Source organism: Nostoc sp. NMS8, assembly GCF_017115045.1.
Lineage (GTDB): Bacteria > Cyanobacteriota > Cyanobacteriia > Cyanobacteriales > Nostocaceae > Nostoc.
Genome location: NZ_JABXKK010000085.1, coordinates 114,373 through 221,595, shown reverse-complemented (window position 1 = coordinate 221,595; position 107,223 = coordinate 114,373). Strand labels below are relative to the sequence as shown.

Sequence of the window (107,223 nt, the reverse complement as noted above, 5' to 3'; positions counted from 1 at the left end):
AACTGGTTTACAAACTGTTGTTACTGTACCTCATAAACCTGCAATACGCTGTAAAACGATGAAAAAACCGTGGTTGCTAAAAATTTAACCACGGTCTTTACTCTATAAAACTTTACTTTTGTTAGCGCCTACAGACAATTAATCGCGGCCATTAATGGCAATTAGTAACCGCAAGATAAAGACGAACAAGTTGATGTAAGTCAGGTACATCGACAAAGCAGCAGGCAGATATTGGTCATCGCTGTAAGTGCGGGGCAAGATGTAGAAATCAACTACAGAAACTCCAACAAACAGGAATACTCCTAAACCGGAGATGGCGATTTCTAACCAATTTGGCGTATAAATACCAAACATAGCAAAGCCGAATTGGGCTAGACACACAACCACCAAGGCAATGACACCAAGATTAATGGTTTTCGTCAAAGCCATGCCGTCTTGTTCAGAAAGATTTGAACCAATTTGACGGGCAGCTATAAAGGTGACACCACAACCCAGGGCAGCCAACCCAATGCCTTGAATGCCAACACCTTGGGATCTCAAGGCGACAAATATCAAGCCACTGAGAGTATATCCAGACAAGAGACTGTAGGTTGCCAACAGGGGTAGTGCAAGCCCCTTATTACCTTTTTGGGCAACATTTTGGGCAACAAAGAACAAAATTAACTCCAAAATCACCGCACCAATGAAGGTGGGAAAGAAGATTTCGGGGTTAGTACGGATAACTCCCAAACCACCGTAGGTTCCTAATGCCGTTAGCACCAATCCACCACCAACGTAGGGGAGGGCGTTGGCAATCACGTTTGGGCCAACAAGGGCGTGAGATTTAGCCTCACGGATAGCTTCACGAAAATTACTGGTATTGCTCATATTGAAAAACTGTTTTTTAGGAAAACATTCTGCTTATTCCTATTCTTACCAATCTTTGCCGTTAACGGACAAGGATTTAATATCGTTGTCAAATCTGAAGGGCGGCTTTGTTGTTGAAAACTAGAGTCGTCACTTTTTGAGGATTTCACAGCCTCTTTAGTACTGATAGCATACTCTTTACCCTTGATTACAACCTATTTTGCGATTAATTCAGTACCGATCCACTTGCACTCAGTATGACAGATGCGTATTATGTCAGTCATGCATTTTTAAGCATAAATAGCTAGTTTTTGTTGCAAAAGCTAAAGATTATTTACCATTCAAGAGTTATATAAAAAGCAAAAATCACCTGTAACAGAGGGGTTCGCAAAATCATGCGTACAAATACTGAATTGTGGAGTTAGACCCCTAACAAGTTCAGTGAAACGACGATAGCTTATTTTTCCCTGACTCAGCAAAATAATAACAGCTTAGAAGAAAATATACGCAGCTCCATTTTCTCAGGAATTAGGAGTTACAACAAAGGTAATGTATATGGCAACAAGTGAGTCCTCTTTACGAACTGATGGTATAGAATTATTACACTTGTACCACCAGAATCCTTCTATTAAACTTCGTAATAAACTTGTACAGTTACATACTGGCTTAGTGCGAAAGATGGCTCATAAATTTAGCCATCAATGTAACGAACCTTATGAAGATTTAGAACAAATTGGTTATTTTGGTTTAATTAGGGCAATTGAGCGCTTCGACCCTAGCCAAGGATATGCTTTTAGTTCCTTTGCAGTGCCATATATTCGCGGTGAGATGCTGCATTTTTTGCGCGATCGCAGTACTCTATTAAAAATTCCTCGTCGTTGGCAAGAATTGTATAATGAAGGACAAAAGATTCGCAAGGACTTGTCAATCTCTTTAGGTCGCCCGCCCAAGGATGCTGAAATTGCCAGCCAACTCCGGGTATCTGTGCAAGAATGGCAAGAAACCAAGTTAGCGGCTCAAAACCGGATGCCTTTGAGTTTAGATGCAACCGCAGTTAACTATGTTGATTGTCAAATAACCTTGGGTGAGGCACTTCCTTGTCCTCGTTCTCATGTGCTTCTGCAACAAGAAGAAGAACGCCAACAACTCCAAGGCGCAATCAATATGTTGGAAGAAAAGCCCCGCATGGCAGTTGAAATGGTATTTTTGAAGGAACTTTCTCGCAAGGATGCCGCTAAAAATATTGGTACTAGCCCAATGACAGTAACGCGCTATCTCCAAAAGGGAATTCAAGATTTGATTTGCTATTTGCAACCACAGATAATGCCCACTGGTTCGTAGTCATTTGAGGGAGATGGGGGAGAACAAGTTATTAAAGATCGTAAAGATTTAGAAGTTTATAAAATGGCTTTTGATTGAGCCATGATAATTTTTGAACTATCAAAAAAGTTTCCAGTAAGTAGGTGGGTGGGAAAATTTATAAGTATCTCATTGCCCGTGAAACGGAGTGTAACGAACGCGAGTGCGTCTGCAAGAGTTACAATCACAAGGACTTTGAAGATTTTACATTTGGTTACATAGTTATTAGGTTAATTTGTGCCTACCTACTTAGAGGAATGTTATTCACTAACTGACGGGCTACTGGCAACAATTTTGGGTTTTCGAGACGCGATAAATCGCCGTCTCTACAAGTGTTTTGTTGCTCATTCTAAACTGTATTGTCCTATAGAACTTTCATTTCCCTAAACCCAGATGATTTTGTAATGCTTGGCGCATTACTTCTACAGGCAAAGTTTCCTGCTGCAACCAGATTTTTAATGCTGCTACCCCTTGTTGAACTAGCATTTCTAATCCATCGATTCCAATTGCGCCTTGTTTTTGTGCCTGTTGGAGAAATTGCGTCGGTTTAGGAATGTATATTAAATCGTAAGCGATCGCACCTGTTGGTAAATTTGCTATTTCTTCTACACTCAAAGGCGATTCATCAACTTTGGGATACATCCCAATCGGAGTTGTGTTTACCAGCAGATTGGCTTGGGGAATGAGCTTTGGTAATTCCTCCCATTGATGAACTTGGAATTTCTCAGCTAGGGATGAATTGCTCCAACTATTGCGGAATTCTTCTAATTTCCGCATATTGCGTCCAACAACATGAATTTGGGCAAAACCTAGCTGAATACAACCTGCTACAACTGCTCTGGCTGCACCACCATTGCCTAAAATTACCGCTACCTTCTGACTCCAATCTTGTTTATATGTTGTCTGCAAAGGAGCGATAAATCCTTCTATATCTGTATTTGTGCCTACCCATTGGTTATTTTGGCGGCTAACCGTATTTACTGCACCAATAGTTTGAGCCAGGGGAGTAATTTCTGAGAGGAGGGGGATGATTGCCTGTTTGTGAGGGATTGTGACACTAAAGCCAACAACACCAACAGCCGCGAAACCTGCGATCGCCACCTCTAAATTTTGTGGTTCAATCGGAAAAGGTAGATAAATGTAATCTAATCCTAATTGTGCGATGTCTTCTCTACGAGAGGCTTCGCCAACGACGAGCTTCGCTAACGCTGCATTATGCATCACTGGTGACAGTGAATGCTCCACCGGATGTCCAATGACTCCTAGTAATTTAGTTTTCCCGGTAATTTCTTTTGTCATTTGTTATTTGTCATTTGTCATAGCTCATCCCTTTTGTCTCCAGTCACCACTCCCCCACCTAGCCTACAATTATTAAAAGCTCCTTAACATTTCTTTATTTAAATCATGCACGCAACTACAGCCCCCTCTACAATTCCAATTCCTGGTAAATATTGGCAGTGGCGCGGGCACAACGTTTACTACGTGCGTGCGGGAGAGAAACAAACGCAACGTCCGCCCTTGCTTTTGGTACATGGATTTGGTGCTTCTACAGACCACTGGCGCAAGAATATCACAGGATTGTGTCAAGATTTTGAAGTATTTGCGATCGACCTTTTGGGATTCGGGCGATCGGCAAAACCAAAATTGCAGTACAGTGGCGACTTATGGCGCGATCAACTCCATGATTTTATCAGCGAAGTGATTGGTCAAAAAACAGTATTAGCAGGTAATTCCCTTGGTGGTTATGCTTGCTTATGTGTTGCCGCTCAACGTCCTGACAGCGTAGCTGGATTAGTATTGCTCAATAGTGCCGGGCCTTTTAGCGACAGCCAGCCGACATCTGAATCGGAAGCTTTGCAAAGCGAAATTCAGCCACCCAAACAACCCTCTTCTTTAGAGAAACTCTTGGGTGACTCAGTTAAGTGGATTTTTCAACAACCTTTAGCTCAGTTTGTGTTATTTCAATACGTGCGACAACGTTGGGTAATTCGCCAAACTTTAGAAAAGGTATATCTTGATAAAAGTGCTGTTACAGACCAATTGGTAGAAGAAATTTCTCGTCCCGCTTTTGATGCAGGTGCATTGGATGTATTTGTTTCAGTTTTTAGCAGTCCTCAAGGGGAAAAAGTTGATGTGCTGTTAAAGCAATTAACTTGTTCTTTATTGATGCTATGGGGAGAAGCCGATCCTTGGATGAATACTAAAGAACGTTCTCAAAAATTTCGTCAATATTGTCCTCAACTCACAGAGCATTTCTTAACAGCAGGTCATTGTCCTCATGATGAAATACCCGATACAATTAATCAATTTTTACGCGATTGGGTTTTGTCTAAGTAAGTGAGCGTCTCGCCTGCCCAGTTGATAAGGCGGGCAAGATGCCCGCCCCAAAATATTGGATAATTTATTTCTTGGAGTTCCCTTATTTAAAAATATATGATTTAATTTCTTGCTCGATTTGGTCACTAATTATCTCAGTTCCCATACTGATTTTATTGAGGTTAACCCTCACAAAATTTGTTTTGTCTTCTGCTGTAAACTTTTTATTATTATCTGAGTCTTTGATAATTTTTATAAAAAGTGCATTTTGACCAGGAACAACAACCCAATTGATGATTCTAGTATTGTCTGGGGTAATTTGCTGGAGGTTTTTACCTGATAAATCAGAAAGATAGCCAATAGTTGCATCTTCACTGTTGAATTTTGTATCTGTATTTGTGTCTTTGTCAATGATTTTATACAACCAAACTCTTGTAGTTGGCTTCTGTGCTGCTTTGACTTCCAACAAATCGAAGGAGTTGATAATGGCTTTTTTATTTAATAAAAGATGAGCTTCGCCACTTTGTTTTTGATAAAAGATGATGTTATACAATTGGTTACTTCTTTCATTTTCATAAGAACGTGAAATTTTTAAATCAATTCCTTTATCTTTGTTTTGCTCTGAAACAGCAACGGGAATCATCAGATAATCTGATTGTTCTTTAATAATTAAATCGCCATAGACAATATTTGGTTGTGGTTGCGGTTTGTCAGTTGCTTTTGCTTGTTCGGCAGTTCTGCTAATAGAAGACTTACAAGAAAAAGAAAGGGTCGCTATAACAATAGCTGTAGTAATTTGTTTTAAAAAGCTATAAGTTTTCATCAAATTCTCCTAGCAGGATATGTTGCTGTCTTATTTTATTCCCTGCTGGAAAAATCACCATAGTCTGAATTGAAGTTTATATTGTAAAAAACTTTAGATTTATTAAGTAGATTAACTATTTTTTGTTAACCGAAAGGTATGAAGACAAAGATATCACAATAAAATACCAAAAACCTGGTCGAGGTTGACCAGGTTTTATCGAGTTTACAGATTTCAATTTTAAACTAATTAACTAACTGAAGGTTAATAACTAAAGTGGACTGAATAACTAACAAACTCAGCATTCCTGCGCTTTTCCGCTTTAGGATTTGGCTTTGCCTTCTACAATTAGGCTTTTTGCCACTTTCATAATATTTGATATGCTGAACTTTGCTTGGTCTTATGACAAGGGGACACTAAGTCATTGACCTTTTTTGTTTGGTTTTCTTTTATTTGGTGTCCTACTAACTAATTTATCACTTAGTTCGTGAGTTGCAATCCTTGGTTTACTAAAGTTGATGTTTTGTTAGATTTTGCAATCTAAAGCTATAGATTTGATCCCTAGCCTTCTTTCTAAGAAAGTTAAAGGGATCTTGGAGAGATCGGCATGACTCAGCAATCTGTATTGTCACCAATTCCACATAATTTGACTGTTATCAAGATGGTATCAATTTCTGCCAATTCGGCGACAGAAAGCTTGATTTTGGCGGCTAAGGCGTTGTTGTTCAGGATAACGTGCCCCAACGATATCTGACGACAAGCCGCTGCGCGTCTACGCATTTGTTTGTGGTTGAACAATTAACCAGTCCAAAGCTAACTGAGCAAAGGTACAATTATAAAGAAGGGCTATAGGACGCAGTTTTTCTAAGGCTTGTTTGGTTAGGGAGCGATCGCAAGCTTCAATCACTTGTTCATACTTTACATGGTTAGCAAAAACTTTCGTGGCATATTCCACATGAGTTCGCACATCAGAATAAAGCTTCAGCGACAATTCGCTCAAAGTGTCCTTCACCATATACTTCAGCAGTATCTATTGTTGTGATACTAGCTTCATAAGCGACTCGGATGCTTTTAATCGAGTCAGCATTCCTACCCACATTCTTTTACCAGCTTGCCAAGTTCCCATTAGATGGGTGTGATTTTGACTTCAGTTGTACTTAGCGTAGGCGTAGCCCGTCGTAGACATCGCTTTTCCATAACTGCTTCCCAATTCAATCCCTTGGATAGTTTCATACTTTATCGGTCTTAGCTTCAAATTAAATCAGAGTTACAGTAGATGCTGATGGAATTGACTACAACTTTTGATGCCCTCAAAGAATGGGCAGTTGCCGTAAATGCTTTGGAAAGTGGCAAAACAATTATGTTGCTCCGCAAAGGCGGTATCCATGAACGAAATGGACACTTCCAAGTTGCCCACAAGCAAATTTTGCTTTACCCTACTTATGAACATCAACAAGCTTTCATGCTGAAAGCTGAGTATGCCAATAGTGTCTATCCAGTAACATCAGGCTGGCATCCTGAAACAGTTCGCATCGGCAGTTGGGCTGAAATTACCGATATTTTGCCAGTAAGTGACGAGTCTATTGTCAACACCTTGCTTCCTTTCCATATTTGGAACGAGCATTTTATTAGCGATCGCCTCAAATGGAAACCACGTCAACCCCTTTATATTCTCCTCCTGCGGACTTACAAACTGCCCCAAGAGCAAGAAATTCCCTATTACGCTAAGTACGGCGGCTGTAAGTCATGGATTGATTTAGATCGATCAATTCACTTGCAAACAGCAAAACCAGTTTTATCTAACTTTGCATACAGCCAACTAGTAGAGACAATTCGCGAGATTGTCGGCGATAAATTGTACGCTCCATCCTTCTAATAACCCAAGTTGGTGTCCAGATACCTGACTTTTTGAATAAGTCGGGTATTTAACAATTCAAAATTCAAAATTGAAGACATTTCAGGCGGAGATTTAAACCCCGACAGAAACTTATCCTCTATTGTAGATATAGGGCAATACGCTTGGGTTTTCAAGAAGCGATAAATCGCCGTCTCTACAAGTGTTTTTAGCTTATCTGAACCGTATTGAGATATAGGGGTCTTAAACCCTTGAATTTACGATAAATTTAGCTTTAGCTAAGTGCTATTCTATTTAATATTTAATTAATTGAGGGTTTTTTGGACTTTTTTGAAGAGTCTATTATCTGTTGTGAGAAATACATCAGCCTGACTTCTTTCGGCACAGGCGATATGGGGGGCATCAGATTGCGAGCCTCAGTCAAAACAGTAGTTATTGTTACACACGATCGCAAAAAACGCGGATAACATTAGAAAAATCTCACCTAATAAAGAAGGTGTGGCAAAGCTGTTTATCTTGATGTACTACTACCAGCAGTCTTCCAAGGTATGACTTTTTAAGCAATTATCCCTTACAGGATAACTTAATTATATTTTGTCTAAACTATTAGGCAAAAAATTACCCCACAAGGGTGAGAATTTTCTTGACAAAAGCCTGGTATCATGCTTATAAGCAAAAAGTAAAGGAGTTTGCAATGCCTCGACAAATGTGCTGGTTATCTAAGTCTAGTGGCGATGGAGAAAAAATTTTGTATTTGCAGGCAGAACCCAATCAACCTTGGCGTCCCTACACAGCTTTTGGACATTTGGCAGTCCCCGATTATAAAATAGAAGGTGGTTCTAAAGGTTGGGCAACTTATCAAAAACTGATCAAAGCAGGCTGGACACTAGTACCTAGCGCACGGGCAAACGAGTTTGGTACCAGCAGCTATGCAGAGTCAACAATTCAAAATCAATAAGAGCATTAGGCAGTAGTTATTGTCCTCATCTTCTTTACTGCCTCATCCCCTCATTGAATTCCTGAATCTGGTGATCGCTCATCTTCCATGTAAAAATGCGGGTAATATCTACAATGTGGCTAATATGGACACTGTAATTACACCACAAAAAATTGAGTTACCACCTGGCGCGCTGTTGAAACTTTTGGGAAACTGGCAAGACTATCAAGTATTGAGTCAGCAACTAGGTGATCGCTCCTCGCCTCGCATTAAATATCGCCCTGGAGAAATTTTACTGATGGCACCGCTACCAGAGCATGGAAGAGATGCGAGTTTGCTGGCAGATATTGCTAAGGTTTTGCTGGATCACTTAAACCGCATATACGAGTCATTTACGCCCATTACCATGAGTTTGCCAGAAATTAGTGGTATTGAGCCAGACTTTTGCTTTTACATTGAAAATTGCAGAGCCGTAGTAGGCAAAAAAAGGATTGATTGGGAGTCAGATCCACCACCAGATTTAGCAATTGAAATAGATGTAACAAGCTACACCGACGTTAACGATTTTTTGCCATATCGAGTGCCAGAAGTTTGGATATTAAAGAGTAATCGGTTATTAATTTATCGATTGGAGGGAGCAAGTTATGTGCTTACCGAAAGCAGCTACTTTCCTAACGTCAGAGAAATTGTGCAGCAATGTCTCCAAATGGCTAATGAGCAAACAACAAGTGAAGTCATTAGGTGGTTAAAGAACTTTTTGCGTGGACAACAGTAGACTTATTAATTTTTCCGTAACGTACCATCTCATTTTGGTGCGTTTTATTTTAATCCCTTCAATTTACGAAACTCTTGGACAACATCTTTAATATCCCGTAATTCTCCTTCAACTAAATAGTTTAACTGCCGCATTTCATCTGCTGAAATCTTTCCAGCAAGGGAAGCGATCGCTGTTTTTAATTCGGGATACTTTTTTAATATTTCTTGTCGAACAATTGGTACAGTTTCGTAAGGTGGAAAATAATGTTTATCATCCTTGAGTACAACTAAACCTAAGCGAGAAATCTGTCCGTCAGTGGAATTACCCGCTACCATATCCACTTGTTTTTGAATCAAAGCGCGATATATTAAACCCAAGTCCATAATTTGGGGAGATTTAGCAAAACGTAAATTGTAAGTTTTAGCTAATCCTGGAAAACCATCTTCCCGTTCTAAAAATTCGTAGCCGAAACCACCACGCCACTGTGGTGTATATTGAGTAGCTTCCGAGAGAGTTTGAATGTTGTAGCGTTTGGCATCCTCACCCCGAACAATCATCGCAAAAGTATTTTCAAAACCCAAGCTTGGCATTACCTCCAGCTTAAATTGCTGAGAGTATGCTTGTTTTAATCTTTCATAAACTTCTTTCGGATCATTAACTGTTTTCTGCTTTAAAATTGCAGTAAAAGCTGTGCCTGTATACTCAATATAAGCATCAATTTTACCAGCAGTAATAGCACTATGACAAACAAATGAACCACCCAGACGAGGGCGACGAGCTACTTTTAAATTAGTTGTCGCCTCGATTTGCTGTGCTAATAGTTCACCTAAAATATCTTGTTCTGTAAAATCTTTGGAAGCAACAATTATATTACCACCGTTATTACTATTTAAATTTGGTGTGCAGCTCGTGATTAGTAGTAACAAAGTAAAAGTTAAACAGCAAAGTGTGAAAAATCTTTTCATTAATTTTTAATTTTTAATTTATTCTCCAACCAGCCAATTGCAAAGTCAGCCAGTAATGCAATTACTGCCGCCGGAACTGCACCAGCTAAAATTAACTGATCGTTAACTACAGATATGCCGCGAAAAATAAACACTCCCAAACCACCAGCACCAATCGCTGCTGCAATGGTTGCAATACCTATGGCGATTACTGTTGCTACTCGCACTCCTGCCAAAATTATTCCCATTGCCAAGGGAATCTCAACTTGTAATAACAATTGTCTATCTGTCATCCCCATACCTCTGCCAGCTTCTCGAATCGCTGGATCGACGCTAGTAATACCTGTGTAAGTGTTACGAATTATCGGCAGCAAGGAATATACAGTCAGGGCAACAATTGCTGGGACTGCACCAATTCCGCCAATTATAGGAACCGGAATGAGTAAACCAAAAAGTGCCAAACTAGGAATAGTTTGGAAAATATTTGCTATGCCAAGAATTGGTTGGCGAAGATAAGTTTTACGTGTAATTAAAATACCTAGTGGAATGCCTACAAGTATGGCAATTCCGATCGCGATTCCTACTAAAAATAGATGTTCGAGAGTATGCTGAAGAATTTCTGGGGCATACTTAACCAGGAAGAAATTTTTCATAAAGTATCTTGCAGGGAATGCAGACATTGCAAAAAGGCGAGACTTTCTGGATGTTGCGATCGCATAAATTCATCTGTCGTCCCCAATACTACCAATTCTCCGCCATACATTAAACCAATTCTCGATGCTAAAACTAAGGCTTCTTGAATATCATGGGTGACGAAAACCACTGTCTTACCTAACTCTTGCTGCAAATGCCGAAACTCTTGTTGCAGTTCTAGGCGCGTAATCGGATCGAGTGCGCCAAAGGGTTCATCCATCAACAACACTGGCGGATCTGCTGCTAAAGCCCTGGCTACACCGACTCTTTGCCGTTGTCCTCCCGAAAGTTCGTGCGGGTAACGTCCGGCGAATTGTGCTGGTTCTAAGCCTACTAATTGCAACAATTCATAAACCCGCGTTTTAATTTGTTTTGGTTGCCAACCTTCTAAAGAAGGAACTAAACCTACATTGCGTTCTACAGTGAAATGAGGAAATAAACCAATTTCTTGAATGACGTAACCAATTTTTCGCCGCAGTTTAATTTCATCCCATTGAGTTGTGGGAATACCATCAAATAAAACTTCGCCTTGTGTGGGTATAAATAGGCGATTAATTAACTTCATTGTGGTGGTTTTGCCGCTACCACTGCGCCCAAGTAATACCAGTGCTTCTCCTTGACGGATGCTGAAGTTGAGATTTGACACCAATGGGCGATGGTTACGGCTAAAAGTGACATCGCGGAATTCGACGGCGGTTTGGTTATTTTGCGGCATGAGTGACTGGCAATAAAAGCTAGTTATATGTATTATGTGCTAATTTTGTGAGTATGTTTTATACAAATAAATTATTTCCCTAAAAATTTATGGTTTATACACCAAAAGATAAGCTTGAAGATATAGTTAAACAAGGTGTAAGAATAGACATTTTAGATGCGGAAGAAGCAATTAAATTATACGAAATTATTGGTAATCATAAAGATGCATTAACTAAAAATAATTTTGATAATTTATTTGGAGTGCTTCAAAGTTTATTGGTGAGAAACACTATTCTTTCTATAAATAAGATTTATGAAAGACCTAATAAAAAATATCCACCGAGAAGTCTTCCTGCTGCTATAGAAATACTAAAAGATAACTGTAATGAATTGAAAATAGAATATAGAGAGCAGTTAGAATATAAACTAAATAACTGGGGGTTCGATAGAAAATGTTTGCTATCTCTATCTGACTCAGAACTTACAAATATTGTTGCTGAAGCACTTAGCAGAAAACTACCGTCAAAAGATGAAATAAAAAATATCAGAGATGTAAGAGATAAACGAGTTGCTCATCATGAGTCGATCGATGAAACAAAAATCGAATCAATAATGTGGCGACACTTAGACGACTTATTGGTGCGTGCAAAGAAAATAGTTGGAGTTATTGGTAATCACTACCTTGGTAGTCTTTATGAAATTGATGGGAAGTATGTTTTATCCGACAACGCATCAGAAACAAGTCGTTCGCTAATGAGGCTCTTAAAGCAAGCTGGTATTGTCAAATAGAAGTGTTTTATAAAATTAGGATATATGCTAGCACTATGCCAGTATAGGTAGGGTGCGTTATGGCATTAGGCTAACGCACCACAATACATTATAAAACAATACAGTTCAGTTAAGGGCTACTGGCAACAATTTTGGAGTTTCGAGACGCGATAAATCGCCGTCTCTACAAGTGTTTTGGCCTGATCTGAACTGTATTAGATTATAGAAACAGAAACGGTACATTAGCTTTTGACATAACATACCCTACTGACTCAAGTTTTTTCCACCTCTTTAATTTCCTTTATTATTAACGCTGCCAATCATACATTAATCGTCCATGACGATCGCGCACAAGTTCCCATTCTCCATGACGATATCGTTGTCCGTGATAACCTATAGAGCGATAGCGTCGTCTATAGTAATGTCGTCGATTTTGCTGGCGCTGATAATAATATCTTCCAGTCGGTTGCCGTCTATGATAACGTCGTCGAGTTCGTCTGCGAGCTAACAAAAGTTCTTCACTTTGCTCTCCAACTAATTTTGTCTGTGCGTCAATACTCTGCTGATTGAGAACATTATTTAGAGTATTATCCTTAGCTTCAGCTAAAGCAGGTGGATAAGTGAAGGTTAATAGCAGGAACACAATTGAGGATAGCTTTTGGAAACGGTTCACGTCTTTGCTTTTCCTAAATATTGGTAATCTTTTTATTTAATACTTAAGTTGAGCAATTATGTAGTTCAGAGTTCACAAACTTGACGAACGCAAATGTAATGAAAGTACTTAATATTAATCGTCAGTGATAGCATGATTCATAGAAAATTTTGGTTTTATAAACAATGGCATACATTCCCAAGAACGCAACGTGGTATATTGCTGAATTAGCGATCGCGTGTAACATTGAGGGAAATCCACACAATGTTATTCATGCAAACTGAGCATATTAGTTGTAATTTTCTAAAATTCTTAACTTTAAATTTATAATTGGGAATTCTTTTGGGTAGAAATTAAAAATTATAATTTCTTAAGAATTGAGTTTAAATTCAGCGAACAGGTTGACTAGTATTAACTTCCGTTAAAATGGAATTGCTGCTATAAATACAAAAATGTATTTAAATAAGGTCTAATAAATTACTATATAAATCCAGCAGCATTTACTTAGTCATAATTTTACAACCGTGCAAATTCATCCTCACTCCGAATTTAACCATAGCCGCGATCGCCGTGAACAGGGTTTGCAAAAATTGCTTGATCGCCTTGTTAAAACAATGCAGCGCGATGAGTTAGTGCGGCAAACAACCAATCAACTCAGAGAATCGCTTCAGGTTGATCGGGTGGTGTTGTATTATTTTTACGGGCAGTGGCAAGGTCAAGTGACTTTTGAATCCTTGAGTTCTAAAGAATTTTCAATACTTGGTTCTACTGGCCCAGATGGTTGTTTTAATGACGAGTATGCTGCTTTATACTTGGCAGGACGGGTAAAGGCGATCGCTGATATTGAATTAGAACCAATCGAATCTTGTCATCGAGATTTTCTCCGCAATATGCAGGTTCGCGCTAATCTGGTTGTACCAATCTTGATTCCCAGAGGATTATGGGGATTGCTAGCGGCACATCATTGTCAAGGGCCTTATTATTGGTCGCCATCAGATATAGAAATGATGCAAACAGGGGCACAAACTCTAGCAACAGCCCCTTACATACTAGAAAGTTAAAAGGGCGGTTGGAAACCGCGCCTACACAGCAAAACCCACCTCCGTGGGTTGAAAATACTCAATTTGATTTTTCTAATCAGGAGAAAGAATTATGAAATTTGGTTTCACGGTCATCTGGGTTGAGGATGTAGTTAAAACCGTTGAGTTTTACGAAAAAGCATTTGGTCTGGTTCGTCGCACTCTTCAAGATAGGGGGCAGTTTACCTGGGCTGAAATCGAAACCGGAAACACCACACTAGCTTTTTCTTCTAGTAGCGAAGCCCAAAAGTTATTTCCTGGCGGCTTCCATACCAACGATGCCACACAACCACCGACATTAATCGAGATATCATTTGTTACTCCTGATGTTGGCAGTGCTTACATGAGAGCGATCGGGGCAGGTGCAAAAGCATTAGATGCTCCTAAAGCCCAGCCTTGGGGACAAACGCTCGCTCGTGTCCGCGATCCTAATGGCGTGTTGGTGTCATTGGTGAGTGGCTAGTACCGCAAAGCGGAATTAAAAATTGAAAATTAAAAATGAATACAGCGTAATGTATGGCAAGTTTCCTTAGACGCAATGATTGGGCTGAGGATTGCGATCGCTTCGGCGAAAATCAAAACCTAAGAAACCATTTATACAGTAAATCTTAAGTAGTAGTGCGGCACAGCTAAAATAGTGAATTAAAAAAAGCAGAAAACATTGATTTATCTCAATTTTCTCAAAATTTAATGCATCATTTTAAGCTTGCCACGCCACTACAGTAATTTTATTTTTACTTGATAAGTAGGTGAGGGAAAAAATTTATAACTCACTTTTTGTATTTAGTCTGCTTGTCTTCCTTCGATAAAATTACGCTGAATCTAACCCCCAGATAGAGCTTTTATACAAGCAATTAAAGGCAGATATTATTTCTTCTGGCGTTGAGTATATAAATCATAACAATCCGTCTGAAATAGTATGGAAGAATACAAAAATTGTACAATTACTGCGTTTAGCTGAAACAAACACAGACAAAACAGGTGATATGACTTCACAGGCCAGAACAGGAGAATTTATTCAGAGTAAAGACCCTGAGTGTACGCCTAATAAATATGGATAGAATTGCTGCATAAATCCTTTAACTACCTCCGATAAGTTAACACAGGTTCCCATTAGGGATACCTGATTCCATCTTTTTATTCTGGAATAGCCAATAGGCTTTTCTATCAACAGAACTTTGATTATGACCCAACAAATCATTCGTGAAGCACCTGCTCCTGATCCGTTAGAAGGTCAACAGACAAACGAATTCTTCTACGTCGCTGCGCCTAATGAGCCTATTCTGAATGTCAACAACATTCAAGGCAACATTCTCGGTGGGTTCAATAAAGACTACCAGGCCCTCTTGTTCCTAGAAATTGAAAATCCAAATGCCTTCAAGCACTGGCTGAAGTCACAAATTGACTTTATTGCCACCGCTTCAGAAGTGATTGCTTTCAACCGCCTATTCAAGTCTGCCAGAAAACGACGAGGCCGAGAAGGTGCTGTTAAGGCAACCTGGGTCAATATAGCTTTCTCCTTTGAGGGGCTGAAGAAACTAACCAATGATGCCGACTCATTTACGGATGATTCCTTTAAAGCTGGGCTAGCAGCACGCGCTGTTGATTTGAACGACCCGGTGGACAAGGATGGTAAACCTATTGGCTGGGTCGTGGGTGGGCCGGATAATGGCAAGACTGATGTGGTTTTCATCATTGCCAGCGACGATCGCACGGACTTGTTGGCAGAAGTATCGCGGCTCTTAGAAAGCATTGTGGTATTTACAGACGAGCAAGGCAAGTCTAAGAGCAGTGGAGCCAAAATTACCTTCTTAGAAGAAGGAGCCAACTTACCCCCACCTCTGACTGGACATGAGCATTTCGGCAACCTGGATGGAATATCACAACCTGGTATTCGTGGCCGGGTTGCTGATAATCCGAAAGAACTTCTCACTCCTCGGCAGAACCCAGAGGATAAAAATCAGGGCAAACCAGGACAGGATCTTCTCTGGCCAGGAGAGTTTGTTTTTGGCTATGAAGGTCAAAACAATGATGCTAAAACGTTGGAAGATAGCAAAGGTCAGGTTGTATCAGCAGGACTACACTGGGCGAATGATGGCTCTTACCTTGTATTCCGCCGATTGCGTCAAGATGTATACAAATTCCATGATTTCTTGCACGAAAATGCTGCCGAGCTAAACACTGACCCGCGAAAGGTGAGTGCAAAGCTGATTGGTCGTTGGCCTAGTGGCGCTCCCACTGTCCGCACGCCCGAAAAAGATGCCCCACAATTGGGTGATAATGACGATGCGAACAATGATTTTGAATTCAACGGTGATGATCCACCGAAGAATTATTTCTTCAGAAACGATGTAGTTCCACCTTCCAAGGATGCAACTGGTCTGCGTTGTCCCTTTATTGCCCATACCCGCAAAACTTATCCACGCAATGACAAAACACCAGGAGGTGGAGGCCCAGGGCCCGAAGAGATTGACCGTAGTGAAGTGACCACTCAAACACACCGCTTACTCCGTCGCGGCATTCCTTATGGCCCGGTGTCTGCTTCGACGCCTAACAATCCACTACAAGATGAGAAGTTTGTTGACCGTGGTCTTCACTTTTTGGCTTATCAAACCTCCATTGTAGACCAATTTGAGTTTGTCACTAAATTCTGGGTTAATAATCCAGACTTCAGCAAGGAAGCTGCTACCGGCCACGAGTTTGAAGGGGAATTAACTCTTGGTCACGATCCAATTATTGGTCAAAGTAAAAATAACAAACCCGGTGAGAAACGCACACGCGAGTTCTACATCCATCTTGAGGATGACCAAGGTAAACCTCGAACTAAGAAGTTGACTGCACCTGAAGACTGGGTAATTCCTACTGGTGGCGGTTACTTCTTTGCACCGTCAATTTCTGCTTTGAAGGATGTATTGACAAAATAACGATTTAATGTTGTTGCATTATATCGGTGGGCGATCGCATGAAACCGCAAACTTCTCAAATTTTGTCTGTCAATAAATGCCAGCACTCATAACACAGTGGTCGATATTATGGGGTTTGTAGACCGCTAGAGAAATTTTGAATTATGAATTTTGTTTTGCATCATTCATAATTCATTAATTTTCTCTACTCCTCAATCTCAAACCTGAAATTTTATGGATTCAAATCCAGCATTGTGTGCTGCGATCGCTCATCACATTACCACCAGTTCACAGCAGCGAATTACTTTTGCTGAATTCATGGATATGGCACTATACCACCCTGAACATGGCTACTATTCCAGCGATGCTGTCAAAATTGGCTTTCAGGGTGGTGATTTTTTTACCTCTCCTAACCTCTGTGCTGACTTTGGCGAGTTACTAGCAGAACAATTTTTGCAAATGTGGCAGATTTTAGGAAAACCTGTACCCTTTTCTCTGGTAGAAATGGGAGCAGGTCAAGGACTGCTAGCGTTGCATATCCTGAAATATTATCAGCTGCACTACCCAGATTTTTTTACCGCGCTGGAGTACATCATTGTTGAAAAGTCACCAACTTTAAGAGAAGAACAGCAGCAACGCTTGCAAGATTTACCCGTGCGTTGGTGTAGTTTAGAGGAAATACCACCTAATGCGATCGCAGGCTGCTTTTTTTCTAACGAGTTAGTAGATGCGTTCCCCGTCCATCAATTTATCCTAGAGGCTGGGGAATTGCAAGAAATTTACGTGACAACCCCACAGAACCTAACCCCCCAACCCCCTTCCCTACTAGGGAAGGGGGAGTCCTTCTCCCCCCTCATAGGGGAGGGGTTGGGGGAGAGGTCAAATTTTGCATTTGTAGAAGTCATAGGGGAACCTTCAACGCCCCAACTAACTGAATATTTGGATTCACTGGGAATTGACTTAACCCAAAGTGCTTATCCAGATGGCTACCGTAGTGAAATTAATTTAGCTGCTTTAAACTGGTTGAGTATAGTAGCAGACCGCTTACAGCGCGGCTATGTGCTAACAATTGATTATGGCTACCCCGCCAGTCGTTACTATAATCCCAGGCGATCGCAAGGAACGCTACAGTGTTATTACCATCATCGTTTCCATAACAACCCCTATACTAATATTGGTAGGCAAGATATTACTGCCCATGTTGACTTTACGGCTTTAGAGCGTTGGGGCGAGAAGTGTAATTTAGAGAATATTGGTTTTATCCAGCAGGGATTGTTTTTAATGGCATTGGGGTTAGGCGATCGTATTGCGGCCCTTTCCGATCAAAAGCAACCCCTCTCACAGTTACTACAGCGGCGGGACGCACTACACCAACTTATAGATCCCACAGGCTTAGGCGGCTTTGGAGTCCTAATTCAGAGCAAAGGTTTGGAGAAGACAGAAACTTCTCAATCACTAAAAGGATTGACTTTGCCAGAGTAAATGTAAATTTGAAAAGTTAAAACTCTATTTAAGAATGCCGTATCAGCCTTATTTAGACTAGCATAACAGTGATTACTGTAAAGTTAAACACACTACCAAAGTAATAATTATGACTACCCACGACCTGTTAATGCTAGCAACACTACTTACCCCCGGTATTTTACTTTCAGTGATAATTATGGTGACTTTTGCCGCTGGTGGTTGATTGCCAGAGTTAGAAACTAGGGAGTGGGAAGTAGGAAAACTGGGATTTAGGATTGTATCTTAAGTCTCAAATAACTACTTCCCAATTAATTGGAATCAAACAATACAAACGCGATGTCCCCGATGGGCTGTAACGCTCGTGACGCTCGTGGTGTCGATGCTACCGCTCTTGGCATCTCTCTTTGGGAGAAGACTCGCTAACACGTCATTAAAGGAACTTAAAAAATGAAGGTGGCATTTCTGGGAACTGGACTGATGGGACTACCAATGGCTCAAAGGTTATTAGCCGCAGATATACAGCTAGTTGCCTACAATCGCACCCCAGAAAAATTAGCACCACTACAAGCTGCTGGGGCTGAAATTGTCACACATCCCCGCCACGCCATTCGCGCTGCTGAGTGCGTAATTCTCATGCTTACTAATGCCTCGGCTATTTATAATGTGTTGCTTTCAGATACAGCTTGGCAAACTCTAGAAGGACGCACAATCATTCAAATGGGAACAATTACTCCCACAGAAAGCCAGGAAATTAGAGATGCAGTTGTTGCAGGTGGTGGCGAATATTTAGAAGCACCTGTATTAGGGAGTATCCCAGAAGCAAAAGCTGGTAACTTGAGTGTTATGGTAGGAGCCGAGCCAGAACAATATCAACGCCACTTAAAATTACTCCACAATTTTGGGACTGAACCTTTGCTTATAGGGCCGGTGGGAACTGCGGCGGCGCTGAAATTGGCACTCAATCAACTAATCGCTTCCCTAACAAGCAGCTTTGCTCTGAGTCTGGCTTTTGTCCAGCGTCAGGGTGTGGATGTAGATGTATTTATGCAAATATTGCGCGACAGTCCACTCTACGCACCTACCTTTGACAAAAAGCTACAACGGATGTTGGATGGCAACTATGCCGATCCAAATTTCCCTACAAAACACTTGCTGAAAGATACAGAATTGTTTATCTCGGAAGCGAAATCTCAGAGTTTGGATCTCAGTAGTATTAAAGGAGTGCGGCAAATTTTGCAAACAGCCGTGAAAATGTCATTTGCTGATGATGATTACTCATCACTATTTTCTGTAATTAAAGAATGGGGAGAAGCAATCGGGGATTGAAGTAGACAGAAGGCAATTAGGCGGACATATATTTTTGGCAATTAATATCAATTTTCTGTCTGCAATAACCAAAAACCGCTATAAGTCATCCCAGAATCATCAGGTTGCACTAACAAAAAATGCAATCCTCGGCTTTGCTTTTTGCGTTGTTCAAATGCTTGGGCTGCTGTTGTAACTTCTGGATCTTCAAATGTGGCAACAATCCACCTATCGACTAAACCAGCTTCTAATATTAAGCCATCTGGTGCGCCAGAGATATAGTTTAATGCTACAGGACGGGCTTGCTGCAACCACCGTGCTAAACGCATTGATTGCCGTCCACCATAAATTACGACACCAGGGACAGGTAATGTTGACGCCAAACCCAAATTGATGGGTTTGAGATGTTCTGGAATGTGCAAAATGGGGATGGGGCGATCGCTAAATCTCGTTTCTACATCACTAGCAGCTAGAGTCGCAAAACGCCATTGTTCTCCCCACAGGTTTTCTGGTAATGGTGCTGGGGGCGGTTTATCCAGCACTGAGGGATATTGTTTTTCTTGTAACCACTGCTTTAACGCTAAGGTGTTGCGGGTAGGTTCGACATTAATACTTAAATTGCGTCCAGCCGCCTCAATTAAATTTAGTGATTGAGGGCGAAACACCTGAATCACATCTGGCAATTTTTCACCAGCAGCTAGCTCAAGTTGAGCAGTAACCCAATTAGAATTTGCTGCTGACTGGAGACAGGTAGCTTCATATTCAAAGCTGCGAGTTGCGTCACAAATCAACAACTCCCATAAAATTTGTGCCGATGCATCTTGTGAGGGACGACGATAAAAATCAACTTGCCAAATTTTCATTATGTGGGGAGTGGGATGAGGGAGATAAGGGGATGAGGGAGAAATAACCAATACAATACCCCATCCCATGACTAATGACTAATTTAAAAAGCCTGAATCCATTCTTTGACAGAATATTCAGTCCAGATGCCATTTTTCCAGTAGGGATCGTTTTCAATTAATTCGCGGACAGTGGCTTCGTCTTCGGCTTCGTAAAGCCCAAAAACTTTTGTGACATCCTTGGTGGGGCCGATAGTAATCAGCACACCGGATTCTTTCTGTTTTGCTAACCCGTCTAAATGAGCTTGACGGTGGGGGGCGCGTTTTTCGAGAACGTCTTCACAGTAAGTACCCCAAAGTACATATTTAGGCATAATCGCTTGTTACTCCTACTGGTTAATAAGATATTACTCTGGCGGTTTATAAACGCCCTTTTAACTCAAACTTTAGACTCAAGTTGTTGCCTCAACCAATCACGAAAATTAGCATGATAAATACTATAATTGATTTCTGCTGCTATTGATTCTAAATGTAAAAACTCTCGCCACTTGTCTAAAATTACCTTGATTTCATATTCATCTGTATCTAATCTTTCTGCGATCGCTTCTATTGATATTGATTGCTCTTGAACTAAGATATTTAACACCTGTAAAGCCATTGTTTGCTGTTTACTGGTTGCTAAATTCATTTTTTCTAAATGATTTTGGTAATAGAGTTGTAAATTTTGGGGGTAAATATCCTCATTAATCGCTGCTAAGATTTCTTTAACATACATAAAATTGGTTTCATCATCATCAAAACCTGCTTCTGTCATGTTGAGCAAAACATCTCCCGGATTATTATCTTCGCTAAGGCTATGCACCCTGCGACTTTCCGCAGAAGCGTCTACAGAATGAGATGATTCATTTAAAGAATTTTTAACATATTTATGGATATCAGCGCGATTTTGTTCTGGGTAATTTGATAAATTTAAAGATTGGGCTGGAGTTTCAATTAATAAACCTGATTTATCTGTCAGAAACGGACGACGAGTAAGGATAAAATAAACTTTTTCGGGTAGATAACGGGGTAAATAGAAAATATTTGAGCCGCGTGGTTGATTATTGATATCAATTCTATCGCAGCCATCAATAGTAATAATTAACCGTTGTCTTGGTTGCAATCTATTGCTGATTTGTTGCAGTAATAACGATAAAAAACCACTGTCTTCTGTGGTAGAGTCAGAAAAGTTAGTAGTGATATTTTTACTACCTTGATTTTGGGCAATTTCTATTAATTGAGTGCAAATCGTCGTCAGAAATTCTTCAACGCGATTTTTACCTGGGATTTCGATATTGTAATAAACAACTCCCAGATTTTGGCTGACATAATGGGCAAGAATGGCACTTTTACCAATGCCAGGATCGCCGATAATAGTAAAGTAGCCCCGGTCAGATTGATTGAGAAAGTTGTTGATAGCAGCAAAGACAAATTCACGACCGACAAAGTTTTGATTTTTAGCGGTAATGATTTGCTGAAATTCTAGGGGATATCTGGGGATATTGATAGTATTTTCAGTAATGGGTTTCATTTTTTTTACCCGCTTCTAAACGGAGGAAATGAACACGCCCTGACGATTCTCCTACTACAATTGTCAATCCATCTGGGGAAAATGCACAGCAAATTATAGGACTATCACCAATAAAAGTAGAGATTTCCTTTCCTGTCTGTAGATCCCACTGTTTGAGGGTGTTGTCATATGAAGCAGAAACGGCTGTTTTTCCATCTGGGGCGATCGCTACTGCTAATACATAGCCGTTATGACCAGTCAGGGTAGAGATTTCCTTTCCTGTCTGTAGATCCCACTGTTTGAGGGTGTTGTCCCAAGAAGCAGAAACGGCTGTTTTTCCATCTGGGGCGATGGCTACTGCATTTACATAGCTGTTATGACCAGTCAGGGTGCGTATTAGGTTTCCGCCTGGAGTGGTTAAGCTGGCTGTAATGGGGCGAAATCGAGGAATTTCACTTTTATTTTCTGCTGCATCTGCCAAAATTTGCTGAATTTCTGGCTGGGGAAAACTCTGCAACCTTCCCCATAATTGTCCTACTAATTGGGTTTGGTCTTGATTCAAAACATGGGCTGATAATTTTAGCGCATCTTGAATTAATTTCAGGATTTTGATTTGTTCGGAGTCTAGTTTCTCATCTTGTTCTAAATTTTCCAATACCTCTGGGTCATCAATCAAAGCATAATCCCTAATTAGGGCTTCTATTCCAAATCGAGGATATTGGATTTTCAGAGAAATAAAATCAAAATTTGTGAGAATTTGATAATATTTTTTCGACCTACCCGCTTTTAACTTGTTTTCAGCAGATTTGTCTAGAAACAAATTTTTAACTTCGTCTGTTTCTGAGGCAAATTTAGTAGCAATTTCACCCATTTTATGCAATCCTCTGCTCCAGGTAATCAGCTATACGTTGATTAACTTCTTTAAATAATCTTCGACCTTTAGCTAATTTGTCTTGCTCTTTGAGAAATTCCAGAAAACTTAGATGATAAATATTATAGTAAGTTGTTTTTTCATTTTTATTAGCTTTTTCTGTTACGTATTCTACCCAATAATTTAAAACTAGCCTGACATTACATTCATCTTGATCAAGAATTTCTGCAATCATCTTTAAAGATATCGGTTTACCTCTTTCTACTAACATATACAAAATTTTCACTTTCATTTCATTGGATTCATTTTCCATATCCATCCGCAGCCAATGAACTTTATAATAATCTTTAAGACCTTGTGGTAATCCCTGTAAGAGTATTATTAGTATAAGCACCCCAAAAAGAATCTTTAGTTGCTTTCTCTCTAAACGCTTTTAAAATTGGTTCTGGTTTAAATACACCATACGTTACCAGAGCGTAAACATAAACAGTATCAACATCATCAGGAATTTCGGTAGGATTGAGTTTTAATTCCTTTAGAATGTTGATAACAGCTTCGTTTTTTTGAGCTTGTTTAATGATTAGTTGACCAGCTTGAGGAGCATATTTGCTAATCAATGAAGTAATGGCAGCAAATTCTATCATCGTTAATTACCAAAAATTTACTATTTTTTATGGGTGAGATTATACCAAATTATCTAGTAAATACTGTTGAGTAATATTATAGATGTAGTCCAATGGTTAAATATAGGGTTTCAAATAACTCTAATCGCTCCAATCAATTTACTGCTAATATAGCGCTTCTGGCTTGAGTCGAATACAGACCTAACCCCCAGCCCCTTCCCTTGTAGGGAAGGGGAGCAAGATTTAAAGCCTCTCTCCTTTTAGGAGAGAGGTTTGGAGAGAGGTCAATGGGTATGCCGAAATAACAAATGGACACGCCGAAATAACAAATGAGTATGCCGAAATAACAAATGGACACGCCGAAATAATAAATGGGTACGCCGAAATAACAAATGAGTACGCCGAAATAACAAATGGGTACGCCGAAATAACAAATGAGTATGCCGAAATAACAAATGGGTACGCCGAAATAACAAATGAGTACGCCGAAATAACAAATGGGTACGCCACAGGTATCGCCATGATTGCAACAATTTAGCTTTGCCACGCTAGCGTAACGCACAGCCCTAGCGAATGGAATTCGCGGCTATACAGATAAAACCCACCTCCGTGGGTTTCAAATTTCTTGATTTTGCATGGTACCAATACGGTTCGGTTAAGGCAAGAGACGCGATTAATCGCGTCTGTACTCCTAACTTCTCAGGTTAACGCCGAATTTTTCCACCAAAGCTTCGCGGACTTTATTGTGTACTGGTTCAACTTCAGCCTCAGTCAAAGTGCGATCGCTAGCCCGATAAATTAACCGGAATGCTAAACTCCGCTGTCCTTCCGGGACGTTTTCGCCCCGATATTCATCAAATAATTCCACCGATTCGAGCAAATCTTTACCCGCTTTGGTAATTACTTTTTCAATTTCGGAAACTGAGATTTTCACGGGTGCGAAAAAGGCGATATCGCGATCGCTAGCCGGATAGGTAGAATAGGGCTGGAATGTCTGGACAAGAATTTCATCTTGTTCTAGAGAATCTAAAAGCACATCTAGATCCAATTGGAAAACGTAAACGGAATCTGGTAAACCTTTTTCTCGTCGCAATTGGGGATGAAGTTGCCCAAAAATACCCAGTCTATTACCCCGAATCCACAGAGAAGCGGTGCGTCCTGGATGTAAGCGTTCGTCGCGGCGATCGGGTTGAAATTCGATTTCTAAGCTAAGTTGCCGAAATACACTTTCTAAAATGCCTTTGGCTTCAAACCAGGTGATGGGTTCTTCGCGTCCACTTTTTGACCATTTGCCAAGGGTGCGATCGCCTCCCACAATCCCCGCCAGGGCTTCTGTTTCTTGCAAACCGTCTTCTTCTTGCCAGAAAATCTGCCCGATTTCAAAACCGTTCAGCGCACCATTACCCTGCTCTAAATTGTATTGAAAAGCATCAATTAACCCCGATATCAAATCAGTTCGCAGCGCTGAATATTCAACAAATAAGGGGTTTGACAGGACTATATTTCTGTCTTCTCCTGGTTTGACTAAAGAATAATGGATTAATTCTGTCAATCCTTCAGCCCGCAGGAAAGCTCGTAACTTGCGAACCAGTTCTTGATCTAAAGGCAAATAACCCGCTTCCGCTTTTTCTGGTAAAGTATCGCAGAATTTGTTGTAGCCATAGAGACGGGCAATTTCTTCAATTAAATCAATTTCTCGCTCTAAGTCGCGGTAACGATAAGGTGGGACGGAAACAGACCACGTAGGTTGATGGCTGCTATCTTCTCCTGAAGGAGTTAACTGACACCCCAATGCAGTCAGGATGCGCTCAACATCTTTTTCTTGGAGTTCACCTGTATCTTCTTCTAATTCGATGGGCCCCAATATCTGATTAACTCGGTCTAAACGCAGGGCGATAGAACGACTCCAGGTAGAAGGGTCGGGGCGGGTGTCGGCAATTTCCTGCTGGACTATAATTCCACTTGCTAATTCGCTAATTAAGGATAAGGCGCGGCGATTAGCTATTTCCAACTCAGCCCGGTTAACTCCCCGTTCATATCTGCCAGAAGCTTCACTTCTTAAGCCTGCACTCCGAGAAGAACGGCGAATTGCCACAGAATCAAATAAGGCTGCTTCTAAAACTAGGCTTTGAGTACCTGCATGGACTTCTGTTTCTTCCCCACCCATGACTCCCGCGAGTGCAACCGGTCTGTCGTTAGCGGTAATTAACAAATTTTGGATTGATAGGGTGCGAGTCTGTCCATCTAGGGTTTTGAGGAATTCTCCATTATTGGCGAACCGGACGCCAATTGTTAAATTTTCGCTACTTGCAACAGATTGTAGGCGATCGCGGTCAAAGGCGTGCAGTGGTTGTCCCCATTCCAACAAAACGTAATTAGTAATATCCACAACATTACTGATGGGACGTACCCCAGCCGCCCGCAAACGCTGTTGCAACCATTCGGGAGATGGTGCAATTTTCACCTGTGCAATTACCGTACCGATGTATGCAGGACAAGCTTGGGTATCGGCAATTTTTAAAGTTAAATTTCCGGCACTCTTGGTAATAGAGACTTCACCAGGTTCAGGAATGCTCAACTTTCCACCAGTTAAAGCTGCTACTTCCCTGGCTACGCCTACCATACTCAAAGCATCAGCGCGGTTGGCAGTTGCAGTGAGGTCTAAAATTACATCATCTAAACCCAACAACGGCCGCACATCACTACCCAATGGTAAATTTTCCTGAGTAAAAATATGAATTCCGTCTACATCAGTAGGCAAACCGAGTTCCTTTAAAGAACAAATCATGCCCTGAGATGGGACACCACGTAGTTTTGCAGGTTTAATTTTTAAATCGATGTTGGGTAAGTAAGTACCCGTAGTTGCCACAGGTACATAGATATCTGCCTTCACATTGGCAGCGCCACAGACAATATTTAAAATGTCATCTGCACCGATATCCACTTGGCAAACACTCAATTTATCGGCATTGGGATGGGGTTGACGCTCAAGCACTTTGCCGATAACCACGCCATTTGCCCAAGTGCGGCGATCTTCAATTTCTTCAACCTCAAACCCCGCCATTGTCAGGGTTTCGGCTAATTCTTCTGGACTAAGTTTTATCTCTACTAGTTCGCGCAGCCAATTTAGAGAAATACGCATGGAGTGTGCTTGTTTTAGGAATCGTCTTTTGTTCTCATTTTAGGGTGCAAGAAGCGCTCAATGGCTACTTGTCCCGCAAGGCGTACCCTTTCACTTGAACAATCCTACTACGTTAGACTGGCAGAACAATATAGCTTTTTTACTTTATCTTTACATTTTTTGCGATCGCCCCTAGTAACCCGCTGCACTCTCGGTTAAAAAATTATATAGCTTGTGAATGCAGGTCACTTTGTTCCACTTAAATCTACGGAGAATTTTTATGAGTTCTTTGCACACTCTAGAAGAACTTGAGCAAATTATTGAAAACGATAGAAATTATGGTGGTTTGACAGAACTTCAGATTTATGATTATCGTCAACTTGAGTATCTACCTGAAAGTATCGGCAATCTTAGAAGTTTAAGCGATCTAGATATTTGTGATTGTTGGAGACTTAAAGAACTACCAGAAACTATCGGCAAGTTGAAATATCTTAAGAAACTACAAATTCGGGGTTGTATGGGTAGTCTTGATTTTTTTGAAAAACTTCCCGATACTATTGGACAACTTAAATCTTTGACCTACTTTAAAATTCACCAAACTGGGCTAAAATTATTGCCTGATACAATTGGTAATCTCGATAACCTAGAATATTTAGAAGTTAGTAGCAATTGGAAATTGCACCAATTACCCGATACCATTGGTAATTTAAAAAAATTAAAAACTCTTTATATTCAAGAAAATGAAAAACTAACATTTTTTCCAGAAAGTATTGGTAAATTGGAAAGTCTTCAACAGCTTAATATAAGTAGAAAAGCTTTAAAATATTTACCAAAAAGCATTGGGATGTTACAAAATATTAGATATATAAGATGCTTATGAAAAATTTTTAGATTCCTTGCCAGAAAGTATTTGCAATTTAAAACTGTTAGAGGATATCGATCTATATAAACAATAATCCCAAATATTTAAATTTTCCACGATTTATGTGTGGGAGTAAGTAGGTAGACTTAGCATTGAAACAAGGTCATCGGAATATGCTGACTGAAATTCTCAAAATCTTTATCTGTGCTTATTATTGTGTAATTTCTCCGAGCGGCTGCGGAACAAATGAGGAAATCTGTGTTTGCGCCTTGAATACCATTGCTTCGGCAAATATTATAAAACTCAGAAGCAAGTTCATAGTCTTCCATATCTAACTCCAGATTGGGAAATGCGCGGAGATAATTTTTCAGCTGATTGTATTGGTTGGCATCACGAATCCCTGAGAGTACCTCTTGTCGGACAGCACCCAGCAAAGCAACTCGACCATCAGTAATTAATTCTCGCAACACGGCAACATGAGGTGAGTCGTCAACTTTATAATTGCGTCTGAGAGCTAAAGACCAGACTGAAGTATCAACAATAACTTTCATCGACTCTGACGCTGTTGCTTGTAGTCATAATCATTGTCGTATTCAATCGTACCAAATAGCTCCAGGATTTTCAGTTGCTTTCGACGTTGCACATACTCTCGTAATGCCTCTTCTACAACAGCATCTTTAGTTGGATGACCACCAAGTTCGAGAGCTTCCTTAATTAAGTTTTCGTCAATTTCTAGATTAGTAGCCATGTACTGACTCTTTTAATTACGAATTACCTCTCTCACTCTACAAGAGATTTGAGCGCACTTATTAATTGCTGTTTCGTAAAAGGCTTAGTTAAATAAACGTTTGCACCTTGCCTCATTCCCCAAATCCGGTCAATCGGCTGATTTTTAGAACTACAAATAATAATGGGTACTTTTTGAGTCACTGGATTTTTTTTCAGTTGACGGCAGAATTCAAAACCGCTAATTTCTGGGATGACCACATCAGTAATAATTGCATCTGGCTGGTGATTTATTGCCTTACTCATCCCATCTTTAGCATCATAAGCTTTAATTACCATGTGTCCACTGTCTCTTAAAAAACTATTGATTAACTCCAACTGAGAAGGAGCATCTTCGACAACTAAAACCGTAGCTATATTAAATTATACTCACTAGCTTAAAGTCGTTATATTTTACTGCTAATTTAAGCCAAATGCATGAAAACTATTTTTAGTAATTCGGCGCGGGTAAACGGTTTCGTCAGATATCCAGATGCCCCGACTAGTTTCGCTTTTACTTTATCTACAATTCCTTTATTACCAGTGACAAAGATGATAGGAGTTTTCTGAAAGATTGAATTATTTCGTATAATCCGACACAACTCATAACCATCGATTCCTAGCATGTTTAAATCCAGCAAAATTAAGTCTGGTTTATGCCTTATAATTGACAAAACTGCTTTTATTGGGTCGTTGATAGTCACTACAGAAAAATTTTCGTTTTCTAAGAAATAGCTAATTTCTTTAAGAATTGTCGGGCTATCATCTACAGAAACGATTTTATGGGCTTTTTTTGCTGTGACAGTAGCAGCCGTTACTCTTTGGGAAGCAGGATTTATGTTATTTGATATTGTTGGTTGCTGAAAGTTTTCTTTTGGAGGAGTCGAAATCTGTAGTAATCGCTGAACAGGAACTATTTTCTCTTCAGGAATATTTGGATAAGAATTGAAAGTGGTACTTAGTTCTTGTTCGGTATCAACTAACCCTGAAATGAATTTTGAGAAAAGCGATTGCTCCTCAAAAATCTTTGGTAATCTATCATAAGGTGGATCGGGTTCATGTAAGATAATTGCACCCTGAAGGATGTAAGGGTATAAATTGCGAGCTAGTTGGATTTCATCTTGATTCAAAATTGCAGCCAGATGACACAGGCTAAAACCCTTCATCCAAGTAGTTAAATCTGGCTGAAGTTTGGGTAAATTTTGGTTATCAAGTTTACTCTTAATCAACAGGTATGGACGTTGATATGGAGAAGAAATTTGGGGAACAAAAGCTTGCCAATTCTGTAATCTCAATTGGCAACGATCTAGAATCTTTTCTATATCTAGCCTGCAAATTTTTGTCATTCTACTAAGTGGTTCTGCTAATTCATAACTACCTTCTTTGATTAGCAAAAATGATTCAATCACTTCTTTAACTAATTCTTGAACCAGCACTGCTGCTTGCGTAGAATGTAGATGTTGTTGACTAACAAGCCAAGATATAGCTTGATACTCAGGAGGATAGTTTCTCGAATTGCTGTCATCTTCGATTAACTGACTGTGTACATCAGGTTCAAACATCAGCCTGACTTGAACACGAACTTCACTGCTAAGGAGTGGAATTTGGTAGCTGAGGCGACGTAAATGGCGTTCTAGTCTATCAAAGGGTTCTACTGAATGAGTAGCGTAGGTTATTTTGCCCTGTTCTAAGTAAATTGACCAAGAAACTGAGTTACTCAATGCTTGTAAACAAGTACTGTCGGAGCAATTGGATAACTGTCTTAACAAACTGAGAGGACGTAGTTGGGTGAATGCGCCTGAGTTATTCATATTTTTCAAGTTTTTTGCGGAATCAATAATCGAACATTTGTAGATTAAAAATATCAGTTTATGAAGTATTTTCTTCTTTGTAATATTTCTCTACGCACAAATTATTTTTTTGAAAATATGTATATATTTTCAAAACTATAAGTTTTATAACCGATTTGTTACATTTGACACGTCATACTTAATTTATCTCAAAAAACAATTAGTGGGTATGAATAAAAGTAAATAATTATCATGGCTAGACTAACAGTCGATGTTAGCTGCTTCTAACCTTTACTGACTACTGACGAGTCTTGGGTGAAGACCTTAAATAATGACGTTTATTTATGCCTACTCAGAAAACCAAGCAAATTTGATTCCAAGTTAGCGCCGTTACACTGGTATACTTCTAGAGTTAACGATCTTAATTATGGTTAATTACTTTTATCTTAAGGAACAGTTCTTCTACATAAAATCTTTAAAAAGTTATCTAGAAAAGTTTACGTATTTATTGTACTGTAGGTTTAAGGCATATAAATTTTTGGTAGATACATTACAACAGGTAATGCTAAATTTTGATAAACTATTTTTTGCTAAACTAAAATGTACTCAAGTTCTTCTTAAATATATAGAGAACTTCATGAAAATAATTTGTTTAATAAAGATTAGAGCATCTACCACTAGATACATTCTATAGTCGCTAAAGCGGCTGGCTGAAATTACATACTCTCGAGCAAAGGGAAATAAAGCTTTGAACTTTAACATAACACAAAAAGTTATGCATGATACATTAAGACTTGATGAAGTAGTAGAATTTGCTGAGAACCCAGAACCACGTTGTCCTTGTGTACTTCTATTAGACACATCTGGGTCGATGCAAGGAGATCCAATTGAGGCTTTAAATCAAGGTTTACTCAGCTTAAAGGATGAATTAGTCAAAAATTCCTTAGCTGCAAGACGGGTAGAAGTGGCGATCGTGACTTTTGATAGTAATATCAATGTAGTACAAGACTTTGTGACTGCCGATCAATTCAATCCGCCTATTTTGACAGCACAGGGCTTGACTACAATGGGTGCGGGAATTCATAAAGCTTTGGACATCATTCAAGAGCGGAAATCTCAGTATCGTGCCAATGGCATTGCTTACTATCGTCCTTGGGTATTTATGATTACCGATGGAGAACCGCAAGGCGAGTTAGAACAGATTGTAGAGCAGGCATCCCAGCGCCTACAGGGAGATGAAGCGAATAAGCGCGTAGCATTTTTTACGGTAGGTGTAGAAAATGCGAATATGACCCGTTTAAATCAAATAGCTGTACGTACTCCCCTGAAGCTAAAAGGGCTGAACTTTATCGAGATGTTTGTCTGGCTGTCAACTAGTATGTCAGCTGTTTCTCATTCCCAGGTAGACGAACAGGTAGCACTACCGCCGATTGGTTGGGGGACTGTTTAATTAAAATTGCAGCTTGGTGTTTACACAGCCTGCTGCTGGAAAAAAATCTATGAACATATCAAAACAGATTACTCAATGGCGGATTGTGGCTGCATCTGTATGTGGTACAAGTCACTTAAAAAACAATCAATTATGTCAGGATGCTCATCATTGGCAGATATTGTCAGATAACGTTTTAGTGGCGGCGGCAGCAGATGGCGCGGGTTCTGCTAGCCTGGGAAAAGTGGGAGCAATGATTGCTGTGGAGACAGCAATAGAAAACATTTCAACCATTGGGCTGAACCGAAAAAGTTTGAGTGATGATGTCTACGTGCGATCGCTTTTAAATGATGCCATACTAGCTGCTAGAAAAGCTGTAGAAGCTGAGGCAGCTACTTCAGACAAACAGCCTCAAGATTTAGCAACTACCTTAATTATGACGATTGCCACACCAGAAGTTGTCGCTGTGGCTCAGATAGGTGATGGTTTGGCAGTGGCAAAAGATCGTCTGGGCAATCTGTTGGCACTGACTATGCCTGATAGCGGTGAATATATCAACCAAACCACTTTTTTAACATCGCCCAATGCCTTAGATACAGCGCAGATGAGATTATGGCGCACAGACATAGTAAATGTTGGTATCATCACCGACGGACTACAAATGTTGGCTTTGAATATGGTTGTTGGCGAGCCTCACAAACCATTCTTTTTTCCCCTATTTGAATTTGTCGCCAATACCGAGGATAAGATATTAGCTAAAGAGCAATTGGTAAAATTTTTACGCTCAGAGCGGATTACGCAACGCACCGACGATGATTTGACACTCATTATAGCCGCATTCAACGACTTATAAGCAATAAATTTACAGGTTTCTCATCTTAAATAACTCCCGTTAGCGGTAATTTCATTATGCAGGTACTACGTTGTTCCCCTAGAAAAGAAATCCTCAGCCTCAATGTCAGTTTGGGGCGTGGCGGTGAAGCTTGTGTTTACACAGTGCCATCCGATAACAACTTGGTGGCGAAGATTTACCACAAGCCAACCACTGCCCATGCTGATAAACTCCAGGCGATGCTAGCCAACCCCCCAGAAAACCCAACGGCTAGTTTGGGGCATATCTCTATCGCTTGGCCAGAGGATTTATTACGGGCGGCAGATGGCAAAAATAGCATTTTGGGGTTTTTAATGCCACGCATTCAAGGGATGCGTCCAATCATCGACTTTTACAACCCCAGAACCCGTCGCCAACACTGCCCCCTATTCAACTATCAGTACCTGCTCCGCACGGCGCGTAACCTAGCAGCAGCTTTTGCAGCTTTGCACGCTAGTGGATATTGTATTGGTGATGTGAACGAGTCCAATATTCTCGTCAGTGACACCGCATTGGTGACTTTGATAGACACAGACTCTTTCCAAGTACCAGACCCAAACAACAATGTTGTTTATCGCTGTCCGGTGGGTAAACCAGAGTTTACTCCACCAGAACTACAGAATAAAACTTTTGCCCAACACGATCGCGAAATCTCTCACGATTTATTTGGATTATCGGTGCTAGTCTTTCAACTCTTAATGGAAGGCACTCACCCATTTTCGGGGATATTTCAAGGCGCGATTGAGCCACCACCTTATGAAGCACGCATTGCATCGGGTCATTTCACTTACAGCGAAAAGCGTTACGTACCTTACCTGCCAACACCCATTGCACCCCCTTGGGAAATTCTCCATCCCAGCTTACAAGAGCTATTTATCCGTTGTTTTGAAGAGGGTCACAACAACCCCCAACTGCGCCCCAGTGCCCAAACTTGGCTCTCAGCCATCGCTGAAGCCGAAGATTCCCTAATTACCTGCACGACAAATCCTCAGCATCGTTACAACAACCACATGCGTAGCTGTCCGTGGTGTGAGCGTACCGTGCGCTTAGGTGGACGCGACCCCTTTCCATCACATCGGGCTATAGAAGCTAAAGAACATCTCCAACCGCGAATCAAGCCAAGAAAGCGCTACAATCAGACACCGCATTTTCCGCAGCGTGGGATGTCACCACAGCTAAATTACTGGCAGCCAATAATTACCCCTAGCGGTTCACCTTATAAACCTTCCAAGAAGTCAAAATTGTATCCGGTTGTTTTCTGCTTGCTGGGTTTTGGTTTATTGGGATATGCGGACTTAATGATTAAATTTACTCAGCCGTTGGTTTCCCAAAATGCCTACACCCAACAAACCATCAATTCTCTCAAGCCAAATAATAAACTTAGCTTTGCTGATTCCTATAAGCAAGGTTATATTGCTTACAAAGAGCGAGACTATGACAAAGCAATTGTCAGCTTTACCGAAGCGATTGAACAAGAACCTACACATGCCAGAGCAATTGTAAATCGCGGTAATGCTCGATATAACCTGAAAGACTATGAAGGAGCAGTTACAGATTATAGCCAAGCTCTCCAAATCAATCCCAATCAAATCAAAGCTCTGGTAAATCGGGGCAATGCCCGCTATATGCTCGCCGAATATAGTAATGATCCCGATCAAGAGTATAAACTAGCGATCGCTGACTATAATCAGGCTATTGGGCTGGATCAGAATGAAATCGAAGCTTATATCAGACGGGGAATTGTCCGCGCCCAAATGGCTAAATATAGCGGTGAATCTCAACAGGTTTACAGAAAAGCGATCGGAGATTTTACTCACGCCATCAAACTTAATCTATCCAAAGCTGAAGCTTACTTTCAGCGGGGTGCTGTCTACTATCAAGTTGCTCAATATAGCACCAACTATGAGCAAGAATATCATCAAGCGATCGCTGACTTTAACCAAGCATTAATCCTCAGCCCCAAACTAGCAAAAGCATATCTCAAACGAGGTATGGTTCGCTACGAACTGGCACAATATGGCGGTAGTGAATCTAACAAAAACCAGACGAAAGCCGTTGAAGATATACAGGCATCTGCCAAAATCTTTCTTGAGCAAAATGACATGGATAACTATCAGCAAGCACTCAGTAACTTATGCGTAGTCGTAGAAAATAAATGCGATCCTTTATTCCAAGGAGCAAATAATGAGGAAAAAACTAACTAGAAACAAGTAGTTTTTGTTACCTGCATATTTGTGGTTTTGATTGAAAAAATCAAGCCTGACTAGGGTTAGCTGGTGCTAATCCTAGTTATTTTAACGTGAGTTCGACAAGTCTTATTTGACCTCTCCCCCAGCCCCTCTCCGACACGGAGAGGGGAGCAAAAATGCTCCTTCCGTTTCGGGAACGGAGGCTGGGAGGGAAAGGTTCATCGAACTCACGTTATTTTATTGGTGATATTTTTATTCAATTAATTAAGTAATTTCTTTTCATGTTTATAGATATTCATACAGCTTTTATATAGAAAAGATTTTAATTTATATTTCCTTTATAATTTTGCCGAAAATTACAGTTAGATTATTGACGGAGAAAAAGAAATCAGAAATCAATTTTCCTCCATCTAAGTGCATCCTCTTCATATCGATAAAGTTAACCAATTTTAGATTTTAGGTTTGTGGTTTGGGATTAGTCATTGAACGTCACGAGCGTAAGAGTAGATTTATTACACCCACTTTCAGAGCAGGGTATGTACCAAAAAACTCTTTTAATCCAAAATCCAAAATCTGAAATTGGCACGGTCAAATAATTATATCCCTACAAATCTCCGAGGTAATTGCATGAAAGCGGTGATTTTGGCTGGAGGTCTTGGTACACGCCTCAGTGAAGAAACTAGTATCAGACCTAAGCCGATGGTTGAAATTGGTGGTAAGCCAATTCTCTGGCACATCATGAAAACTTACTCAGCCCACGGCATTAATGACTTCATTATTTGTTGTGGTTACAAAGGTTACATCATTAAAGAGTATTTTGCTAACTACTTTTTACACATGTCAGATGTTACTTTTGACATGCGCTTTAACCAGATGAATGTGCATTCTGGTTATGCGGAACCCTGGCGCGTCACCTTAGTAAATACGGGTGATAATACCATGACAGGCGGACGCTTAAAGCGAATCAGCGAGCATCTTGGTAATGAGACTTTTTGCTTTACTTATGGTGATGGTGTAAGTAATATTAATATCACAGAGCTAGTTAACTTTCACAAACAGCAAAAGAGCTTAGGAACACTCACAGCCGTTCAACCAGCCGGACGTTTTGGTGCTATTTCTTTAGGATATGAGCAAACCAAAATCACCAGCTTTCGGGAAAAGCCTGAAGGTGATGGAGCTTGGATTAATGGCGGTTATTTTGTGTTAGAACCAGAAGTAATCAACTTAATTGCTGATGACTCTACAGTATGGGAGCAAGAGCCATTAGAAAAGCTAGCTGATATGGAACAGCTATCTGCTTTCAGACATGATGGATTTTGGCAACCAATGGACACCTTACGCGATAAAAACTATCTCGAAGGGCTGTGGAAAAACAATCAGGCTCCTTGGAAGGTATGGTAAGGAGACTGGGGACTGGGGACTAGGGATTGGGAAGATTTGAATGAAGATTCACATCCAAACCTAATCTTACTCATATTTTCTTACCCATTACCCAGTACCCAATCCCAAATAACTTTATGTATTTACTGTAATTTGAAGTGCGATAATACTAATGTATGATTTTGCGATTATCGGTGGGGGAATAGTTGGACTCTCGACAGCGTTGGCTTTAGGAAAACGCTATCCCAATGCCCGGATTTTAGTACTAGAAAAAGAGAGTCAATGGGCATTTCACCAAACAGGCAATAATAGCGGGGTAATTCATTCTGGTATTTACTACAAACCAGGAAGTTTCAAAGCTAAATTTTGTCGTGACGGTTCTCGCTCAATGGTAGAATTCTGTCAAGAGCATGGAATTGACCATGAAGTTTGTGGGAAAGTGATTGTCGCAACTGAAGAACAAGAGTTACCACGCTTAGAAAATCTCTACAAACGCGGCTTAGATAATGGCATAGAAGTCCAGAGAATCAGCCCCGAAGAAGTCAAGGAAATTGAACCTCACGTAAGATGTGTAGGTGGAATTCGGGTATCCTCAACTGGCATTGTTAATTACAAGCAAGTTTGTTTGAAATATGCCCAACTAATTCAACAGCAGGGTGGGGATTTACACCTCAATACAAAAGTCCTGAAAATCTCTCCAAGTGGTAAAAATCAGGTATTGCAAACAAACAAGGGTAACTTTGAAACCCACTTTGTAATTAATTGTACTGGATTGCATAGCGATCGCACCGCCAAACTAGGTCAAGTTGAACCCCAAGCCAAAATTGTCCCATTCCGAGGAGAATACTACGAACTCACCCCAGAAAAACGCTATCTGGTTAAAACACTAATTTACCCAGTACCCAATCCAGATTTCCCCTTCTTAGGTGTCCACTTCACCCGAATGATTTATGGTAGCGTCCATGCAGGGCCAAACGCAGTTCTATCGCTCAAACGTGAAGGTTACAAAAAAACCGACTTTGACTTACGGGATTTTCTGGAAGTTATCACCTATCCAGGTTTTTGGAAGTTAGCAGCCAAACACGCTGATGAAGGCATCCAAGAAATCATTCGTTCCTTTAGCAAAGCAGCCTTCACCAGAAGTTTGCAAAAACTAATTCCCGAAGTTCAAGCACAAGACTTAGTTCCCACCCATGCAGGTGTTCGCGCTCAAGCCTTAATGAACGATGGCAAGCTTGTAGACGACTTTTTGATTGTTTCTGGTCAAAACTCCATTCATGTTTGCAATGCTCCTTCTCCGGCTGCCACATCTTCTCTAGAAATTGGCAAAGCCCTTGTGGCAGAAATTCCGCAACTTTCCCATCTAAATAGTGTGGTAACTGCATAGATAACATCGTTATTATTTCCGGGACTGTTGAATTAAGGGATGAATCTTGTATAGTGGGCATCTTTTCTTTACCTGCCAGGAAATACAAGGGATTAAGTTAAGATATCCATCCCACAAGATAAAAAGTGTAGTGCATCAATTAAGAACCGCTATAGAGTGCTGCTACCTAATGGGTTAGTCGGCAAACTATGTAATGAATGTTAGCCGATATATAGCGTTTCTGGGTTGAGTCCAATGACCTAACCCCCAACCCATTCCCTACAAGGGAATGGGAGTAAGATTCAAAGCCTCTCTCCTCTTAGGAGAGAGGTTTGGAGAGAGGTCAAGATTGCATACAAACGAAAAATATAGCGGTTCCCTCTTGGATGCAACACCCAATAGGGCGAACATCTGTGCGCCCCTAATTTAACTCATCAATACAAAGGCATTAACACAATGAAAATATTAGTAACAGGAACAGAAGGCTATCTAGGTTCGTTATTACCCCCTCTGTTAATTGAACGAGGACATGAAGTTATTGGTCTAGATACTGGCTTCTATAAAGTTGGTTGGTTGTACAACGCTAGTGGCGTGACACCCAAAACCCTCAACAAAGATATTCGCAACATCACCCCTGATGATTTGGAAGGTATTGAAGCAATAGTCCACATGGCGGAACTCTCCAACGACCCAGCCGGACAATTGGCACCAAATATTACCTACGAAATTAATCATGTAGGTTCAGTTCGTCTGGCTAGTCTGGCTAAGGCTATGGGTGTGCGTCGCTTCGTATATATGTCTTCGTGCAGTGTCTACGGTGTTGCTACTGCCGGTGATGTCACAGAAGAATCCCCAGTTAATCCTCAAACAGCCTATGCAGAATGCAAAACTCTCGTAGAAAGAGATGTCAGACCACTCGCTGACGATGACTTCTCTCCCACCTTTATGCGGAATGCTACAGCCTTTGGTGCTTCTCCCAGAATGCGTTTTGATATTGTTTTAAACAACTTAGCAGGGTTGGCATGGACTAGCAAAGAAATCAAAATGATTAGTGACGGCACACCTTGGCGGCCATTAGTCCACGCATTGGATATTTGCAAGGCCATAGTTTGCACCTTAGAAGCACCACGGGACATAGTACATAACCAAATCTTTAACGTGGGAGATACAGCGAATAACTATCGCGTCAAAGAAATCGCGGAAATTATTGCTGATGTTTTCCCAGATTGTAAATTGTCCTTTGGTGACAACGGCGCAGATAACCGCAGCTATCGTGTATCCTTCGAGAAAATCAACACAATCCTACCCGGATTTAAATGTGATTGGAATGCCCGACTTGGTGCCCAACAGCTATTTGATTTATTTAGCCAAATACACATGGCTGAAGATACTTTCTTATTTAGAGGATTTACTCGCTTAAAACAGCTAGAGTATCTGATTCGGACAGAGCAAATTGACAAAGATTTCTTCTGGAATAAAAAGTAGGTAGAGTTAGCTATTAGTGTGTAGATAAATAATTTAATCGTAGTGAATAGTCGTAATTCTTATTTTACAGATCAGGTATAAATTGCGAAATTACGAGAGTAAATTATACACACTAATAGCAGCAAAAAAGGTTTTTCAGACCTATTCCATCCACCAAATTATTTGCAATCAGTGACTTGAAAATTATGGCGATCGCAAAATGTCGTTTTAGTGGTCAACCTCTGCATCAAACCTTTATTGATCTAGGAATGTCACCTTTAGCCAATGCTTATCTTAGAGCAGAACAGCTAAATAATGCCGAAAAGTTTTATCCTCTCCATGCTTATGTTTCTGAAGACACTCTCTTAGTTCAATTAGAACAATTTGAAACTCCAGATCGCATTTTTAGTGACTATGCTTATTTTTCTTCCTACTCGGTCAGTTGGCTAAAACATGCTAAAGCCTACACCGATATGATGGTAGAAAAGTTCAACTTTAATCATCATAATCAAGTTATTGAAATTGCCAGTAACGACGGCTACTTACTGCAATATTTTTTAGAGAAGGGAATCCCCGTTTTAGGTATAGAACCAGCCGCAAATATTGCCAAGGTTGCTGAAGAAAGAGGCATTCCTAGTATCAACAAGTTTTTTGGAGTCGAAACTGCCAAAGAACTCGTGATACAAGGAAAGCTAGCTGACCTCTTGATCGGTAATAATGTTTTAGCTCATGTACCGGATCTAAATGATTTCATCGCTGGGATGAAACTTATCCTCAAACCTAATGGCATTTTGACGATGGAGTTTCCTCACATCTTACAACTCATTCAAAAAAATCAGTTTGATACGATTTATCATGAGCATTTCTCTTACTTCTCATTCCTGACTATTGATAAAATTTTTGCAGCACACAATTTGCAACTTGTTGACGTAGAAGAATTATCAACTCATGGCGGTTCACTAAGAATTTATGCCAAACATGACTCCGCCGATCATATCAGCATTAGTGACCGAGTTAGCCATTTGAAAGCTAAGGAAATTGCTGCTGGACTGCATCGCATAGAGACTTACATTACATTTGGCGAAAAAATAAAAGAAACAAAGCATAAGCTATTAAATTTTCTCTTAAAAGCTAAAGCAGAAGGTAAATCAATCGCTGGTTATGGCGCACCAGCTAAAGGCAATACATTGCTGAATTACTGTGGAATTGGAAAAGATTTTATTGATTACACAGTAGATTCTAATCCTTATAAACAGGGACTATTTTTACCTGGTACTCATATTCCTATCTTTGAACCAGATAAAATCCGTGAAACTAAACCAGATTATGTCCTAATTTTACCTTGGAATCTCAAGGAAGAAATTATGGAACAAATGGCATTGATTGGTGAATGGGGTGGACAGTTTGTAGTACCAATTCCTGAAGTAAAAATTTATCCCTGTCCTATTCCGGATAGGCTTTTAATGGCGTCGTAATTATTACTAAAGAGAAGCAAAAACGCCTCTTATTACTAATAATTTAATTTTTTTGAGTAATTAAAAGGTGCATCTCTTATAAAAATTATGTCATCAAATCGCAAAGAAATAAATTGGAAAGCAGCTTTTTAATTACCTAAACTGCTGTTAATACTGGTTCTTCTTCACTACAGAGTTGGGCTTAATATGAATAAATTGCTGACCATTGCCATTCCAACATTCAATCGCGCCCAGCTTTTAGATAAACAACTTACTTGGTTAGCCAAATCTATTAAAGGCTTTGAGTCTGACTGTGAAATCTTTATTTCTGATAATTGCTCTACAGACAATACCCAAGAAGTAATTAAAAAGTGGCAGATAATTCTCAGTAATGTAAAATTTACGTCAAACAGAAATAATAAAAATATTGGCGTAATGGGTAATATTGCTTGTTGTTTAAAAGCACCAACTAGTGAGTATATCTGGACAATTGGTGATGACGATCCAATTCAGGAAAGAACCCTAGAATATGTCTTAACAACACTAAAAAAACATGCAGATTTAGCACTAATGTTTTTAAACTTCTCCGGTCGTCAAAAACGAACAGGTCAACTTGTTGTAGAACGCTGGTTGAATAGTGATAGCGATGAGCTAAGAGTTGATGGTAAAACTGTATTTCAAGGTTATTTGAACGAAAACTTTGGTGGTGTACTTTTTATATCAGCAGCAATTTATCGCACAGATTTAGTACAACGAGCTTTACAAAAATGGCCATCTGCTACTAGTAATTGGGCATCTCAAGCATATTGGACTGCATTTTGTGCTGCTCATGGAAGTGTCATTATCACTAAAGACACTTATTTAGAATGCACTATGGGTGCTAGTCTTTTGGATCTCGACCCAACATGGAACTTTAGAATGCGATATGCGTTCATACCTGAAGTTTATATAAAACTACTAAAGGTAGGGTATCCTCATAAGTTTTGTCAGAAAATGATTTGGCAGAATTTCCAACAAAAAACCGACTTTAAAATATTATTAGGTGCTTTAAAACGCTGGCCTTTCTTGACAATCAAGATATTTATTCCTTACCTACGTTTTTTAAGTATATCAGCTTGGGCAATTCTTTTTCCACCCAAACAGCTAGATAATAGCCTGTAACTTAGTGTGTTCATTGCCAAGTTATTGTTAACAATAGTTCTTGGCGATAACCACTAATATATCAATTTTATTAACTACTATTTCTTACAATGCCTAAATTACTGACCATTGCTATACCCACTTATAATCGTGCTGAACTACTTGATAAACAGTTAGCCTGGCTAGCTCAAACTATCAAAGGTTTTGAAGATGATTGTGAAATTTTAGTTTCTGATAATTGTTCCACAGATAATACTCAAGAAGTGATTAAAAAATGGCAATTAACACTTAGTAATATCACATTTAAATCAAATAAAAATCCTAAAAATTTAGGCGTTGTCAAAAATATCATGTATTGCCTAAATTCTACAATAACAAAATATGTTTGGACAATTGGTGATGATGATCCGATTCAAGATAGAGCCATTGCTTATGTAATTAGCAAGCTCAAGCAATATGAAGATTTATCATTATTATTTCTCAACTTTTCCGGTCGCAACCAAATTACTGGTGAACCAGTTCATCCACCCACAATTGTTGGTAATCGCTGGTTTGATATAGATAGTGAAGAAGGTGAGGGTGATGGTAAGGCTATATTTGAGCATTGTTTCTCAAAAAGTGTCGGTGCAGTAATTTTTCTGACTGCTACAATCTATCGCACTGATTTAGTAAAACGCGCTCTCCAAAATTGGCAAGATGCTGAGAATAACTGGATATCTTTAGCATATTTAGCCGGGTATTGTGCTGCCAATGGTCGTGTAATTGTCACGAAAGAGACTTATTTGGAATGTGTTGTTGGTGTGAGTTATTGGCAGAAAGAGCCAAAATCTGCGCTGTTAATGCAATACAAACACATCCCCGAAGTGATTTTGAAATTGGAGCACAGTGGATATTCTAAGCAGTTTTGTCGGCGAATGCTTTTGCAAAACGGCAAAGAAGTTAACTTGAAAGTTTTCTTGGGTGCTTTAAGAAGATGGCCTATGTCAGCAATTAAGACAGTAGTTCCATTTTTGGCTTTAGTCAGTTTGTGTGCTTTTGACGTGATGATTTCTAAAGAATTTAGTTTAGCAGAATCAGGTGAAATAGCTACTCAAGAAGTACAGAGCTATAAGCCATAATTTACTGATAAATTTACATCAAAAATAGAAGGAATTAACACCATGTTTAGTGTAATTAAACGCAAAATATCTACACTATCTTCTGACTTGGAATATTATCTAGCACGTTGGAAGCATAGCAAAAATATGCCAGCATTGGAAGGGCGCGATCGCAAGATCCTTAATGCTCTCAAAAAAGATGGCGTTTACATCACAACCCTGGCAGATTTAGGGTTAAACTCTAGCTCAGAACTACTCAAAGCTGCTTACCATCAATTGTCTCAGATGGACAATCCCAACAACGACCATCTAGATGAAAAGTTACCACAAATTTCCACAGTTACAGGTTTACCAGAATTTTATGCCTGGGGAATGGAGAAAAGACTGTTCAATATCATCGAAAATTATATTGGTCTTCCCATTGCTTTTCACGGTGTACATTTACGCAGAGATTTCAATAATAAACATCAGTTTGGGACGCTGCTATGGCATAGCGATGCCGAAGACCGTCGGATTATCAAAATCTTTATTTACTTGAATGATGTAGAAGAAAAAACTGGGCCTTTTGAATACATTCCCCGCTCTTTAACTCCCTTATTTAGTTGGAATTATATTCAGCTTTTCTACAAACTTTGGAAGTCAGGCTATATGGGCATTGATGATGAAGAAGTAAAACCAGTCATCCCTAAATCAGCTTGGAAATCCTGCACAGGCCCAGCCGGTACCGTCATTATTGTAGATACGAAGAATGCTTTGCATCACGGTACAGTCCGCACAGAAGACCGGTCAGCGCTATTCTTTTGCTACACCGCTAACCCTCCTGAAAGACCAGACCTCTGCACCCAATACTGGGATGATACTTATCCCAGAGCAGAGTTACGTTCTGCTTCAGATGCAATATCTGTTTAGGAGCTAATTATTTCCTGTGGGGTGGGCGACACGAGCGCCTTTGGTTACTGGGCGCTCGTGTCGCCCACCCCATAAAATTGGATAATTTATTTCTTGGAAATCCTTTAATCTGCGGACATTCTAAGACTCAACATTCATCTCAAAGGAATTATCATGATTTTCACTGAAACCGCACTCAAAGACGCATTCATTATTGACTTAGAACAAAAGCCTGACCACCGTGGTTTTTTTGCTCGGTCTTTCTGCGCTCAAGAATTTGAAGCACATGGATTAAAGCCAACAGTTGCTCAATGTAACCTGTCTTTTAACTACAAAAAAGGCACTATCCGAGGAATGCACTATCAAATTCTGCCAGCAGCAGAAACGAAATTGATTCGCTGTACTAAAGGCGCTATCTATGACGTAATTATTGATATGCGTCCTGAATCTCCTAGCTTTTTATCACACATTGGTGTAGAGCTAACCCCAGAAAATCACCGTGCTTTGTATGTTCCAGAAATGTTTGCTCATGGGTATCAAGCACTGACAGATGAGACGGAAGTTGTATATCAAGTGGGTGAATTTTACACCCCAGGATATGAAAGAGGTTTACGCTATGACGACCCATTCTTTAACATTGATTGGCCTCTAGATGTGACTGAAATCTCTGAGAAAGATTTAAATTGGCCTTTGTTGAGAATGATGACTGTTGGTGGTACAGTTTCCAGATAAATTTAAACTCTTTATCTGCACCTCTAAGTGAGGTAAAAAATCATTAATTTAGGTAGAAATAAATGCCAAATAATATTCTATCTCGTGTTGGAAATACTATCTCTTTTGTCTCCAACAAAGTCCAAGCTCGGATCAATTATGCTAAGACATTACAGGTTGTTTCCCTAAAGCCTAAACAGCCTTCTAAAGGAAATGTACTTCTTTCTTATCGGATTGAACCATTTCTCATCAAACCAGGTCAGACTGTCCCCAATGACCAGAGTTGGAACTGGGAATGTCTACTAATTGCCCAAACTTTTTTAGACCTGGGTTATAACGTTGATGTCATCCAGTTCCACAATGATAAATTCGTTCCTCAAAAAAATTACGCATTTTTCATTGATATCCGTCATCGTCTAGAAGCGCTTGCGCCAAAACTTAATAAAGATTGCATTAAAATTTTCCACGTTGACATTGCTAATATGATTTTTCGCAATGCAGCAGAATGCAACAGACTTCTAGAACTCCAACAGCGCCGAGGAATTACCTTACGTCCACAGCGATTTGAAACGCCCAACTTAGGAATTGAATATGCCGATTACGCTACTGTACTAGGCAACAATTTTACAGTTGATACATTCAAATATGCGAACAAACCAATGTATCGTATTCCCATTTCTTCATCACTTGTTTATCCTTCTCCTGAAGAGAAAGACTTTGAAGCGGTAAGAAAGAATTTTATCTGGTTTGGTGGTAGCGCTTTAGTTCTCAAAGGATTAGATTTGGTTTTAGATGCCTTTGCCCAAATGCCGGAATACCATTTAACAGTTTGTGGCCCGGTAAGTAATGACGAAGAGTTTGAGCAAGCTTTCTATAAAGAACTATACGAAACACCTAACATTCATACTTATGGTTGGATTGATGTTAGTAGCCCTGACTTTTTAAAGATTACAAATAATTGTTTGGGACTTGTTTATCCTTCTGTTTCTGAGGGACAGGCAGGTGCAGTAATCACCAGCTTACAAGCCGGCTTAATTCCGATTTTAAGCTACGAATCTGGTGTGGATGTTCATGACTTTGGTGTGATTTTTGATAACCTTTCCCTTGAAGAAATTCAGGCAAAAGTTAGAAGTATTTCCAATTTGCCTGTTGAAGACCTCAAGCTGATGTCTATGAAAGCATGGGAATACGCAAGAGCAAATCATACCAAAGAAAAGTTTGCCCAAGCTTACAGAAATGCTGTGGAGCAAATTATCGAAAATCACAGCCAGAAAAAACAGACTGCTTCTATAGCATCTAGCAAACAGCTAGTTAGTACTTAGCCCTGGCGATTAGAAATCGCGGCTATACAAACCAAGTCCGCCTGCGCGGACTAAGGAAAATTAAGGGTTTTGCCTGTGTAGCTGTGACTTCTAGTCACTTGGTGCAAGATGTCGCTAACACCAATTCCTATGAAAGTGTACTTAATGTTTAGCTGTAATAAATTATTAAGTGCAAAATTATCGAGAATTTGTAACACAACAAACAGTTCTAAAAAGGAGTTTAGTTCATGATTATTATCGATCGCGCCTTACAAGCCCGTGCAGCAGCAGGAAATCCTATCAAGGTGGGAATGATTGGTGCTGGTTTTATGGGTCGAGGAATTGCCAACCAAATTGTCAATTCAGTGCCAGGAATGGAGTTAGTTGCGATCTCCAATCGCCAGATTGGTGCAGCTAAACAAGCTTATTCGGAAGCAGGAATTGAAGATATTCAAGTTGTTGCAACTGTCAGCGAATTAGAAGATGCGATCGCTAACGGTAAGTATGCAGTCACAGAAGACGCTAAGTTACTGTGTCGGGCTGAAGGCATTGATGCATTAATCGAAGTCACAGGTGCAGTGGAATTTGGCGCTCACATCGTTATGGAAGCGATCGCCCACCGCAAGCATGTGATCATGATGAATGCCGAACTCGATGGCACTATTGGCCCCATCCTGAAAGTGTATGCCGATAAAGCAGGTGTGATTCTCAGCGCTTGTGATGGCGATCAGCCAGGGGTACAAATGAACCTTTACCGCTTTGTCAAAAGCATTGGTTTAACTCCCTTATTGTGCGGTAACATTAAAGGACTCCAAGACCCCTATCGCAATCCCACCACCCAGGAAGGATTTGCTAAACGTTGGGGTCAAAAGCCCCACATGGTGGCTAGCTTCGCTGACGGAACCAAAATTTCCTTTGAGCAAGCGATCGTTGCTAATGCCACAGGCATGAAAGTTGCCAAACGGGGAATGCTGGGATATAACTTCAACGGTTATGTCGATGAAATGGCCCATATATATGATGTTGAACAACTCAAAGAATTGGGCGGTATTGTCGATTATGTAGTTGGAGCAAAACCAGGCCCAGGCGTATATGTATTTGCCACTCACGACGATCCCAAGCAACAGCACTATCTCAACTTATACAAATTAGGCGAAGGCCCGCTTTACAGCTTCTATACTCCTTATCACCTCTGTCATTTTGAAGTTCCCTTGTCCGTAGCGCGTGCTGTTCTCTTCGGTGATGCCGTTATGTCTCCACTAGCAGGCCCGCTAGTAGATGTTGTCACCACTGCCAAAATCGACTTGAAAGCAGGAGAAACCTTAGATGGCATCGGCTACTACATGACCTACGGACAATGTGAAAATTCCGATATCGTCCAACAGCAAAATCTTCTACCAATTGGTCTAGCTGAAGGGTGTCACCTCAAACGAGATATTTCTAAAGATCAAGTCCTCACTTATGAGGATGTAGAATTACCCGAAGGCAGACTTTGCGACCAACTACGAACTGAGCAAAACACTTATTTCGCTCCAGAAAAAATCTTAGTAGCAGTTGGATAATATCGGTTCCAAAACATTTGCCACAAATGAATTGGCTGTAGGGGCGTACAGCTGCCCGTAATATGTTTCGGATAAGATCCCCCTGCCTGCGGCGACCCCCTTAAAAAGGGGGTAAAAATTACAAAAAGCCCCCCTTAAAAAGGCAGGGCTGTTTCATTCCCCAAAGAGCTTTAAAAATCAAGGGTTATAGCAATTTAAAATTGGTTATTTTGTTACCAGGGTGTCGATAAAATGAACTATTTTACTGATATTTAAGTGCTTAAATGTTCATCTCATCGTCACCTTACTTACAATTTTCTTGCTAACCATCTTGACAAATCCTGTTTGAAATGGAATGAATCAGCCCTGCCTTAAAAAGGGGGGTTGGGGGGATCTCCGAGGCCGCTACAAACGTATTTGTCGCAAGAATGTCGTTAAGAGGATAGGAAGCTATACTGCGGGACACTAAAGTTGTTGATAGTAACTTGCTGGGGAGCGTTTAAACAACCCCGATCGAAACTTTAGGTCAAATTCATGAAAATTGCTCTCGTCCACGATTATTTAACCCAGCGAGGTGGGGCAGAGCGTGTGTTTGAACTGCTTTGTAAGCGCTATCCTGAAGCAGATATTTTCACATCTTTGTACGATCCCCAAAAAACTATCGATCTAGGCGATCGCATAGTTAATACAACCTTCTTGCAAAAGATTCCTGGTGCAGCAAAATATTTCAGGTCAATGGCTCCTCTATATTTTCCTGCCTTTCGTGCCTTGGATCTGCAAGACTACGATTTAATTATTAGCAGTAGCACTAGCTTTGCCAAAGCAGTGCGAAAAAACCCCAAGGCTCGCCACATTTGTTTTTGTCATAATGTCACCCGTTTTTTATGGGATACAGCAACTTATTTAAGAGAGTACGGAGACTATAGATATTTCGCTCCTTTAATCGAACAAGTATTTCAATTAATGAGAAAGGTAGACCTGAAATATGCACAGGAACCTGACCTTTACATTGCTAACTCTAGTGTTGTTGCCCGCCGGATTGAAAATATCTATGGCAAAAAGGCAATGATGGTAAACTATCCAATTGATACTAGTAAATTTGTTTTTTCAGATATAAAAGATGAATATTATCTCGCCTCCGCCCGGATGATCAGTTATAAGCGACTTGATATAATAGTCGAAGCTTTTAATTGGTTAGGGTGGCGGCTATTAATATCTGGTGATGGGCCAGAACAAGCACGGTTAAAATCCAAAGCATTACAAAATATTGTGTTCTTGGGACACGTAAGTGATAGAACCCGCAAAGACTTGTTTTCCAAAGCCAAGTCTATTATTGTCGCAGCCTTAGAAGACTACGGATTAGTGCCAGTAGAGGCTAATGCTAGCGGCACACCAGTCATCGCTTATGGAGCAGGTGGAGTATTAGATACTCAAATTCCAGGTGAAACAGGAGTCTTTTTCAAAAGACAGACACCCGAATCTCTACAACTTGCATTACTAGAAGCCAACGGCATTTCTTGGGATTACGATCGCATCCGTAATCATGCAGTAGCAAATTTTTCAGAGAATGCCTTCTTTGGTAAGGTTGAGCAAATTATTAACCAAGCTTCTGGTGTGCATCGATTATTCATTTGATTTCTGAATCTCTTTCCCCTATAAGATTACCTATTTATTTTTCTCTCTCCTCCTTGGCGTCCTTGGCGGTTCGTAAAAAGAATTAGGTATTGTTCGGAGAATCTCTTAGCGTAAATCTCGTTGGCGTGGCCTTTCGTAGAAAAGACAAGGATATAAAAGTGGTTCAAACTAGTCTAAATCCTCAGATAACTCCCGCTTCTGAAAGTGAACCAAGTTACGGACAAATGTTTGCCGTATTTGTGCGTAGATTTCCGTGGTTCTTAGCAGTATTAATTAGTTGTATTGCTATTGCCAGCATAGTAACTGTAAAGACCAAGCCTACTTATAAAAGTTCTATGCAACTGCTAGTAGAACCTAACTATCAAGGTAAAACGGAAGGTGCTGCTGGGGTAGATAACCAGTTTACTGACTCTAATGTGGTCATAGATACTGCTACCCAGCTTAACTTGATGCAAAGTTCAGGACTTATCCAAAAAGCAGTCGATAAACTTCAATCTGATTATCCAGATATAACTTCAGGTGAAATTAAAGCTTCTTTGGTCTTAACTCAATTAAGGAGCAAAGAAGATAATGTTGCTACAAAAATATTTCAAGTTGAATACACTGCTGGAGATCCAGAAAAGACCCAAAAAGTTCTGGGCGCAATTCGACAAGTTTATGTTGAATATAACAAACAACAACAGAATTCGCGTTTACAAAAAGGTCTGCAAATTATCAGGGAACAGTTAAGTAAAGCCAGTGAAGAAGTAAACGCGGCTGAGACAAATTTACAAAGATTTCGGAGAAATCAAAACTTAATCGATCCAGAGTCGCAAGCCAAAGCGATTGAAACAGCTTTGAACAATATTGCCCAAGAACGACAAACAACTCGTTCTCAATATGGGGAAGCTTTGGCACGCCAAAAATCTTTAGAAGAACAACTTAACCGTTCTCCTCAAAATGCTCTAGTTGCTTCTCGTTTGAGTCAGTCTACTCGCTATCAAAGCTTACTGAACGAAATCCAAAAAAGCGAACTGGCACTAGCACAAGAACGCTTACGCTTTACAGATCAGACTCCGAACGTGCAAAAGCTCAAAGAACAACTTCAGGGACAGAAGGAGTTATTGCAACAAGAGGTAGGAAGAACTTTAGGCGGAAAGTCTGCTGGTAAAATCACTTCGGGAGACTCTCTTCTCGAACGAGGACAGATGGGTGAAATTGATCTCAGCCTGGCCGGTCAGCTAGTAGAAACGCAAACCACGATAGTTGCTTTAACTGCTCGCGATCAAACTTTGGCTCAGAAAGAAAACGAGCTGCGTTTTGAAATCAAACGTTTCCCGCCTCTGTTGGCTTATTACAATCGGATGCTACCACAGTTGCAATTTAGTCGTGAAAGATTGGAGCAACTTTTAAGAGCAGAACAGCAATTACGGCAAGAGCTTTCCAAGGGTGGATTTAATTGGGAAGTGGTAGAAGATCCGCAAAAAGGCGCACAATTAGGCCCCAATCTCCAACAGAATTTGCTGTTAGGTGCTGTGGTTGGGTTAATGTTAGGAGGTATTGCTGCCTTTATTCGGGAATCGGCTGATGATGCAGTTCACACCACTGCTGAATTAGAGAAGCAAATGGCCATGCCGTTATTGGGAACAACCCCCAAGTTACCGCCAGCCAAACCCAAAGAATCAATGATCAAGTTGCCTTTTGGCAAGCCAGAAGTTCTTGCTCCTTGGACAATTCAGGTATTGCAATCTCCACCTCGTTGGGAATCGCTGGATCTGATTTACAAAAACATTGAACTTTTAAATACTGTTACTAATTTAAAATCTTTGATGATTACTTCGGCTTTAGCTGATGAGGGTAAATCAGCTTTGGCGCTGGGTTTGGCAATGAGTGCTGCTCGGTTACACAAAAGGGTGTTGCTGATTGATGCCAATTTACGCGATCCCAGTTTGCACGAACAACTGAATCTTCCTAATGAACAGGGGCTTTCAACTCTATTGGCGAGTGATACAACTCTACCGAACCAAATTAGTCTTCAATACTCAGGTTCCGCCTACATCGATATTTTGACCGCTGGCCCCAAACCTGCCGACCCCGCGAATCTGTTGAGTTCCCCACGGATGATGCAATTAATGGCAGCATTTGAGGAAAACTATGATTTGGTACTCATAGATGCTCCGCCAGTTCTCGGCTTAGTAGATGCGATGCTGACTGCATCATCTTGTCGTAGCGTGGTCATGGTGGCAAGCATTGGTATTGTGACACGAAGTCAGCTGACTCAAGCTACAGCCATGCTGAGTAAGTTAAATCTGATTGGGGTTGTAGCTAATGGGGTATCAAATTCTAGTAGTAATTATGTGCCAAATATCAAACAACAGCAATTAGCTCTACGTCAAGCTGTAGAAAAGTAGCTAGTACTGCTAGATGAGAAATCCCCGACTTCTTAGAGAAGTCGGGGATTTTGCGTTTCGCATTTGTAATCAAAATTTCATTTTGTTGCAATCAGGAAAAATTAAGTATATTTATGCTATCTTTATTGGCTTTCAGAGAAATCACTGGCTCTTTAAAGAGTAAATAAAGAATTTATTTGAGCGATCGCTATTTCTACATAGTCTTATATTCTAGAGATTAAAGCACTTCCACAAAGGTTAGAACACAACTGTAGACAAGTTTTGTACATATCGACACATGAACACCTCAGCTTAATTAAACATAGATATGAATTTATGGGTAATTTACCTCTACACTTTACTACTGTCAGTAGTTCCCGGAAAATCATGATTTACCCATGAATGTTAATAGTAGCGGTGACTGCTACATATCTAATTAGTATCTGTCTAATTTGTACATCTCTACATCAGCACAATTCTGCACAATATATGCTTGGCTGAGTGCTAAATAATAACATATTTTGCCCTCAATTATCTCCAACTTTTTGGAGTTACAACAAGATTTGGATTTGGGTCTTTGGCATTGATAGCCTTTGATAACTCCTCAGCAATTCACTCCTGTATAATCCCAAAGACTTATGGCAACTTCAATAATTCCAACTCTAGAAAATTTATATGATGTAACCCAGGAACACCAAGATAATCGTGGGCACTGCACACTCCAGTGGCGACGGGGTAAGTTGTTGGTGAAGCCGCTTGGACGAGTTAAACAACCATATCTACCTGCATTAGATAATAAGCGATCGCTAGTAGAATGCTTACAACATTCTCCTGTAAGTTTGGTAAGCATAGATGCAAAACTGGGTGAAACTTTGCTCAGGTTTTGGGCGGATGCGTGTGAAGAAGCTCAAAAACCAATATTTCTCAACTTACCCACTAGCAAGAAACTGCCTAACCAACCCTGGAGACAATTACAGCGACTAATTGATTGGATTGCTGCTTTCGTGTTGCTGCTATTAGTAAGTCCAGTCATATTGGGATTGATTGTATTAATGCAGGTTTATTCACCAGGATCAATTTTTTGTCGTGAATGGCGTGTTGGAGAACGGGGTAAATTTTTTCGAGCAATTAGGTTTTGCACAACTACAAAGCACAACATCACACCATTAGGGCGTTGGATGCATAAATACGGTCTTGACAATTTGCCCCAGTTATTTAACGTTCTGCGGGGTGATATAAGTTTGACCGGATCTTGTTGTTGGACTTTGGAAGATGCAGTACAGCTAAATAAACTACCAGAAATTACAGCTTCATGGGAAGTAGATGCACAATCTCACGTGTTACATCTAGATAGCCAAACACTGTAATTTATCTGTGCGGTAATAGATGATTTCATCTACCGCACTGAGGCTCAAACAAAAATTGTTTATGTAGCATCTATAGAGTAATACGGTTCTAGATAATTGGTTTTTTAAGACGCGATTTATCGCGTCTCTACATCAGGATTTTGGGCTTGTCTGAACCGTATTGATTTATATCGGTCTATCTACCTTGCCAAACTATTATTATAAAATTCATGAATTTGAATCTTCCACAACCACTCAGTAATCTGCTCAAAGCTACTAGCTTGTGGCAGGATAACTATTTGATATTGCGAGAATTTAAATACTTTCGCAAAATTGCCATTTTAGCTCTAATATTTTCAATTTTTGCGGCAACATTTGAAGGTGTAAGTATTGGTTTCTTACTTTCCTTCTTGCAAAGCTTAACTAGCCCCAACGCTCAACCTGTCCAAACAGGAATAGGCTGGTTTGATATTTGGATTTTGGGAGCTAAGGCATCAGCAATTAATCGTTTATACCGTGTATCTTTGCTGATTTTAGTGAGTACTTGGTTACGTGCAGCCTTCAATTATTTTTCTCAGGTTTATACTGAATTATCTCAACTACATCTTGCCGATCGCTTACGTAAGCAAATTTTTGAACAATTACAATCCTTATCACTCAGTTACTTTGCCAAAACTCGTTCTGGTGAATTAATTAACACAATTACCACAGAAATTGAAAGGATTAGACAGGGTTTCAGTGGCGGAGCATTTTTAGTAACTAGAGGACTAACAACCGTTGTCTACTTAATATCAATGTTTTTGATATCGTGGCAATTAACAATAATTTCTGCATTACTATTCACACTTTTAGGCGTGGGGTTGTCAAATCTAAATGCTAGAGTCAGAGAATCAAGTTTTGGCATGACAACTGCTAACGCTAACTTTACATCAACAGCCATAGAATTTATTAATGGCATTCGCACTGTTCACACCTGTGGTACTCAAGAATTTGAGCGTCAGCGTTACTATAAAGCTAGCGATAAGGTAATAAGTACGACAACAAAAGTTGTGTTTACCTGGACACTTGTAAAGCCAATTGCCGAAGGGGTAGCGACTACAGTATTGATCGGAATGATTATTTTGGCTTTCACTAGCCTTGTAACTAACGGAACACTACAAGTTGCTTCTTTGCTAACCTTTTTCTTTGTACTATTTCGCTTCATCCCATTTGTTCAAGATATTAATGGCACGAGAGCATATCTCAGTACTTTGCATGGTTCAGCAGACAACATTAAAAATCTGTTGAAAAGCGATGATAAATATTACTTTCAAAATGGCAGAGTTGAGTTCAAGGGATTAAAAAGGTCAATAGATTTAGTCTCTGTGGATTTTGGCTATGATGAAGAAAATTTAGTGCTACATAATATTACCTTGACGATAGAAAAGGGAAAAATGACGGCATTAGTTGGAGCATCGGGTGCTGGTAAAACAACTCTTGCTGATTTAATTCCCCGCTTTTACAATGCTACAGATGGATATCTTTACATTGATGAAGTTGATGTACGGCAGTTTGAAATTAACTCCTTACGTCGTAAAATAGCTGTTGTCAGTCAAGATACTTTTATCTTCAACACTAATGTTTGGCAGAATATTTCTTACGGCACTCCAGAAGCGACTAATGATGAAATTCAAGCAGCAGCTAAACTAGCGAACGCATTAGAATTTATTTTGGAAATGCCCGAAGGTTTTGATACCCAATTAGGAGATAGAGGTGTTAGATTATCTGGAGGACAAAGACAGCGAATTGCTATCGCGCGTGCTTTACTTCGGAACCCAGAAATCTTGATTTTAGATGAGGCAACTAGCGCCTTAGATTCGCTATCTGAGCGGTTAATTCAAGATTCATTAGAAAAGCTATCTGTAGGTAAAACAGTAATTGCGATCGCTCACCGTCTTTCTACCATTTCTAAGGCAGATAAGGTTGTAGTTTTAGAACAGGGACGGATAGTAGAGCAAGGTAAATATCAAGAACTCTTGGAACTCAAAGGTAAGCTTTGGAAATATCATCAAATGCAGTATGAAGTAAGACCATTGGATTAGAAATTATATCCAATTATCAAAATAGTTGCAACATATTTATCGGCTGTAAATCTCTACAGCCGTAAATCTATAACTATGTACCAGTAGTTTTTTAAAAAGTAAAATAACAGGTATGTAAATACTTATTGTCTCTACAAATAAGTGTTTAAAATTAATGATCTAATCTTAAGAATAACAGAAATATGTATCAAAAAATAGTTGACCAAAACCTGATTTATCAATGCTCAAATTTTAATGTCGGTGGAAGCGGAGGTGTTGAAACTTATTTAGCTTCTCTATTTGAACATCGACCACCTGATATTAGCGATCGCGTGTTAAAATTACTGAAAAATATCGATCAAAGCCAGTTCAAACTGCTGCACATCCACAGTCCAGATTTGCTATTGCAGCTTACAGGCGAATGTCCGACTATCTTCAGCGTTCATAATCATTCACTCTACTGTCCTAGTGGCACAAAGTATTTAGCAGAGCAACAGACAGTCTGCGATCGCAACTTCTCTTACTTAGGATGTACCTGGAGTAAATTAGTAGATAAATGCGGTAGCCGTAAACCCTTAAGAACCCTTAAAGAATTGCAAACCACTCATCAGTTTTTAGATGTATTAAAAAAGATAAAAATTACTTTTATTGCTAATAGCGAATATGTCCGACAAGAGTTAATTAAAAATGGTGTACCTCCAGAACAAACTGTGACTATACACTGTGGAATTTCTATACCACAAACAGCAACAGCACCTTTGAGTTTAGAAGTCCATCAAAATCATAGAATTTTGTTTGCTGGACGGATTGTTTCTGATAAAGGTCTGGAATGGTTACTCAAAACCTTAATACATACAGACCCGAAAATTCAACTTGATATTGCAGGTGAAGGTTGGGAACGACCACGGTTAGAAAAGTTAGCAAATACCCTTGGATTGAATAAGCGGATCACTTGGCATGGTTGGTGCGATGCTGACAAACTAAATAAACTTTATCAACAGTGTTTTGCAGTTATCTTTCCCAGTGTTTGGCCTGAACCTGCTGGTCTTATAACTTTAGAATCTTATGCTCGTTACCGACCTGTAATTGCTAGTGCAGTTGGAGGGATTCCAGAACATTTACGAGATGGAGAAACAGGTATTCTTGTTCCAGCTAATGATATCCAAAAGCTGGCTGATGCTATTCATGAGTTGTATATAGATTATTCAAAAAGCCGATACATGGGTGAACAAGGTCATGCTTTATTGCTCAAAGAATTTACAATGACGGCTCATATAAATAATCTCCGAACAATTTATGCGAAAACAATAGCTGAGTTTCCTGATAAAGCTAAAAAAATATATAGCATTTCTCAAGCTAAATAAAGTTTAGTTTGGCCAACATATTAAATGGTGCATCTTTTATCTATGAAATATAAAGGCAGAAAAATATGTCATTGCATCAAAAATACCAACAACATTTAGTCAGCGTTATTATCCCCACCTATAATCGACCAGAGTATCTTAAGCAAGCGATCGCTAGTGCTATCAAACAAACTTATCAAAATATTGAAATTATTATTTCTGATAATTGTAGTTTAGAAAATCCTCAAGAAATTGTCGCATCTTTTGGTGATTCACGCATCAGATTTTGGCAACATCAGCAAAATGTGGGTATGTTAGCTAATCAGCTGCATGGCTTCAAGATGGCACGAGGTAAATATGTTGCTAGTCTCCATGATGATGATATGTGGAATGAAGACTTTTTAGCAAAGCTTGTACCACCATTAGAAGCAAATTCTGATTTAATTATCGCTTTTTGCGACCAATATATCATAGATGCTAATGGCATAATTAATGATATTGGAACTGAAGAAAACACACGTGGTTATAAGCGAGATCAACTAGCAAAAGGAATTCATCAACCTTTTTACAAAATTGGATTAGTAGATAAAAGCATACCTACCGCAGCATCTTGTGTGATTCGCAATAATTTTGTGAATTGGGATAGTATTCCTTCAGAAGTTGGCGGGATGTGGGATTTATATTTAGCTTATCTGTGCTGTATATCTGGTCATGGCGCTTACTATTATCCAGAAAGATTGACGCGATATCGTGCCCATGAGCAAACTGATACTATGCTCAGTGGTAGTCGAGATGTGCAGGCAAAACTCCGCAAAGCTAAAAGCGAAATGTTTTGTTATCAAGTCTTTATAGAAGATGCTCGTCTACAAGAATTTAGAACTTTTTTTCAACAAAAATGGTTAGAAGCTAATACCACTTTTGGAATTGGTTTGCTACGAAGTGAACAGATAGCAGTAGCACGTCCTTATTTTTGGAAGACATTGAAAAAACAAAAATTTAATGTCCGAACTCTGGCGGCATTGAGTCTTAGTTTTACTCCACGTTTTTTAGCAAACAAATTAATGGGAATATCGAAATGATTGAAAAATTACACCTAATTCATAAAAGTTATCTTTTAAACTAACCGCAGAGGACACAGAGAGAATAAAAATGGTTTCAATTTTTATTTTGCGTCTTTATGTGAGTTTATATTAATAAGGAAGATATTAGATGAAACTTTGTATTGTTACTCATAAAATCAAAAAAGGTGATGGTCAGGGACGGGTAAACTATGAGGTTGCTCAAGAAGCAATTCGTCGTGGTCATCACTTGACATTATTAGCTAGTGAAGTTGCACCAGAACTAGAAAATGATAACCAAGTTAATTGGGTTAAAATTCCAGTTAAAGGCTATCCTACAGAATTTGTGCGTAATTTCATATTTGCCCAAAAAAGTGCTGATTGGTTACGTAAACATCGCTCTGACATTGATTTAGTGAAAATCAATGGAGCAATTAATCTGGCTGCGGCTGATGTAAATGCTGTACATTTTGTCCACAGTTCATGGTTGCGATCGCCTGTTCATATTTCCCGCGATCGCCGCGATTTATATGGTTTCTACCAATGGCTATTTACAGCTTTTAATGCCCGTTGGGAAAAACAGGCTTTCCAAAAAGCGCAGGTTGTGGTGGCTGTATCCGAAAAGGTAGCCCAGGAATTAGTCAACATTGGTGTACCGCGTTCTCGGATTCGGGTAATTGTCAATGGCGTTGATCTAGAAGAGTTTACCCCCGGTGAAAGCGATACCTGCGGCGGGCTACGCCTACGCCAAAAATTAGGTTTACCGGAGAATGTCACTTTAGCCCTGTTCGCCGGAGATATTCGCACACCTAGAAAGAATTTAGATACAGTCCTACACGCCTTGGTGCAAGTTCCCGATTTACATCTGGCGGTGGTAGGTCATATCGAAGGTAGTCCCTTCCCTCAACTAGCGGCTTCTTTGGGGTTGAGCGATCGCGTGCATTTTGTGGGATTTCGCCGTGATATCCCCGAAATTATGCGGTCAGTAGATTTATTTATTTTTCCTTCCCGATATGAAGCTTGTAGCCTCGTATTGTTAGAAGCACTTTCTTCAGGACTACCAGTAATTACTGCCACAGCTACCGGGGGTGCAGAGTTGGTGACACCAGAATGTGGCATCGTCTTAACCGACTCAAATGATATTGATGCTTTAGCTGTGGCGATGATGTCCTTGGTAAGCGATTCTGCCCTGATGCAACAGATGAGTCAAGCAGCTCGTTCTGTGGCAGAACAATATAGCTGGACTACTATGGCTCAAACTTATGTGGATCTATTCGAGGAGTTAAGCAAAAATGCGGAACACTGTTCTGATACCAACTTATCGCCGTCCACAAGACTTATCACGCTGCCTTTTGGCGCTACAGGAGCAAACTAAACCAGTCGATCAGGTGATAGTGGTTGTCCGCGATACAGATGCAGAAACTTGGCAATTTCTGGCGCAATACACAGCGCACAATTTGCCACTGCATACTGTGAAAGTAACTGAACCTGGGGTAGTAGCAGCCCTCAACGCCGGACTAGCAGCAGTGGAAGGCGATATTGTTTCCATTACTGATGATGATGCCGCACCTCACCCCGATTGGTTAGAGCGCATCGCCGCTTACTTTGTTTCAGATAGTCACCTCGGCGGTCTGGGAGGGCGTGATTGGATATACCACGGCAGCAAATTAGAAGATGAATCCCGCCCAGTAGTGGGACAGTTGCAATGGTTTGGGCGAGTCATTGGCAACCATCATCTGGGAGTGGGAGAACCCCGCGAAGTGGATATTCTCAAGGGCGTAAACATGAGTTTTCGTACCCAAGCTATCGGACAACTACGCTTTGACGAGCGGATGCGCGGTACTGGAGCGCAAGTACACTTTGAAATGGCGTTTACTCTGACATTAAAGCGGGCTGGTTGGAAGATAATTTACGATCCAAACGTTGCTGTAGATCACTATCCAGCACAACGTTTTGATGAAGATCAGCGTAATAACTTTAATGAAATTGCCTTTATTAATTTAGTCCATAATGAAACCTTAGTTTTACTAGAGCATTTGCCATTTATCCGCCGGATTGCATTTTTGTTCTGGGCAGTATTCGTGGGTACATGCGATAGTTTGGGCTTAGTACAATGGCTGAGATTTTTACCTAGTCAAGGGCAGTTAGCAGGGAAAAAGTTATTAGCATCTTGGCGTGGACGTTGGCAGGGATATCAAGAATTCAAAATTCAAAATTCAAAATTCAGAATGAGCCAGAGCCTCGAATGACTTCATTCCCAGGCTAGAGCCTGGGAACGAGTTGAACTTATTTATATGTACATCTAAAATTGAATGAATTCTAGACAGATACTTTTCAATAGTTTTTCACAAGAAAGCTATTCTCCTGAAGAGCGATCGCTACAGGGGTGGATGGCGATCGCAGGCTTTATACTACTAACTGTAGTTTGCTATTTTGCTGGTGCTACTGCCGCATTGCGCCTAATTTACCCGGTGACAGCTTTAGCAGTAGGCATATTTTTATACTTGCGCCATCCCATTCTCTACATCAGTTTTACCTGGTGGATCTGGTTTCTCACACCCTTAGCTACCCGCTTAGTTGACTATCGAGTGGGTTGGGACCCTACTCGTCAAATGCTGATAGCACCCTACTTAGTGGTGTTTGTCACCATAGCAACATTCTTCCGACACTTTCCCCGCGCTTCTCGCGAAGGGGCTTTGCCGTTTGTTTTGGCTTTTATCGGAGTGTTTTATGGCTTTCTCATCGGTCTGGTTTATAACCCACCGATCCCTGTAGCACGCGGTTTAATGGATTGGCTCAGTCCGATTATCTTCGCTTTTCACTTATTTATCAACTGGCGAGATTATCCCAGTTATCGCCAGAATATTCAACGAACATTTCTCTGGTGTGTGTTGATTTTAGGAACTTATGGCGTATATCAATTTGTGGTAGCTCCTGAATGGGATAGATACTGGTTGATACAATCAAAACTATTCATGAGTTCTGGAAATCCTGTACCTTTTGGGATGCGCGTCTGGAGTACATTACACTCAGTCGGCCCCTTTGGTTCTGTTATGCAGGCTGGGTTACTGTTGTTATTTACCAGTTCAGGAAACTTAATTTTTCCGGCTTCAGCTGTTGGTTACTTATCTTTTTTATTAACACAAGCACGTACTAATTGGGGGGGCTGGTTATTTGGAATAATTATGATTATGGGTTCAGTTAAAGCCAAAATTCAAATGCGCTTAATTACCATAATTGTAGTCATGGCAATTTGTGTTGTGCCGTTGACAACTATTGAGCCAATTGCTGGAGTTGTAGCAACCCGTTTGGAAACTTTTTCTAATCTTCAAGAAGATGGCAGCTTTAAAGATAGATCGGGAAGTTACGATAAAAACCTTGGTTTAGCCCTTTCTAATGGTTTAGGTAACGGCTTAGGAAATATCTGGAAAGTCAACGAAAAAACTGGTCAAATTGAAGTAGTGGTAATTGACAGTGGCATCTTAGATATGTTTTTCACCCTGGGCTGGTTTGGAGCCATCTTTTATATGGGTGGATTAATTTTGTTAATTGTTAGTGTTAGCAGCTATGGTGAAGGTCGTTTTGATAGCTTTATTAGTGCTGCGCGTGCTATTGGTATCAGTTCCGCTTCACAGCTAGTTATCGGTAGCGGTATGTTGAGTGTAGCCGGGATGATTCTCTGGGGATTTTTAGCTATGGCGATGGCAGGACATAAGTACTATAGCAATGCCAAAGATCCCCGACTTCTCTAAGAAGTAGAGAATCTGATAAATCTTACAACTTAAATAGGACTCTTATAGATTATGAAAGTAATTATTGTAATGCCACTGGCCGAGCAACGAGGCGGCGGTGAAATGATGCTTTGGGATTTGGTGCAGCAGGGACGTAATGCTGGTGTCGAGTGGCTGGTGATATTTTTAGAAGACGGCCCGATGGTCGAACAAGTAAAGTCCCTTGGTATTGATGCACGAGTTGTGGAAAGTGGACGTTTACGCCAAATCCACCGTTTTATTGGTGCTGTTTTTCGGATAGCTGCGATCGCCCGCCGCGAACGTGCAGATATAATTGTCAATTGGATGTGGATCACGCATATATCTGGAGGTTTGGCGGCGATGTTGGCGGGCTTGCCTGCTGTGTGGTATCAACTAGAAGTACCTAGTGATAAAACTTGGTTGGTACGAATCGCTACTTTAATCCCCGCGCGGGCAATTATCACCCTTTCGCAAGATGGTAAGCAAGCACAGGCAGAGATTTGGCCCCACAGACCAACACCTTTGGTTTATCCTGGTGTCGCATTAGATCGATTTGAGCCTAATGCTTTACCAACTCCAGAAGAAGCACGGCGGAAACTGGGTTTACCTTTACACGGGCCTTTGATTGGAATTGTGGGACGATTGCAACGATGGAAGGGAATGCACGTCTTGGTGCAAGCGATGCCCAAAATTTTACAGAAGTATCCCGATGCCCATTGTGTGGTGGTTGGCGGTAAGCACGATTTTGAACCGGATTATGAAGACTTCTTAAAAGCTGAAATCACTGCTTTAGGTTTAAAAGACCAAGTAATTATGGCTGGACTACAGCGTAATATCCCGGAGTGGGTGCAGGCGATGGATGTATTTGTTCATGCATCAGATAAAGAGCCATTTGGGATTGTGATTATTGAGGCGATGGCGTTGGGTAAACCTGTAATTGCTGGCAGTGCAGGCGGGCCGACAGAGATTATTACTGATGGCATGAATGGACTATTAACACCTTACGGCGATGCGGATAAATTAGCGATCGCAATTCTCCGCTATCTTGACGAGCAAGAATTTGCCCGAAGTGCAGGAATGGCTGCACGAGAACGCGCCCTCGATTTCTCAACGCAGAATTATGCCCAAAATTTTATTAGTGCAATTCGTTCTGCCATGCCGAGTGTTTCATAGGTTGAATGAAACGCTAAACTTCTTGTAAAAGACAAATTTAGGAAATAAAACTACAGATTTATATTGATTAATTATCTATCTAAATTTGTGATCAAAAATAATAAATTAGATTAAAAGGAATTAAATAAATGTTGATTGATAGCCGCAAAGTGTCAATAGATGAAGTTATCAATACTGAAGTTTGTATAGTTGGCGCTGGCCCAGCAGGAATTACACTTGCACGAGAATTAATTGGGCAAGATTTTCGAGTTTGCTTACTAGAAAGTGGTGATCTTGAATTTAATCAAGAAACTGCATCTCTTGGTGAAGGTGAAACAGTTGGAGATCCTTTTCCACCACTGCAAGATATGCGCCATCGTCAATTTGGTGGACTAGCTAATGTCTGGAATATTGAAATTAATAAAAATCAACTTGGTCTGAGGCACGTGCCGTTAGACGAAATAGATTTTGAAAAAAGAGATTGGGTTCCATATAGTGGCTGGCCTTTTAGCAAATCTCATCTGAATCCCTTTTATGAACGCGCTCAAGCAGTCTGTAAACTCGGTTCCTTTGCTTATGAAGCCGAGGCGTGGGAAAATGCCCAATCTCCTCGGACACATTTCACAAGCGACCGAGTTACTACCAGTATGTTTCAGTTTGGCCCACGCGATATTTTCACCAATGAATATCGCCATCAAATCAATCAATCTCCTAATATCACGACATTCCTCAACGCCAACGTGGTAGAAATTGAGGCAGATGAAACAACCCAGACAGTGAAACGCGTACAAGTAGCTTGTTTATCTGGTAATAAATTTTGGGTAGCTGCAAAAATATTTATTTTAGCCACAGGTGGTATTGAGAACGCGCGTTTATTGTTACTATCAAACCGAATTCAAAAGAATGGATTAGGCAATCAACATGATTTAGTGGGTAGGTTCTTTATGGATCATCCTTTTATCCGTTGTGGTATGCTTGTTCCGCAAAATCGCAAAATCTTTAATTCGATGGCTTTGTATGACTTACGCCGGGTGAATAATGTCACCGTAATGGGAAAATTTGCCCTAACGGAACAAGTGATGCGCCGCGAAAAATTACTAAATATGACCGCGTTGTTATATCCCAGAGATGAAAGGTTTAGGTCGCCAGCAAAGGCTTCTGCAAAAATTTTGTTCTCTTCACTTCGGCAAAGACAGTTACCTAAGAATGTTCTTCAACATTTGCAAAAAGTCATTACCAATATTGATGATTTAGTAGCTGATTGGTATAAGTATAATATCAAAAAAGAATATTTATTTCCTGATTTGAGTCATGGAGGATGGTCTGAACATGAAGGGAATGAACAGAAATATGCAAAATTTGAAGTTCTCAGCCAAACTGAACAAACTCCAAATCCAGATAATCGGGTAACACTCAGTAATCAACTAGATAAGCTTGGCTGTCCTCAAGCAAAATTAATTAATCATTGGGGCGAAATAGATATTTGCAGTGTGAAGCGATCGCAGTTAGTATTTGCACAAGAATTTGCGAGTGCTGGACTAGGTGAATTGCAAATTGAATTGGATGGAGATCGTCCAGTTGCTTCGCTGAGTACCCATCATAATATGGGAACAACGCGTATGCATCATGACCCCAAACAAGGAGTAGTTGATGCAAATTGTCAAGTTCACGGCATCTCTAATTTATTCATGACAGGTAGCTCTGTTTTCCCTACAGGAGGCTATGCTAATCCTACGCTCACTATTGTTGCCTTAGCAATTCGATTGGCAGACCATCTGAAAGCACAATTGTCTCACTAAGTATAAATTTGCGTAAAAGTGTCACGGTTTTAGATGTAGCGATCGCAATTTTTTCTCCATTTTCACAACTCAGATAGGATCGCGATCGCTGTTACTCAAGCGTCGAATGGCATAATTCGATTAAGATAGCAGGTACGTAATCTTCTTACTTAATATAAATAGCCAAATAACCTAATCTAAAACCCCCATACCTTAAATATACAGGGGTTATTTCAGCTTGCAGGGAAGGTTCAAAAAAAAAGTTAACTTGTATTGCATCAAATTACAAATTTACAAATGGCCATAGACAAATTTGTACTTATACAGGATAATTTGCTCCGGTTAATACCCCCAATTGCAAACTTACAGCGCTTATGTAATCTTGATTGTTTAAAACTTGTGCCGGTAACTTGTTAGCTTTGATCGCAGCTTTGACTAAATCTTGGGCAGTAATATTTCCACGCCGACCTTCATCAATCAGAGCTCCTCCACTAGGAACTCCTTGCTGTTTAAAACCACCTTGGTAAGCAAGATTAACCAGATTAAAGGGTTGAATATAGCTGGCATTGGTGTAATTACTGCCTAATGCATCAGAATTAACTGCTGTGTTTATTGGTTTCTCACTAGTAGCATCAGTACTTGTATTGTTATTTGCGGCTGTTTGAGCGCTAGCAATGCCAGATGTAAGGGCAAGAAAGGCAATGATAACTGTAGAATTGATTAATTTTGTTAATTTCATAACGTACTCCTTAACTAGAGTGAAGTAGAATCAATAGTTTCTACTAATAGATTCTTCTTATTTATAAAAACTAACCTCATATAATTAACTCACCCAAACGGGTGAACTGTTTCTCATCCAAATGAGTGACTTCTTTGCTGGCTTCTCATTCTGGCACATTCATAGCAGTAACCACATCTCACAACTCAATGATGAAACTGTCTCGTAGATGAAAGTCAGCCGCCGCGCCTTGATGAGTTAACGCCCAGTAAGTTACCTCGCCATCTTTATATTTGATAACTGTAGTAATGCCAATTTCAATTTCTTGGTTTATCGAGACAATTTTATCCAAATTGACATCTAACGCAAGTGCTAAACTATCAGCTTGATTCTGAACAATAAACGGTAGCTTTTCAAAGGCTATTTCCTCTTGCATCCCTTGACGGTACTCATCAAAGCGATAGACATTCCAGTGTCCGGCGGGGGAGAGGTTAAATTCCCAATACCGTTGAGAATCTTTGATACTAAGGAAGAACTCGAAACAAGTGTCTTCCCACAATTCGTACTTGCGTGATGGTGCATTTGATAGTGAAGAAATTGCAATTTCTTTTAAGTCGCCTCCAAAGCTGTAGTAGATAGCAAGTTGATTAGCATTTCGGGAGATATTGCCTGTAATTTTCAACTTAGGAAAGGACTCAGTAGAAGGGAAAGGTTGCAGGGAAAATATCTGGTTGTTCATTTCATGTCTTGAATAATTTTGCGAATCTGCGTTTCTTGAGATTCAATACTTTCGGTCAGCTTAAACTGGACGATCGCTCTTGCCAAATTATGTTCTGGGTGCTTAACTTTAAAGTAGATATTCCCTGCTAAATAATCAGCAAAAAATCTCAGTCCTAGTTCAAAAGTAATTAGACGGATGGCATCATATATGTATGCATAATCATTCTCGGTCAGAAATGCCTTAGCCACAGCAAGATAACCCTGTAGAATTTCCTGACACAAATCGGTATCGAAATAAATACTTTCCCAATTCTCGGTTTCTTCACCAGCCGGATTACAACCCGATCGCAGGCAATCACCAATATCATAATGTACCAGACCGGGTTTCACTGTGTCTAGGTCGATGATGCTAACGGCTTGCTGGGTAACAGTGTCAAACATCACGTTATTGATTTTTGGATCGCCGTGCATCAGACGCAGAGGTAGAATGCCTTCAGATTTGGCATTTTCTAGGATATGTGCAAAGATTTGGCGATCGCTAACAAACTGTAAGCAATAATTAACTTCAGAAGATGCACTCACACTAGTTTTCGCCAGAACTTCCTGGTAATGTTGGAGATAAAGCGGTGTAATATGGAACCCTTCGAGGGTGTCAGCAAGTTTTTCTGGTGGCAAATCGCTGATGAGATTGTGGAACATTCCCAAGGCATAACCGATTTCTTTGGCGTGTGAGCGATCGCCTATACTATCAAAAGACTGGGAGCCTTCAATAAAGCTAATTGCCCGCCAAAATGAGCCATCTGCATCCTTGCAATGGTCTTGAGTATCTTTGGTCAATAGTACGCGTGGTACTTCCCAGCGACGATTAAGGGGTGTATCCTGCAACCGTTTGTGAACATGTTCCGTGAAGGTACGCATGTTCTGCATAATCAGTTGTGGCTGACGAAACACCTGTGTGTTAATGCGTTGCAGGACAAAATGTTGTTCCTTTAAGGAATCTAGAGTTACCAAAAAAGTGTCATTGATATTACCACTGCCAAACCCTTTAACGCCTGTAACCTTTCCCAATTGGGCGAATTGGTTAGCGATCGCCACTAGGTTTCGGGTATTCTGTGTATTAATTTGTTCTGTCATGTGTTTGACCTGCACTACTCCTCATATACATTGCACGCAAGCAATAGGGGATATCGTAGCGCAAGTGTCAAGATAATTCGTAATTGGTAGATAGGAAAAACAAGATCCCCGACTTCGTAAAAGTTGTCGGGGATCTGTAGGTTGCAATTCAATAGTTAAGAAATCTCATCGTTATCAACCCATTCGTCATAAGATGAGTCATAACCAACGTAGTGAAGAAAGTATTGCTGACCTTGGATTTGCTCAATTGTTGCAGAATACCAAGCCTCTTGGTCATCATCCCAACATTTCACCTTTTGACCGACTGCATATCCATTGTCATCAGTAGAGCGAAGATCGCGAGTGCGAATGTCATCTTCGCCTACCCACTCGTCATAAGATGAACCGTAACCAAGGTAATGAATAAAGAATTGGTCATCTTGAATTTTTTCAATTGTTCCCTGATACCAATCCTCGTCATCATTATCCCAGACTTCCACTGTTTTACTTACTTCATACTGATTCTTATCTGACTTGACAGCAGATGAGACATCTTGAATCGGCTTTTGCTCTTCTTGTTTAATTTCTTCTTTTACTAAAGTGTATGCTTGCAAAATTAAATTGCGAGCGACAGTTTGAGTTCCTGTATGCTCGTAGTAATTGGTAGTTTGATCTAGGAATGCTGCGACAAAATCTAAATTATCATCAGCAATCTGAATAAAATTACCCAAATTACTAGAAATTGATTGCGGGGTGATGCCTGTTTTGGATACTAAGTCATTCATCCAGCCTTGCACAGAGTTGAAACCCTGACTGATAAAACCAACTTTATCAGAAGGATTATTACCTGGAAGAAAGTTATTAACGGCTAAGAAAACCGGATTTTGAGTTATTGCACTAGTATCAGTGCCGCTAATAACTCCGTGAATTTTGCTCAGGAAATCGGGGCCTAATGGTAGAATTCCATCTAGACAAACTAGAGCAATCATCCTCATTAGGGACGCATTTTGATAGTTGTTAGCGAGGGAATTAGCAAACTCTTGGGGATTAGGTTGAGGAATGCCGTTTATTTTGCAAAAGGCAATGATTTCGACAGCTATTTTTAGTACTAAGTCAATGGATTGAGTGACATCCGCTTTGGGAGTAATTTTGCCTAAAAAAGAGAGAAAGCCAATTTTCTCACTAACTTTATTCGCTAAAGCCGCCGCTCCCATTGCTGTGTCTGCCTTATCAATTGTTTGATAAAGTTTGATTGCAAACTGGTAGCCTTTTAGAGGATCTTCATATATGCTAGCGGCGCGATCGCGGATTTTCTGGATTACCTTAGCATCGGTTTCTCCAGTAATGGTGCGAATACTATTGTCAAACCCCGTCAAATTGCTCCATTCCCCTGGTGCTACATAATCAAGAGCTTTTAAAACTTTGACAGTAATATTGTCAGTCGGTAATTCGTCAACCAACTGAATAATCGATTTGTCCATCAGCCGATCCTCAAAACTCAAAATATGGTTATAATCTGATTCAGAGTAGCCCAGCGCCCACAAGAAGCCTTTCTCTGGTGGGTACTGGGCAATTACTAAACCGTATTTATAGAGTTCCCCGAACCGATCAAAAAATTAAGAACCCACATTTTTAAATGCTTGAAAGCGCTGAGTGCTGAGTTATTATTCTCCCCCAATTCCCAGTCCCCAGCCCCTTTTTAAGCCAAATTTTGCGGACAGTAGCCCAATCCACGGATATAACTTTGTCGGAATACTTCAATCTCATCAGGCTGCGGTCTACCATGAGAAACTACCGCTATCTTATAGCGTTTCATAACATTAATTGGTGGTTGTCCAGTTTCTAAACTGCTCAGAACCTTACTAATCAACTTGGATGGGGAGTAAATAATTCCTAATTCGTTTAAGAAAGCTCTAATATCTTTATCCTTTTCTACAGAAACAAAAGATTTAGTTTTAATGTTGATTATCCAACCATCAAATTGATTAATTACAGTCACAAATTCAATATAAAATTCATTTTTACTAAAATATTCAACAACCCGCAATGTCAGACTAGCATTGGCCAGATAGTATAGGTATTGCATAATTTCTAGAGCAGAATTGAGACTTTAAAAAATAATCTCTAAATCTAAAGATTTCATGAGGATTCTAAATTTTTACAGAAAAATTAAATAAATAAATCTTTCATCATCAAAGTGAATGTAAATACTACTTTAATTATGAATATTTGTAAATAAATATCTGAGACTAACAACTTTAAATTAACTTATTGTCATGTTTGTAACAATATATTAAAATTACACAGTAACTTGACTATGACTACGGTGATGGTGTGCCCAGCGATCGCAAAGGTGTCATAAGCATCTTCTTTGGATACAATCTATGAAAATTTTGTTGGTAGAGGATGACGTATTACTGAGTACAGCACTCTTCGATTTGTTGAGTGCAAATCGTTATACTATCGACATAGCAAGCAATGGACAAGCTGGATTAGAACTAGCGACATCGACTGAGTATGAGTTGATTTTGCTGGATTGGCTAATTCCCAAACTGGATGGGATTAGCTTGTGTCGACAACTGCGAAAGCAAGGCTACCGTAAATCTATTCTGTTGCTAACAGGGAAAAATTCTAATGCAGATATAGTGGCAGGCTTAGATGCCGGAGCAGATGATTACGTCATCAAACCCTTTGATCCAGAAGCATTACTAGCCAGAATTCGCTCTTTATTACGACGCAATGAGGCAATTTCACCATCCATCTTAACCTGGGGAAATCTCTGTTTAGATCCAAGTGCCGGCAGAGTAACTTGTCATGAGCAAGAAATTCCCCTTACCGCCACAGAATACAAACTGCTGGAATTATTTTTGCAAAACCCAGATCGGATCTTTAGTCGGGCAGTGATTCTAGATCGGCTCTGGGGATTTGGGGACGCACCGACTGAAAATGCAGTTACGACTCATATTAAGGACTTGCGAAAGAAACTGAAAACAGTAGGTCTAACAGAAGAATTTCTAGAAACGGTATATGGTATGGGCTATCGCATCAAGCCTGCACCTAATCGCTCCATCTCTGTTGTGCAAACGAATCAAGATGGCAAGAAAAAACCCGCTCCCAAAGATATGACTGCTGTCAATCGGGTGCTGGAGCGATTTCGCAATTCCTTTATCGGTCAGGTTGTAGTGCTGGAGCGGTTAAAAACTGCACTCTTAGCCGGGAATTTAAATGAAGAGTTACATCAGCAAGCATTGCATGAAGCCCATAAGCTAGCAGGCTCAATGGGGTCGTTCGGTTATCCAGAGGGTTCTCGGCTGGCACGGAAAATAGAGCATTTACTGCTTGGAAATTCCTCGTTATCTACCGAACAAATCTCTAATTTTTCACAACTTGTAACAGCATTAAAGCAAGAGTTAATTAAGCCGGCTGTCACTTCTACCGCTCAAAACTTCTCGCTAAAGCAAACTTATCGTCTATTAGTCATTGATGACGATACGACACTGACAGAGCAGTTGCAAGCAGAAGCCGACTCATGGGGCATCAGGATGAAGGTTGCACCAAACTTAGCAACGGCCCGATCGCTATTTTCTTTAAAAACTCCTGATGTAGTTTTACTGGATTTGAGTTTTCCTGGAACAGAAGAAGATGCATTAATATTATTGAGCGAGATAGTAGAGCGATCACCAAATATTCCAGTAATTGTTTTTACAGGACGAGATACTTTAGCAGATCGACTGGCAGTCTCGCGTTTAGGAGCTAGACAATTTTTGCATAAACCGGCCACAACCGAGCAGATTTTTCAGGCGATCGCTCGTGTCTTACCTCAACCTCAAACTTCCGAAGCCAAAGTTTTAATCGTAGATGATGACCCTGTAATCCTGGCTGGATTATCGGCGTTACTAACTCCTTGGGGGTTGGAAGTCATAACCCTCTCCCAATCACAACAATTTTGGAAGGTGCTGATTGCAACATCCCCAGATTTGGTAGTACTAGATTTAGAAATGCCGATAGTGAACGGGTTAGAGTTGTGCAAAGTCGTGCGCCAAGATGCCCAGTGGGGAGATTTACCGATTTTAGTAGTTACCGCCCATACCGAAGCAGAATTTCTTCAGCAAGCTTTTGCTGCCGGAGCCGATGATTTTATTAGCAAGCCAGTGCTAGGGCCAGAACTTGTGACACGGGTACTGAGCCGAATTCAAAGAACGCGCAGGCGCTCTCAGCTAGGGAGAAGTCAAGCATGATCGGAAATTCACGATTATTGAACTACGGTGTTGCTATTGGCTCCACAGCGATCGCCATCTTGCTGTCACTTTGGCTAGAAGCGCTGATTTCTCGAACCATTGGGGCATTTTTCTACATCGCTATCATCGTCAGTACTTGGTATGGTGGCTTTCGACCAGGGATCGTTACAGTTGTCCTTTCCACACTGGCAATTGATTATTTTTTAATTCCCCCTCGGTATCAACTGGGGATTAATCAACCAGAAGATATATGGCGGTTAGGTCTTTTCTTGCTAGTTGCCTTGATAATTAACCTGGTGACAGGCAATCTTCAGTACAGCAGACAGAAGATTCAACAACTCAACCAACAATTGTCTCAAGAAAATGCCAAGCAACTGCGAATAGCTCTTGACGAGCGCAAACATACACAAGAAACACTGCAACATCAATTTGAGCAACAGCGCTTAGTAATGGAGATGACCCAGCGTATCCGGCGATCGCTCAATTTACAAGATATCTTGCAAACTACTGTTGATGAAGTGCGGCAATTTCTGGAGTGCGATCGCGTCACTATCTTCCAATTTTATCCAGGTTGGGGTGGAACCATTGTTGTTGAGTCTGTTGCACCGGAATGGATGGCTCTTTTACCACTCCAAATTCTCGATCCTTGTATTGGTGAACAGAACGTCGAACCCTTTAAACAAGGCTTAGTCACTGCGAAAACTGATATTTATACTGCTGGAATTAGTCCCTGTCACGTTGAATTTTTGGAAAGTCTCCAAGTGAGGGCAAATCTGGTCGTTCCCGTTTCCTTGGGAGATGAATTGTGGGGATTATTGGCAGCTCATCAATGTAAGGCTCCTCGTGAGTGGCAATCTTCAGAAATTGCTCTGTTGCGGCAGTTAGGAACGCAGGTAAGCATTGCTATCCAGCAGGCAGCTTTGTTTGAACAGGTGCAGACAGAACTGACAGAGCGCAAACAGGCAGAAATTGCCCTGCAACAATTGAATGCCAAACTTGAGCAACGAGTGCAAGAACGCACCGCACAACTGACAGAGACGAACGATCGCCTGCAAAAAACAGTGATAGAGCAGCAACAAACCCAACTCACACTTTTAGAACAGTCGCAAATGCTGGAGCTTCAGGCTGTAATTACCCGAAATATGGGAGAAGGCATTTGCTTAGTGAAAATTGATAATGGAATGATCGTCTATGCCAATCCGAAATTTGAGCAGATGTTTGGCTATAACTCTAGCGAACTCAACGGTCAGCACGTTTCGATTGTAAACTATGTCACCGAATCGGTAACTACGAAAGATGTAAATCAAGCGATTGTGTCTACCGTCTTACAAAATACTGAAGCTACTTATGAAGTCCAGAATGTTAAAAAAGATGGAACACCATTTTGGTCTAGTGTGACGACTTCTGTATTCAGGCATCCCGATTACGGCAAAGTTCTGGTTGCGGTTCACCAAGATATCACTGAGCGCAAAGGCATCGAAGAAGCTTTACGCGAGAGCGAAGAAAAGTTTCGTCAGCTGGCAGAAAATATCGAAGCAGTATTTTGGATGACCGATAATCAAAGTCAGCAAATTCTATATGTGAGCAATGCTTACCAAATCATCTGGCAAAGAAGTTGTGAAAAGTTGTATCACAACTATTCAGATTGGTTAGATGCAATTCACCCAGAAGATCGCCAGCGCGTCGAAATTGAACTCATTGAACAGCTCAGACCAGGGCAATACGATAAAAAATATCGCATTATCCGTCCTGATGGTTCAATCCGTTGGATTCGCGATCGCGCGTTTCCGATCAAAAATGAATTAGGCGCAGTAGTTCGGATTGCTGGTATTGCTGAAGATATCACTGAACTAGAGCAGATTAATCTGATGAAGAGTGAGTTTATTGGCATCGTTAGTCACGAACTCCGCACTCCCTTAACTGCAATTCGCGCCGCATTAGGCTTACTACAAACCGGTATCTACGACAAAAAACCAGACAAATTCAAGCGGATGATTGAGATTGCAGCCATCGATAGCGATCGCTTAGTGCGTCTAGTTAACGATATTCTCGATTTGGAACGCTTAGAGTCGGATCGAGCTATCTTAAAAAAAACCACCTGCAATGCGGCTGATTTAATTCAACAAGCAGTAGCAGGAGTGCAAGCGATCGCCAATCAGCAAAATATTACCTTTAAGATCCACCCTACTAATGCTCAAGTTTGGGCGGCGGCTGATGCTATTGTGCAAACACTCACCAATTTGTTAGGTAATGCAATTAAATTCTCGCCTGCCGATTCTACTATTACACTCAGTGTCCAACAGCAAACAGACCGCGTACTATTCCAAATAAGCGATCGAGGACGAGGTATCCCCACAGATAAGTTAGAAGCAATCTTTGGAAGATTTCAGCAAGTAGACGCCTCTGATTCTCGCACCAAAGGCGGCACAGGCTTGGGATTGGCAATCTGTCGTAGTATTATTGATCAACACGGTGGGCAAATCTGGGCTGAGAGTACTCTTAGTATCGGCAGCACGTTTTTCTTCACCCTGCCATTGCCGGGAAATTTGGCAGGGAGCAGGGGGCAGGGAGCAGAGGAGCAGAGGAGCAGGGGAGCAGAGGAGCAGAGGAGCAGGGGAGCAGAGGAGCAGGGGAGCAGAGGAGCAGGGGAGCAGAGGAGCAGAGGAGCAGAGGAGAATAATAAATAACCAATGACAAATGACAAATGACTAAAAGATTGTTAATTGTGGATGATGAAGAACGAATCCGCGAATTAGTACAAGCTTGTTTAGAAGACTTGGGAGGATGGGACACCTTGACAGCTGCATCAGGGACAGAAGGACTGGAAATTGCTCAGACAGAACCCATTGATGCCATTCTACTTGATGTCTCTATGCCTGATCTTGACGGCTTTGCAGTCTACGAAAAGCTTCAGGGAAATTCTGCAACCCAAGAGATTCCAGTGATTCTGTTAACAGTAAAAGTCCAAGGGAGCGATCGCGCCCGTTTCGCCCAAATGGGAATTGCTGGGATTATTACCAAACCCTTTGAACCTACCTCTATTTGCAACGAAGTTACCAATATTTTGGGGTGGGACGATTAATTTTGAAGATTTGTAACAAAATCTATATCTTTATTAGTTTTTTATTTTTATCATCTATATTTTTTGTTTGCAGATAAAAATATTTTATCTCACAGGAAAGCTGTATGAAATGACATGAATATGCTAGGGGAGGTAAATATAACCGTCAAAACGATATTGCTCATTGATGATGAACTGAATGTACGTGAGATAGTAAAATTTTGCCTCTAAGATTTAGCTGGTTGGAATGTGCTGACAGCAGATTCTCCATCAGAAGGATTGCAGAACGCAGTACACCATAGTCCTGATGCGATTGTATTAGATATCTCAATCCGTGATATGGCTAGTTTTGAGTTTATGAATAAACTCAGAAACAATACAGAAACTCAAACTATTCCTGTAGTGCTGCTCAGTGCTAAAGCGCGATGGCTGGATTCGCAAATTTTGCAAAAGTATCAAGTTGCTGGCGTAATTCTCAAACCCTTTAATCCAGTTACCCTCCCTGCTCAAGTTGCTCAACTGCTGGGTTGGGATTTTACTTCACTAATGGAATGAACAAGAATAAAGAAGTTTACGAATCATTTAGGACTGCCATATCAAATTGATCGCGAAACACTGAGATCAATTTTGTCAAAACATCGGGACAGTCTTATCAAGAAGGTACGCACCAAGTCACTCCAGACATCTACACTGCCGATTTTGCTCCTTGTCATCTAGAGTTATTGGAAAAGTTGCAAGTCAGAGCCAAGCTAGTTGTACCAATTTTTCAAGGCGATCGCCTCTGGAGACTTTTGGTTGCTCATCATTGTAGCGCCCCGCGTGACTGGCAACCTTGGGAAAGCCAACTGCTTCAGCAATCAGAACTTTATCAACAATTACAGCGTGCCAACCAGAAGCTTGAAAATATAGTGATGATAGATGAATTAACTCAAATCGCCAATCGCCGATGTTTTGATCATAGGCTTAATTGTGTCTGGCAATATCTTTTACGAGAAAAAGGTTTTATCTCATTACTTTTATGTGACATTGACTATTTTAAACAATATAACAATATTTATGGTCATGCAGCCGGAGATAATTGTTTGCGCTTGATTGCCCAAGCTTTCAAACAAAGTGTGAAACGTTCTAGAGATTTAGTTGCTCGTTATGGCGGAGAAGAGTTTGTTGTTATCTTACCTAACACTGCTAGTGATGGAGCTTTTTACGTTGCCCAAGAAATTCATCAAGCTCTAGAACAGCTAAATATTCCCCATAGGGCATCAGCTGTGAAGCAGCACGTCACCTTGAGTATTGGAATTGCCACAGTGATTCCTACGTCTAATATGCTTCCTTTAGATTTAATCGAGGCAGCAGATCAAGCCCTTTATCAAGCCAAAGCAAACGGGCGCGATCGCTCTTATATAAATAGACTGTCTTAGGGAGTGAGCGATGCCTGCGGTGGTAACAGAGCTTTGTCCTTGGCGCAGTCTCCGACACGCTATTCGCGTTCGTAGAGGAGTGCAAGCTACCCGATACTAATTAAGTGCTTGTTGAGATTTTTTAAAACTTGTTAACTACTTTCATTTCTTTATTAGTTCTTTATTTTCTGTTTATAAATTTAAGCTGTTGGTAGTTAAGCCAAGAGCGAACTACTTATTTGTGTTTAACTTTTTTAATAAAACAACAACTATATGACAAACTGCCCTTGCTGTTCCAACCAAATGCTTCGTCACATTCGTTTACAAGAAACCTACTGGTTCTGCCGCCACTGCTGGCAAGAAATGCCTAACCTGAGTTCAGCAATGAACAGGAATACTTTAAAATTAACTAGAAAAAGCACATCATTAGTTAAAACGCCAATCTACTCATTTTGAAATACCAAAATCACTATTTTATAGTACCCATTGAAAAACCAAATTAACTCTTGAAGTTATCTATTGTCATTAATCATTGGTGTTTGAAAAGGATTAGTGCCGCAAGGCGGAATTAAAAATTAAAAATCAATACAACATAAGCGTTTCATTGATTTGGAATGGTGAGGCAGTCCGGTTTTCTCCCAAAGGGAGAGGCTAGCGCCAAGGGGGTTCCCCCATGAGGAACTGCCATGCAGCGTAAAGCCTTCTCTAGAGAGGCTCCGCCAACGCTTACGAGCCTGCGAGAGGCATTGTTAATGCCATCTCCCAGATGTCCAACTACATTCCCCGCTTTTTTGAGGACGATATTAATTCTTCTGTCATCTTTGGCAGTTTGCTCTGTATAACCTCCACAAAATAAATAGCTATACCTATCCACTGGTAGATTTTTGCCATAGCACCAATTCTGCGATCGCAATTGAGTCACAATAATAGATAGGCAATCATTGAAGGTGCTGTCATGCTTCGTCTAACTCAAGCTATTCGGAACTTTTTCCTTCGCGTTGAAGGCTTGTTTGGTGTTTTATTCCAAAGTTTTTCTAATTTTGTCGGAAATATATTTGGTTTTTTTGCGAAGCTTTTCGGATTCACTAATTCTGGTTATTTCTTGGAATCTGATGAAGTGCAAGATATAAACCTAGCCGCCGCTAAACAGCCAATTGAAACGAACCAAGATAACACTAGTAAAATTTCTACCAGTAACCGCCGTCGTCCTAATGCCAAGCTTGACGACTACTACCTCAACATGGCTCGTGATGTGAAAAAGAACTGACAAAAAACATCAACCAACGCTTAGAGCGAGTATTTTCGAGTCGCGTCTGAATATTGGTTAAAACCGTACTTCTTTACGAGACGCTACCGCGTAGCAAGATCCCCGTAGGGATACGTCCCGCTACGCTAACGCTCCTGGTAGGCAAAAAAATTAAAATATTCTAGCCTTAAAACTCTGTGCCTTTATGGGTAGAGTATTCTGACTCCTGTTTTATAAATTATTGTCGCCTGCACTGGTGTAATGTGAGTGCGCGAAAATCATCCAGCCACAATTAACTGATTTCTCTATGCGTAGGCTAGCCAAAATCGCAGGTATCGCACCTTTAATAAAGATTTGTCCAGCTTCAAGCTGGACAAGAATTAGAAATATTTTTGAGATTGAATATTTACTTGATTTTTAACTTACTAAATCAACCAAAGCGTTACTATGAAAGCGAACTATAGATGAAACTGAGCAACCACGATAATTCTCAGAGGTGAACACTGATAGTGTGATATTAGTTTGACCGGGATCTAGTATGCGTTTTACCTTGCAGGTTTGCATTTTGTTGTTGCAGTAAGCAATAATGCGATCGCCAGCCTTGACTTCCAACGCTTGAATTTTCAATTAATACCAACCTTGCCCAGGAATTTGCTTAATTAGAGGAAAAACATATTGCTATATTTTAATTCTTTAATAACAGCAATGTTTATTTAAGTATAACACAAAAATTAAAACCTTGAAATGGTATCAATTTCATCTTGATAATGTCAACGAAAATCGGCGGCTATCCCGGACACTGGATGGGATAGCCGCCGATTTAGTTATTAGTCATCTCCAGAAATTAAATATGCGTTACCCATAACCCTTGTAGAGACGTTGCACTTGCTACGTCTCTACATTCTTTTTCGGAAATGTCTATTAGTTATTAACGTGAAAGCAAGGCTATAACTAGCTTTTAGATTGCCTCGTTCCCAGTCTCCGGCTGGGAATGGTCGTCTTTGAGGCTCCGCCTCTCGTACTGACGGCTCTGCCGCTAGGAGCAGCATTTCCAGCCGGAGGCTGGAAACGAGGTTTTAAATGAGTTTCAGCTTAAGTTGACACCAATGGGCACTGCCGCTCCCCTACACCTTGCGATATTATGTTGTACCCTACCTGAATGGAAACCGCTATACAACACTGCTGTCAGGTTATTTATGTAGGGGTGTACATTTGTATTTCCCAACAGATGAAATGAGAATACTAACCGAAACTTTGAACAACGTACATATCATTTCCTGTATCGCCGACTAAAAGCAAGCTACTGTCATCACCTTCTAAAGTTTGGCTGCCAGCAATACCCTTTTGCAGAACTTTAATTATTCTTTGGGGAGTAAAAGATTCCAATTCCACATATTTTCCAGATTCTAACCATGCTAATTCTTTAGTAGACAAATTTTGACGTACTTCTTCAGGCAATTGTTTAGCTGCTTGCGCCGACTCTGGAGAGGATTGAATGAACATTCCACGTTTAGTAGCGATAATTTGACGTGGCGTTAGTCCAATATCAATAATCACAATCTCACTATTGAGAAACCAATTAGCATTGGTTCTCAAATTATGAACGAAACCAATGCCTCGTGGATTGCAATCATGTATTGCATAGACTTTCAAATCGGGATTGCGGCGCAGCATTTGCATTGTGGTGTCAAAAATGCTTTGGGGATATCCAGTAATGCTGAGAATTGCACAATTGTTTTCAAAGTGAAAATTATTAGCAATTAATAGTTGAGCAATACTAGCACTATCACAAACGACTAATCTATCAAAACTGTAAGCTGTTACATCAGGATTAATCGTGGCTGGTTTATTTTCCTGGTTTGGAGAAGGAAGAATTTTGAGAATGGAACCATTTATTTGCTGCCAGCGATCTAGCCAATCTTTAACCTGAGATTGTAGAAGTAAAAATTCTTGCGTTACTCCCATCTGATTTAGCTGTCTAGTTCCTAAGTACAATGAAACCATCCCAATTATTACTGCAATAGCAAATGCAATAAACGAAGTTAATATAAATATACTGATTAATATTCCTCCTGCCAGAATTATTAAACCTAAAACCTGCAAGATTCTGGCACTTGACTTTCTTCCTTGACTATTAAGTTTACTAGAAGTGGTATTTTTAAATAAATAAACAACTAAGATTAAGTTATATATAAATAGTACAATCACAAAAGAGTTAGATCCTAATACACCTGAAAGTATTCCGCCAATAAAACCGGGTGCCCAAATACTAAAAAAGAGATAAAAAAAGAGATAAAAAAAACCAAAGTTACTAGACAGGTTAAATGGATTGCGTCTGACGCGGTTATCTAAAAAATAAAGCAGTTGTTTGGGCGTAAAAAATAATGTACCCTGAGCAGAGATGTCAGATATAACTTTTGCAAACATGGGGTCAGTTATCTTAACATTGCCCATACTAGTCGGTTCAAAGGCAAAGAGATGATTGCATTTTGTACACCGACCTTGATTATCTGTTCGTTCTTTTAATTTGTTGTCAGTTCCGCAGTTAATACACTTCATAATGGTTGCCCAATGTTATTTATTAATTGTTATTTATCTAGCACCTGATTTGTTAGTAAAACGCTGTAGTCTTCCCGCCGACGAATTAAGCGATGTGTGTCATTTTCTAGCAAGGCTTCCGCAGGTTTGGGACGGTGTAAAAAGTGAGACGACATTGCATAACCATAAGCACCGACATCTAAAATGGCAACGATATCACCAATTTCTAAAACTGGGAGTTGGCAATTTTTCCCAAGATAATCTCGTGAATATGTGGTGTTACCACAAATATCTGTTGTGAATGGATTATCTACTTGTTTCCAAGTGATAATTTCTCGGTAGCCGCCGTGTACTGTGGGTACTGAAAGATTAGCAACGGTGGTATCAACTCCAACAATCTGTTTTTCTCCTTGCCATTTTACAGAAACAACTTGAGCAAGCAAAGTTGCACATCCAGCGATCGCACTTCGTCCCGGTTCAATTACCAAATCAATGTCCCGCCCTAAACGAGTAATTCTCTCGGTTAATTCAGCCCCAAATATTTCCCAGTTAAAGGCTGTTTTATTGTGGTGATATGGATAGCCAAAACCACCACCAAAATCTAAATATTCCCAATCTGGTAACTTTTGGGCTGTGGCGATTACTGTATCAATTACTTCGGTGAAAGCTGCTGTGGCATTAGTTCCCGTACCTCGATAGAAGTGTAAACCACTTAGCTTTAATCCCACCTCACCAGTTAAAGCGATCGCATCACCAAATTCTTCTGGACGTACACCAATGCGGCTATCTCCGGTAATTTCCGGCAAATTCAGGCGTAAACCTAGCCGGATAGATTTCTCTCTGTGTTTGGGCAAAACTTCACAGCACAACTGCAACTGAGCAAGGCTATCGAGATTGAGTGTTGTAACTCCCCAATTCAGGACTTGTAGCATCTCAGCCTGATTTAAATTACTACCGCTATAAACAATCTCACTCGGATCGAAACCAGCTTGCAATCCTAAATAAATATCTCCTGGTGTATTAGCGTGAAGTCCCCATCCAAAGGAGCGAAAAATTTTTAACAGCGCAATGTTGCCATTAGTAACGCTAGCAAACCGAAATTGCGTGCGCGGATAACTGACTGCTTTGCTAATCCGCTCAATAGTTTCGCGCAAGCGATCGCCATTATAAACATAAAGCGGAGAACCGTAGTTATTCAGTAACTCCTGGGCAACTTCCTTGGTGAATGGGGGAGATGAGGAGATTAATTGCTCACTCCTAACTCCCAACTCCTCACTTTTATCTAATCTTGCCATCGCTTGTAATTTCTCCATAGCCAACGATTTAACCAAAAGGGATGATCCCAAGAATGTTTAGTTTGTTTTTCATTTAAAACGTGCGATCGCCAAAGTTGCCACATAATTAGTAACCAGAGTGTTTCACCAATCCGCCGGCCTTGAATAGCTGCTCCTAATTTGCCTTCAACGATTTGTGTCGCAATGTGAGGATAAAAATGATTGTGAGCGCGAAGTGTCTCAGGATTGAGCCAAATGCCCAGTTGATGCCAAAAATCATTTAAACACCAAGAAGTTAAGGGAACCCCCATACCCCGTTTTTGTCGCCAGACAATTTCGGGTGGCAGCCAATTTTCTACAGCCCGTTTGAGGATATATTTTTCACAAGCTCCCTGTAAGCAGAGTTCTCCAGATAAGCGGAATGTCCATTCAGCCAGAGGTAAATCACAAAAAGGCGATCGCACCCACAATCCATGAGCAAACGCCAATGCAGTCGCACGGGGATGGATATTCTGCGCCCCTTTGAGCATCAAACTAGCACGGCGGAGGCGATGTAGCAAAGATGGACACTCATTGCGATCTAAAGCCGCCAATAGCCAATCTTCGGGATGCAAATTTTGGATCTGTGCATAAACCTGTGGCTGATAAACTTGAGATTCGTATCCTCCAAGACGGTGAAAGGTACGGAAATATTGCTGAATAAAACTTTCCTGTCCGGCGGGATTTTCTGCTTGATAAACACCTGCGGCAATTAAAGGTTTATTAGTCCAACCGGCAAATAATTGATCTCCACCTTCACCATTAAAAATTACTTGAGTTTCCTGACTCGCTCTCTCTGACAGGAGATATAAAGGCACACACACGCCATCGCCAAAGGGCAAATCCAATGCTTTCACAGTCGGAATTAGCGCATTCTCGATCGAACTTGGGGTTACTGCAACTTTAATTAGCGGAATTTTGAGAAACTCGGCGACTTGTTCAGAATATGGATATTCTGGAATACCTGCGTTACCAAAATCTAAAGTGTAGGCGCGGACTTTCACCCCTGCTTGTACCAGCAGCGCCGCCACCACTGAAGAATCGAGTCCCCCAGAGAGAAACACCCCGACAGGCTCATCTTTTAAATCGGCAATTTGTCGCTCAATCGAGTCTTTCAGGAGAGTTTGCAATTCAGTAATTGCTGTAGCTTCATCTGTTAACTGTTTTGGCGCTTCCCGCCACGAGTGGATTTTTTTAGATTCAGGTGTTTGCAGAGTACCTGATTGGCGATCGCTCTGCCAAACTAATTCCGTCCCCGCCGGCACTGCAAACACTCCATTAATAGCAGTTAAGGGTGTGGGAACATAAGAAAAACAGCTATAGCCATATAACCCAGGAATGCTAACTTCTGACTGTTGCAAAATCGGTAAAAGCAATTGCAGTTGGGACGCAAACCAGATTATTTGTCCTTGCTGAGTCCAATACAAGGGCGCTTTTCCGAAAGGTTCTCTTCCCAAAATTAGGCAGTTGTTTTCCTGGAGACTTACCCAAGCATCGGGTGAACTAAATAATCCTGATGCGGAGATGGCAGCAATTTGATTTTTAGAACTTACACAGAAGAGATCCCCCAACCCCCTTAAAAAGGGGGCTTTCAAGGTTCCCCCTTTTTTAAGGGGGGCTAGGGGGGATCTAGATTTCAGGTGTTCAGCGTGTAAGTCCTGATTTTGTTGCCTTCTGGAATTTCCATCGATTTCTATATAAATAACATTCCAGATGGGAAGAGGATAATGGGGAAAAGGCTTTGAATTTTCCCTTTTAGGGGCGAGGTTTTCCAAAACACTAGTTAGCAGCGCTTCCAACTCTTGTTGAGCGCCGTAACCCCAATAGCCAAGAAAGTGATGCGGGATGTTGCCCATCTGGACTATTTATTTAACTTCAAAAGTTTCATCGCTAATCTGCCGACCTTCTAGGAACATCTGCACTTTCCAATTACCAACAGTTGCAGCCGAGTTAATAGTGTAGCGACACTGCGTATCCCAAACAGACGTATTAATCTCGCGGGTTTGATAGTTGTTTTGCTTGACAATTTGACCGCTTGGGTCAATCCAATTACAAGAGAGAGCCAGCTTTTTACCTAAAGGAGCATCCTTTAAGGTGACATGATACAACACTTCTGGATTAGTTTGGCGGGAAATTGTCTTTAAGTTCTCGCTACTATTTTGTGCCAAAGTGATGCGGTCTTGTTGAGCAGAAACACGAGAAAGTGCAGAATTTTGCTGCTGCATAAAAAATATTGTAGATGCAATGACAACCACTACAACTGCCACCACTCCAGAGATCATCCATCGATTCCGGCGTTGCTGTACCTCCAGTGCTTGGCGGCGATTTAACTGAATCAGCGCTTCATCTAATAACTCAGGCGGTAAATTCAACTCCTGTAAAATTTCTCTAACCTGCTGTTGGTCTAGTTCTGCATCCCGACGCAATTGCAGCCCTTGTACTTCTGTGACTATTTGTGATAATTGCTCTTGAGTCAATCGCTGCGCCATAGCTTAACTCCTGTTAAAAAATTTGATTGCGATCGCTAATTACGTGTAATCAGAAGAATTTTGAACTTTATATATTAGATATCTCACTTTTGTAAGTACATCATAAGCTACAAAAAAAGGTTGTTGTTTTTCAGATTCTTTCTGAGATACTTTTGTAAACACTTTCTTTTCTCTTGTTTCCATGTCTCTGCATGAAAACTCCCAACTCCTAACTCAGCACTCATTATGACTCACGAACAACAAACCACTATTGAAGGTATCTATGAAGTCTGCATCGGCATCCCAGAGCCAATTTCTGCAATTCAGTATTGGGAGCAATTTGGCTATCGCATTGGTAAAGTGGGTGAATTAACCGCAGATGTAGCCCATCAATTATATGGGGTGAATTCGTCTTTACGCTCAATTCGTTTATACCACCAAAATGCAGATCATGGTTTGATTCGGCTGATGGTTTGGCAAAATCCCACCAATGAAGGTTTGGGAACAGCGTCAATGAAAATTAAGGGAAATCGCTGGGCAACAAGCTTAACTGCGGATGTTTTAAGTATCTTAAATCATATAGAAGATGCAAAGGCAGCAGGTTTCCCTATTAGGTACTCTAACCCTTATTGGGAAGTCATCTACAACAAAGAGAGGAAAAGCCGTCCTTTTATTGAACCAGCAGTTGGCGTGCGAGAAATGTTGCTGCTGCAACCTTTAGCTAGACAAGTTTTGTTTCAACGGTTTGGCTATACATTACCGCATTACGGACAAGTTAACCAGAATGCGGCACTCAAAACTAGTCAGTTTACCCACATGGGGATTATTGTTCAAGATGACAGCAAAGAAACCCTGAAGTTTTATGAAGAAGTTTTGGGTTTGCTGCGTGTGCGGGATGGTGTCGAAACTAGCTATGAATCTTCGCCAGCAGGTAAAGATATTTTTGACCTTAATCCTGGTGAAAAGTTTATTGTCACTACCTTTGACGATCCTCGTTCTTCTCAGTCTGACCTCATGGCTACACGTAGCGGTAGACTTTATGTGATCCGATTCCCAGAATCCACTGATTTAGAATCGCGCTTTGAGGCAGCCCAACCAGGTAGCTTGGGTATGTCTTTATATACCTATCGAGTTAAAGGAATACAGGAATATAGCGATCGCATCAAGGCAAGTACTGCACAAAAAGTTACAGACATCATTAGTAATGAATTTGGCGAGACGAGTTTCTCTTTTGTCTCACCAGATGGCTATTTCTGGACTTTGGTAGAAGGTAATTAACTAGGTAAGGAACAATGCATTGAATAAGAATGCAAAACTTCATCCTATTTCTAACTTCCCTCTCCTTTATAAGGAGAGGGATTGAGGGTGAGGTAAGCCAGGAACATAAATTGTATTGTATGTTATTTAATTCTTATTCCTAAAAGCGATGAGGGAGAATCAGAAAATTACCTCTTTATGCCCCTGCCCCCCGCCTCTTTCCAATGCCGATTATTTCAAACTTCTTTATCACTAATAGCCAGTTGCTTTTTACTGTGTTTCAACTGTTTCCAAAGTACCTTAATTTGCTCGTAAGCTTCATCCTGAGACAGTTTTCCCCCTGTTTCTAGGCAGGTGATGTAACTAATTTTTTGGGCAAATTCTTGGAGGTTAGCATTAAACACTAAGTTTTCTGGCTGGAATTTACCATAATACCGACTACGAGGATAGAGAAAGTTGTTTTTGTCTTGCGAGTTAGATTCTGTCATAAGTTTACTCCTGTAATTCTTTGTTAAAGTTATAGACTTAATTTTGATCTGTGTGTAAATACACACCGGAAAATTTAAATTCCAGAAAAAGTGAATATTCTTAGGTTTAAAGATTAAGTTAACGCAGGAGAGAAAGGTAGTTAACTGTGGAAAATACTGAAATCAAAAGCAAAATAGCATTTTTACTAAGTAAAATAGCATTTTGCTTGCGGAAAACACCAATCAATATGGTGAAGAAGGGTGAAGAAGGCTTCATTAGGGGTGTAGGGGCTAAATTATCTAATATTGTGGGGCGGGCAAGATGCCATTGGTGTCAACTTAAGGTGGAAATAGCTTAACTGTTGGCTTCCATGCCCGCCCGAAAATAAATTTTCGGGCTAATAGCTTAAGTATACTGAAGTAGACTGGAAATTTTTGGCGATATTTAGTCATCTTCAGATGACTTTAGCTATTAGACGGGAATTTCAATTCCCGGCTGGCAAGATGCCCAACCCACAAGAGTTAATTATTTTTTTCTTTATCAGTGCCTTAAGAGTTCTCTATTCCCTTTTAGAAGTTGTGAATTTAGCATAATAAGTATAATGCAGCCAAAATTATTAGGGTTGATAGCGAAGACTAAAGTAAAAGCCATCATCTTGAGCATTATTACCACGATCACTAAGATCGATAAATGGAAATCCATAATCGAGACGCATAAAGAGATTATCAATTCCCAATGCCTGATTCCACAAGAATCCTAACCCTGCACCCACTAAAAAAGTTTGATTGGGTAGCTGATTAGGATTATTAGACTGATTCCAGACGGCTCCCATATCTACAAATGGCGCAAGTTGAATTGTGGATAATCCAGATTCATTACGCTGCACTGTAAACCGATCTTCGATCGCTACCCGAAATCCATTATCCCCAGAACGGATATTTTGACGATATCCCCTTACAGATTGTCCGCCGCCAATGACAAATTGCTGGGAAGGTAAAAGACTATCTGGTGTCAGCTGCAAGTCTGCTTGGATGAGCAATAAATGATCGTTGCTAAGTTGCTGCACGCGCTGGGCTTGACCTAGCCAACTAAAAAAGCGACCATCGGGTATGGGGTCATTGTTGATAGTTGCATCTAATATATCAATGCCAAAGTTAAATTGCGATCGCAAAAACCAAGCTCCTTGAGGTTCGCGCTTGATATAATCTTGACCAAATTTAATTACACTGGTGCGGCTCACGCCATTGGCATCAGGCCCAATGCCAAAGGGAGTTGCGAGGTTATCAAACAGGAAAGTTTGACCATCTTGATAGGTAAATTCTAAAGATAAGGCAAATTCTTCTTTAGGCGATCGCATCAATGGTTGACGATAATTGATTTCATAAAGATCCTGGTTTGCCCGAATGCCAAAAGCATTAAAGGGTGGCTCAGTGATTTCGTTACGATTCAATGCTGCTCGAATCTGCACTTTGCCATTCATGGCGTTCACAGGAACCTGATAACTAAAATCAAAGGCATCTGAACCACCAGAGAGTGTATGGTAATATGAGCCTGCTAACTCATCTCCCATACCGGTTAAATTGCGCGATCGCAGTTCAACACCCAATCTTTCCGCTCCAATACTGGGAGGCGAATAATTATCTACACCCAAGCTACCAGTTAAAGGGTTTGCCTCTTCAACTCTGACAATGAGAACACTTTGACCAACTTTACCCGTTGGACGCAGACGCGCTTCCACATTGGTAAATAGGGGATCGAGTCGCAACAATTTTAGTTGTTCTTCGAGCTTACCAGTATTGAGAGGGATACTAGCACCTAATTGGATGCGACTACGAATATAAGATGGGTTTAATCGCCGCGTCCCCTGAATCTCAATCTCAGTCAAACGCCCTTCCAACACCCGAATTACTACAACACCATCTGCGGTACTAGATTGTTTAGTGTCTGGAACTGCTCTGGAATTTATATAACCTTTATTTAGGTAAAGCTGGGTAATAGCATCTGCGGCTTGTCTGATTTCTTCTAAAGTTAAATCCCGTTCTTCAAAGGGTTTGACTACTGGATTAAAGTCATTTTCATTAAAAACTGTGCTACCTACAACCTGGATTTTACGAACCCGAATACGTTGTGGTGTTTCTGGTTGTGGATTCGGTTCGGTTTGATTGGGCTTAGTTGTCGGGGTAGGTTCTGTTTCTTGTACTATTTGTAACTCTGGCTGACTGCTATTTTTAGCCGAGTCTGGTGTAAAAATGTTCGCTGTAGCTTTCAGTTCATTTGCAGTTAAAATCCAGACCGCAGGCAGAATTAGCAAGCAACACTGAAAACTGAAACTGTGCTTACTCCGTTTAGTAGTTGCCAAACTCCGCCAAGTTTCTACCTGATGAGAGAAACAGACAATCTTTTGCTGAGTAATTATTTCAGATTTAATACTAGTTTCTGTTTCTTTGCTCATTTCTCAATGGAGTGTCTTATCTAACGACTGGGCTGATGGGGATACGATAAGTATTTCAATATCATATTTTTGACATTCAGATTTCAGAAGATTTGTAACTAAAACTATAATTAACGGCGATTTATTCTAAGTGATAGTCCCTAGCACTATATTGTGGTAACAGGTAAAAAACTTGGGAATACTTCGATGTCGCCACTGATCTCCATTGTCATCGTCAATTACAACCGCGAGTCTTACCTTCAAGAAGCGATCACTAGCGTCTTAGCGCAGACATGGCAAGACTTTGAGCTATTAATTTGGGATAATGGCTCCACAGATAGATCGGTGGCGATCGCTCATGTCCATACTCAACAAGATGAACGAGTGCGGGTAGTGGAGGCAGAGAATCAAGGAGTTGCTGCGGCTTGTAAGGCAGCAATCGCCCAAACTAAGGGAACTTACATCGGTATATTAGACAGTGATGATATCTTAGCCCCTACCGCCCTTGCCCAGACCGCCACAGTCCTCAACCGCCATCCAGAAGCAGGATTTGTTTACACCGACTATTTAAATATAGATCAAGACGGCAAAGTTATCAGCTACGGTCATCGTTGTAACATTCCTTACTCTCAAGCAGGTCTATTGGTGAACTTCATGACGTTTCACTTCCGCTTGATGCGGCGATCGGTTTATGACCGAGTGGGAGGTGTTAACGAATCATTCTCTTGCTGTGCCTATGATTATGACTTATGTCTGCGACTTTCAGAAGTAGCCCAAGTGCTACGAGTCAAAGAGCCACTTTATTTTTACCGAAATCACCCTCAATGCATCTCTGTTACTAGACAAAAAGAACAAATACTCTGGTCTAAGCGAGCGATCGCACAAGCACTTTGGCGACGCGGATTAGCAGATAAGTTACAAATCGATGTAGAATTACTCACAGGTCGCTTTATATTGCGGCGCAAAAAATCCTTATTGTCTAATATCGCCGCTTCAGTCCTAGTTATTGCCTCGCTGGTAAGTCCCAGATTAGCCCAAGCACAACAAATAGTTCCTGCTAACGATGGGACAAACACAATTGTTACGCCCAACGGCAATCGACTTGATATTACTGGCGGCACAACTTCTAGAGATGGTGCAAATCTGTTCCACAGCTTTCAAAAATTTGGGATTTCACCAGAACAAATCGCCAATTTTCAAGCTAGTCCGACGCTGCAAAATATCCTTGGTCGAATCACAGGCGGGAATGCCTCGGTTATTAATGGCTTAATTCAAGTAACAGGTGGCAATCCTAACCTTTTTTTGATGAATCCAGCCGGATTTATTTTTGGAGCAAACGCCAGTTTAAATGTGCCTAATGCTTTCACGGTGACAACAGCTAACGGCATTGGTTTTGGCAGCAGTTGGTTTAATGCTATCGGTGTTAATGAATACAGTAATTTAGTTGGAAACCCCAACGGATTTGCCTTTAGTACGAACCAGCCAGGAGCGATCGCCAACGCTGGAAATTTGACAGTAGGTGCTGGACAAAACTTGAATTTATTAGGCGGTACTGTAGTCAACACTGGGCAACTTTCAGCACCGGGAGGACAAATTTCTGTCACATCCGTACCAGGGGAAAATTGGGTGCGTCTTAGTCAGCCAGGAAATCTGTTGACTCTAGAAATTCAGCCCCTCGCCTCTAGTAGCAGCCAACCCAATAACTGGACAATTCCCATTGTATCTTTACCGGAATTGCTCACAGTTGGGAACACAGGGTTAACTACTAATCCTGATGGGAGTGTAAAATTAACAGCCTCTAATGTGACAATTCCCACAACTCCAGGGACAACCATTGTTTCTGGAACAGTAGATGTATCGAGTCAAACAGGCGGTAAAGTAACTGCTTTGGGTCAACGAGTCGCGGTGATTGATGCCAACATTAACGCCACTGGAACCAATGGCGGCGGTACTGTGCTAATTGGCGGTGATTTTCAAGGTAAGGGGACTTTACCCAACGCAGATCGGGCTTATGTGGACTCAAAATCCGTCATTAATGCTGATAGCAATTTGAATGGAAACGGCGGACGCATCATTATTTGGGGTAATGACACAACCCAATATTTTGGTAAAATTTCGGCTCGTGGAGGAGCAAATGCCGGGAATGGTGGTTTTGTAGAAGTATCGGGCAAAAATTTCTTAACCTTCAACGGTTTGGTAGATACTTCAGCCGTCAATGGCAACTTTGGTACTTTATTGCTAGACCCCAGCACATTGACAATTATCGATGGTGCAGCAGGGACTTTTGATGCCACAGCAGGCAATATAGCCTTTGGCGATGCAGATATTGGGGCTAATACAGTTTCTTGGGGTGCGATCGCAGCCTCAGGTGCAAATATCAACTTACAAGCCACAGGTAATATTACCATCAACGATATCACCGGAGCTACACCTGGAGTCACGACCGCTGCTGGTGTCGCTACATTAAACTTGGGTACTGGCGGTAGTTTCAGCCTCTCCTCACAAACTGGTTCTGTAAACTTTGTTGACCCTACCAACACCATCCAAACAACGGGAGGAGCCATTAACATTTTTGGAGCTAGTTTATCACTGGGCAATCTCAATACAACTACTAATTTTTCTGGCAATAGTGGCAATGTAAACTTGTCTGCGACTGGCGACATCGTTGCGGGCAACATTATCGCCAGTGGCCAAGGCTACTTGGCAGGTAATATTACAGTCGCAAGCAGCGGTGGTGGGATTACTCTAAATAATCTCGATACTAGCAACACTGAAGGGTTTAATACTATTAATACTGCTGGAACAGTGAGTTTGAGTGCCGCAGGCAATATCCTCACAGGTAGGATTGATTCTTTTTCAAATGATGCTGGTAATTCAGGTAGCGCTGGTAGTGTAGTAGCAACAACCACAAACGGCAATATCACCACTGGGGCAATTAACTCGTCTGTAGTCAAAACAGGAGGTGGCGATTTTACCGGCACGGCTGGCACAGTCACCTTAACTGCTACAAATAATATCACCGTTAATGATGGTATTAATGCCTCAGCCAGTGCGATCGGAGTAGATGGGACTGGAAATGTTACATCTGGCGATGTGACTTTACAGACTACCAATGCTGCCGACAGCAGAATTATTTTTACCAGTATTAATACTCAAGCCACAACAGACTTTGGTGCTGGTAACACTGGTCAAGGTGGCAATGTCCAAGTGCTGACAAATGGACTGGTGCAAGGAATAGGGACAGGTACAACCATCGCTACTGGCGGAATTTTGGATTTTGGAGGAGGAGGAACCACTAGCATTGCGGGAGGCACTATCGCAATTCGACATGATGGTGGTCAAAATAATGTGCCATTTATCGTAGGTGATGCGACGAGTACCAATGGCACAGCCGGAACAATTAATGCGGGAGACACTTCAATCCTCGCTTCTGGCAACTTTCCAGTCTTGCCAAATGGTGGAGATGCGACTGGTACTCCAACCCGAATCACCATTACATCTGTCAACACCCCACCGATATTAACGGCAAACTCATCGCTACCCAATACCCAGACTAATCAAGCAGTGACCTTGACGTTCTCTAGTTTGGCTCCACTCGTTAGCGATACTAATAATGACATCACCTCCATCCAGGTTGATGTAGTGAATACAGGAAATCTGACTGTCAATGGCCTTCCTGTCATCCCTGGTGTAACTACCTTATCTAACGGCGATACTTTAGTCTATACCCCTCCAACTGATGTGAATGGGTCACTAAATGCCTTTGTAATTAGTGCAAATGACCGCGTTTCGTCTTCTGTGCCTGTACAGATAGGAATCAATGTCAGTCAGACTCCTACTCCAATTCCTACTTCAGTTCCTACTCCAACTTTTACCCCAATTCCTACTCCAATTCCTACCCCAACTTTTACCCCGAATCCTCCCCCTTGCTCATTCCAATGTACTCCAGGTAAACCGAATGTTCCTGGCCCCAATAATCCTAAAATTGACAACCCCATTATTAATACCGATCCCACACCCGAAGATAAATTCACAGATGATTTTGGCGACCATTTAGGCATCCCTACTCCTAGAATCAAAACCCTGGATGAGTCAAAAGAAATTGCTCGCAAAATTGAAGAAGCTACTGGCGTTAAACCTGCATTTATCTATATCAGCTTTGTTCCTGTGGAGGTTATACCAGAGGGAAGTTTTGGTAAAGCTCAAAAATCTACTAAACAATTGAATACTCTCGCAGAACAAGATAGCGACCAACTGGAAATAGTCGTAATAACTGGAAAAGGCGATCCTATCCGCAAGCGCATCCCAGAAACTACCAGAGCCAAAGTTCTCCAAGTCGCTCAAGAATTTCGTGATCAAATCGTTAGCCCACAAAATCGTCGCCGCACCGGTTACTTGCGTTCATCCCAACAACTTTATCGCTGGATTATTGCACCACTACAAGCAGATTTACAGGCAAGAGAAATCAATAATCTAGTTTTTCTCCCAGATATTGGCTTACGTTCAACCCCAATGGCAGCGCTTCATGATGGTAAAGAGTTTCTAGTAGAAAAATATAGTATTGGCTTGATGCCGAGTATTAGCTTGACTAACACCCTTTATAAAGACATTAAAAAATCTCAAATTTTAGCGTTGGGAGTTTCTCAGAGTACACAAGGACAAGAGCCTTTACCAGCAGTTCCCTTGGAATTATCAACACTGGTGTCTAAACTCTGGCAGGGCAAATTATTGTTAGACAAGCAAGCCACCTTAGACAATCTCAAAACCATCCGCCGCCAACAACCTTTTGGAATTATTCACATGGCAACCCATGCCGATTTTGCCACTGGTGCTTTGAGTAATTCCTATATTCAACTGTGGGAAGACAAGTTACGCTTGAATCAACTACGACAGTTGCGGCTGAATGAACCCGAAGTTGAAATGCTGGTGTTGAGTGCTTGTAGAACAGCTTTGGGTGATGAAGAATCTGAACTAGGATTTGCGGGTTTAGCAGTGCTGGCAGGTGTGAAAACTAGTGTTGCTAGTCTTTGGTCGGTTAATGATGCTGGGACAGCAGCGCTGATGACGAAATTTTATGAGAACTTAAAGACAGCCCCGATTAAGGCAGAAGCTCTCAGAGAGGCTCAGGTAGCTATGGTCAAAGGGCAGATTTTCGTAAAGGATGGACAAGTGCAAGGTTTGGGAGTCGTTGGAAACTTGCCTTTACCTGCTGACAGCGCTGATGAATCCCTGACGCATCCTTATTACTGGGCTGGATTCACAATGGTTGGTAATCCTTGGTGAAGATGGAGAATAGGGAGTAATCGCTTGCGATCACATCATCCAGCCAGCTGTGATAATTATAAAAAATTAGCGATCGCTTTCTGGTGACATAGCACTTACTCTAGTACAACACGGCATAAATAAACCAACATTTACCATTTGCCGCATTCTTTTTTCAAATTGGTATTATTCAGATATGTGTAGATAAAATAGCGAGTATGTTGAGAAAAAAATCTGTATGACAAGCTACCCAGAAACCCTAACTAATAACGAATCCATTAATGGGCTAATCACTGAGACAACCAGCATTAACCATGTGGAGGTAATTGAAAATGTCATCGACTCTTTGGAACAAGATGATAGTGCGATGGTTAGCCACACTCCAGAAGGTGGTTATCTCTGGAAGTTTAAGTACGGAAGTGTAGAAGTCTTTGTCCAACTCAATGGCACAACCGATGAAGACACCATAACGGTTTGGTCTACAGTGCTAAATCTACCTGCTAAAGATGAACCTAGATTGCTGCGTTATCTTTTAGAGTTGAACTGCTCTAGCACTTTTGAAGCACGTTTCGGTATTATTGAAAATCGCGTAGTTGTAATATCAACACGCACCCTAGCAGAATTAGCTCCTGGTGAAGTATCTCGGCTAATTACAATTGTGGCAACGATCGCTGATAATAACGATGAAGCTTTACAATCTGAATTTGGTACGACTTAAGGAATTTTGGATTTTGGATTTTAGATTTTAGATTTGGCTATTGCTGCTTCGGATGCCGATCTATTTCCTTAAGTATTTGGTGCAGAATCTTTTACCAACGTGCAGATCGTACCAAGTTTCGCTTTAAGTTTACTGATTATACAGCAAAGGCTGTATACGATATTTTGAACTTTAGGTGATTATCTCAAAAACTTTTTCTGTATGCCAATTAAAAAGCGTCTGGGAGTGTTGCCGTGTTTCCACCCCAGACGCTTTTTATTTCTAACTTGCTCCTCACACATCTAAATCGTATCACTGCCTCAATCAAAAGGCGAGTATGGTGAGTGACACTTTCAGAACTGCACCACCAATTTACACCGCTTTTCAAGTTATATCTTAGGAGTACTTTGTTCGCATTAGCATCTTGCAGACAAGATAGGGATTTACGCAAAATATTAAATAATTATTAAAAATATATACATTCACTAAATTAATGCCTGAAACTCTTTAATAATCAATCAAACTCCTAAATAAATATTAGCACTCAACGCTTGCCAGTGCTAATTTATGACTGAGGTTTAATGTCGATGATCTAAACCAAATCTAAACTTTTTCTAGATGCTTTAGTTCCTTTCCAGAGGTGATTTTAGAAAAAACTAAATCTTCCCTACAAATAGTCTAAAACTGGGAGTACTAGCATGAAATACACTTTTGATATTGTAGGAGTCTCACCACTTTTGCAGTTTTTTAATCACCAACAGCAAAGTGGACAAAAATTATACCACCAAGGTGTGGAATATTTGGGAATGCCTACATGTACACTAGATACATTTCTAGAATCAGTAGAATCAGTTCCAGCAAAATGGGGTTGGAATCTAGATCAAGTAGTAGATACCGTAATTCAGTTTTGGTTGAACAACTCAGACAGTATTCGTTATTGGAAAGTACGTTTAAGTGATGCTGGTAAGGATAATCTACTAGTTACAAGATTAGCAGATATAACTGCCTTACAAGCTGAGTTTGAATCCTTACTAGATAAGGAATGATAAAGAGATAGCTAAAGCGGAGTAACTCTTACTCCGCCTCTAATCAAAATCAATGCTTTTATCTATTATTTTCGTTCTCAAGTACTTTGAGAACTTTAAGATATAAATTTTCTACTCTTTTCGTCTGAACTTCACCAAATGAAGCGTAGTGAGTTAAGCTAGGAGCGCCATTTACTTCAATGAGCGTGTAATCTAGCATTGGTGACGTTAGATCGTTAGTCAGAATATCCACGCCTGCTAATCTCAATTCCATATCTTTTGTAATATTTACTGCTAATTTTTGAAAATCAGGATGTATGTTTTCAGTGAAATCTACTGCTTCACCTCCAGTTGATAAATTTGCATTGTCTAAAAGATAGACTATATTGTTCTTGGGTATAACAGTATTAAACTTTAATTTCCGTCTTCGCAAGTTTGTTTTGATTCTATAATCTTCAAAATCTATAATTTCTTTTCTACCATTCTTGATAAAACTTTCCTGTTTTTGTTGCATAAGTTCCAAAACATTAGATTTACCATCTCCTATGATAAATAAAGGAATTCTTTGATATGCTGAAACTACTTCATCATCAAGTACTACAATTCTATAATCATTACCACTATAGAATCGCTCAACAATAAATCCTGAAGTTTTTCGCAATATTTTCTTGGCTGCTTGATAGTATTCTTGCTTGCCATGAACCTTTGTCACAAACGTTCCTTCACTGAGATTAATCGGCTTGACAATTACAGGAAATCCTAACTCTTGAGCATAATAAAATCCGGCATCTATATTCTTGAGATCGCCTATTTCTTCACATAATTCTTCACCAAAAAATGTTTTTCCTTCAGTAACTTTATAACCAAATTTATTTAAAAAAAAGTTTGAAGCCCCTTTGTCTTTAGCTATTGTTACAGAAGCAAAAGAATTAATGCTAAACTTGCTATTACGAAAAAAAGTTTTATTGCCATTTTTAAACGTAATCATTCCTAAAACTGTACATTTTGGGTCTACCAAAAGTACTGCTTCCATTTCCTCTGCTAGTTTTTGAATTATTGAGGTTACAAACGGTGTTTTCATTATCAAAGCTATATTTTCGCCGGAAGAATCTTACCTATTTTATGGCAGTTAGTCAAGATGTTTTAAATTAAATAATTGCAACACATATTTTTCCTATACATATAATAAAACTTTTAGGAAAAGTTCATTTTTTTTATATCTAAATAAACTATGAAAATTTAAATATTCTAAACTAATTATAAAAAACGTAAATGCCCGCAATATAGCTTGACTATAGCTATCGCACTATAAAAAAATTAAGAGGTTGTCTGCACCTATTAATTCTACGCATGTTATTGTTCTTTTTTCAGTGAGTTTCTAATAGTACTTTTTCAGACATTGATGTTCGCTTTACCACTGATGCGGATTTTACTTATGTGTAGGCATACAAATTATGCAAACCCAATAATTGCTAAACTATTTGCTTGAGCCTTGTTGTCTGCTGGAAACAATTGCAGATTAAGGATTTGAGATTCATAACCATCTGAAAATTTCGACTAAGTTGGTCTAAAAGATAGCGCTAAGTGTTGACAATTTATTAATAATCGAATAACAAGGTGGCAGCAGCATAAAAAAAAGCGTTAGTGCATTCCTACCTAGAAACTAATTAACGCTCTTCATTAAACTTCATACGGGTAACATAATTATGCCAGAAAATACGGATAACAAAGCTTCTAAATCAGACAATCAGACTATTGCTTATAAAGAACGCCTCAATTCTTGGGCGATCGCTCGTCTAGTTCCTAATACACAACAGGAAATTGTTGCTCGCTTCCGCACCCGTTCTGATGCTGATGGCTATATGCGACACCTTCCTCAGGAAATACCAAATGCTTCCTATATGGTTGTTTTTGATTGTCAACGCCAAGAAGCTGTAATTTAAAATACAAGTACAGAAATAGACCTATCTTAAAAAATAGGTAACAGCTTACAGGTGACAATAACCCAATACGCTTGGGTTTACGCTAAAAACTAAAACTGCCGTAAGAATTCAGCACCCAGGAGTCAGGAGTCAGAATTTATAAGAACTACAGAATAATTAGCATATTTATTCATCAAATGTTGTTCTTATTCTTTAACTATTCTGACTCCTGAATTTTGTTCGATCAAATACTAGTCCTATATAAATCAATATGATTCATTTAAGGGCTACTGGCAACAATTTTGGGTTGTAGAGACGGCGATTTATCGCCGTCTCTACAAGTGTCTTGGGCTTATCGGAACTGTATTGCTATATAACTATAAATTATTAAGTTTTTTTGCCAAGATTATATACAAATGTTTTTATTAAAAATAAATTTCGTAATCTTACCCTTGACATTGATATTTTAGATTATTTAGAAATAAAAGTTAGTGTATTCAGGAGAAAGCAGTAACTCACGTTTAAAAGCGTGGGATTGAAGCAAGACGGGAAGCTTTGTATCAAGACGCATAGCGCGGGATACAATTCTTCTTTTTAAACTGGGTAATAGTCCAGAAATCATTTATAGTTCTTTACTCCTGCAATAGCTGCCTGATGCTCTCTAAGAGATGCTGCGCTGTCTACCTCCTGACTTGAAAGTGTTGTTAGCGGATAGCTAAGGTTTAGCCCGTGCTGAGTGCTGAGTGAGTAGTTACTATTCTCCCCAGTCCCCAGTACCTAATCCCCAGTCCCCAGTGATTCTTTCATTCAAGGCTTTTGAAACTTGTTTCATCGGGACTGCCTTCTCTAATAAGCCCTAAAGTGCTGGAGGGTTAATAAATGGTCAAACAGCACTGATATGACTGGTTTAAAGCTGTGAAATTTTTTCGCAAACAAGAATTACTAGCGCTGTTGCTGGGGATTGTCTACTCAATCTCTGTAGTCCTACTCTGGCAGAGACTTTTAATCCAAACTCCGGGGTTATTCGCACAAGTAGTATTGATTTTAGGGTTATTTCTTGTTATCACCCTGATATTATCAATCTATTTCACCTTGATGATGAAAGTAAGTAACCAACAGATAAAAGCAATAAATCAGGAATTAACTGATCGGATTTTTGAACAGGAACAGACAGAAGTTGCCCTCCGCACCAGTGAAAATCGTTTGCGACAGCTGTTGGAAACTGTCAAAGTCATCCCTTGGGAATTAGACTTAAAAACTTGGCGATTTACTTACGTTGGGCCGCAAGCGGTAGACTTGCTAAATTATGCGATCGCAGAATGGTACGAGGAAAATTTTTGGGTTAATCATCTGCATCCACATGACAAGCAAAAGTCTGTTTATTTTCGCCAAGAAGCAACTGCTAAGTGTGAAAATCACGAATTAGAATATCGAATGTTAGCAGCCGACGGGCGAGTTATTTGGCTACGAGACATTGTTAGTGTAGTTGAAGAAGCAGGAACTCCTACGATGCTGAGGGGGTTTATGTTTGACATTACTGATTTAAAGATGGTTGAAGAAACCTTGAGACTGAGGGAGAGGGCGCTTGCTGCTACCAGTAATGGAATTATTATTGCCGATGCTAGACTCGCTTACAATCCGGTTATTTACGTCAACCACGCCTTTGAGCAAATAACAGGCTACAGTGCTACTGAGGTGATTGGGCAAAACTGTCGATTTTTGCAACGCACAGATACCCAGCAACCAGCACTCAATGAATTGCGCTCATCTCTTCAAGCTGGAACAAGTTGTAAAGTGGTTCTCCGCAACTATCGCAAAGATGGTACTTTGTTCTGGAATCAATTGAGTATTTCTCCGATCTATGACGAAAATGGCGAGTTAAGCCACTTTATTGGGATTCAGACAGATATTAGCGATGTCTACGATGAGCTGCGCTTACGCAAGCTTGCCGAAGCGAGTCTACATCGGCAAGCCCTTACTTTTGAAAACATGCATGATAGTGTAATTATCACAGATTTAATCGGCAATATTATTGACTGGAATCCTGCGGCTGAAACCATGTATGGCTATAGCAAAGCAGAGGTTTTAGCTAAAACTCCCAGTATTTTGCAACAGCCGGAAGTAGCCCCAACATTAAGCAGCAAAATTCTCGAAACAATCAACCAGCAGGGATGCTGGTCAGGGGAAATACACTTTATTCGTAAAGATGGTAGCGAGGGAATTTCTGAAACAACCGTAGTCTCCTTACAGGATGAACAGGGAGAAACGATCGCCACTGTTAGCATTAATCACGATATTACCGAAAACAAACGGGCTAAAGAGGCGCTGCAAAGGCAATTGCATCGCACTCTACTACTTGAACAAATTACTCAGGAAATTCGTCAAAGTCTCGATACCAGCAAAATCTTTGAGACGGCTGCTACCCAAATTGGACAAGCCTTTAAAGTTGATTGCTGTCTAATCCATTCCTACGTTAGTCATCCCACACCCCAAATTCCTCTAGTAGCAGAGTATAATATTTTCCCCGATCGCTGCACTATGTTGAGATCGGAAGTTCCCCTGACTGATAATCCTTATGCAGAGCAGATGATGGCACAAGAAAGTGCGATCGCTTCTTTTGATGTGTACGTCGATCCTTTACTGCAAGGGGCTGAAGCGATCTGCCGAAAAATGGGGCTGAAGTCTATGCTGTCAATCCGTACATCCTATCAAGGAGAACCCAATGGTGCGATAATCTTACACCAATGCAGCTATTTTCGACAATGGACACAAGACGAAATCGAATTACTAGAAGCAGTGGCGGCTCAATTAGGTATTGCTCTAGCACAAGCTCACTTACTGGAACAAGAAACGCGCCGACGGGAAGAACTTACCTTGAAAAACTTTGCTTTGGAGCAAGCAAAACGTCACGCAGAAGCCGCAAATCGCGCAAAAAGTGAGTTTTTGGCGATGATGAGCCACGAAATTCGGACTCCAATGAATGCTGTTATTGCCATGACAGGTTTACTGTTGGATACTGACCTCACGCCTCAACAGCAAGACTTTGTGGAAACAGTTCGCAGTAGCGGAGATGCTTTACTCACCATCATCAACGACATTTTAGATTTCTCCAAAATTGAGTCGGGCAAACTGGAATTGGAAGAACAGCCTTTTGATTTAAGGGCTTGTGTGGAGCAGGCTATTTCACTTGTGGCTCCAAAAGCTGCCCAAAAGGATATCGAATTAGTTTACCTGATCCAGCCCCAAGTTCCTACTCAGATCGTCGGCGATTTAACACGTCTGCGCCAAGTCTTGATGAATCTCCTTAACAATGCCATTAAATTTACTGAAAAAGGAGAAGTGGTACTCTCTGTTGAATTGGGGACTGGGGATCGGGGATTGAGGATAAGGGGTAATGAGGAGGATCAAGAAACTTCTTCCCAGTCCCCAGTCCCCAGTACCCAGTACCCAGTCCAAATTCAATTTGCTATCAAAGATACAGGTATTGGCATCGCACCAGATAAAATAGAACGATTATTTCAACCCTTCACTCAGGCTGATGTCTCTATGACTAGACGATATGGCGGCACAGGGCTAGGACTGGTAATCAGCAAGCGGCTTAGTAAGATGATGGGTGGCACTCTTTGGGTAGAAAGCCAGGGATTTGTCGGTGGCAATCCTAGCCGTAGATGGAAAAATGGAAAATTCTTATCATCTCCTGATTCTTCCCAAGGTTCAACATTTTACTTCACTATTAGAACCAAAATAGCTGCTCAGTCAGAACAACCGGAATTAAGCACTTCGACAGTGCAGCTGGCGTCCAAGCGAATCTTGATTGTAGATGACAATCTGACCAACCGCCAAATTCTTAGCTTGCAAGCAGAGTCTTGGAAGATGGAAACTTATGCTGCCAAATCTGCGAAAGAAGCTTTAGCTGAACTTGCTCAGGGAACACAGTTTGATATTGCCATTTTAGATATGCAGATGCCAGAAATGGATGGCATATCCCTAGCTCGTCAAATCCGTAAGCAATTTAGTTATCAAAATCTGCCTTTAGTGATTATGACTTCTTTGGGTAAAGTAGAAACTTCTTCTGACTTTAATGATGTTCAGTTTGCTGCCTCTTTGAGTAAACCCATAAAACAGTCTCAACTCTACGATGTTATTACCCGTATTTTGGGAAATCAGCCGATCCCAGCCAGTGTTTCTGATTTTCCCTTGGTTGATCGGCATTTAGCCCATCGACTGCCACTGCGGATTCTTTTGGCAGAGGATACGGTTGTCAATCAGAAAGTTGCCCTATTGATGCTACAAAAAATAGGTTATGGGGCAGATGTCGTCACTAATGGGCTAGAAGCGATCGCAGCTTTGCAAAAACAGCCTTATGACGTAGTGTTGCTGGATGTCAATATGCCAGAAATGGATGGGTTAGAAACAACTCGGAGAATCTGTCAAGAATGGGGAGTGGGTTTTCGTCCTTATATCATTGCCATAACTGCTAATGCAATGCGGGGCGATCGCCAAGTTTGTCTTGCTGCTGGTATGGATGACTACATTAGCAAACCGATTCAGCTTCCAGAGTTAGCTCAGGCTCTCAGCAAATGTCAACCTCAAAGAAGTTCTGAATTGACTTCCATAGTCAAACAAGGGAAAGTGATGTACCCAGAATTGCAACCTTCGCCAAATATTCTACAGTCAGGGCAAAACCAGAGATTAAAAAGCGCCAATAATATTGATGCCAAAATCCTCCAATCCTTGCGGAATATGGTCAGAGGAGATCGTCTAGTATTTGCTCAACTAATTGAGTGTTATCTTACAGAAACACCGAGACTAGTAGAAGATATAAACACAGCCATTATAAATCAGGATACCGAAACCCTATGGAAGACAGCCCACAAACTCAAGTCCAGCAGTGCTTCTGTTGGAGCGATCGCCTTGGCGCAGCTTTGCAAGGTGTTAGAAGCACAGGGGCGCAACAGTAAATTAGAAAACATCCTAGAATTATTTTCACAACTATATCAGGAATATGAACAAGTTAAAACTGCCTTGGAAAAAGAACTCACGAAGGAAGTACCATGAAAGCCACTGCTCAAGAAAGCCAATCTTTAGTTCTAATTGTTGATGATGAACCATTTATTCGCCTGATACTGCGGCATTTCTTGGAGCGGGAAGGCTATCAAATAGCGGAAGCTCAAAATGGTATGGAGGGTTTAACTGTTTTTAAGCAACTGCACCCTGACATAGTACTCCTTGATGCCATAATGCCGGATCTGGATGGATTCGAGTGTTGCACTCAGTTACAACTTCTGGATTATAACAAGCACACTCCAGTTTTAATGATTACAGGACTGGAGGATCAAGAGTCAGTTGACCGTGCATTTGCAGTGGGAGCAATTGATTATGTTACCAAACCGATTCATTGGCCAGTTTTGCGACAACGGGTAAAACGCTTGATTGAGCAATCTCAGTTACGGCAAAAACTGGAAGCCGTGAATATGGAATTGCAGAGATTAGTTACCATCGATGGATTAACTCAAGTAGCTAATCGCCGACGGTTTGAAGAGTATCTTAACCAAGAATGGCAGCGCCTAAAACGCGAACAACATCCGCTTTCCTTGATTCTTTGCGATGTTGATTTCTTCAAATTATATAATGATACTTATGGTCATCGGATAGGCGATCGCTGTCTTCAAGAAATCGCTCAAGCCATCAAAGATATTATTAAACGCCCAGGAGATTTAGTTGCCCGTTATGGCGGGGAAGAATTTGCTGTGATTTTACCCAACACAGACACCGAGGGGGCGACTTATGTTGCCGACAAAATTTGTCATGCTGTCCGAACACTAGCAATTCCTCATCAAAATTCCCAAGTTAGTCCTCATGTAACCATTAGCGTCGGGTTTACGACGGAAATTCCTCAGGCCGATTCTGACTTAGAAGAAATGATTGCCGCAGCGGATCGGGCGTTGTATAAAGCAAAGGCAGCAGGACGCGATCGCTTTGTGCAAAATATTTTACTACCCAAAAGTAAAAATTCATGCTAGTACAGCACGGCGGAAGTAAACCACCCATTTCAAATTTATGAAACGCTTACGCTGTATTGATTTTCAATTTTTAATTTTTAATTCCGCCTTACGGTACTAGTGCGCCAGCAAAATTTTAGATTTTGGATTATGCAAGAGGGACTGGTAATCGCATTTAGCCTTTCACCTGTCTCTATCATTAGTATCAAAAGTCCATAGTTAATGACTAATGACTAATGACTATTTTAAAAATCTACGCCTCGTTTAAGTTCTACACCTTGATTAGCATAGTGTTTGTGGCAATAAACCTCTGAGTGAACGCTAGCCAAATCGAAGTATGCCGGTGGATTTTGACAGCGGCCAGTGATAATGATTTCGGTGTCGCGGGGTTTGCGGAGTAAAGCTTGCACAATGGGTTCAACGGGGAGTAATTCTAAGTCAACGGTGGGATTGAGTTCATCAAGAATAATAGTTTTATAGAGTCCAGAGGCGATCGCAACTTTCGCAATTTCCCAACCCCGTTCGGCTTCTACATAATCTAATTCTTGCCGGGAATTTCGCCAGACGATGGCATCTCCACCGCAGCGCTGATGATCCACCACTTCTGGATATGACTGCTGCAAAGCGGCGATCGCAGCATCTTCGGTGTAGCCACTACCACCTTTAAGCCACTGCATAATCAATACACGGGTAGACCCTGGATGATTAATTCCCCTACCAATGGCCTGCAAGGCTTTGCCCAAAGCACTAGTAGACTTACCTTTACCAGCACCAGTATAAATTTCAATCCCTTCAAGTAAGAGGGCTTTGGCTGTTGGGTGGTGATGAGGTTTCATTTCTGAGTGCAAATCTGCAATATCAAGCAACTTTTGCGGTGCAGCGCGTCCAGTGGCGATGATTTCTAACTCTTGGGGTTTGGATTTTAATGTCCGTACCACTTCATCTACTGGTAGCAAACCTAAATCCAAAACTGGATTAATTTCATCCAAGACGACAACTGAATATAGGCCGCTAGCGATCGCACCTTTGGCTACATCCCAACCCCGCGTCGCCTCATCTCGATCAAAGATGGTAATTTCATCATGCCCAAAAAATTCGGCTCTCCCGGTGCGAACCTGGTCAATTAAATGGGGAAATCCGCGTTGCAAAGCTGCGATCGCGCCATCTTCGTCATAATCACGTTCTGGCCCTTTTAAAAACCGCAACAGCAAAACGCGGTTAGAATTGCTAGGCGTATTTATCCCCAAGCCAATGGAGCGCAAAACCACCCCTAAAGCCGCTTGGGACTTACCCTTACCCACGCCATCATAGACGTGAATTTGACCAACGAGCCGTTCCTGACGCACTTGCGCCGTGCGAATACCAATACCGTTCCTTGTCATTTCTCAAAAAGCTATAACGTGGCAATCTTTAATCTTACCTAACGTCTTGTCTTCTCAGGTAGATAAACTGCCGCTCTCAGGAGTCCGTACAATGGCTAAATTAATGTATTAAAAATATTAATAATGGAATACTCGCACACCAGCATAGTAAAGGACAAAAACAATGAGATAATTTCCCCCATTACCCTCACTATCCCAGTTATACTCTCTACAGTTAACCCTTACCCTTGACGATTCATGCCTGAAGATTGGATGCTTCCGAGGATTTTTCCCATTGGTGGAATCTTGTTTGACCTTTTATTTGTAATGATTGCCATCCCCATCGAAGCTTATGTTTTGCACTCTCGACTCAAATTTGACAAAAAAACCAGTACTTTTTATGCCATTTCTATTAATCTATTTTCTAGTGTAATTGGTTGGATCATATTTTTTGTATCGGAACCACTGTTACCGATACAGGTGAAATCAGAATTAATTAACTATATGCTTTTTAATAGTTTTAAATTGCCAAGTACCCAAACTTTAATTATATTAACTGCTTGTATAATTTTCTTCGCTACTTTTTTGATGAAATTTTTCATTTTAAGAGTTTTACTATTCTCATTACATGAACCAGTTGTTAAAAAAGAAGCTAAAGAAGAAGAAAATAAAATATCTCAGAGGCAGCAAAGGCTTCGTCTAAGCAGCGTTAACTTTCAAAATACTAATTTAGTTACTACTATATTAATAGCCAATTCTCTGAGCTATACTGCTATAACCATTATCTTATTATTTCGTTCAAAATAGCAAGAATTTACTTGTTTAATCCAGAGGAAGATTAGTGATTAATTAATCAGGTGTAAAGAGGAATATGAATACGCTACTTAAAGATGTATTTGGGGTTTTTAAATTTGCGGAAGGGCTTTATGCGGGAATTAGAAAAATATTAGTTCCACCGAAAGCCTATTCTTGGCAGACATTTATTTATCTGAGTGTTTTTTCTTGGGGAATCTCATATTTTGCCACAGGTTATATTAAAGATATCATTGCTTTTTTTGGTTGGTTATTTTTAATTGCTGGCACAGCTTGGTATACAACTGAAGATCCTTTAAGGGTTCCTGGTACTTTTATGCCAGTTGGTGCAGTCATCACTGGATTCTTAGTAAGTGTTTTTGCCTTTGGAAATCAACAGGATGTGATTACAGCAAGAACAATCGTTTTTTGGCCGACACTTTCAGCACTAATTACGGCAATACCAGAATTTATCGAAGGAAATGACACCGACGCAAAAGCTCGAATTCCTAAACCACAAGACCGCCAAAGAATCATAATTTTAGTTGCTAGTAGTATGCTGCTAAGTTGCTGGATTCAGTTTTATTTTGTGATGGATAATTGGTTACAACAATATCCTAGTTTGCAGGCAGATACATTTAAACGTAGTACCTTTGTTGTCAGAACAGAAGAACCAGTAAAAATCCCACGAAACGGCGCTATAATTCTAGAGAAACTTCAACCGATAGTAGAAGAAGAAATAGCTAAAAGACCTTGGTCAGAAGTAGAGAAATGGTTGATTCCCCAGAAAGATCGGGAACATCGCGTAGTCACTCTAGGTAGGGAAGTAATTCAAAAAAACCTGGGTAAATATGAAGAAAGGAAAGTATGGCGTATTGAACCGCGTGTAGATAATAATAAGTCTGGATATATATTAGATTTACTAAGTATTTGGATAGGCCCAAGTTCTAACCCACGAGGCTATTACTTGAAAAAATCTTGTCGGATTAAACAACTTCCAGCAACCAGCGATTCCGGCAATAAGATTACAGTTGCAGACATTGAATGCGATGTCGCCAGTAAATTGATTCCTGGTTCACCACTTCCACAGCTGTGAGGAGTGGGGCAGAGGGGCAGGGAGCAGGGAGCAAGGGGGACAATAGAATTATCTCTTTCCCTTCCGCTACCTCTTGCCAATAACAAATGACAAATGACAAATGACAAATGGCTATTAACAGAATTTTTGTGTTGGCAAAGAATGTTTTTCAGGAAGTGGTACGCGATCGCGTACTATATATTATTGGTTTTTATGCGCTAATACTCGCCATTGCCTTCCGCGCCCTTCCTGAATTTGCAGCTACGACTGAAGGTAAAATGTTTTTAGACTTTGGGATGGCAGCGATGAATGCCATCGGGCTAATTATTACGATATTTATTGGTACGGGATTAGTTAATAAAGAAATTGAAAAGCGCACTATCTTGGTGTTGATTGCTAAACCTGTCAGTCGCAGCGAAATCATCGTTGGCAAATACTTGGGTTTATCCGCAGTACTAGCCTTACTGATCGCTATAATGACAGTAATTTATCTGGGATTTCTGCAATTTGGCAATATTCCTCATCCAACGGCGAGTATTTTCATTGCAGCAATTTTCTTATTTTTGCAGTTGTCATTAATCACTGCTGTGGCTATTACCTTCGGTGTTTTTACTGCTTCTCTGCTAGCGACTATCTTAACCTTTGCAATATATTTAATCGGCAATGTTACCCAAGATTTAGTACAACTTGGTCGTCTAAGCCGCAACCCTGGCATAGAACGTCTAACTCAAGGTTTATTTCTCATCTTGCCAGATTTATCTCGATTAGATTTGAAAAATGATGCCGTTTATGGTTTGCAAGCACTACCTGATACGACTACATTGATTTTGAATGCTGGCTATGGCTTACTTTATAGTGCCATGTTGTTAGCGATCGCTATTTTTATTTTCTCACAACGCGAATTTTAGTCATCGGGCATTGAGGCAAGCAGGGGAGAAAGAATTACTGGTTAACAACTTTTTTTCCTTCCCTGCTGATCCGAACTGTATTGCTTACACATCTACAAGGGTTGAGTGCCTTGCATAGATGCTTTTTGTGCAATAGTTTTTAAGCGAGTCGCTCTGCTTTTACGGATACGTTCACTTTTGCGAACTCCACCAGCCATCTCATATTCCCGGCTATCTTTGCCGTATTTAAAACCGATTCCCATGAGCATTTTTTCGGAGAAAGTACCCAAGGTTTGTTCTAATTCTTCAATTTCTACTTTGGAAGAGTCAATCGTGCTGAGAGCAGTATTATGAGCTTCTAACTTGCTGCGTAATTGCTCAATTACTTCTGTCAGGACTTTTAAATTACAAGTATTTCCAAGATCCAGATTGGCATCAATTGCTTTGAGTCCAGCAAATCTTAACTCAGCATTTTCTAGAACGCGGGATGTACGTTTTCTCAAAGACATAAATTTAGTTACTCGTAACATTTATATAGTTACTATGTCCTACCGAAAATACATTCTGGTTCAGCAAAATCCACAAAAACAATTATACTTTTTATGAGATAACTACTGGTAAATTCTCTTAATTTATCTAAAGCGTCGATCAAATCTTAATTACAGCTTGAGCATTTATAGCAGGAGGCAGAAGGCAGAAGGCAGGATAGCGCAGCGTAAAGCCTTCGGCATGGCTTCGCTTAGAGCGAGTCCACGAGCGTCGGCAGGAGGTAAAACATTACTATTCCTAACATCCACGCTTTCAGGATGTCCTAACCTTTAATTCGCTTGCTTTATAACCACAGAAGAAGCTGTGTTAACTATAGCTTGAGCATTTATAACCACAGAAGAAGCTGTGTTAACTATAGCTTGAGCATTCATAACCACAGAAGAAGCTGTGTTAACTACAGCTTGAGCATTCATAACTACAGAAGAAATTGTGTTAACTATAGCTTCAAGTTTACTTATCATATAATGAACGTCTGTAACTACAGCTTCACCATTAATAAGTACTGTTTAAGTTGTATTAACTATGGCTTAAGCATTACTTATAACGATTCCCGCATAGGTAATATCAAGTTTGGATAATATGAATTAGGCGTAGGTCAATACTTGTCGGCTAAGGGGAAAAGGCAAAGGGGAATCTGTACAAACACCAAAATCGTTGGAGATCCCCCTAAATCCCCCTTAAAAAGGGGGACTTTAAGAGACTTTTGCCCCCCTTTTTAAGGGGGGTTGGGGGGATCTCCGAAAGCCAAATATACTAACCGAACCGTGTTGAACCAACTCCTCCTTTCCACATCCCGTGAAAAGTCAGCTTTATTTAGGCGCAGATTTGCCGTGTTTTTGGGGTTAGCGGAGAGGATGAGAATTTTTTTCATGGTTTTATTTGATATGGTTTTTTAATACGAATAAGACTTACGTAAGTTGCTTCTGCGTAGCGGTATTACGAATTACCAACACCATCACACAGGTGCTTGTCACTCTCATTATCAGGGGGATTAACTTTATAATACTCGCGCATAAAACTGCACCCTTGCTGGAGTAAATAATCAAAATCCAGCCTCCACAGTTTCACCGTGTTGTCAGCACTGGCAGAAGCTAGCATCTTGCCATTGGGACTGAAGCTGATGCCATTAACCGGGTCTGTATGCCCAATAAGGGTTTTGATTTCTTTGCCTGTGCTGGTATCCCACAGTTTCACCGTGCTGTCACCACTGGCAGAAGCTAGCATCTTGCCATCGGGACTGAAGCTGATTCCCAAAATCCCGCTTGTATGCCCAGTAAGGGTTTTGATTTCTTTGCCTGTGCTGGTATCCCACAGTTTCACCGTGCTGTCAGCACTGGCAGAAGCTAGCATCTTGCCATCGGGACTGAAGCTGATGCCATAAACCGAGTTTGTATGCCCAGTTAGGGTTTTGATTTCTTTGCCAGTGGTGCTATCCCACAGTTTCACCGTGTTATCAGCACTGGCAGAAGCTAGCATCTTGCCATCGGGACTGAAGCTGATGCCATAAACCGAGTTTGTATGCCCAGTTAGGGTTTTGATTTCTTTGCCAGTGGTGCTATC

At 40.5% G+C, this 107,223-nt stretch carries 88 protein-coding genes and 1 pseudogene; 52 read left to right on the top strand and 37 right to left on the bottom strand.

Annotation, left to right across the window (positions count from 1 at the left end; translation table 11 throughout):
- Positions 1-138 precede the first annotated feature (138 nt).
- Entirely contained in the window at positions 139-867 is a 729-nt protein-coding gene (locus HWQ39_RS16720; protein WP_292847105.1) for a Bax inhibitor-1 family protein, read from the bottom strand.
- Positions 868-1,401: 534 nt separating this feature from the next.
- Here HWQ39_RS16720 and HWQ39_RS16715 point away from each other — a divergent pair.
- Positions 1,402-2,187 carry an RNA polymerase sigma factor SigF gene (locus tag HWQ39_RS16715; protein WP_179067988.1) on the top strand — a complete coding sequence of 262 codons (786 nt, stop codon included), beginning with the start codon at positions 1,402-1,404 and terminating at the stop codon, positions 2,185-2,187.
- Positions 2,188-2,580: 393 nt separating this feature from the next.
- Here the strand turns inward: HWQ39_RS16715 and HWQ39_RS16710 are convergent, their stop codons facing one another.
- Entirely contained in the window at positions 2,581-3,504 is a 924-nt protein-coding gene (locus tag HWQ39_RS16710) for a shikimate dehydrogenase (RefSeq protein ID WP_292847101.1), read from the bottom strand.
- Between the two features lie 105 nt (positions 3,505-3,609).
- Between HWQ39_RS16710 and HWQ39_RS16705 the strand changes: the two genes are divergently transcribed.
- Complete coding sequence (locus HWQ39_RS16705) at positions 3,610-4,542, top strand: alpha/beta fold hydrolase (RefSeq protein ID WP_292847098.1); 933 nt, start codon at positions 3,610-3,612, stop codon at positions 4,540-4,542.
- Between the two features lie 82 nt (positions 4,543-4,624).
- On the opposite strand, the gene HWQ39_RS16700 is transcribed toward HWQ39_RS16705, so the two are convergent.
- Together HWQ39_RS16700 and HWQ39_RS16695 are read right to left on the bottom strand one after the other, a co-directional pair.
- Positions 4,625-5,344: a hypothetical protein gene (locus HWQ39_RS16700; protein WP_292847095.1), complete on the bottom strand. Its 720-nt coding sequence runs from the start codon at positions 5,342-5,344 to the stop codon at positions 4,625-4,627.
- A gap of 607 nt (positions 5,345-5,951) precedes the next feature.
- Positions 5,952-6,520 (bottom strand): annotated as a pseudogene (locus HWQ39_RS16695) (aldo/keto reductase).
- Between the two features lie 79 nt (positions 6,521-6,599).
- Between HWQ39_RS16695 and HWQ39_RS16690 the strand changes: the two are divergent.
- From HWQ39_RS16690 to HWQ39_RS16680, 3 genes are all read left to right on the top strand, one after another.
- Entirely contained in the window at positions 6,600-7,199 is a 600-nt protein-coding gene (locus HWQ39_RS16690) for a DUF1802 family protein (protein ID WP_292847092.1), read from the top strand.
- A 673-nt stretch (positions 7,200-7,872) separates the two neighbouring features.
- Positions 7,873-8,136 (top strand): hypothetical protein, encoded by a 264-nt coding sequence (locus HWQ39_RS16685; protein WP_292847089.1) that lies wholly within the window; start codon positions 7,873-7,875, stop codon positions 8,134-8,136.
- Positions 8,137-8,260: 124 nt separating this feature from the next.
- Positions 8,261-8,890 (top strand): Uma2 family endonuclease, encoded by a 630-nt coding sequence (locus HWQ39_RS16680; protein ID WP_292847143.1) that lies wholly within the window; start codon positions 8,261-8,263, stop codon positions 8,888-8,890.
- A 44-nt stretch (positions 8,891-8,934) separates the two neighbouring features.
- Here the strand turns inward: HWQ39_RS16680 and HWQ39_RS16675 are convergent, their stop codons facing one another.
- From HWQ39_RS16675 to HWQ39_RS16665, 3 genes are read right to left on the bottom strand one after another with little or no spacing between them, the layout of a single operon-like run.
- Entirely contained in the window at positions 8,935-9,837 is a 903-nt protein-coding gene (locus HWQ39_RS16675) for a glycine betaine ABC transporter substrate-binding protein (protein ID WP_292847086.1), read from the bottom strand.
- Positions 9,837-10,469, bottom strand: coding sequence for an ABC transporter permease (locus HWQ39_RS16670; RefSeq protein ID WP_292847083.1), 633 nt, complete (start codon positions 10,467-10,469; stop codon positions 9,837-9,839). The genes HWQ39_RS16675 and HWQ39_RS16670 overlap by 1 nt, the downstream gene beginning before the upstream one ends.
- Positions 10,466-11,224 (bottom strand): ATP-binding cassette domain-containing protein, encoded by a 759-nt coding sequence (locus tag HWQ39_RS16665; protein ID WP_292847080.1) that lies wholly within the window; start codon positions 11,222-11,224, stop codon positions 10,466-10,468. Before HWQ39_RS16665 ends, HWQ39_RS16670 begins: the two co-directional genes overlap by 4 nt.
- 89 nt (positions 11,225-11,313) lie before the next feature.
- Between HWQ39_RS16665 and HWQ39_RS16660 the strand changes: the two genes are divergently transcribed.
- A complete protein-coding gene (locus HWQ39_RS16660) occupies positions 11,314-11,994 on the top strand; it encodes a hypothetical protein (protein WP_292847077.1) in 681 nt (226 codons plus the stop codon).
- A 286-nt stretch (positions 11,995-12,280) separates the two neighbouring features.
- Here HWQ39_RS16660 and HWQ39_RS16655 read toward each other — a convergent pair whose 3' ends face one another.
- Positions 12,281-12,646 (bottom strand): hypothetical protein, encoded by a 366-nt coding sequence (locus HWQ39_RS16655; RefSeq protein ID WP_292847074.1) that lies wholly within the window; start codon positions 12,644-12,646, stop codon positions 12,281-12,283.
- A 503-nt stretch (positions 12,647-13,149) separates the two neighbouring features.
- Between HWQ39_RS16655 and HWQ39_RS16650 the strand changes: the two genes are divergently transcribed.
- From HWQ39_RS16650 to HWQ39_RS16630, 5 genes are all read left to right on the top strand, one after another.
- Entirely contained in the window at positions 13,150-13,686 is a 537-nt protein-coding gene (locus HWQ39_RS16650) for a GAF domain-containing protein (protein WP_292847071.1), read from the top strand.
- Positions 13,687-13,777: 91 nt separating this feature from the next.
- Positions 13,778-14,167 carry a VOC family protein gene (locus HWQ39_RS16645; RefSeq protein ID WP_292847068.1) on the top strand — a complete coding sequence of 130 codons (390 nt, stop codon included), beginning with the start codon at positions 13,778-13,780 and terminating at the stop codon, positions 14,165-14,167.
- Between the two features lie 721 nt (positions 14,168-14,888).
- A complete protein-coding gene (locus tag HWQ39_RS16640; RefSeq protein ID WP_292847065.1) occupies positions 14,889-16,628 on the top strand; it encodes a Dyp-type peroxidase in 1,740 nt (579 codons plus the stop codon).
- Between the two features lie 213 nt (positions 16,629-16,841).
- Positions 16,842-18,089, top strand: a complete 1,248-nt coding sequence (locus HWQ39_RS16635) for a class I SAM-dependent methyltransferase (protein ID WP_292847062.1) — start codon at positions 16,842-16,844, stop codon at positions 18,087-18,089.
- A gap of 429 nt (positions 18,090-18,518) precedes the next feature.
- Positions 18,519-19,397, top strand: a complete 879-nt coding sequence (locus HWQ39_RS16630) for an NAD(P)-dependent oxidoreductase (RefSeq protein WP_292847059.1) — start codon at positions 18,519-18,521, stop codon at positions 19,395-19,397.
- Positions 19,398-19,444: 47 nt separating this feature from the next.
- Here HWQ39_RS16630 and HWQ39_RS16625 read toward each other — a convergent pair whose 3' ends face one another.
- The 7 genes from HWQ39_RS16625 to pheT all read right to left on the bottom strand — a co-directional run bounded on the left by HWQ39_RS16625 (position 19,445) and on the right by pheT (position 26,403).
- Positions 19,445-20,239, bottom strand: coding sequence for a Tab2/Atab2 family RNA-binding protein (locus HWQ39_RS16625; protein WP_292847056.1), 795 nt, complete (start codon positions 20,237-20,239; stop codon positions 19,445-19,447).
- Between the two features lie 83 nt (positions 20,240-20,322).
- Entirely contained in the window at positions 20,323-20,592 is a 270-nt protein-coding gene (locus HWQ39_RS16620) for a YciI family protein (RefSeq protein ID WP_292847053.1), read from the bottom strand.
- Between the two features lie 65 nt (positions 20,593-20,657).
- Entirely contained in the window at positions 20,658-21,788 is a 1,131-nt protein-coding gene (locus HWQ39_RS16615) for an ATP-binding protein (RefSeq protein ID WP_292847050.1), read from the bottom strand.
- Complete coding sequence (locus HWQ39_RS16610; RefSeq protein WP_292847047.1) at positions 21,772-22,638, bottom strand: hypothetical protein; 867 nt, start codon at positions 22,636-22,638, stop codon at positions 21,772-21,774. The genes HWQ39_RS16615 and HWQ39_RS16610 overlap by 17 nt, the downstream gene beginning before the upstream one ends.
- Before the next feature lies 1 nt (position 22,639).
- Entirely contained in the window at positions 22,640-22,951 is a 312-nt protein-coding gene (locus HWQ39_RS16605) for a hypothetical protein (protein ID WP_292847044.1), read from the bottom strand.
- Positions 22,952-22,985: 34 nt separating this feature from the next.
- The gene (locus HWQ39_RS16600; RefSeq protein ID WP_292847041.1) at positions 22,986-23,282 is read right to left on the bottom strand and encodes a hypothetical protein; all 297 of its coding nucleotides are present in this window, start codon (positions 23,280-23,282) and stop codon (positions 22,986-22,988) included.
- Positions 23,283-23,952: 670 nt separating this feature from the next.
- Positions 23,953-26,403: a phenylalanine--tRNA ligase subunit beta gene (pheT, locus tag HWQ39_RS16595; RefSeq protein ID WP_292847038.1), complete on the bottom strand. Its 2,451-nt coding sequence runs from the start codon at positions 26,401-26,403 to the stop codon at positions 23,953-23,955.
- Positions 26,404-26,662: 259 nt separating this feature from the next.
- On the opposite strand from pheT, the gene HWQ39_RS16590 reads away from it, so the two are divergent.
- Entirely contained in the window at positions 26,663-27,262 is a 600-nt protein-coding gene (locus tag HWQ39_RS16590; RefSeq protein ID WP_292847035.1) for a hypothetical protein, read from the top strand.
- A 128-nt stretch (positions 27,263-27,390) separates the two neighbouring features.
- Here the strand turns inward: HWQ39_RS16590 and HWQ39_RS16585 are convergent, their stop codons facing one another.
- The 4 genes from HWQ39_RS16585 to HWQ39_RS16570 are packed head-to-tail and all read right to left on the bottom strand — an operon-like array spanning position 27,391 to position 29,820.
- A complete protein-coding gene (locus HWQ39_RS16585) occupies positions 27,391-27,795 on the bottom strand; it encodes a PIN domain-containing protein (RefSeq protein ID WP_292847032.1) in 405 nt (134 codons plus the stop codon).
- Positions 27,792-27,992, bottom strand: a complete 201-nt coding sequence (locus tag HWQ39_RS16580) for a type II toxin-antitoxin system VapB family antitoxin (RefSeq protein WP_292847029.1) — start codon at positions 27,990-27,992, stop codon at positions 27,792-27,794. Before HWQ39_RS16580 ends, HWQ39_RS16585 begins: the two co-directional genes overlap by 4 nt.
- A 32-nt stretch (positions 27,993-28,024) precedes the next feature.
- The gene (locus tag HWQ39_RS16575) at positions 28,025-28,387 is read right to left on the bottom strand and encodes a response regulator (RefSeq protein WP_292847140.1); all 363 of its coding nucleotides are present in this window, start codon (positions 28,385-28,387) and stop codon (positions 28,025-28,027) included.
- 47 nt (positions 28,388-28,434) lie between these two features.
- Positions 28,435-29,820, bottom strand: coding sequence for a response regulator (locus tag HWQ39_RS16570; protein ID WP_292847026.1), 1,386 nt, complete (start codon positions 29,818-29,820; stop codon positions 28,435-28,437).
- A gap of 754 nt (positions 29,821-30,574) precedes the next feature.
- Between HWQ39_RS16570 and HWQ39_RS16565 the strand changes: the two genes are divergently transcribed.
- The 24 genes from HWQ39_RS16565 to HWQ39_RS16450 all read left to right on the top strand — a co-directional run bounded on the left by HWQ39_RS16565 (position 30,575) and on the right by HWQ39_RS16450 (position 63,144).
- Positions 30,575-31,249 carry a VWA domain-containing protein gene (locus HWQ39_RS16565; RefSeq protein ID WP_292847023.1) on the top strand — a complete coding sequence of 225 codons (675 nt, stop codon included), beginning with the start codon at positions 30,575-30,577 and terminating at the stop codon, positions 31,247-31,249.
- A 49-nt stretch (positions 31,250-31,298) separates the two neighbouring features.
- The gene (locus HWQ39_RS16560; RefSeq protein WP_292847020.1) at positions 31,299-32,081 is read left to right on the top strand and encodes a PP2C family serine/threonine-protein phosphatase; all 783 of its coding nucleotides are present in this window, start codon (positions 31,299-31,301) and stop codon (positions 32,079-32,081) included.
- Between the two features lie 56 nt (positions 32,082-32,137).
- Positions 32,138-34,303 (top strand): tetratricopeptide repeat protein, encoded by a 2,166-nt coding sequence (locus HWQ39_RS16555; RefSeq protein WP_292847016.1) that lies wholly within the window; start codon positions 32,138-32,140, stop codon positions 34,301-34,303.
- A 612-nt stretch (positions 34,304-34,915) separates the two neighbouring features.
- The gene (gene rfbF / locus HWQ39_RS16550) at positions 34,916-35,689 is read left to right on the top strand and encodes a glucose-1-phosphate cytidylyltransferase (RefSeq protein WP_179065984.1); all 774 of its coding nucleotides are present in this window, start codon (positions 34,916-34,918) and stop codon (positions 35,687-35,689) included.
- A gap of 151 nt (positions 35,690-35,840) precedes the next feature.
- A complete protein-coding gene (lhgO, locus tag HWQ39_RS16545) occupies positions 35,841-37,055 on the top strand; it encodes an L-2-hydroxyglutarate oxidase (RefSeq protein ID WP_292847013.1) in 1,215 nt (404 codons plus the stop codon).
- A 435-nt stretch (positions 37,056-37,490) separates the two neighbouring features.
- Positions 37,491-38,519, top strand: a complete 1,029-nt coding sequence (locus tag HWQ39_RS16540; RefSeq protein ID WP_292847010.1) for an NAD(P)-dependent oxidoreductase — start codon at positions 37,491-37,493, stop codon at positions 38,517-38,519.
- Between the two features lie 185 nt (positions 38,520-38,704).
- Positions 38,705-39,973: a class I SAM-dependent methyltransferase gene (locus HWQ39_RS16535; RefSeq protein ID WP_292847007.1), complete on the top strand. Its 1,269-nt coding sequence runs from the start codon at positions 38,705-38,707 to the stop codon at positions 39,971-39,973.
- 186 nt (positions 39,974-40,159) lie between these two features.
- Positions 40,160-41,113 carry a glycosyltransferase family 2 protein gene (locus tag HWQ39_RS16530; protein ID WP_292847004.1) on the top strand — a complete coding sequence of 318 codons (954 nt, stop codon included), beginning with the start codon at positions 40,160-40,162 and terminating at the stop codon, positions 41,111-41,113.
- Positions 41,114-41,202: 89 nt separating this feature from the next.
- Entirely contained in the window at positions 41,203-42,210 is a 1,008-nt protein-coding gene (locus tag HWQ39_RS16525; protein ID WP_292847001.1) for a glycosyltransferase, read from the top strand.
- Between the two features lie 42 nt (positions 42,211-42,252).
- A complete protein-coding gene (locus HWQ39_RS16520) occupies positions 42,253-43,098 on the top strand; it encodes a phytanoyl-CoA dioxygenase (RefSeq protein WP_292846999.1) in 846 nt (281 codons plus the stop codon).
- A 153-nt stretch (positions 43,099-43,251) separates the two neighbouring features.
- On the top strand, positions 43,252-43,809 hold the full coding sequence (gene rfbC, locus HWQ39_RS16515) for a dTDP-4-dehydrorhamnose 3,5-epimerase (protein ID WP_292846996.1): 558 nt from the start codon (positions 43,252-43,254) through the stop codon (positions 43,807-43,809).
- A gap of 62 nt (positions 43,810-43,871) precedes the next feature.
- Complete coding sequence (locus tag HWQ39_RS16510; protein ID WP_292846993.1) at positions 43,872-45,110, top strand: glycosyltransferase; 1,239 nt, start codon at positions 43,872-43,874, stop codon at positions 45,108-45,110.
- 227 nt (positions 45,111-45,337) lie between these two features.
- Positions 45,338-46,651: a Gfo/Idh/MocA family oxidoreductase gene (locus HWQ39_RS16505; protein WP_292846990.1), complete on the top strand. Its 1,314-nt coding sequence runs from the start codon at positions 45,338-45,340 to the stop codon at positions 46,649-46,651.
- 513 nt (positions 46,652-47,164) lie between these two features.
- Positions 47,165-48,265 (top strand): glycosyltransferase, encoded by a 1,101-nt coding sequence (locus HWQ39_RS16500; protein WP_292846987.1) that lies wholly within the window; start codon positions 47,165-47,167, stop codon positions 48,263-48,265.
- Positions 48,266-48,423: 158 nt separating this feature from the next.
- Positions 48,424-50,655 (top strand): polysaccharide biosynthesis tyrosine autokinase, encoded by a 2,232-nt coding sequence (locus HWQ39_RS16495; RefSeq protein WP_292846984.1) that lies wholly within the window; start codon positions 48,424-48,426, stop codon positions 50,653-50,655.
- Positions 50,656-51,272: 617 nt separating this feature from the next.
- On the top strand, positions 51,273-52,001 hold the full coding sequence (gene hepC / locus HWQ39_RS16490; RefSeq protein WP_292846981.1) for a heterocyst development glycosyltransferase HepC: 729 nt from the start codon (positions 51,273-51,275) through the stop codon (positions 51,999-52,001).
- 209 nt (positions 52,002-52,210) lie between these two features.
- A complete protein-coding gene (hepA, locus tag HWQ39_RS16485; RefSeq protein WP_292846978.1) occupies positions 52,211-54,061 on the top strand; it encodes a heterocyst formation ABC transporter subunit HepA in 1,851 nt (616 codons plus the stop codon).
- Between the two features lie 182 nt (positions 54,062-54,243).
- Entirely contained in the window at positions 54,244-55,404 is a 1,161-nt protein-coding gene (locus HWQ39_RS16480) for a glycosyltransferase (protein ID WP_292846975.1), read from the top strand.
- Between the two features lie 65 nt (positions 55,405-55,469).
- On the top strand, positions 55,470-56,462 hold the full coding sequence (locus tag HWQ39_RS16475; protein WP_292846972.1) for a glycosyltransferase family 2 protein: 993 nt from the start codon (positions 55,470-55,472) through the stop codon (positions 56,460-56,462).
- Positions 56,463-56,592: 130 nt separating this feature from the next.
- Positions 56,593-57,816 (top strand): glycosyltransferase family 4 protein, encoded by a 1,224-nt coding sequence (locus tag HWQ39_RS16470; protein ID WP_292846969.1) that lies wholly within the window; start codon positions 56,593-56,595, stop codon positions 57,814-57,816.
- A complete protein-coding gene (locus HWQ39_RS16465; RefSeq protein WP_292846966.1) occupies positions 57,734-58,690 on the top strand; it encodes a glycosyltransferase family 2 protein in 957 nt (318 codons plus the stop codon). Before HWQ39_RS16470 ends, HWQ39_RS16465 begins: the two co-directional genes overlap by 83 nt.
- Before the next feature lie 63 nt (positions 58,691-58,753).
- Entirely contained in the window at positions 58,754-60,193 is a 1,440-nt protein-coding gene (locus HWQ39_RS16460; protein ID WP_292846963.1) for an O-antigen ligase domain-containing protein, read from the top strand.
- 51 nt (positions 60,194-60,244) lie between these two features.
- Positions 60,245-61,366: a glycosyltransferase family 4 protein gene (locus HWQ39_RS16455; protein WP_292846961.1), complete on the top strand. Its 1,122-nt coding sequence runs from the start codon at positions 60,245-60,247 to the stop codon at positions 61,364-61,366.
- A gap of 128 nt (positions 61,367-61,494) precedes the next feature.
- On the top strand, positions 61,495-63,144 hold the full coding sequence (locus HWQ39_RS16450; protein ID WP_292846958.1) for a GMC family oxidoreductase: 1,650 nt from the start codon (positions 61,495-61,497) through the stop codon (positions 63,142-63,144).
- Positions 63,145-63,442: 298 nt separating this feature from the next.
- Here HWQ39_RS16450 and HWQ39_RS16445 read toward each other — a convergent pair whose 3' ends face one another.
- The 5 genes from HWQ39_RS16445 to HWQ39_RS16425 all read right to left on the bottom strand — a co-directional run bounded on the left by HWQ39_RS16445 (position 63,443) and on the right by HWQ39_RS16425 (position 67,760).
- Positions 63,443-63,862, bottom strand: a complete 420-nt coding sequence (locus HWQ39_RS16445) for a hypothetical protein (protein WP_292846956.1) — start codon at positions 63,860-63,862, stop codon at positions 63,443-63,445.
- Between the two features lie 178 nt (positions 63,863-64,040).
- On the bottom strand, positions 64,041-64,580 hold the full coding sequence (locus tag HWQ39_RS16440) for a DOMON-like domain-containing protein (protein ID WP_292846954.1): 540 nt from the start codon (positions 64,578-64,580) through the stop codon (positions 64,041-64,043).
- Positions 64,577-65,695 carry an aminoglycoside phosphotransferase family protein gene (locus HWQ39_RS16435; protein ID WP_292846951.1) on the bottom strand — a complete coding sequence of 373 codons (1,119 nt, stop codon included), beginning with the start codon at positions 65,693-65,695 and terminating at the stop codon, positions 64,577-64,579. Before HWQ39_RS16435 ends, HWQ39_RS16440 begins: the two co-directional genes overlap by 4 nt.
- Positions 65,696-65,850: 155 nt before the next feature.
- A complete protein-coding gene (locus HWQ39_RS16430; protein WP_292846948.1) occupies positions 65,851-67,155 on the bottom strand; it encodes a Tudor-knot domain-containing protein in 1,305 nt (434 codons plus the stop codon).
- Between the two features lie 218 nt (positions 67,156-67,373).
- Positions 67,374-67,760 (bottom strand): hypothetical protein, encoded by a 387-nt coding sequence (locus tag HWQ39_RS16425; protein ID WP_292846945.1) that lies wholly within the window; start codon positions 67,758-67,760, stop codon positions 67,374-67,376.
- A 298-nt stretch (positions 67,761-68,058) separates the two neighbouring features.
- On the opposite strand from HWQ39_RS16425, the gene HWQ39_RS16420 reads away from it, so the two are divergent.
- The 5 genes from HWQ39_RS16420 (at position 68,059) to HWQ39_RS16400 (ending at position 74,391) form a co-directional block, all read left to right on the top strand.
- Entirely contained in the window at positions 68,059-69,912 is a 1,854-nt protein-coding gene (locus HWQ39_RS16420; protein ID WP_292846942.1) for a response regulator, read from the top strand.
- The gene (locus tag HWQ39_RS16415) at positions 69,909-72,599 is read left to right on the top strand and encodes an ATP-binding protein (RefSeq protein WP_292846939.1); all 2,691 of its coding nucleotides are present in this window, start codon (positions 69,909-69,911) and stop codon (positions 72,597-72,599) included. Before HWQ39_RS16420 ends, HWQ39_RS16415 begins: the two co-directional genes overlap by 4 nt.
- A 17-nt stretch (positions 72,600-72,616) precedes the next feature.
- Positions 72,617-72,994 carry a response regulator gene (locus HWQ39_RS16410; RefSeq protein WP_292846936.1) on the top strand — a complete coding sequence of 126 codons (378 nt, stop codon included), beginning with the start codon at positions 72,617-72,619 and terminating at the stop codon, positions 72,992-72,994.
- Positions 72,995-73,222: 228 nt separating this feature from the next.
- Entirely contained in the window at positions 73,223-73,528 is a 306-nt protein-coding gene (locus tag HWQ39_RS16405; RefSeq protein WP_292846933.1) for a response regulator, read from the top strand.
- Positions 73,529-73,593: 65 nt separating this feature from the next.
- Entirely contained in the window at positions 73,594-74,391 is a 798-nt protein-coding gene (locus HWQ39_RS16400) for a sensor domain-containing diguanylate cyclase (RefSeq protein ID WP_292847137.1), read from the top strand.
- A gap of 580 nt (positions 74,392-74,971) precedes the next feature.
- Here HWQ39_RS16400 and HWQ39_RS16395 read toward each other — a convergent pair.
- On the bottom strand, positions 74,972-75,292 hold the full coding sequence (locus HWQ39_RS16395) for a hypothetical protein (RefSeq protein WP_292846930.1): 321 nt from the start codon (positions 75,290-75,292) through the stop codon (positions 74,972-74,974).
- Positions 75,293-75,325: 33 nt separating this feature from the next.
- Here HWQ39_RS16395 and HWQ39_RS16390 point away from each other — a divergent pair, with 33 nt between their 5' ends.
- Complete coding sequence (locus HWQ39_RS16390; RefSeq protein WP_292846927.1) at positions 75,326-75,637, top strand: threonine dehydratase; 312 nt, start codon at positions 75,326-75,328, stop codon at positions 75,635-75,637.
- A gap of 396 nt (positions 75,638-76,033) precedes the next feature.
- Here HWQ39_RS16390 and HWQ39_RS16385 read toward each other — a convergent pair whose 3' ends face one another.
- The 5 genes from HWQ39_RS16385 to HWQ39_RS16365 all read right to left on the bottom strand — a co-directional run bounded on the left by HWQ39_RS16385 (position 76,034) and on the right by HWQ39_RS16365 (position 81,956).
- Positions 76,034-76,243, bottom strand: coding sequence for a hypothetical protein (locus tag HWQ39_RS16385; RefSeq protein ID WP_292846924.1), 210 nt, complete (start codon positions 76,241-76,243; stop codon positions 76,034-76,036).
- A gap of 615 nt (positions 76,244-76,858) precedes the next feature.
- Positions 76,859-78,175, bottom strand: coding sequence for a hypothetical protein (locus HWQ39_RS16380; RefSeq protein WP_292846921.1), 1,317 nt, complete (start codon positions 78,173-78,175; stop codon positions 76,859-76,861).
- Between the two features lie 29 nt (positions 78,176-78,204).
- A complete protein-coding gene (locus tag HWQ39_RS16375; RefSeq protein WP_292846918.1) occupies positions 78,205-79,449 on the bottom strand; it encodes a decarboxylase in 1,245 nt (414 codons plus the stop codon).
- On the bottom strand, positions 79,437-81,323 hold the full coding sequence (locus HWQ39_RS16370; RefSeq protein WP_292846915.1) for an asparagine synthetase B: 1,887 nt from the start codon (positions 81,321-81,323) through the stop codon (positions 79,437-79,439). The genes HWQ39_RS16375 and HWQ39_RS16370 overlap by 13 nt, the downstream gene beginning before the upstream one ends.
- A 9-nt stretch (positions 81,324-81,332) precedes the next feature.
- Complete coding sequence (locus HWQ39_RS16365; protein ID WP_292846912.1) at positions 81,333-81,956, bottom strand: DUF3859 domain-containing protein; 624 nt, start codon at positions 81,954-81,956, stop codon at positions 81,333-81,335.
- Between the two features lie 225 nt (positions 81,957-82,181).
- Here HWQ39_RS16365 and HWQ39_RS16360 point away from each other — a divergent pair, with 225 nt between their 5' ends.
- Positions 82,182-83,213, top strand: coding sequence for a VOC family protein (locus HWQ39_RS16360; protein WP_292846909.1), 1,032 nt, complete (start codon positions 82,182-82,184; stop codon positions 83,211-83,213).
- A 215-nt stretch (positions 83,214-83,428) separates the two neighbouring features.
- Here HWQ39_RS16360 and HWQ39_RS16355 read toward each other — a convergent pair whose 3' ends face one another.
- Together HWQ39_RS16355 and HWQ39_RS16350 are read right to left on the bottom strand one after the other, a co-directional pair.
- Positions 83,429-83,680, bottom strand: a complete 252-nt coding sequence (locus HWQ39_RS16355; RefSeq protein ID WP_292846906.1) for a hypothetical protein — start codon at positions 83,678-83,680, stop codon at positions 83,429-83,431.
- Positions 83,681-84,276: 596 nt separating this feature from the next.
- Positions 84,277-86,112: a ShlB/FhaC/HecB family hemolysin secretion/activation protein gene (locus HWQ39_RS16350; protein WP_292846903.1), complete on the bottom strand. Its 1,836-nt coding sequence runs from the start codon at positions 86,110-86,112 to the stop codon at positions 84,277-84,279.
- A gap of 186 nt (positions 86,113-86,298) precedes the next feature.
- On the opposite strand from HWQ39_RS16350, the gene HWQ39_RS16345 reads away from it, so the two are divergent.
- The 3 genes from HWQ39_RS16345 to HWQ39_RS16335 all read left to right on the top strand — a co-directional run bounded on the left by HWQ39_RS16345 (position 86,299) and on the right by HWQ39_RS16335 (position 93,096).
- On the top strand, positions 86,299-91,374 hold the full coding sequence (locus HWQ39_RS16345; protein ID WP_292846900.1) for a CHAT domain-containing protein: 5,076 nt from the start codon (positions 86,299-86,301) through the stop codon (positions 91,372-91,374).
- Positions 91,375-91,591: 217 nt separating this feature from the next.
- On the top strand, positions 91,592-92,071 hold the full coding sequence (locus HWQ39_RS16340; protein ID WP_292846897.1) for a YbjN domain-containing protein: 480 nt from the start codon (positions 91,592-91,594) through the stop codon (positions 92,069-92,071).
- A gap of 677 nt (positions 92,072-92,748) precedes the next feature.
- On the top strand, positions 92,749-93,096 hold the full coding sequence (locus HWQ39_RS16335; RefSeq protein ID WP_292846894.1) for a hypothetical protein: 348 nt from the start codon (positions 92,749-92,751) through the stop codon (positions 93,094-93,096).
- Positions 93,097-93,154: 58 nt separating this feature from the next.
- On the opposite strand, the gene HWQ39_RS16330 is transcribed toward HWQ39_RS16335, so the two are convergent.
- Positions 93,155-94,156 carry a cyanophycin synthetase gene (locus HWQ39_RS16330; RefSeq protein ID WP_292846891.1) on the bottom strand — a complete coding sequence of 334 codons (1,002 nt, stop codon included), beginning with the start codon at positions 94,154-94,156 and terminating at the stop codon, positions 93,155-93,157.
- Positions 94,157-94,781: 625 nt separating this feature from the next.
- On the opposite strand from HWQ39_RS16330, the gene HWQ39_RS16325 reads away from it, so the two are divergent.
- From HWQ39_RS16325 to HWQ39_RS16315, 3 genes are all read left to right on the top strand, one after another.
- Entirely contained in the window at positions 94,782-95,018 is a 237-nt protein-coding gene (locus HWQ39_RS16325) for a hypothetical protein (RefSeq protein ID WP_292846888.1), read from the top strand.
- Between the two features lie 894 nt (positions 95,019-95,912).
- Positions 95,913-100,055: a PAS domain S-box protein gene (locus HWQ39_RS16320; protein WP_292846885.1), complete on the top strand. Its 4,143-nt coding sequence runs from the start codon at positions 95,913-95,915 to the stop codon at positions 100,053-100,055.
- Positions 100,052-101,020 (top strand): PleD family two-component system response regulator, encoded by a 969-nt coding sequence (locus HWQ39_RS16315; protein ID WP_292846882.1) that lies wholly within the window; start codon positions 100,052-100,054, stop codon positions 101,018-101,020. Before HWQ39_RS16320 ends, HWQ39_RS16315 begins: the two co-directional genes overlap by 4 nt.
- Before the next feature lie 224 nt (positions 101,021-101,244).
- Here HWQ39_RS16315 and HWQ39_RS16310 read toward each other — a convergent pair whose 3' ends face one another.
- Positions 101,245-102,381 carry a cob(I)yrinic acid a,c-diamide adenosyltransferase gene (locus tag HWQ39_RS16310; protein WP_292846879.1) on the bottom strand — a complete coding sequence of 379 codons (1,137 nt, stop codon included), beginning with the start codon at positions 102,379-102,381 and terminating at the stop codon, positions 101,245-101,247.
- 237 nt (positions 102,382-102,618) lie between these two features.
- Between HWQ39_RS16310 and fraC the strand changes: the two genes are divergently transcribed.
- The 3 genes from fraC to HWQ39_RS16295 all read left to right on the top strand — a co-directional run bounded on the left by fraC (position 102,619) and on the right by HWQ39_RS16295 (position 105,135).
- Positions 102,619-103,167, top strand: a complete 549-nt coding sequence (fraC, locus tag HWQ39_RS16305) for a filament integrity protein FraC (protein WP_292846877.1) — start codon at positions 102,619-102,621, stop codon at positions 103,165-103,167.
- Positions 103,168-103,231: 64 nt separating this feature from the next.
- The gene (gene fraD / locus HWQ39_RS16300) at positions 103,232-104,248 is read left to right on the top strand and encodes a septal junction protein FraD (protein ID WP_292846874.1); all 1,017 of its coding nucleotides are present in this window, start codon (positions 103,232-103,234) and stop codon (positions 104,246-104,248) included.
- Positions 104,249-104,355: 107 nt separating this feature from the next.
- Complete coding sequence (locus HWQ39_RS16295; protein WP_292846871.1) at positions 104,356-105,135, top strand: ABC transporter permease; 780 nt, start codon at positions 104,356-104,358, stop codon at positions 105,133-105,135.
- A gap of 92 nt (positions 105,136-105,227) precedes the next feature.
- On the opposite strand, the gene HWQ39_RS16290 is transcribed toward HWQ39_RS16295, so the two are convergent.
- The 3 genes from HWQ39_RS16290 to HWQ39_RS16280 form a co-directional block, all read right to left on the bottom strand.
- On the bottom strand, positions 105,228-105,623 hold the full coding sequence (locus tag HWQ39_RS16290) for a hypothetical protein (RefSeq protein WP_292846869.1): 396 nt from the start codon (positions 105,621-105,623) through the stop codon (positions 105,228-105,230).
- Between the two features lie 309 nt (positions 105,624-105,932).
- Entirely contained in the window at positions 105,933-106,124 is a 192-nt protein-coding gene (locus HWQ39_RS16285) for a hypothetical protein (protein ID WP_292846866.1), read from the bottom strand.
- A gap of 475 nt (positions 106,125-106,599) precedes the next feature.
- Positions 106,600-107,223: WD40 repeat domain-containing protein (locus HWQ39_RS16280; protein WP_292846863.1), on the bottom strand; the 624-nt coding region annotated here is incomplete at its 5' end.

What these genes read in the sequence shown, in the direction of transcription:
- HWQ39_RS16365 (WP_292846912.1), bottom strand. Translation starts at nt 81,956, where the DNA reads ATGGCGCAGCGATTGACTCAAGAGCAATTATCACAAATAGTCACAGAA.
- HWQ39_RS16565 (WP_292847023.1), top strand. Translation starts at nt 30,575, where the DNA reads ATGCATGATACATTAAGACTTGATGAAGTAGTAGAATTTGCTGAGAAC.
- HWQ39_RS16705 (WP_292847098.1), top strand. Translation starts at nt 3,610, where the DNA reads ATGCACGCAACTACAGCCCCCTCTACAATTCCAATTCCTGGTAAATAT.
- HWQ39_RS16455 (WP_292846961.1), top strand. Translation starts at nt 60,245, where the DNA reads ATGAAAGTAATTATTGTAATGCCACTGGCCGAGCAACGAGGCGGCGGT.
- HWQ39_RS16570 (WP_292847026.1), bottom strand. Translation starts at nt 29,820, where the DNA reads ATGAATAACTCAGGCGCATTCACCCAACTACGTCCTCTCAGTTTGTTA.
- HWQ39_RS16285 (WP_292846866.1), bottom strand. Translation starts at nt 106,124, where the DNA reads ATGATAAGTAAACTTGAAGCTATAGTTAACACAATTTCTTCTGTAGTT.
- HWQ39_RS16560 (WP_292847020.1), top strand. Translation starts at nt 31,299, where the DNA reads ATGAACATATCAAAACAGATTACTCAATGGCGGATTGTGGCTGCATCT.
- HWQ39_RS16620 (WP_292847053.1), bottom strand. Translation starts at nt 20,592, where the DNA reads ATGCCTAAATATGTACTTTGGGGTACTTACTGTGAAGACGTTCTCGAA.
- HWQ39_RS16530 (WP_292847004.1), top strand. Translation starts at nt 40,160, where the DNA reads ATGAATAAATTGCTGACCATTGCCATTCCAACATTCAATCGCGCCCAG.
- HWQ39_RS16440 (WP_292846954.1), bottom strand. Translation starts at nt 64,580, where the DNA reads ATGAACAACCAGATATTTTCCCTGCAACCTTTCCCTTCTACTGAGTCC.
- HWQ39_RS16540 (WP_292847010.1), top strand. Translation starts at nt 37,491, where the DNA reads ATGAAAATATTAGTAACAGGAACAGAAGGCTATCTAGGTTCGTTATTA.
- HWQ39_RS16380 (WP_292846921.1), bottom strand. Translation starts at nt 78,175, where the DNA reads ATGAAGTGTATTAACTGCGGAACTGACAACAAATTAAAAGAACGAACA.
- HWQ39_RS16670 (WP_292847083.1), bottom strand. Translation starts at nt 10,469, where the DNA reads ATGAAAAATTTCTTCCTGGTTAAGTATGCCCCAGAAATTCTTCAGCAT.
- HWQ39_RS16525 (WP_292847001.1), top strand. Translation starts at nt 41,203, where the DNA reads ATGCCTAAATTACTGACCATTGCTATACCCACTTATAATCGTGCTGAA.
- HWQ39_RS16450 (WP_292846958.1), top strand. Translation starts at nt 61,495, where the DNA reads ATGTTGATTGATAGCCGCAAAGTGTCAATAGATGAAGTTATCAATACT.
- HWQ39_RS16580 (WP_292847029.1), bottom strand. Translation starts at nt 27,992, where the DNA reads ATGGCTACTAATCTAGAAATTGACGAAAACTTAATTAAGGAAGCTCTC.
- HWQ39_RS16355 (WP_292846906.1), bottom strand. Translation starts at nt 83,680, where the DNA reads ATGACAGAATCTAACTCGCAAGACAAAAACAACTTTCTCTATCCTCGT.
- HWQ39_RS16505 (WP_292846990.1), top strand. Translation starts at nt 45,338, where the DNA reads ATGATTATTATCGATCGCGCCTTACAAGCCCGTGCAGCAGCAGGAAAT.
- HWQ39_RS16425 (WP_292846945.1), bottom strand. Translation starts at nt 67,760, where the DNA reads ATGCAATACCTATACTATCTGGCCAATGCTAGTCTGACATTGCGGGTT.
- HWQ39_RS16475 (WP_292846972.1), top strand. Translation starts at nt 55,470, where the DNA reads ATGTCATTGCATCAAAAATACCAACAACATTTAGTCAGCGTTATTATC.
- lhgO (WP_292847013.1), top strand. Translation starts at nt 35,841, where the DNA reads ATGTATGATTTTGCGATTATCGGTGGGGGAATAGTTGGACTCTCGACA.
- HWQ39_RS16640 (WP_292847065.1), top strand. Translation starts at nt 14,889, where the DNA reads ATGACCCAACAAATCATTCGTGAAGCACCTGCTCCTGATCCGTTAGAA.
- HWQ39_RS16415 (WP_292846939.1), top strand. Translation starts at nt 69,909, where the DNA reads ATGATCGGAAATTCACGATTATTGAACTACGGTGTTGCTATTGGCTCC.
- HWQ39_RS16665 (WP_292847080.1), bottom strand. Translation starts at nt 11,224, where the DNA reads ATGCCGCAAAATAACCAAACCGCCGTCGAATTCCGCGATGTCACTTTT.
- HWQ39_RS16615 (WP_292847050.1), bottom strand. Translation starts at nt 21,788, where the DNA reads ATGAAACCCATTACTGAAAATACTATCAATATCCCCAGATATCCCCTA.
- HWQ39_RS16310 (WP_292846879.1), bottom strand. Translation starts at nt 102,381, where the DNA reads ATGACAAGGAACGGTATTGGTATTCGCACGGCGCAAGTGCGTCAGGAA.
- HWQ39_RS16660 (WP_292847077.1), top strand. Translation starts at nt 11,314, where the DNA reads ATGGTTTATACACCAAAAGATAAGCTTGAAGATATAGTTAAACAAGGT.
- HWQ39_RS16500 (WP_292846987.1), top strand. Translation starts at nt 47,165, where the DNA reads ATGAAAATTGCTCTCGTCCACGATTATTTAACCCAGCGAGGTGGGGCA.
- HWQ39_RS16630 (WP_292847059.1), top strand. Translation starts at nt 18,519, where the DNA reads ATGAAGGTGGCATTTCTGGGAACTGGACTGATGGGACTACCAATGGCT.
- HWQ39_RS16370 (WP_292846915.1), bottom strand. Translation starts at nt 81,323, where the DNA reads ATGGGCAACATCCCGCATCACTTTCTTGGCTATTGGGGTTACGGCGCT.
- HWQ39_RS16315 (WP_292846882.1), top strand. Translation starts at nt 100,052, where the DNA reads ATGAAAGCCACTGCTCAAGAAAGCCAATCTTTAGTTCTAATTGTTGAT.
- HWQ39_RS16325 (WP_292846888.1), top strand. Translation starts at nt 94,782, where the DNA reads ATGCCAGAAAATACGGATAACAAAGCTTCTAAATCAGACAATCAGACT.
- HWQ39_RS16520 (WP_292846999.1), top strand. Translation starts at nt 42,253, where the DNA reads ATGTTTAGTGTAATTAAACGCAAAATATCTACACTATCTTCTGACTTG.
- HWQ39_RS16410 (WP_292846936.1), top strand. Translation starts at nt 72,617, where the DNA reads ATGACTAAAAGATTGTTAATTGTGGATGATGAAGAACGAATCCGCGAA.
- HWQ39_RS16360 (WP_292846909.1), top strand. Translation starts at nt 82,182, where the DNA reads ATGACTCACGAACAACAAACCACTATTGAAGGTATCTATGAAGTCTGC.
- HWQ39_RS16590 (WP_292847035.1), top strand. Translation starts at nt 26,663, where the DNA reads ATGAGTTCTTTGCACACTCTAGAAGAACTTGAGCAAATTATTGAAAAC.
- HWQ39_RS16700 (WP_292847095.1), bottom strand. Translation starts at nt 5,344, where the DNA reads ATGAAAACTTATAGCTTTTTAAAACAAATTACTACAGCTATTGTTATA.
- HWQ39_RS16635 (WP_292847062.1), top strand. Translation starts at nt 16,842, where the DNA reads ATGGATTCAAATCCAGCATTGTGTGCTGCGATCGCTCATCACATTACC.
- HWQ39_RS16295 (WP_292846871.1), top strand. Translation starts at nt 104,356, where the DNA reads ATGGCTATTAACAGAATTTTTGTGTTGGCAAAGAATGTTTTTCAGGAA.
- HWQ39_RS16585 (WP_292847032.1), bottom strand. Translation starts at nt 27,795, where the DNA reads ATGAAAGTTATTGTTGATACTTCAGTCTGGTCTTTAGCTCTCAGACGC.
- HWQ39_RS16480 (WP_292846975.1), top strand. Translation starts at nt 54,244, where the DNA reads ATGTATCAAAAAATAGTTGACCAAAACCTGATTTATCAATGCTCAAAT.
- HWQ39_RS16600 (WP_292847041.1), bottom strand. Translation starts at nt 23,282, where the DNA reads ATGATAGAATTTGCTGCCATTACTTCATTGATTAGCAAATATGCTCCT.
- HWQ39_RS16345 (WP_292846900.1), top strand. Translation starts at nt 86,299, where the DNA reads ATGTCGCCACTGATCTCCATTGTCATCGTCAATTACAACCGCGAGTCT.
- fraC (WP_292846877.1), top strand. Translation starts at nt 102,619, where the DNA reads ATGCCTGAAGATTGGATGCTTCCGAGGATTTTTCCCATTGGTGGAATC.
- pheT (WP_292847038.1), bottom strand. Translation starts at nt 26,403, where the DNA reads ATGCGTATTTCTCTAAATTGGCTGCGCGAACTAGTAGAGATAAAACTT.
- HWQ39_RS16350 (WP_292846903.1), bottom strand. Translation starts at nt 86,112, where the DNA reads ATGAGCAAAGAAACAGAAACTAGTATTAAATCTGAAATAATTACTCAG.
- HWQ39_RS16330 (WP_292846891.1), bottom strand. Translation starts at nt 94,156, where the DNA reads ATGAAAACACCGTTTGTAACCTCAATAATTCAAAAACTAGCAGAGGAA.
- hepC (WP_292846981.1), top strand. Translation starts at nt 51,273, where the DNA reads ATGGCAACTTCAATAATTCCAACTCTAGAAAATTTATATGATGTAACC.
- HWQ39_RS16340 (WP_292846897.1), top strand. Translation starts at nt 91,592, where the DNA reads ATGACAAGCTACCCAGAAACCCTAACTAATAACGAATCCATTAATGGG.
- HWQ39_RS16625 (WP_292847056.1), bottom strand. Translation starts at nt 20,239, where the DNA reads ATGAAAATTTGGCAAGTTGATTTTTATCGTCGTCCCTCACAAGATGCA.
- HWQ39_RS16535 (WP_292847007.1), top strand. Translation starts at nt 38,705, where the DNA reads ATGGCGATCGCAAAATGTCGTTTTAGTGGTCAACCTCTGCATCAAACC.
- HWQ39_RS16460 (WP_292846963.1), top strand. Translation starts at nt 58,754, where the DNA reads ATGAATTCTAGACAGATACTTTTCAATAGTTTTTCACAAGAAAGCTAT.
- HWQ39_RS16430 (WP_292846948.1), bottom strand. Translation starts at nt 67,155, where the DNA reads ATGGACAAATCGATTATTCAGTTGGTTGACGAATTACCGACTGACAAT.
- HWQ39_RS16390 (WP_292846927.1), top strand. Translation starts at nt 75,326, where the DNA reads ATGCTTCGTCTAACTCAAGCTATTCGGAACTTTTTCCTTCGCGTTGAA.
- HWQ39_RS16675 (WP_292847086.1), bottom strand. Translation starts at nt 9,837, where the DNA reads ATGAAAAGATTTTTCACACTTTGCTGTTTAACTTTTACTTTGTTACTA.
- HWQ39_RS16690 (WP_292847092.1), top strand. Translation starts at nt 6,600, where the DNA reads ATGCTGATGGAATTGACTACAACTTTTGATGCCCTCAAAGAATGGGCA.
- fraD (WP_292846874.1), top strand. Translation starts at nt 103,232, where the DNA reads ATGAATACGCTACTTAAAGATGTATTTGGGGTTTTTAAATTTGCGGAA.
- HWQ39_RS16510 (WP_292846993.1), top strand. Translation starts at nt 43,872, where the DNA reads ATGCCAAATAATATTCTATCTCGTGTTGGAAATACTATCTCTTTTGTC.
- rfbC (WP_292846996.1), top strand. Translation starts at nt 43,252, where the DNA reads ATGATTTTCACTGAAACCGCACTCAAAGACGCATTCATTATTGACTTA.
- HWQ39_RS16555 (WP_292847016.1), top strand. Translation starts at nt 32,138, where the DNA reads ATGCAGGTACTACGTTGTTCCCCTAGAAAAGAAATCCTCAGCCTCAAT.
- hepA (WP_292846978.1), top strand. Translation starts at nt 52,211, where the DNA reads ATGAATTTGAATCTTCCACAACCACTCAGTAATCTGCTCAAAGCTACT.
- HWQ39_RS16610 (WP_292847047.1), bottom strand. Translation starts at nt 22,638, where the DNA reads ATGGGTGAAATTGCTACTAAATTTGCCTCAGAAACAGACGAAGTTAAA.
- HWQ39_RS16335 (WP_292846894.1), top strand. Translation starts at nt 92,749, where the DNA reads ATGAAATACACTTTTGATATTGTAGGAGTCTCACCACTTTTGCAGTTT.
- HWQ39_RS16420 (WP_292846942.1), top strand. Translation starts at nt 68,059, where the DNA reads ATGAAAATTTTGTTGGTAGAGGATGACGTATTACTGAGTACAGCACTC.
- HWQ39_RS16470 (WP_292846969.1), top strand. Translation starts at nt 56,593, where the DNA reads ATGAAACTTTGTATTGTTACTCATAAAATCAAAAAAGGTGATGGTCAG.
- rfbF (WP_179065984.1), top strand. Translation starts at nt 34,916, where the DNA reads ATGAAAGCGGTGATTTTGGCTGGAGGTCTTGGTACACGCCTCAGTGAA.
- HWQ39_RS16645 (WP_292847068.1), top strand. Translation starts at nt 13,778, where the DNA reads ATGAAATTTGGTTTCACGGTCATCTGGGTTGAGGATGTAGTTAAAACC.
- HWQ39_RS16685 (WP_292847089.1), top strand. Translation starts at nt 7,873, where the DNA reads ATGCCTCGACAAATGTGCTGGTTATCTAAGTCTAGTGGCGATGGAGAA.
- HWQ39_RS16435 (WP_292846951.1), bottom strand. Translation starts at nt 65,695, where the DNA reads ATGACAGAACAAATTAATACACAGAATACCCGAAACCTAGTGGCGATC.
- HWQ39_RS16375 (WP_292846918.1), bottom strand. Translation starts at nt 79,449, where the DNA reads ATGGCAAGATTAGATAAAAGTGAGGAGTTGGGAGTTAGGAGTGAGCAA.
- HWQ39_RS16465 (WP_292846966.1), top strand. Translation starts at nt 57,734, where the DNA reads ATGCGGAACACTGTTCTGATACCAACTTATCGCCGTCCACAAGACTTA.
- HWQ39_RS16290 (WP_292846869.1), bottom strand. Translation starts at nt 105,623, where the DNA reads ATGTCTTTGAGAAAACGTACATCCCGCGTTCTAGAAAATGCTGAGTTA.
- HWQ39_RS16605 (WP_292847044.1), bottom strand. Translation starts at nt 22,951, where the DNA reads ATGGAAAATGAATCCAATGAAATGAAAGTGAAAATTTTGTATATGTTA.
- HWQ39_RS16445 (WP_292846956.1), bottom strand. Translation starts at nt 63,862, where the DNA reads ATGAAATTAACAAAATTAATCAATTCTACAGTTATCATTGCCTTTCTT.
- HWQ39_RS16720 (WP_292847105.1), bottom strand. Translation starts at nt 867, where the DNA reads ATGAGCAATACCAGTAATTTTCGTGAAGCTATCCGTGAGGCTAAATCT.
- HWQ39_RS16715 (WP_179067988.1), top strand. Translation starts at nt 1,402, where the DNA reads ATGGCAACAAGTGAGTCCTCTTTACGAACTGATGGTATAGAATTATTA.
- HWQ39_RS16680 (WP_292847143.1), top strand. Translation starts at nt 8,261, where the DNA reads ATGGACACTGTAATTACACCACAAAAAATTGAGTTACCACCTGGCGCG.
- HWQ39_RS16710 (WP_292847101.1), bottom strand. Translation starts at nt 3,504, where the DNA reads ATGACAAAAGAAATTACCGGGAAAACTAAATTACTAGGAGTCATTGGA.